A 111,038-nucleotide genomic window follows, 5' to 3' on the forward strand; every position below is an offset into this window, starting at 1 on the left:
TTCAAACCGGAGAAAGGCCTCGGCTACGAGACCGGCCTCAAGCTCGACCTGCTCGACAGCCGCCTCGGCGCCACCATGGCGCTGTTTCATATCGACAAGGAAAACGTGCTGACCGCCGATCCGAACAATCCCGGCGACAGCATCGCCGCCGGCAAGGCTCGCAGCCAGGGCCTGGATCTGCAGGTCAGCGGCCAGCTCAGCGACGCGCTGCGGCTGATCGGCGCCTACGCCTATATCGATGCCGAGGTGACCAAGGACAACAGCATCCCCGAGGGCAGCGACCTGCTCGGCATCGCCCGCAACAGCGCCAGCCTGATGGGCGTCTACCAGTTCCAGGGCGGCTCGCTGCAGGGCTCGGAATTTGGCGCCGCAGTCAACTATGTCGGTGACCGCTCCGGGCAGACCGGCAGCGAGTTCGAGCTGCCGGCCTACACCACCGTCGACCTGCTCGCCCGCTGGCAGGCCACGGAGGATCTGAGCCTGGGCCTGAATCTCAACAACCTGTTCGACCGCAAGTACTACGAACGCTCCTACAACAGCGTCTGGGTACTGCCCGGCGAGCCCCGCAACCTCAGCCTCAACCTGACCCTCAACCTCTGAAACGGAGATTCATATGCGCATTCCCGCCTACCTGCTGCTCGCCGGCCTGTTCGCCAGCGGCGAGGTCCTCGCCCACGGCCTGTGGACCGAGCAGCGTCGCGGCAACATCGAAACCGTCTACGGCCACGGCGCCGAGGACAACGCCTTCAAGGCCGAGAAGATCAGCGGCGCCTGGGCCTATGACGCCGCCGGCAAGATGATTCCAGTGACAGTCGAGCGCCTGGCCGACCACGCCCGCCTGCAACCGCTGAAGACACCGGCCGTACTGGGCGTGGCGCTGGACAATGGCGCCTGGTCGAAGACCCCGGACGGCCAGTGGATCAACCAGGGCCGCAGCCAGGTGCCGAACTCGACCCAATCCCTGCACACCTTCAAGTACAGCCTGGCGATCTATGCCGCAGGCGCCAAGCTGCCGGCGCTGGATCAGCTGAAAATGGTCATAGTGCCGGAGGCCGACCCGCTCGAAGTCGGCGTAGGCAAGTTGCTGCCGGTGCGGATACTGGTGGACGGCAAGCCGATGGCGGGCGTCGAACTGATCGGCGACTACCGCGGCGCGCCGCACCAGGTTAGCGCGGTGACCGACGCCGAGGGCCGCGCCGAGGTAGCGGTGCGCAACGAGGCGCTGAACATCATCAGCGCCGAAGTGAGCCTGCCGGTGGAGAACGACGCGGATATCGAGACCCGCGGCCTGTTCACCTCGCTGACCTTCCTCGGTCAGGCGCACCAGGAATAGCGCCCAGCAAAAAGCCGGCGCCGCTTGCGCGACGCCGGCTCCCCAGGATAGCCCGCAGGCAGTCCGCCTAAAGACTCTGCAAAGCGTCCAGCAAGGCCTGGTTCTGCTCCGGCGCGCCGATGGTGATGCGCAGGAACTGGGCGATGCGCTGCTGCTTGAAGTGCCGCACTATCACGCCCTGCTCGCGCAGGCCGGCCGCCAGGGTGGCGGCGTCCTTGCCCGGGTGACGGGCGAAGACGAAGTTGGCGGCCGACGGCAGTACCTCGAAACCCAGCCCCTGCAGCCCGGCGACCACCACCTGACGGCTGTCGATCACCTGTCGGCAGGTCTTTTCGAAGTACGCGCGGTCCTCGAACGCCGCCGCCGCGCCGGCGATGGCCATGCGGTCGAGCGGGTAGGAGTTGAAGCTGTTCTTGATCCGCTCCAGCGCCTCGATCAGCTCCGGGTGGCCGACCGCGATGCCCACGCGGAGCCCGGCCAGCGAGCGCGACTTGGACAGGGTCTGGGTCACCAGCAGGTTGGGGTACTGATCCACCAGGGCGATGGCCGTCTGGCCACCGAAGTCGATATAGGCCTCGTCCACCAGCACCACGGAATCCGGGTTGGCCTTGAGCAGCCGCTCGATGGCCTCGAGCGGCAGCAGGCAGCCGGTCGGCGCGTTGGGGTTGGGGAAGATGATGCCGCCGTTGGGTCGGGCGTAATCCTCGACGCGGATCTGGAACGCAGCGTCCAGCGCCAGCGCCTCGAACTCGATACCGTACAGGCCGCAGTAGACCGGGTAGAAGCTGTAGGTGACGTCGGGAAACAGCAGCGGCTTGCCGTGCTGGAACAGGCCGTGGAAGGCGTGCGCCAGTACCTCGTCGGAGCCGTTGCCGACGAATACCTGGGCGGTGCTCACGCCATAATAGTCGGCCACTGCCTGCTTCAGGCGCTCGCCGTTGGGGTCCGGATACAGGCGCAGGTTGTCGTTCAGCTCGGCCTGCATCGCGGCCATCGCCTTGGGCGACGGGCCATAGGGGTTCTCGTTGGTATTGAGCTTGACCAGCTTGCTCAGCTTGGGCTGCTCACCCGGCACGTAGGGCACCAGGTCCTTGACGAAGGGGCTCCAGAACTTGCTCATCTGCCCTTCTCTCCTCGAATGAGTGGCATGGGGTGATGGGTATCGCTGCGCGATACCCATCCTACGAAGCTGCTTGAGGCTTATCGCTTGCAGCTTGCCGCTAGCTTTTGATCCGGTATTCGGCGCTGCGCGCATGGGCGGTCAGCGACTCGCCGCGGGCCAGCACCGAAGCGCTCTTGCCCAGCTCAGACGCGCCGTCCGGCGAGCAGAAGATGATCGACGAGCGCTTCTGGAAGTCGTACACCCCCAGCGGCGAGGAGAAGCGCGCGGTACCGGAAGTGGGCAGCACGTGGTTGGGCCCGGCGACGTAATCGCCCAGCGCCTCGGCGGTGTAGCGGCCCATGAAGATCGCGCCGGCATGGCGGATCTGCGGCAGCCAGGCCTCCGGATCGGCCACCGACAACTCCAGGTGCTCGGGGGCGATGCGGTTGGCCACCTCGATGGCTTGGGCCATGTCGGTGACCTGGATCAGCGCGCCGCGCTCGTGCAGCGAGGTACGGATGATCTCGGCACGCTCCATGGTCGGCAGCAGGCGGGCGATGCTCTCGGCGACCTTGTCGAGGAAAGCGGCATCCGGGCTGACCAGGATCGACTGGGCGTCCTCGTCGTGCTCGGCCTGGGAGAACAGGTCCATGGCGATCCAGTCCGGATCGGTCTGACCATCGCAGACCACGAGAATCTCCGACGGGCCGGCGATCATGTCGATGCCCACCTTGCCGAACACGTGGCGCTTGGCGGTGGCCACGTAGATATTGCCGGGCCCCACGATCTTATCGACCGGCGGCACGCTCTCGGTGCCATAGGCCAGGGCGGCCACGGCCTGGGCGCCGCCGATGGTGAACACGCGGTCGACGCCGGCCAACGCGGCGGCGGCCAGCACCAATTCGTTGATCTCGCCACGCGGGGTCGGCACCACCATGACCACCTCGGGCACGCCGGCGACCTTGGCCGGAATGGCGTTCATCAGCACCGAGGACGGGTAGGAGGCCTTGCCGCCCGGCACGTAGAGACCGGCGCGATCCAGCGGGGTGACCTGCTGCCCGAGCACGGTGCCGTCGGCCTCGCTGTAGCGCCAGGAGTCCTGCTTCTGCCGCTCGTGGTAGCTGCGCACGCGCTCGGCGGCGACTTCGAGCGCCTGGCGCTGCGCGGGGGAAATCCGTTCGAGCGCCAGCTCCAGGCGCTCGCGCGGCAGGATCAGGTCGGCCATGCCGACGACCTCCAGGCCATCGAAACGCTGGGTGTATTCGACCAGCGCGGCATCGCCACGCTCGCGCACGGCCTGGATGATCTCCAGCACGCGCTGGTTGACGCCATCGTCGGAGACGCTTTCCCAGGACAGCAGATGGTCCAGATGACGCGCGAAGTCCGTATCGGCGGCGTTGAGTCGGCGGATGGCAACGGGTGCGGTCATAGCGAAAGCCTCATCTTAATGGCGTTTTCTCGGGCGCCCGTAATGTAGCAAGCCCACCGTGCGGGCACCCGAGAAAAATGGCTATGACACGGATAGGCTGCCGCGACCAGACGTCGCGGAAAGGAGTCAGCCTTGGTGTCGCGCCTCGACGGCGCCACGCAGGGTCTCGATCAGCGCCTGGATACGGGCGTGCTGCATCTTCATCGAGGCCTTGTTGACGATCAGGCGAGAGCTGATGGTGGCGATCAGCTCCTGCGGTTCCAGGCCGTTGGCACGCAGGGTGTTGCCGGTGTCGACCACGTCGATGATCTTGTCGGCCAGGCCCACCAGCGGCGCCAGCTCCATCGAGCCGTACAGCTTGATGATGTCGACCTGACGGCCCTGCTCGGCGTAGTAGCGCTTGGCGACGTTGACGAACTTGGTGGCCACGCGCAAACGCCCCTTGGGCTCCGGCGCGCCGACCTTGCCTGCGGTCATCAGCTTGCACTGGGCGATCTGCAGGTCCAGCGGCTCGTACAGACCCTGGCCGCCGTATTCCATCAGCACGTCCTTGCCGGCCACGCCGAGGTCGGCGGCGCCGTGCTCGACATAGGTCGGCACGTCGGTGGCGCGCACGATCAGCAGGCGTACGTCATCCTGGGTGGTAGGGATGATCAGCTTGCGGCTCTTGTCCGGATTCTCGGTCGGCTCGATACCCGCGGCCGCCAATAGCGGCAGGGTGTCGTCGAGGATGCGGCCTTTGGACAGGGCGATGGTCAGCATAAAGCGATTTCCTTGGCAGAACCGGCCCCGAGGGGCCGGCCGTTCGGCTAAGCGGCAGTTGGCGATCGCGCGAGGCGCGGCGAATCCTGGCCGATCAGCCCGGCACGCGGCGAATCTTGGCACCGAGCAGCTGCAACTTCTCTTCGATGCACTCGTAGCCACGGTCGATGTGGTAGATGCGGTCGATCATGGTGTCGCCCTCGGCCATCAGCGCCGCCAGTACCAGGCTCGCCGAGGCGCGCAGGTCGGTGGCCATGACCGGTGCGCCCTTGAGCTGCTCCACCCCGGTGACGATGGCGGTGTTGCCTTCGACCAGGATGTTGGCGCCCATGCGCAGCATCTCGTAGACGTGCATGAAGCGGTTCTCGAACACGGTCTCGATCACCGTGCCGGTACCCTCGGCCACCGCGTTGAGGGCTACGAACTGCGCCTGCATGTCGGTGGGGAACGCCGGATAGGGCGCGGTGCGCAGGTTGACCGCCTTGGGCCGCTTGCCCTTCATGTCCAGCTCGATCCAGTCCGGACCGGTGCTGATCTCGGCGCCGGCTTCCTGCAGCTTGGCCAGGACCGCTTCCAGGGTCGACGGATCGGCGTCCTTGACCTTGACCCGGCCACCGGTGATGGCCGCGGCCACCAGGTAGGTGCCGGTCTCGATGCGGTCGGGCATCACGCTGAAGCGCGCGCCGTGCAGGCGCTCGACGCCGTCGATGACGATGGTGTCGGTGCCGGCGCCCTGGATCTTGGCGCCCATGGCGATCAGGCAGTTGGCCAGGTCGACCACCTCCGGCTCGCGCGCGGCGTTTTCCAGCACGCTGCGACCCTTGGCCAGGGTCGCGGCCATCATGATGTTCTCGGTGCCGGTGACGCTGACCACGTCGAAGAAGAAGTGCGCGCCGCGCAGGCCGCCTTCCGGCGCCTTGGCCTTGATGTAGCCGCCTTCCACGTCGATCTGCGCGCCCATGGCCTCGAGGCCGCGGATGTGCAGGTCGACCGGACGCGAACCGATGGCGCAACCGCCGGGCAGGGCCACCTCGGCCTCGCCGAAGCGGGCGACCATCGGCCCGAGCACCAGGATCGAGGCACGCATGGTCTTGACCAGCTCGTAGGGCGCGACCAGGGTCTTGATCGAACGCGCATCGACTTCCACCGACAGCTTCTCGTCGATCACCGGCTCGATGCCCATGCGGCCGAACAGCTCGATCATGGTGGTGATGTCGTGCAGGTGCGGCAGGTTGCAGATGGTCACCGGGGCGTCGCCCAGCAGGGTCGCCGCGAGAATCGGCAGGGCGGAGTTCTTCGCCCCGGAAATACGGATTTCGCCATCGAGGCGAGCGCCGCCGGTAATGATCAGTTTGTCCATAGGAGTCTCGTCGCCCGCAGGCTCAGGAACGCGCAGCCCAATCGGCCTGGCTGAAGAATTTCATGGTCACGGCGTGGATGCTGCCATCGGCGATCCAGGCATTGAGGTGGGCATAGATCTGCTGCTGGCGCTTGACCGGGCTGAGGGCGGCCAATTCGTCGCTGATCAGGTTGAGCTGGAAGTTGCAGCCCTCGCCTTCGACTTCCACCTGGGTATTCGGGAGTTTTTCCTCTAGGAGGCTTTTCACTTCTGCAGCCTGCATGCTCGACCTCGATTGACGCATATCGGGCTACCTGCGCCCGCGGGTCGGCCATCATACAAAAAAGCCCTCCGCCTGCGAACCCCGCTTGCGGCGGCGCTGACGGAGGGTGTGCGCGATTCGGCACCCGCTGCGGCGTCAGCCGGCGGCGCCAGCGTCCTGCAGCGGCAACAGCTCGAGCAGGCCGCAGACCTGGGCGATCTCGCGCATGTCGGCGGGCAGGCCGACCACGACGAGCGTCTTGCCCGCCGCATGGGCATCGCGGATGAAGGCCAGCAGCAGGGCCAGGCCGACGCTGCTGGATTTCTCCACCGCGGCGCAGTCGATCAGCAGTTGCGCCGCGCTGCTGGCGGCGATCAGCCGCGCGCCCTGTTCGCGCAGGGCCGGCCCGGTGGAATAATCGAGCACGCCGGCCAACTGCAGCTGACCTGGCGCGCGCTCGGTGACGCTCGCCCGACTCACGACTCACCCTTGGCTTCACGCGCCTTGGCCACGGTATCGGCCCAGGTGTCGATGACCCTGTCCAGGTCATTGCGGTTGTTCTGCATGGACTGGGCGAACTGGTCGCGGAACAGCTTGCCGACATTGATGCCGTTGATGATCACGTTGCGCAGCTTCCAGGTACCGTCCATCGCCACCATGGTGTAGGAAAGCGGATAGACCACCCCCTTGCCGTCGCGGATCTCCATGTTGACCGCGGCACGCTGCGGATCCTTCTGGCTGCCGACCGGCAACACGCGGATGTCCTGGTTGTCGTACTCGAGCAGGGCGTTACCGTAGAACTGCATCAGGCTGCGCTTGAAGCTCTCCTGGAAGCGGTTCATCTGCTCGGCCGAGGCCTGACGCGAGTAGCGCACGGTCATCACCCCGCGGGAGATGCCGTCGACATCCACCACCGGACCGAGAATGTCGTTGAGCGACTGATAGAAAGCCGCGGGGTTACTGCGATAGGTGTCCTTGTTCGCCTTGAGGTCGGCCAGCAGGGTATCCGTGGTCTGCTGCACCACCTCGCGGGGACCGGGCGCCGCCACGGCCAGCAACGGCAGGGCGGCGAGCAGCGCGAGCAAGGTACTACGTAAGGTCTTGAACATGACTCGAATCCTCATCAATTGGCTTCGTCTTTATTGACCGAATTGAGCAGAAATTTGCCAATCAGATCTTCCAGCACCAGCGCGGACTGGGTGTCGTGGATGGTGCCGCCGTCTTTCAGCACCTCCTCCTCGCCGCCGACGCTGAGGCCGATGTATTTCTCGCCGAGCAGGCCGGCGGTGAGGATCGACGCCGTCGAGTCGTCCGGCAGGTTATTGACCTCGCCGTCGAGCTCCATGGTCACCCGGCCCATATAGCTGTCGCGATCCAGGTCGATGGCGGTGACCTTGCCGATGGTCACCCCGGCCATGGTCACCTTGGCCCGTACGGTGAGCCCGGCGATGTTGTCGAAATAGGCGTAGACCTTGTAGGTATCGCCCGCCGCGCCGACGCTCAGGCCACTGACGCGCAGGGCCAGCAGCATCAGGGCCAGCAGCCCGGCCATGAGGAACAGGCCGACACCAATCTCCAGCGTGCGGTTTTGCATCAGAAATCTCCAAACATCAAAGCGGTCAGAATGAAATCCAGGCCGAGCACGGCCAGCGAGGCATAAACCACGGTACGCGTGGTGGCGCGACTGATGCCTTCCGAGGTGGGTTCGCAGTCATACCCCTGGAACACGGCGATCCAGGTCACCACGAAGGCGAAAACGATGCTCTTGATCACGCCGTTGAGCACGTCGTCGTAGAAGGAAACGCTGTTCTGCATGTTGGACCAGAACGAGCCTTCGTAGACTCCCAGCCAGTCCACCGCGACCATCGCCCCGCCCCAGATGCCGACCACGCTGAAGATCATTGCCAGCAGCGGCATGGAGATGAAGCCGGCCCACAGCCGCGGGGCGACGATGTACTTGAGCGGGTCGACGCCGATCATCTCCAGGCTCGACAGCTGCTCGGTGGACTTCATGTTGCCGATCTCGGCGGTCAGCGCCGAGCCGGCACGACCGGCGAACAGCAGCGCGGTAACCACCGGGCCGAGCTCGCGCAGCAGGGTGAGGGCGACCATCTGCCCCACCGCCTGCTCCGAACCGTAGTCGACCAGAATGTTGTAGCCCTGCAGGGCCAGCACCATGCCGATGAAGATGCCGGACACGACGATGATCGCCAGGGACATCACGCCCACGGCGAACAACTGCTTGATCAGCAGTTGCAACGGCTTGCCGGCGCCGTTGCGGCCGAACACGGCATGCGCCAGAAACACCCCGGAGCGCCCCAGCGTCGCCACCACATCGATACCCGCACGGCCGAACAGGCGCAGCCGTTCGAGCGGAGCAATTCTACGCATCAGCTTTTCCCCAACAGGTCGTCGCGATAATCCGGCGCCGGGAAGTGGAACGGCACAGGACCGTCCGGAATGCCCTTCATGAATTGACGGATGCGCGGATTGTCGGAATTCATCAGCTCGGCCGGGCTGCCCTGGCCGAGTACCTGGGCATCGCCCACCACATAGAGGTAGTCGGCGATGCTGGCGGTTTCCGCTAGATCGTGCGACACCACCACGCTGGTGATGCCCAGGGCGTCGTTGAGCAGCCGGATCAGGCGCACCAGCACCCCCATGGCGATGGGGTCCTGGCCGACGAACGGCTCGTCATACAGCAGAATCTGCGGGTCCAGGGCAATCGCCCGGGCCAGAGCGACGCGGCGCTTCATGCCACCGGACAGCTCGTCGGGCATCAGCTCGATGGCGCCGCGCAGACCGACCGCCTGCAGCTTCATCAGCACGATGTCGCGGATCATCTCCTCCGGCAGCTTGGTATGTACGCGCAGTGGGAAGGCCACGTTCTCGAACACGTCGAGGTCGGTGAACAGCGCACCGCTCTGGAACAGCACGCCCATCTGCTTGCGCATGTCGAACAGCTCGTCGCGCGACAGTTGCGGCAGGTTGACGCCGTTGACCAACACATCGCCGACCGACGGCCGCAGCTCGGCGGCGATCAGGCGCAGCAGGGTGGTCTTACCGCAGCCGGACGGCCCCATGATGCCGGTGACCTTGCCGCGCGGAATGCGGATGTCCACATTGTCGAAAATGGCCCGCGAACCGCGCTGAAAGCTGACGCCCTGCAACTCGATCGCGTAATCCTGCTCGGCGCTCATCTGAACTCCTTGAAAATCAGGCCTCCCTGGCAGACGCCGCCTGTAGAAGCGGGGACACGCAGCGGCCAGGCGGGCCGAAATGGCCGCGGACTATAGCATTTGCCGCCGTTGCGGCCCAAGCACGGCGAAATCCGGCGTTCAGGCTTGCGACAGCTTCCACGCCCGGCGGCGCATCAATCAGGTGAGCACGAGCGCCTTTGTCGTTATAATCCCCGTCTTTTTCGTCCCGATACCTGCCGAGCATGAACCAGACCCGCGACCTGATTGAATCCGCGCAGCGCACCATCCGTCTCGAACTCGAGGCCATCAAGGAACTGCTGCCCCGCATCGACGCCGACTTCGTCAAGGCCTGCGAGCTGATCCTGGCCTGCAAGGGCCGGGTGGTGGTAGTGGGCATGGGCAAGTCCGGGCACGTCGGCAACAAGATCGCCGCGACCCTGGCCAGCACCGGCACCACCGCCTTCTTCGTCCATCCGGCCGAGGCCAGCCACGGCGACATGGGCATGATCACCCGGGACGACGTGGTGCTGGCGCTGTCCAACTCCGGCTCCACCGCGGAGATCGTCACCCTGCTGCCGCTGATCAAGCGCCTCGGCATCTGTCTTATCAGCATGACCGGCAACCCGGACTCGCCACTGGCCAAGGCCGCCGAGGTCAACCTCGACGCCCGCGTTTCCCAGGAAGCCTGCCCGCTGAACCTGGCGCCGACCTCCTCGACCACCGCCAGCCTGGTGCTCGGCGACGCCCTGGCCATCGCCCTGCTGGAAGCGCGCGGCTTCACCGCCGAAGACTTCGCCTTCTCACACCCCGGCGGAGCCCTCGGTCGCCGCCTGCTGCTCAAGGTGGAGAACGTGATGCATGGAGGCGCCGCCTTGCCCTGCGTCAAGCGCGGCACCAGCCTGCGCGACGCGCTGCTGGAGATGACCCAGAAGGGCCTGGGCATGACCGTGGTACTGGAAGACGATGGCCGCCTGGCCGGCATCTTCACCGACGGCGACCTGCGCCGCACCCTGGACAAGGGCGTCGACGTGCGCCACGCGCTGATCGACGAGGTGATGACCCCGCATGGCAAGACCGGCCGCGCCGAGATGCTCGCCGCCGAGGCGCTGAAGATCATGGAGGACCACAAGATCAGCGCCCTGGTGGTGGTCGACGAGCAGGACAAACCGGTCGGCGCGCTGAACATGCACGACCTGCTGCGCGCGGGGGTGATGTGATGAACGATCTGCTGCAGCGTGCGCGCGCGGTCAAACTGGCGATCTTCGACGTCGACGGCGTGCTCACCGACGGCCGCCTGTACTTCCTCGAAGACGGCAGCGAATTCAAGACCTTCAACACCCTCGACGGTCACGGCATCAAGATGCTGATCGCCTCCGGGGTGCGCACCGCCATCATCAGCGGGCGCAAGACCCCGGTGGTCGAGCGCCGCGCGAACAACCTCGGCATCCAGCACCTGTTCCAGGGCCGCGAGGACAAACTCGTAGTGCTCGACGGCCTGCTCGCCGAACTCGACCTCAGCTACGAACAGGTCGCCTACCTGGGCGACGATCTGCCGGACCTGCCGGTGATCCGCCGGGTCGGACTGGGCATGGCCGTGGCCAGCGCCGATCCCTTCGTGCGCCAGCATGCCCATGGCACCACCCAGGCGCGCGGCGGCGATGGCGCCGCGCGGGAATTCTGCGAACTGATCATGCGCGCCCAAGGCACGCTGGATGCGGCCCAGACCGCCTACCTGTAGAGCATCCCATGCCGCGTAAAGCCCTCAACTACCTGATCTTCGCCCTGATCGCCGTCCTTGTCGCGGCGCTCGGCTACTGGAACATCGCCCCCAACGGCGACCGCCAGGCGCAATCGACGGACAGCGACAACGCCATCGACTTCTATGTCATCGGCGCGCGCACCGTGCAGTTCCAGGACGACGGCAAGCTGCACTACCGCATGAGCGCGGACAAGCTCGAGCACGTCAAGGCCAGCGACGTCACCCTGGTCAGCCAGCCGAAGCTGGACCTGTACCGCGGCAGCGACCTGCCGTGGAAGGTCACCAGCCAGCGTGCCGAGGTCTCCCCCGGCGGCGTCGAGGTGGAACTGATCGACGACGTGCGCATCGCCCGCACCGACGCCAAGGGCCGCCCGACCATCATCACCAGCAGCCGCATGACCGTGATTCCCGACAAGGAATATGCGCAGACCCAGCAAGCCGTTAGAATCGTCGCGGCCAACGGGGTGACCACGGCACAAGGAATGAAAGCGTATTTGAACGACGGCAGGATGCTCCTGCAGTCCAACGTAAGAGGCCAGCATGAGGTTCGTTAACACCCTCCCCCTGATTCTCAGCCTAGGCGCCGCATTGGGAAGCGCGGCTGCCTGGGCACTGCCATCGGATCGCGAGCAGCCGATCCGCATCCAGGCCGATAGCGCCGAACTGGACGACAAGCAGGGCGTGGCGGTCTACCGCGGTGACGTGATCATCACCCAGGGCACCCTGAAGATCACTGGAGACACAGTGACCATCACCCAGACCGCCAGCGGCGACATCGACGTGTTCACCTCGGTGGGCAAACCGGCCTATTACGAGCAGAAGCCGGCGGTGGACAAGGAAATCGTCAAGGCCTACGGCCTGACCATCCAGTACTTCTCCAGCAACGAGCGCATCGTGCTGATCGATCAGGCCAAGGTGATCCAGGAAGGCAACACCTTCGAAGGCGAGAAGATCGTCTACGACACCCAGCGCCAGATCGTCAACGCCGGCCGCGCCACCGGCACCAACGTCAGCGTGCCGCGCCCGCGCATCGACATGGTCATCCAGCCGAAGAACAAACCCGCGGATCAGCAGGCAGAGCAGTAATGGCCATTCTCAAAGCCCAACACCTGGCGAAGAGCTACAAGGGGCGCCAGGTCGTGCGCGACGTCAGCCTGAGCATCGAGAGCGGGCAGATCGTCGGCCTGCTCGGCCCCAACGGCGCCGGCAAGACCACCTGCTTCTACATGATCGTCGGCCTGGTACGCGCCGACCAGGGCCGCGTGCGCATCGACGATCTCGACGTCAGCCACCAGCCCATGCACGGCCGCGCCCGCGCCGGCATCGGCTACCTACCGCAGGAGGCCTCGATCTTCCGCAAACTGTCGGTGGCCGACAACATCATGGCCATCCTTGAGACACGCAAGAACCTGGATCGCGCCGGCCGCCAGGCGGAGCTGGAGAACCTGCTGCAGGAGTTCCATATCCACCATATCGCCGACAGCCTCGGCATGAGCCTGTCCGGCGGCGAACGCCGCCGCGTGGAAATCGCCCGCGCGCTGGCCACCAACCCCAAGTTCATCCTGCTCGACGAACCCTTCGCCGGCGTCGACCCGATCTCGGTGGGCGATATCAAGCAGATCATTCACCACCTCAAGACCAAGGGCATCGGCATCCTGATCACCGATCACAACGTGCGCGAAACCCTGGATATCTGCGAAACCGCCTATATCGTCAACGACGGGCAGCTGATCGCCGAGGGCGATGCCGAGACCATTCTCGCCAACCAGACGGTCAAAGAGGTTTACCTGGGCCACGAATTCCGCCTGTAGGTCGCCCGCTATTTCACTACAGAAATATGGCAACCCCTAGGCAAAGCCGAGAAATTCAGGCATATAATTTGCTTCCTGGTGGCGCCGCGGCGCCCTGTAGTGGAAGGCGTAAACCGCCGGTGAATTAAGGTCTGCAATGAAACCATCGCTAGTCCTCAAGATGGGCCAGCAGCTGACGATGACGCCGCAGCTGCAACAGGCTATCCGCCTCCTCCAACTGTCGACCCTGGACCTGCAACAGGAAATCCAGGAGGCACTGGAGTCCAACCCCATGCTCGAGCGCCAGGAAGACGGCGACGACTTCGACAACAGCGATCCCATGGCCGACGGCGCGGAGAGCGCCGCGCCGACGCCGAGCAAGGAAGACAGCTACCAGGAAAGCGCTCCGACGGTCGACAACCTGGAAGACGGCGAGTGGAACGAGCGCATCCCCAACGAGCTGCCGGTCGACACCGCCTGGGAAGACGTCTACCAGACCAGCGCCAGCAGTCTGCCGAGCAATGACGACGACGAGTGGGACTTCACCACCCGCACCTCCAGCGGTGAGAGCCTGCAGAGCCACCTGCTCTGGCAACTCAACCTGGCGCCGATGTCGGACAAGGACCGGCTGATCGCCGCCACCCTGATCGACTGCATCAATAACGACGGCTATCTGGAAGAAACCCTCGAGGAAGTCACCGACTCCTTCGACCCCGAACTGGACATCGAACTGGACGAAGTGGAAGTGGTGCTGCACCGCATCCAGCAGTTCGAGCCGGCCGGCATCGGCGCCCGCGATCTGCGCGAGTGCCTGCTGCTGCAACTGCGCCAGCTGCCGGCGAGCACGCCCTGGCTGAGCGAGGCCCAGCGCCTGGTCGGCGATTACCTGGAGCTGCTCGGCAGCCGCGACTACGCCCAGCTGATGCGGCGCATGAAGCTCAAGGAAGACGAGCTCAAGCAGGTCATCGAACTGATCCAGCGCCTCAATCCCCGTCCCGGCTCGCAGATCGAATCCAGCGAGCCGGAATACGTAGTGCCCGACGTCATCGTACGCAAGCACAACGACCGCTGGCTGGTGGAGCTGAACCAGGAGGCCATGCCGCGCCTGCGGGTCAACCCGCAGTATGCCGGCTTCGTCAAACGCGCCGACTCCAGTGCCGACAACACCTTCATGCGCAACCAGTTGCAGGAGGCGCGCTGGTTCATCAAGAGCCTGCAGAGCCGCAACGAGACGCTGATGAAGGTCGCCACGCAGATCGTCGAGCACCAGCGCGGTTTCCTCGACTATGGCGACGAGGCGATGAAGCCGCTGGTCCTGCATGACATCGCCGAGGCGGTGGGCATGCACGAGTCGACCATCTCGCGGGTCACCACGCAGAAATTCATGCACACCCCGCGCGGCATTTACGAGCTGAAATACTTCTTCTCCAGCCACGTCAGCACCGCCGAAGGCGGCGAATGCTCGTCCACCGCGATCCGCGCCATCATCAAGAAACTGGTCGCCGCAGAAAACGCGAAAAAGCCGTTGAGCGACAGCAAGATCGCTGGTTTACTGGAGGCACAAGGCATCCAAGTCGCCCGTCGGACGGTCGCCAAATACCGCGAATCCCTCGGCATAGCGCCCTCCAGCGAACGCAAGCGACTGATGTGACCCAGATCAGCTGGAAGCGGGGGCTTCCAGGCCAAAGTGTTCCGGTGGCGGGTCGCCCAAGACCCGTCTCTTACACAAGGCAACAAGGAGAAAGCGGTATGCAAGTCAACATCAGTGGACATCAGCTGGATGTGACCGACGCCCTGCGTGACTATGTCGGCGAGAAACTGGGCCGACTGGAACGCCACTTCGACAAGATCACCAACGTTCAGGTGACCATGGAGGTCGAAAAGCTCAAGCAAAAGATCGAAGCCACTCTGCACGTCGCCGGCGGTGAGGTCGTCGCCAACGCCGAACACCAGGACATGTACGCCGCCATCGATCTGTTGGCCGACAAACTCGACCGTCAACTCATCAAGCACAAGGAAAAGCAGCTCGAACGCCTGCAAGGCGCCACGGCCCGCTGACATTCCCCATCCATGATCCGACTTGAAAACATCCTGACCCCCGGCCGTTCCCTGGTGAACGTGCCGGGTGGCAGCAAGAAGCGCGTGCTCGAGCAGATCGCCAATCTGGTGGCGCGCGATCTGCCCGACCTCGACGCGCAGGACATCTTCGAAAGCCTCATCGCCCGCGAGAAACTCGGCTCCACCGGTTTCGGCAACGGCATCGCCATTCCCCACTGCCGCCTGGCCGGCTGCACCGCGCCGATCAGCGCGGTGCTGCGCCTGGACAGCGCGGTGGACTTCGACGCCATCGACGGCGCCCCGGTCGACCTGCTGTTCGTCCTGCTGGTGCCGGAAGCGGCCACCGACGCCCACCTCGAACTGCTGCGCCAGATCGCCAGCATGCTCGATCGCCAGGACGTGCGCGAACGCCTGCGCCAGGCCCCGGTCGGTGAAGATCTCTATCAGGTGGTCGTGGACATCCAGAACGGTCGATAAACATGCGCCTGATCATCGTCAGCGGCCGCTCCGGCTCGGGCAAGAGCACCGCCCTCGATGTGCTTGAGGACAACGGTTTCTACTGCATCGACAACCTGCCCGCCGGTCTGTTGCCAGACTTGGCGGAACGCGCCCTGCTCAACACCGAGATGCTGCTGCCGCAAGTGGCGGTATCCATCGACGCGCGCAACCTGCAGAGCCATCTGCGGCGCTTCCCCGAGCTGCTGGAGCAGGTGCGCCAACGCAACATCCACTGCGATGTGCTCTACCTCGACGCCGACGACGAAACGCTGCTCAAGCGCTTTTCGGAAACCCGCCGGCGCCACCCGCTGACCGACGAGCACCGCTCGCTGGCCGAGGCCATCGCCGACGAAACCCAGGTGCTGGCGCCCATCGTCGATCTCGCCGACCTGAAGATCGACACCACCCACCTCAACCTTTATCAGCTGCGCGATAGCCTCAAGCTACGCCTGCTCAATCAGCCTGAACCGGGCACGGCCTTCCTCTTCGAGTCGTTCGGCTTCAAGCGCGGCATGCCGGTGGATGCCGATCTGGTATTCGACGCCCGCTGCCTGCCCAACCCGTACTGGAAGCCGGAGCTGCGCGATTTCTCCGGCCTCGAGCAGCCAGTGGTCGATTACCTGGCGGCGCAACCGGAGGTCGAGGAGATGTATCAGGATATCCTCGCCTATCTGGATAAATGGTTGCCGCGCTTCGCCGCCAGCAACCGCGCCTATGTCACCATCGCCATCGGCTGTACCGGCGGCCACCATCGCTCGGTATACCTGGCCAATCGCCTCAGCGAGGCGCTGAAAAAGCCGCTGAAGAACGTCCAGGTGCGCCACCGCGACCTCAGCTAAGGAACTCTGCCGCGATGCCAGCCCGTGAAATCACCATCATCAACAAGCTGGGCCTGCACGCCCGAGCCGCCGCCAAGTTCGTTGGCGTGGCCAGCGCCTACCCTTGCCAGGTGCGCATCGGCCGCTCCAGAGAAAGCCTGGTCGACGGCAAGAGCATCATGGCGGTGATGATGCTGGCGGCCGGCAAGGGCACCCCGGTGCATCTGCACACCGAGGGCGAGCAGGATCACGAGGCGCTCGACGCGCTGGTCGGACTGATCGAGAACTACTTCGAAGAAGGCGAATGACACCGCCCGCACGAATGCAAAAGGCCACCGCAAGGTGGCCTTTCTGCTTGGCGCCTCAGCTGCCGGCGACGGTCATCCTCTCGATCAGCACCGAACCCGTATGGATATTGCCGCGCCGTTCCAGGTCGCTGCCCACCGCGACTATCTGGCGGAACATGTCGCGCAGATTGCCGGCGATGGTCACCTCCTGCACCGGGAACTGGATCTCGCCGTTCTCCACCCAGAAGCCGGCGGCGCCGCGCGAATAGTCGCCGGTGACCAGGTTCAGCCCCTGGCCCATCAGTTCAGTGACCAGCAGACCGCGGCCCATGCGCCGCAGCAGTGCCGCCTGGTCCTCGTCGCCGTGACTGACGTAGAGGTTGTGCACGCCGCCGGCGTTGGCCGTGCTGGGTAGGCCCAGCTTGCGCCCGGAGTAGGTGCCGAGCACGTAGGAGACCAGTTCGCCGTTCTCGACGAAGGGCTTGGCGTAGGTGGCCAGGCCGTCGCCGTCGAAGGTGGCGCTGCCCAGCTCGCGCGGCAGATGAGGACGTTCGTCGAGGCTCAGCCATTCGGGCAGCAGGCGCTGGCCGAGCGCCCCCTCGAGGAAGGAGGCATGGCGGTACAGGTTGCCGCCGGAGATCGCCGCCAGCAGATGACTGAACAGACCACCGGCCAGCTCTGCGGCGAACAGCACCGGCACCTCGCAGGTGGGCACCGGGCGCGCACCAAGCCGGCTTACTGCCCTGAGGGCGGCGCGCTGGCCGATATCCGCGGCATCGGCAAGCAGCTCGCCCTGGCGATTGACGTCGTACCAGTAGTCGCGCTGCATCTGCCCCTGGCCTTCGGCGATCATCACGCAACTCAGACTATGCCGGGTGCTGGCGTAACCGCCGATGAAACCATGGCTGTTGCCGTAGACACGGCAGCCCTGGTGAGTATTGAGGCTGGTGCCGTCGGCATTCTTGATCCGCGCGTCGCTGGCGAAGGCCGCCGCCTCGCAGGCCAGGGCTCGCTCCACGGCCTGCTCGGGGCTGAGCGGCCAGGGGTGGTAGAGATCCAGCTCGGGCAGCTCGCGGGCCATCAGCGCGGCATCGGCGAGGCCCGCGCACTCATCCTCGGAGGCGTGCTTGGCGATCGCCAGGGCAGCCGCCACGGTCTCGCGGATCGCCGCGCTGCCGGTCGCAGAGGTGCTCGCCGAACCCTTGCGCTGTCCCACGTAGAGGGTGATGCCGAAACCCTGGTCGCGGTTGAATTCGACGGTTTCCACTTCGCCCTGACGCACCGTGGTGGACAGGCCCTGACCGACGGATACCGCCACCTCGCAGGCGCTGGCGCCCTGGCGCTCGGCCTCGGCGAGAATCTCCTCGACCTGCGCCTGCAATTCGGGCAGGGCCTGCGGGCCGATCACGTCTGTTGCACTCATAACCACTCCGATTCTCATAAAGCCCCACGCAGCCCACTCGCTGCCGCGTGCGTTCGGTTGTCCCTGCAGCTCGAAGCTTGCGGCTCGAAACTGCCCCTACTGCTATCATGGCGGCGTTTCCCATTGGACCCGCCCCATGTCTGATTCCTTCGATGACTTCTCCCTCGAGAAGAGCAAAACCCAGATCAAACGCGAACTGCACGCCCTGCAGGACCTCGGCGAGCGCCTGACCACGCTCAAGCCGGACCTGCTGAACAAGCTGCCGCTGACCGACGCCCTGCGTCGCGCCCTGGCCGAAGCCCCCAAGCACGTGGCCCATGCCGCGCGCAAACGCCATATCCAGTTCATCGGCAAGCTGATGCGCGACCAGGATATCGAGGCGATCCTTGCCCTGATCGACCAGGTGGACAGCTCCACCCGGGAATACAACGAGCGCTTCCATGCCCTGGAACGTTGGCGCGACCGCCTGATCGCCGGTGGCGACGCAGCCCTGGAAGACTTCATCGGCCAGTATCCGGACGCCGACCGCCAGCACCTGCGCGGGCTGATCCGCCATGCCCAGCACGAGGCGGCGCACAACAAACCGCCAGCCGCGGCGCGCAAGGTGTTCAAGTACATCCGCGAGCTGGACGAAGTGGAACGCGGCCTGCGTTGACTCCCAGCGCATGTCTGGCGCCTGCCAGGCACTCCCCTCTCCGCTCACCCAGGAGCGCACGGCGCACCCTAGGATCTACGCGCCGGTTCCACCGACCGTGATCGCATCGATCTTCAGGGTCGGCTGGCCAACGCCCACCGGCACCGACTGGCCATCCTTGCCGCAGGTGCCGACGCCGCTGTCCAGGGCCAGGTCGTTGCCGACCATGGAAACCCGTCCCATGGCCTCCGGACCGTTGCCGATCAGGGTCGCGCCCTTGACCGGCGCGGTGATCTTGCCGTCCTCGATCAGATAGGCCTCGCTGGTGGAGAAGACGAACTTGCCGCTGGTGATGTCCACCTGGCCGCCGCCGAGGTTGGCGCAATAGATGCCCTTCTTCACCGACCGGATGATCTCCTCCGGATCGCTCTGCCCGGCCAGCATGTAGGTATTGGTCATGCGCGGCATCGGCAGGTGCGCGTACGACTCGCGCCGACCGTTGCCGGTGACCGCCACGCCCATCAGGCGGGCGTTCAGCTTGTCCTGCATATAGCCCTTGAGCACGCCGTTCTCGATCAGCGTGGTGCACTGGGTCGGCGTGCCTTCGTCGTCGACGCTGAGCGAGCCGCGCCGCCCCGGCAGGGTGCCGTCGTCGACTATGGTGCACAGACTGGAGGCCACTTTCTCGCCGATCCGGCCACTATAGGCCGAACTGCCCTTGCGATTGAAGTCGCCCTCCAGACCGTGGCCGACCGCCTCGTGCAGCAGCACGCCGGACCAGCCGGCGCCCATCACCACCGGCAGGGTCCCGGCCGGCGCGGAGGTCGCCTCGAGATTCACCAGCGCCTGGCGCAGCGCCTCGCGGGCATAGCCCATGGCGCGCTCCTCGCCGCCCGCGGTTCTCTCCAGGAAATAGCGGTAGTCGGTGCGCCCACCGCCACCATGGCCGCCCCGCTCGCGACGGCCATTGTGCTCGACGATCACGCTGACGTTGAAACGCACCAGCGGGCGCACGTCGGCGCTCAGGCTGCCGTCGTGGGCGGCGACCAGCACCCGCTCCCAGACGCCGGCCAGGCTCACGCTGACCTGCTTGATACGCGCGTCGAGGGCGCGGGTGGCGCGATCGATACGCTGCAGCAACTCGACCTTCTCGGCACGGCCGAGCACCTCCAGCGGGTTGTCCGGCGCATACAGGGCGCTGGCCTGCGGGCTGACGAACGCCTGCACGCGGCCCTGCTGGCCGGCCCGGGAGATCGAACGGGCGGCGCGCGCCGCCTGACTCAGAGCGTCACGGGTGATGGCATTGCTGTAGGCGAAGCCGGTCTTCTCACCGGACTGGGCGCGCACGCCGACTCCTTCGTCGAGGTTGAAACTGCCTTCCTTGACGATGCCGTCCTCCAGCACCCAGCTCTCCGAGACCTGGCTCTGGAAATACAGATCGGCGGCACCGATGCCCGGACCTGCGACCTCGCCCAATACCGCGGAGAGGCTGTCGAGGGTGAGGTTGCCGGGCGCGAGCAGGTGCTCGCTGACGGACTTCAGCATCTGGTTCATGGTCACTCCACTGCGATCGGACGCGGCACGTCCGATGAAAAAATTCGGCGGTGCGTCTGCACCGGCATGCGTTGACGAATGGCCTGCTGCTCGGCGACGTCGCGGCTCGCCAGCAACACCGCCTCACCCTGCGCGCACTCGGCCAGCACGCGGCCCCAGGGGTCGACGATGGCCGAGTGGCCGAAAGTCTGTCGCGGCCCGGGATGCTCGCCACCCTGCCCCGCCGCCAACAGGTAGCACTGGGTCTCGATGGCGCGGGCGCGGGTCAGTACCTGCCAGTGGGCGCCGCCGGTCACCGCGGTAAAGGCCGCCGGCACGCTGATCAGCTCGGCCCCGGCCTGGCGCAGCGCGCCGTACAGCTCGGGGAAGCGCAGGTCATAACAGACCGTCATGCCCATACGACCAATTGGAGTATCGGCAACCACCAAGCGTTCGCCGGGGGCGAAATCGTCCGACTCGCGGTAGCTGCCGCGGTTGTCGGCCACCTCGACATCGAACAGGTGCAGCTTGTCGTAGCGCGCGACCCGCTGGCCGTGCTCGTCGAACAGCAACGAACAGGCGCGCGGCTTGGCCTCGGGCGCATCGTCCGGCGGCAGCGGCAGAGTGCCGGCCACTATCCACAGGCGCAAGTCGAGGGCGGTGCGTTGCAGCCAAGGCAGGATCGGCCCCTGGCCCAGCGCCTCGGCGCGGCCGAGCGCGATCAGGTCGCGGCGGCCCATGGCGGCGAAATTCTCCGGCAACACCACCAGACGCGCACCATCGTTCGCCGCCCGCTCCAGCAGTCGACGAGCCCGGCTCAGGTTGGCCAGCACGTCGTCCTGGCTGACCATCTGGATAACGGCAAAGGTCATCGCACCCCCTTTATCGGCCGAGGAAACACGGCGCCCGGAACCGAGCCGCGGCTCACCTGGGTTTCTCGAAGGGCTTGTCGAAGGTGATCTGCGGATTCTGCATCGGTCCCTTGACGTCGTACTGCACGCTGGCAAAACGCGCCACCCGGTCGCCGAGCAGCTTGTCGACCACGAACAGCGCGCCACCGACGGCCGGCGCGCCGACGATCAGCGCCGCCAACGGCAGGTTGTTGGTTACCGGCAACGTTACCAGCAGCTTGGCATCGATCCGCTCATTGCGCATGTCGAGATTACCGTCGAGCTCCAGATTGCTCGAAGGACCGCTCAGGGCGATCGGCTCGCGCGTGGCGAACACGCCGTCATCGGCCTGCAGCACACCCTTGACCCGATCGTAACTCAGTCCCTTGCCGAGCAGGTCGGAGAAATCCAGGCGCAGGCGGCGGCCGATGGAGTTGAAGTTGAGCAGACCGAACACCCGCAGCGCCTGCGCCGACCCCTGCACCTCGACGAACTGGCCCTTGCGCAGCGAGGGCTCGAGGCGGCCAGAGAAGCGCTTGAGCGAAAGCCAGGCCGGCGAGCCGGGCCAATTACCATCGACATCGACGCGAAAACGCTCGCTGGTGACGCTGGGGGCGAAGCCCCAGGCCAACAGAACCTTGCCCAGGTCCTCGCCCTGCATGCTGCCCTTGTACCAGCTGCGGGTGGCCCCCGGTGCGCCACGCCAGCCGGCGCTGCCGCCGATCCTGAGGCCCTGCAGGTCCAGATCCAGTTCGTCGAAGCGCACCCCGTCCGGCTCCGGCCGCGCCTTCAGCGACCAGCTGCCGAGCGTCCTGTCGCCGCGTTGCAGGCGGTCGATACGTAGGTCCAGCGCCGGAATCTGCCGCGGATCGAAGGAGGCCAGCGGGTCGGGCGCATCGGCCGGCCTATCCGGATCGGCAGGCGGCAGGCGCAGGTAGTCGAGATCGACGCGAATCGGCGTGTCGGCCGCATCGGCCAGCAGCACGCGGCCGGCCGCCGGCTCGCTGTCCAGGCGCAGGGCCCAGGCCTGTCCCTCCCGCGTCAACCCCAGCTGCAGATCCTGCACCTCGCTGCCGAAACCACGCAGGCGCTCGACATGCAGCTGGACGTCCTTGAGCAGACGCCGGTCGTCGGCGCCGACCTCCACGGCATGGCGCTGACGCACCTGTTGCCAGGCCTCCCAGTCCAACTCGCTGAGCCGGCCGCGCAGGCGTAGGCCCTGGCTGGTGGGCAGGCGCGCCGGCTCGCCGCCGAGCATCAGTTCGCCGCGCCCCTGGTTCGGTTCCCCGGGCGGCGCGGCGAAAGCCAGGCTGAGCAGCCCCTGATAGTCCAGCCAGTAACGTCGTTCGTCGCCGGCCAGGGTCATGCGCCAGTCGGCATAGCGCTCCTGGGCGGCGGTCTTGGCGAACGGCGGCGGCAGGTCGATGGCCACGCCTTTGAGGTTGGAGTCGACGCGCAACTGGCTGTCGTCGCCATCGAGGGTAAGGCGCAGGCGATAGGGCAGCAGACCACTCAGCGGCAGGGTCTGGGATACGCCGAGCCAGCGCCGCAGGGTCTCGACCTCAGCCTGGCCGCGCACATCGAACAGCGTCCGCGCGCCTTCGGCGCTGATCTTGCCGCGCAGCGGATGGCCGAACAGCCGAGCGCGCACGTCCGGCGCGCTGAGGCCGCTGGCGCTGTTGAAACGGAACGCGCCCTGGATCTGGCTCAGCTGCAAGGCGGGCGTGGCCAGTTCGAGGCTGGCGCCCTCGGTGGCGAAGTCCACCACCACGCCGGGGGGCTGGCCCTTGCTCAGCGGAATATCCAGTTGCAGGCGCCCGGCCAGTGGGCCTTGGCCCTGCCAGCCGGCAAATACCTCGGCGGTGCCCAGCGGCGCTTCCTGCAACAGTTTGAGAGCGTCGCCCAGGCTGCTGCTCACCTCGCCCTCCAGCTTCAGCCGCGGTGGCCGGCCATCGTGCAGCAGGGCAATGTCGGCCGTGACATCCTTGACCTGACTGTTCAGCAGGCGCCCGCTCTGCAGGCGCACGCGCACCGCATCGTCCTCGATCAGCACCTCGGCGTTGCCTTCGCGCAACGACGGCCAGCCCGGCTGGAAGGCCAGTTCGGCATCCTCGACCTGGAAGAACAGGCTGAGGCTGCGCGCCTCCCTGGCCGCGCCCTTGTTCAACGAGCCCTGGTACTGGAAGTAGCCCTCCTCGATCCTGCCACCGCGAATCGCGGTCTGCAGCCAGTGGCTCAACTCGTCACTCATGCCCGGCGAGCGGGTCGGCAGGTATTTTTCGGTGTACAGCGCATCGCCGTCGCGCAGGCCGACCCGCAGGTCCATGTAGTCCTCGGCCGCGGCATCGCGGCGCAGTCGGATCAGCATGTCGCCGGCGATCTGCCCCTCCTCGCCGTCCAGGCGCATATAGGGGCTGGCCAGCGTCAGGCCGTCCTCGTTCCATAGCCAGCGCAGCCGCGCCTGGGCATGGCGGTAGCGCCAGGGCTGGGGAAACAGCTGATCCAGATGCAGGGCGAAGTCCTCGCTGTCCAGGCGCAGCTCGCCCCGCTGCAGGTCGCCGCTGACGCTGCCACTGGCGTTCTCGGCGGCCGGCGCGCCGCGATAGGCGGACATGCCGACGTTGCGCAACTCGGCGGCGAATCGCAGGCGCTCGGCCCCCGCCAGCGCCGGCCGATAGTCGAGCCGAACGTTGTGCAGGCTACCGAACGGAGCCAGGCCGGCCAGCGCCTGCTGCGCGGCCTCGGGCATCGGCGCCAGCGCGCCGGCCAGTGGCGCCCAGTCGGCCAGGTCGACGCGATCGACGCTCAGTTGCCAGCGCTGCTCGCCGCTCTCGGCGAGCTGCTGACGCAAGGCCAGCCGCGACTCGCCGATGCGCCGCTGGCCATGGCTGAGGGCCAGGGAATCGAGCACCACCTGCACGCCCTCGGCGCCGCGCTGGAAATAGGCGTTGAAGGCCAGATCGTCCAGGGTCACGGCTTCACGTTCGGCGTAGCTGGCAACCGCTTGCGGCGCATGCAGGCGCAGCGCGCCGCGCTGCAGCCGGTCGCCGCGCGTGCTCAGCCATAGCTCGCCGCCAGCCTGCAGGCGCAGCAGGTGCCAGCCGGCGGTCAATCGCGGCGGCAGCCAGGCGGCCCAGTCGCTCTGCGGCAGGCTCAGATAGAGCTCGGCCTGGGTCTGCCGCCATTGCTGCGGCTGCATGCGGGTGCGCAGCTGCAGGCTCAGCGGTTTGCCGTCGGGCAGCAGCACGCGGGCATCGAGGCGCTGGCTGGTGGCGCCGTAGCGCAGGCTGAGGTTGAGGTAGCTGAGCTTCAGCGGCTCCTGGCCGGCGGCCTGCAGCACTACCTGGCTGTCCACCAGGCTCAGCCGCTGCACCACACGCAGACGCTGCAACAGCTCGGCGACGTCGGCACGCCCGCCCTGCGGCCCGTCAGGCAGGCCCTGCAGACGCCAGCTGCCGTCGTCCTGCTGCTGCACGTGCAGTTGCAAGCCGGTCAGCTGCAGATGGCCGATGCGGGCCCGGCGCGCCAGCAGGCTGGCCAGCATGTCCGGCTGCACCCGCACGCGATCCAGCAACAGGCGCTGCTCGCCGTCGCCGACTTGCACGTCGCGCGCCAGGAGCATGGGGGCGAAGCCCTGCCATTGCCCTTCCAGCGCGCCGATGCGCACCGGCACGCCGAGTGTGGCGCTGGCACGATCTTCCAGCTCGAGACGGTACTCGGCGACCCAGGGCACCAGCTCGCGGCCCAGGCTGACATACAGTGCCGCCAGCACCAGCAGCGCCGCGCAGACGCCCAGCGTCCAGCGCAGCAGGGCCATCAGCAGACGCGCCAGACGGTTCACCTCAGCGGTGCCCACAGTCAGAGCAGCACCACATCGTACTGTTCCTGGGAATAGATGGTCTCCACCTGGAACTTGATGGTCCGGCCGATGAAGGCCTCCAGATCGGCGACGTTGCCCGACTCCTCGTCGAGCAGGCGGTCGACCACCTTCTGGTTGGCCAGTACCCGATAGCCCTCGGCCTGATAGGCACGCGCCTCACGCAGGATCTCGCGGAAGATCTCGTAGCAGATGGTCTCCGGGGTTTTCAGCTTGCCGCGGCCCTGGCAGGCGCTGCATGGTTCGCAGAGGATCTGCTCGAGACTCTCGCGGGTGCGCTTGCGGGTCATCTGCACCAGTCCCAGCTCGGTGATGCCGATGATATTGGTCTTGGCGTGGTCGCGCTCGAGCTGCTTCTCCAGGGTACGCAGCACCTGACGCTGGTGCTCCTCGTCCTCCATGTCGATGAAGTCGATGATGATGATCCCGCCCAGGTTGCGCAGGCGCAGCTGGCGGGCGATGGCCGTGGCCGCCTCGAGGTTGGTCTTGAAGATGGTCTCTTCCAGCGTGCGATGGCCGACGAAGGCGCCGGTATTGACGTCGATGGTGCTCATCGCCTCCGCCGGGTCGACGATCAGGTAGCCGCCGGACTTGAGCGGCACCTTGCGCTCCAGGGCGCGCTGGATCTCGTCCTCGACGCCGTACAGGTCGAAGATCGGCCGCTCGCCGGGGTAGTGCTCGAGACGGTCGGCGATCTCCGGCATCAGCTCGGCGACGAACTGGGTGATCTTCTGGAAGGTCTCGCGCGAATCGACGCGGATCTTCTCGGTGCGCGGGCTGACCAGGTCGCGCAGGGTGCGCAGGGCCAGCGACAGGTCCTCGTAGATCACCATCGGCGCCTTGGCGCTCTGAATCTGCGCGGCGATCTGGTCCCACAGGCGGCGCAGATAGCGGATGTCGATGAGGATCTCGTCGGCGCCGGCGCCCTCGGCCGCGGTGCGCAGGATGAAACCGCCGGCCTCCTCGATGCCCTCGGCCGCCACACAGTCGGCCACCACCTGTTTGAGGCGGTCGCGCTCGGCCTCTTCCTCGATCTTCAGCGAGATGCCGACATGGCTGGTGCGCGGCATGTACACCAGGTAGCGGGAGGGGATCGACAGCTGGGTGGTCAGGCGCGCGCCCTTACTGGCGATCGGGTCCTTGGTGACCTGCACCACGAGGCTCTGGCCCTCATGCACCAGGGCGCTGATCGGTTCGACCGCCGAGCCCTCGCGGGTGGAGATTTCCGAGGCGTGGATGAAGGCCGCGCGCTCCAGGCCGATGTCGACGAACGCCGCCTGCATGCCCGGCAGCACGCGCACCACCTTGCCCTTGTAGATATTGCCGACAATGCCGCGCTTCTGCGTGCGCTCGACGTGCACTTCCTGCAGCACGCCGTTTTCCACCACCGCCACGCGCGATTCCATCGGCGTGATATTGATCAGAATCTCTTCGCTCATGCATCCATCCCGATGGTCATGCCGGCCGGACTACGGCCGCGCTGTCAAGCTGATTCAAGCCTGCGCCGGCACCTGCCAGCAGGCGATGCCGAACTCGCCGAGCAACTCGGCCGTTTCGCACAGCGGCAACCCCACCACCGCCGAGTAGCTGCCCTCGAGGCGGCTGACGAATACCGCGGCCAGGCCCTGGATACCATAGCCGCCGGCTTTGTCGCACGGCTCGCCGCTGGCCCAGTAGGCTTCGATCTCGTCCTGGCTCAGCATGCGGAAGCTGACCTCGCTGGCCACTACCCGCGCAGCCTCGCGCTCGCCATTGGCCAGCGCCACCGCGGTCATTACCTGATGGCTGCGCCCCGACAGCGCCAGCAGCATCGCGCGGCATTCGGCGAAATCCGCCGGTTTGCCGAGAATGCGTCCGTCCAGCACCACCGCGGTATCGGCGCCGAGCACCACGGCATCGCCCGGTGCCTGCAATGCGGCCAGGCCGGCACGCGCCTTCTCCCGCGCCAGACGTTCTACATAGGCCGCCGCGGGCTCGCCTGGCAACGGATTTTCGTCTATCGATGCGATTTGCGTGACACAGGGCACGGCGATCTGCGCCAGCAGCTCGCGACGGCGGGGCGAGGCGGAGGCCAGGTAGAGCGAGGGCATGGACTTCTCCCTGTCGAGCGGGGCGCGACCGGCCAGGGCTGGCACGCTCAGTTGACGTTAAGGCGCAGATGCAGGCCGCGCAGGATGGTGCAGACCCAGGGCCAGAGCAGCGCGCTGACCAACGCCGGCAGGACGAAGGCCAGGGTCGGCGGGCGGCTGCCGGTCAGGGCATTGAGCCACAGTTGCACCAGCTGGGCCAGGCCGAACACCACCAGCAGCACGGTACTCTGCTGCCACATGGGGAACATGCGCAGACGCTGATGCAGGCTCAGCACCAGGAAGGTGATCAGGGTCAGGATCAGCGCGTTCTGCCCGAGCAGCGCACCGAACAGCACGTCCTGAGCCAGACCGAGCACCCAGGCGGTGGTCATGCCGACTCGATGCGGCAGCGCCAGCACCCAATAGGTCAGCACCAGCGCCACCCACAGCGGCCGGCCGATCTGCATGAACTCCGGCAACGGCGAGACACTGAGCAGCAGGCCGAAGGCCAGGCTGAGCCAGATCACCCAGCCGTTGCGCGGTTGCACGCCGACCATCAGTTCACCTCCTGTGCAGCCGCTGGCGCCGCAGCGGCCGGTTCGCTCGCCGCACCAGGCTGCGCCTCGGCGGCCGGTGCAGCATCTTCCGCGCGCGTCTGCTCGGCCTGGCGGTCGGCGGCTTCCTGGGCCTCGGCCGAATCGTTGGCACGCTGCTCGGGGGTGCGCCGGTCGGAGAACACCAGCAACAGGTAGCGGCTGCGATTGAGCGCGGCGGTGGGCACGGCGCGGACGATGGCAAAGGGTTGGCCGGAGTCGTGGATCACTTCCTTGACCGTGGCCACCGGGTAGCCGGCGGGGAAGCGCTGGCCCATGCCGGAGCTGACCAGCAGGTCGCCCTCCTTGATGTCCGCGGTGTCGGCCACGTGACGCAGCTCCAGGCGCTCCGGGTTGCCGGTGCCGACGGCGATGGCGCGCAGGCCGTTGCGGTTGACCTGCACCGGAATGCTGTGGGTGGTATCGGTGAGCAGCAGCACGCGGGCAGTGTAGGGCATGATCTCGACCACCTGGCCCATCAGCCCGCGGGCGTCGAGCACCGGCTGACCGAGGAACACGCCGTCCTTCTCGCCCTTGTCGATCAGGATGCGGTGGGTGTAGGGGTTGGGGTCGACGCCGATCAGCTCGCCGACCAGCACCTCCTCGTCCACCAGCGCCGCCGAGTTGAGCAGTTCGCGCAGACGTACGTTCTGCTCGGTCAGCGCGGCCAGCTTCTGCAGGCGACGCTGCAGCAGCAGGGCCTCGGCCTTGAGCTTCTCGTTCTCGGCCATCAGTTCGCTGCGGGTGGAAATCTGCTGGGTGGCGCCGTCCCAGACGCGCACCGGCAGGTCGGCCAGCCAGTAGAACGGCGTCAGTACCAGGCCCAGCTGGCTGCGCACCGGCTTGAGCGCCTCGAAGCGGGCGTCGACCACCATCAGCACGGCCGACAGCACGGCCAGCACCAGCAGGCGGATGCCCAGCGAAGGGCCCTTGGCGAAGAGCGGCTTAATGGCCGGCTCCTTGGGCGCCGCGAGGGCGCAAGACGCGCGAGTTCATGCGAAAGGCAAACCGATCCGGCAAATGGGGCGAGTGTACTGCAGTGCTTGAACATGCGCGTGCCGCCCGGAGGCGGCACGGCGAACCGGGCTGGGGCGTCGGATTACTCCGAGGACAGCAGGTCCATGGTGTGGCGGTCCATCATCTCCAGCGCCTTGCCGCCGCCACGGGCGACGCAGGTCAGCGGGTCTTCGGCGACTATCACCGGCAGGCCGGTTTCCTGCGCCAGCAGCTTGTCCAGGTCGCGCAGCAGCGCGCCGCCGCCGGTCAGCACCAGGCCGCGCTCGGCGATATCCGAGGCCAGTTCGGGCGGCGATTGCTCCAGGGCGCTCTTGACCGCCTGGACGATGGTCGCCAGGGACTCCTGCAGCGCCTCGAGCACTTCGTTGGAATTGAGGGTGAAGCTGCGCGGCACGCCCTCGGCCAGGTTGCGGCCACGCACGTCGACTTCGCGGATCTCGCCGCCCGGGTAGGCGGTGCCGATTTCCTGCTTGATGCGCTCGGCGGTGGATTCGCCGATCAGCGAGCCGTAGTTGCGGCGCACATAGGTGATGATGGCTTCGTCGAAGCGGTCGCCGCCGACCCGCACGGACTCGGCGTAGACCACGCCGTTCAGCGAGATCAGGGCGATCTCGGTGGTGCCGCCACCGATATCGACGACCATCGAGCCACGGGCTTCTTCCACCGGCAGGCCGGCGCCGATGGCCGCGGCCATGGGTTCTTCGATCAGGAACACTTCACGGGCACCGGCGCCCAGGGCCGATTCACGGATGGCGCGGCGCTCGACCTGGGTCGACTTGCACGGCACGCAGATCAGCACGCGCGGCGAGGGCTGCAGGAAGCTGTTCTCGTGCACCTTGTTGATGAAGTACTGCAGCATCTTCTCGCAGACGCTGAAATCGGCGATGACGCCATCCTTCATCGGGCGGATGGCGGCGATGTTGCCCGGGGTACGGCCGAGCATGCGCTTGGCCTCGGAGCCGACGGCGACGACACTTTTCTGGTTACCGTGGGTACGAATGGCGACCACGGAAGGCTCGTTCAGCACGATGCCGCGTTCGCGCACATAAATAAGGGTATTGGCAGTGCCCAGGTCGATCGAAAGATCGCTGGAAAACATGCCACGCAGTTTCTTGAACATGGGGAAAGGGACCCTGGGGCAACGCGTGGGTAAAAAAGTGCGGCAAACTCTAACAACGGCGGGGATTTTGAGCAAGGCGCCGATATGGTAGATTGCCTGTTTTTCCGGGCCTTGCGCCCGCTTCAGCGCGGCCTTTGACCAGCGGCTTGCGACATCCGTTCCCTGCCTATGACCCCGTTCACACTTCCACTGGAGACCCCCCATGGCGCTTGAACGCTCCGAGGTGGAAAAAATCGCCCATCTGGCCCGACTCGGCCTCGATGAGAGCGATATTCCGCAAACCACCGCGACCCTGAACAACATTCTCGGCCTGATCGACCAGATGCAGGCGGTCGACACCCAGGGCATCGAGCCCCTGGCCCATCCGCTGGAAGCCACCCAGCGCCTGCGCCCCGATGTGGTCGGCGAGAGCAACCAGCGCGACGCCTACCAGGCCATCGCTCCGGCTGTGGAAAACGGCCTGTACCTCGTGCCGAAAGTCATCGAATAAAGGAAAGGGCCCGACATGCATCAATTGACCCTGGCCGAGATCGCCCGCGCACTCGCCGCCAAAGAGTTCTCTGCCGAAGAGCTGAGTCGCAGCCTGCTGGCGCGCATCGCGCAGCTCGACCCGCAGCTCAACAGCTTTATCACCGTCACCGAAGACCTCGCCATCGACCAGGCCAAGGCCGCCGACGCGCGCCGCGCCGCCGGCGAGAACGGCGCCCTGCTCGGCGCGCCGATCGGCCACAAGGACCTGTTCTGCACCAGGAACGTGCTGACCAGCTGCGGCTCGAAGATCCTCACCGGTTTCAAGGCGCCCTACGACGCCACCGTGGTGGAAAAACTCGCCGCCGCCGGCGCCGTGACCCTCGGCAAGCTGAACATGGACGAGTTCGCCATGGGCTCGGCCAACGAATCCAGCCACTACGGTGCGGTGAAGAACCCCTGGGACCCGACCCGCGTACCGGGTGGATCGAGCGGCGGCTCCGCCGCCGCCGTGGCCGCGCGCCTGCTGCCGGCCGCCACCGGCACCGATACCGGCGGCTCGATCCGCCAGCCGGCCGCGCTGACCAACCTCACCGGGATCAAGCCGACCTACGGCCGCGTCTCGCGCTGGGGCATGATCGCCTACGCCTCCAGCCTCGATCAGGGCGGCCCGCTGGCCCGCACCGCCGAGGATTGCGCGCTGCTGCTCGGCGCCATGGCCGGCTTCGATGCCAAGGACAGCACCTGCGTCGAGCAGCCGGTCGACGACTACCTGGCGGCGCTGAGTCAGCCGCTTTCCGGCCTGCGCATCGGCCTGCCCAAGGAATACTTCGGCGCCGGCCTCGACGCGCGCATCGGCGAGAAGGTGCTGGCCGTGGTCGAGGAGCTGAAGAAGCTAGGCGCCACGGTCAAGGACATCTCGCTGCCGAACATGCAGCACGCGATTCCCGCCTACTACGTGATCGCGCCGGCCGAGGCCAGCTCCAACCTGTCGCGTTTCGACGGCGTACGCTTCGGCTACCGCTGCGAGAACCCGGTCAACCTCGAAGACCTGTACAAGCGCTCGCGTGGCGAAGGCTTCGGCGCCGAGGTCAAACGCCGCATCATGGTCGGCACCTACGCGCTGTCGGCCGGTTACTACGACGCCTACTACATCAAGGCGCAGCAAATCCGCCGCCTGATCAAGAACGACTTCGTCGCGGCCTTCAAGGACGTCGACCTGATCCTCGGTCCGACCACGCCGAATCTGGCCTGGAAGCTCGGCGAGAAGAACGCCGACCCGGTGTCCGCCTACCTGGAAGACATCTACACCATCACCGCCAACCTCGCCGGCGTCCCCGGCCTGTCGATGCCGGCCGGCTTCGTCGAAGGCCTGCCGGTGGGCGTGCAGCTGCTCGGCAACTATTTCCAGGAAGGCCGATTGCTGAATGTCGCGCACCAGTACCAGCAGGTCAGCGACTGGCACAAACAAGCGCCCAATGGCTTCTGAGGCAAAGGCCCGCCCCTGTAGGAGCCCGCTTGCGGGCGATGAATGGATCGCCCGCAGGCGGGCTCCTACGGATCAAGAGGCGGCAGCCGTTTGCAACGCATTCGAGGAACACTAAAGATGCAATGGGAAACAGTCATCGGGCTCGAGATCCACGCTCAGCTCAGCACCCAATCGAAGATCTTCTCGGCCAGCGCCACCAGCTTCGGCGCCGAGCCCAACACCCAGGCCAGCCTGATCGACCTCGGCATGCCCGGCACCTTGCCTGTGCTCAACGCCGAGGCGGTGCGCATGGCGGTGAAGTTCGGCCTGGCGATCGACGCGCATATTGCGCCGCAGAACGTCTTCGCCCGTAAGAACTACTTCTACCCGGACCTGCCCAAGGGCTACCAGACCAGCCAGATGGAGCATCCCATCGTTGGCAAGGGCCATCTCGACATCACCTTGGAAGACGGCAGCGTCAAGCGTATCGGCATCACCCGCGCGCACCTGGAAGAGGACGCCGGCAAGAGCCTGCACGAAGACTTCCACGGCATGAGCGGCATCGACCTCAACCGCGCCGGCACGCCGCTGCTGGAGATCGTTTCCGAGCCGGATATCCGCAGCGCCAAGGAAGCCGTGGCCTACGTCAAGGCGATCCACGCGCTCGTTCGCTACCTCGGCATCTGCGACGGCAATATGGCCGAAGGCTCGCTGCGCTGCGACTGCAACGTTTCGGTGCGGCCCAAGGGCCAGGCCGAGTTCGGCACCCGCGCCGAGATCAAGAACGTCAACTCGTTCCGCTTCATCGAAAAGGCCATCAACCATGAGGTGCAGCGGCAGATCGAACTGATCGAGGATGGCGGCCAGGTGGTGCAGGAAACCCGCCTGTACGACCCGAACAAAGACCAGACGCGCTCCATGCGCAGCAAGGAAGAGGCCAACGACTACCGCTACTTCCCCTGCCCGGATCTGCTGCCGGTGGTGATCGAGCAGAGCTTCCTCGACGAGGTGCGCGCCAGCCTGCCGGAGTTGCCGGTGCAGAAGCGCGAGCGTTTCGAGAGCCAGTTCGGCCTGTCCACCTACGACGCCACGGTGCTCGCCGCCAGCCGCGAGATGGCCGACTACTTCGAGGCGGTCAATGCCGTGTGCGGCGACGCCAAGCTGGCCGCCAACTGGGTGATGGGCGAGCTGTCCAGCCTGCTCAACAAGGAAGGCCTGGAGATCGAGCAGTCGCCAGTCTCCGCCGAACAGCTGGGCGGCATGATCCTGCGCATCAAGGACAACACCATCAGCGGCAAGATCGCCAAGATGGTGTTCGAGGCCCTGGCCGCAGGCGAAGGTGCAACAGCCGATGAAATCATCGAGAGCAAGGGCCTCAAGCAGGTCACCGACTCGGGCGCCATCGAGAAGATGCTCGACGAGGTGCTGGCCGCCAATGCCGAGCAGGTCGAGCAGTACCGCGCCAGCGACGAAGCCAAGCGCGGCAAGATGTTCGGCTTCTTCGTCGGCCAGGCCATGAAGGCCTCGAAAGGCAAGGCCAACCCGGGGCAAGTGAACGAACTGCTGAAGAAGAAGCTCGAAGGCTGAGCCGGACCGGCTCGCCTACCGCCGCTGCAACGACGCCGGGCTTGCCCGGCGTTCGTTTGCCTGGAGAACCAAGGAATGTACGACCCTAGCCCGGATGCAATCCGGAAGTATTCCTGGCCCCGGATTGCATCCGGGCTTCGTACCGGCCTGCTGCTCGGTCTGCTCGCGGTCCTGACCGGCTGCTCGACCCTCGGCGGCGGCGATGGCGGTGGCCCCAGCGAAACCGGCAAGGCCTCCTACTACGGCGACCGCCATCACGGGCGCAAGACCGCCAGCGGCGAGCGCTTCGACCAGCATGCGCTGACCGCCGCGCACCGCAGCCTGCCGTTCGGCAGCCGGGTCAAGGTGACCAATCTGAACAACGGCCGCAGCGTAGTGGTGCGCATCAACGACCGCGGCCCCTTCGTGCGCGGACGCGTGATCGACCTGTCGCGCCGCGCGGCGCAGCAGCTCGACATGCTGCGCGCCGGGGTGGTGCCGGTACGACTCGAGCCGCTGGACTGAAACAGGACTGGTAACAAATCGCCTCCCTGCCCCACTGGCGCGGCGAATCGCCATCGCTACACTAGCCGCACTTTTTTTCGGAGCCTTCCTGCAATGACAATGATGACCTACGTCTACCTGATCGCCGGCCTGGTGCTGCTGGTCGCCGGCGCCGAGGTGCTGGTACGCGGCGCCGCCAAGCTGGCCGCCCAGTTTGGCATTCCGCCCCTGGTGATCGGCCTGACCGTGGTGGCCTTCGGCACCAGCGCGCCGGAAACCGCGGTGAGCGTGCAATCGGCGTGGAACGGCAGCGGCGACCTGGCCATCGGCAACGTGGTCGGCAGCAACATCGCCAACGTCCTGCTGATTCTCGGCCTGACCGCGCTGGTCGCGCCGCTGATCGTCTCGCGCCAGCTGATCCGCCTCGACGTGCCGCTGATGATCGGCGCCAGCCTGGTGACCTTCGCCCTGGCCTGGGACGGCGAACTGAGCCGACTGGACGGGGCGCTGCTGTTCAGCGCGGTGGTGGCCTACACCACCTTCCTGGTCATCAGCAGCCGCCGGGACAAGGGCGGCGAAGACGACGAGTTCGCCAAGGAATTCGGCCTGCACGAGCCGGCCAAGCCCTATGCCTGGGCCATCAACCTCGGCCTGGTGATCGTCGGCCTGGCGCTGCTGGTGGGTGGCTCCAACCTGCTGGTCGAAGGCGCCGTGACCCTGGCCCGTGCCCTCGGCTTGTCCGAACTGGTGATCGGCCTGACGGTGATCGCCGTTGGCACCTCGCTGCCGGAGCTGGCCACCTCGATCATCGCCGCCTTCAGGGGTGAACGCGATATCGCCGTGGGCAACATAGTCGGCAGCAACATCTTCAATCTGCTCTGCGTGCTGGGCCTGGCCTCGCTGGTGGCGCCGACGGCGATTGCGGTGTCGCCCAATGCCCTGGCATTCGACTTCCCGGTGATGATCGCGGTGGCCGTGGCCTGCCTGCCGATCTTCTTCGTCGGCTATCGCATCAACCGCTGGGAAGGCGCGCTGTTCCTCGCCTACTACGCGGCCTACACCGGCTACCTGGTGCTGTTCGCCACCGGCCGGCCGTTCGCCCAGACCTTCGGCGAGGCGATGATCGGCTACGTGCTGCCGCTGACCGCCGTGACCCTGGCGATCATTGCCGCGCGCGCCTGGCACAAACAACGTGGGCAGGAGATCTGAGCATGAGCGACAAGCACGAACAGGGCCTCAAGGTGCGCCGCGAAGTGATGGGCGACGCCTTCGTCGACCGCGCCCTGGGCAATGCCACCGAGTTCACCCAGCCGCTGCAGGACTTCGTCAACCAGCACGCCTGGGGCGGTGTCTGGACCCGCGACGGCCTGCCGCGCGCCACCCGCAGCCTGATCACCCTGGCCGCGCTGACCGCGCTGAAATGCCCGCAGGAGCTCAAGGGCCACGTGCGCGGCGCGCTGAACAACGGCTGCACGGTGGAGGAAATCCGCGAAACCCTGCTGCATTGCGCGGTCTACGCCGGCGTGCCGGCGAGCCTCGACGCCTTCCGCGCGGCGCAGGAAGTGATCGACGAGTACCAGCGCAACGCCTCGTAGGAGCGGCTTGCCGGCGATCCGCTAATCGCCGGCAAGCCGGCTCCTACAGAAGGCGCTAGATCCAGCCGCCCCATTGCAATACCAGCAAACCGACGTTGGTCGTGATCACCGCCGCCAAGGTGGTGATCACGATGATCGCCGCGGCCAGTTCGTGGTTGCCGCCCACGGCGCGGGCCATGACGAAGCTGGCCGCCGCCGTGGGGCTGGCGAAATAGAGGAAGAGGATCGCCAGGTCCGCCTCGCGAAAGCCGTACAGCCAGGCGCCTGCGGTTGCCAGCAGCGGCAGCCAGACCATCTTCATCAGGCTGGCACTCAGCGCCGTGCCGCTGCTCTGGCGCAGCGAGGCCAGGCTGAGGGTGCCGCCGATGCAGATCAGCGCCAGCGGCAACGTCATCTGCGCGAAGTACCCGGCCGAGGTCAGCAGCCAGTCCGGCAAGGCGATCCGCCAGTAGGCGAAGGGAATCGCCAGCAGCACGCCGATGATCAGCGGGTTGATCAGGATGCTCCTGGCGATGGCCAGCGGCCCGGCCCTGGCGCCGGGGCTGTAGATGGCCAGGACGATGGCCGAGAGCACGTTGTAGCAGAGGATCACCACCCCGCCGAGCACCGCGCCCAGCGACAGGCCGTAGTCGCCGTAGAGGCTGGTGGCCAGGGCCAGGCCGATAATGCCGTTGTTGCCGCGAAAGGCGCCCTGGGTGTAGATGCCGCGATCGGCATGGGGAATGCGCCAGATTGCCCAGCCCCAGGCCATGGCGAAGCAGACCAGGGTGGCGACGACGAAGAACAGCAGCAGCGCCGGCTGCAGCGCCGCATTCAAGTCGGCCCGGACTATGCCGAGAAACAGCAGGGTCGGCATGGTGCCGCGAAACACCAGGCTCGAGGCGGTATCGACGAAGGCGCGGTCGATCCAGTGCAGGCGCTTGAGCGCCACACCGAGAAACAGCATGGCGAACACCGGCGCGGTGATGGCGAGGGTTTGCTGGACGACGGCGAGCATGAAAGCACCGGAGGGGTTGTCTGACGACCTATGTTAGCTGGCTAACAATTTTTCGGCCATGGCCAAGGCAAGGCCTCCCACAGGCGTAAAGCCGTTCACTTGAGCATCAGGTCGTCTCGCCCTCCGGACTGCGATGCCCTCAGTCGCAGGGCGGACTTAGCCTTGTAGGGTGGGCCGGACGGCGATCCGCTTTAGCCCACGCCGACCACAGTTGGTGGGCTAAAGCCCACCCTAAGGGCCTTTGCAGCAGCCCCCCAATACTTGCTGCAGATATCAAAGCGGGCGTCTAGGCGGCCCTGCGCCCTCACGCGAGGGCGCGGATCAGCGGCGTACGGGGCGCTTCTGCAACTTGCGCTGCAGGGTGCGGCGGTGCATGCCGAGGGCGCGGGCGGTGGCGGAGATATTGCCCTCGTGCTCGGCCAGCACGCGCTGGATATGCTCCCACTGCAGGCGATCCACCGACATCGGGTTTTCCGGCACCAGGCTGTCCAGATCGGCATGTTCGGAGAGCAGCGCGGTGAGCACGTCGTCGGCATCGGCCGGCTTGCACAGGTAGTTGGCGGCGCCGCGCTTGATCGCCTCCACCGCGGTGGCGATGCTGGAGTAGCCGGTGAGGATCACCACACGCATCTCCGGATCGAGCTCGAGCAGCTTGGGCAGCAGCACCAGGCCGGAGTCGCCCTCCATCTTCAGATCGACCACGGCGTAGTCCGGCAGGTCGTCCTTGGCCAGCGCCAGGCCCTCCTCGGCACTGGAGGCGGTGGACACGCGCAGGCCGCGGCGGCTCATGGCGCGCGCCATGACCCGGGTAAAGGTGGGATCGTCGTCCACCAGCAGCAGGTGCGGTTGTTCTTCCCCTTCGAACAGGGATTCTTCGCTCATCTCGACTCCTCGTCAGGCCACGCCATAGGCCCGCGGCAACTTCAGTTCGGTGAGGGTGCCGCCTTCCTCGTGGTTATACAACTTAACCGTGCCGCCGGCACGAGTCACGCTGGCCTGGCTGAGGAACAGACCAAGGCCGAAGCCCTTGCCCTTGGTGGTGAAGAACGGCCGACCGAGCTGCTCGGCGATGGCCAGCGGCACGCCGGCGCCGTGGTCGCGAATGCTCAGGCGCAGCCACTGGTGATCCCAGTCGAGGCGGATGTCGAGCTTGTCCGGGCAGGCGTCGGCGGCGTTGTTGAGCAGATTGAGCAGCGCCTGGGTCAGATCGGCAGGCGGCATGATGCGCGGCGGCGTGCCCCGGCCGAGACACTGGTAGCGGTAGCTGGCCTCGGGACGCATCAGGTGCCAGCGATTGAGGGTGGTCTCCAGCCATTCGACGCAGGACTGCTCCACCACCGCCTGACGGCGGTCGTTCTCGGCGGCGCGCACCAGTTGCTGCAGGGTGTCCTTGCACAGCTTGACCTGCTCCTGCAGCAGCGCCAGGTCGTCCTGCAGCGCCGGCTGGTCGCGGTGCTCCTGGCGCAGCTCCTTGAGCAGCACGCTCATGGTCGCCAGCGGCGTGCCCAGTTCGTGGGCGGCGCCAGCGGCCTGGGTGGCCACGGCCAGCAGCTGCTGGTCGCGCAGGCTTTCTTCGCGGCGCTCGGCGCGCAGCTCGTCCTGGCGACGCAGCTCCTCGGCCATCTTGGCGACGAAGAAGGTGATCAGCGCAGCGGCCAGCGCGAAGCTCAGCCACATGCCGTACACCAGCAGGCTCTCGCGCGCCGCCGGCAGTTCAAGCGGGTGCGTCCATACCAGCAGCAGGGTGTAGCCGGCCAGCGCCAGGCCGGCCAGGACGATGGTGAACAGCCACGGCAGGGTGGCCGCGGCGATGGTCAGCGGCACCAGGTAATAGGAGACGAAGGGGTTGGTCGAGCCGCCCGAGTAGTACAGCAGCACGCTGTGGATAATCAGATCGCAGCCCAGCTGCACGGCGTACTCGAGTTCGGTCACCGGCCATGGGCCGCGCAGGCGCAGGGCCGTGCCCAGGCACAGCAGCAGCGACACGCCGAGGGTCGCCGACAGCTCCAGCCAGGGCAGCGGCAGCATCCCCGACTTGTAGGCGAGCCCCACCGAGCCGGCCTGGGCGGCCAGCACGAGGATACGGATCAGGGTCAGGCGCCAGAGGTTCTGGCGGCTGGCGGACAACAACTGCACAGGTTCGAGCATGGCGACTCCATTAGCTGCGGCGAGTATAACCAAGCCTGACGCGGCCTTCCGCCGCTGCGGCAACCGGCCGCACGGCGCCCGCAAAAAAATGAACCGGCGTTAACCCGAAAAGTCACAAGGCTTCGTCTACCCTCGGGAAACGGCCGCCCGGCCATCGACAAGGAACCGTACATGCACGCACTGACCCGTATCGCCACCGCCCTCGCCCTGACCGCCGCCAGCCTGGCCAGCGCCAGCCTGCTGGCCGAGGAGGCGCGCTACAACCAGATCGCCCTGCGCGCCGAGGTCAACCAGGAGGTGGCCCACGACCTGATGCACGTCACCCTCTATACCGAGGCGCAGCACGCCGACCCGGCCAAGCTGGCCGCCGAGATCACCACCACCCTCAACCAGACCCTGGAGCAGGCGCGCCAGGTTCGCGGCGTGTCGGTCAAGCTGGGCAGCCGCCACAGCTACCCGGTGTATGACGAGAAAGGCCAGAAGATCAGCGCCTGGCGCGAACGCGCCGAGGTGCGCCTGGAGAGCGCCGACTTCGCCCGCCTGTCGAAGCTGACCGGCGAACTGCTGCAATCGATGAAGATGGCCGGCATGGACTTCAGCATCGCCTCCGGCACCCGCAAGGCCCACGAGGACGCCATGCTCAAGGACGCCGTGAATGCCTTCCGCGCCCGCGCGCAACTGGCCACCGAGGCGCTCGGCGGCAGGAGCTACAAGCTGGTCAACCTCAACCTCAGTAGCGGCGGCTTCCAGCCGCCGATGCCGATGCGCGCCTACGAGGCCAAGGGCATGGCGATGATGGACGCGGCGCCCACGCCACAGATCGAAGCCGGCACCAGCCAGGTGACGGTCAGCGCCGACGGCGTCATCGAGGTGCAGATGCCCTGAACCGGCACTCGACCAACGCAACGCCGCTACCGCAAGATAGCGGCGTTTTGCCATTTTTCACCGACGTTCTTTTATAAATGCGACAGCGAGTTACATCGCTGTAGCGCTATCCATGACAAACGCGACATAGCACTTGCCTGGGGCACGAGGCCTGCATAGCTTCGGCGGTGGCCCTCACAAGGGGTCCCTCAAGGATCACAACCACAACAACGATGAGGTCATGATGCGCAAGAACGCCGTTATCCAGGCTTTGCTTACCGCCGGGCTGATCGCCAGCGCCCCCCTCGCCAGCGCCGCCAACCTGGTGTTCTGTTCCGAAGGCAGCCCCGCCGGTTTCGATCCGGGCCTGTACACCACCGGCACCGATTTCGACGCCGCAGCAGAAACCATCTTCAACCGCCTGACCCAGTTCGAGCGCGGCGGCACCAAGGTCGAACCCGGCCTGGCGCAAAGCTGGGAAGTGTCCGATGACGGGCTGGTATATACCTTCAAGCTGCGCCCGGGGGTGAAGTTCCACAGCACCGAGTACTTCAAGCCCAGCCGCGAATTCAACGCCGACGACGTGCTGTTCACCTTCAGCCGCATGCTCGACAAGGATCATCCGTTCCGCAAGGCGTATCCCACCGAGTTTCCCTACTTCACCGACATGGGCATGGACGCCAATATCGCCAAGCTGGAGAAACTCGATGACCTGACCGTGCGCTTCACCCTCAACGAAGTGGACGCCGCCTTCGTGCAGAACCTGGCGATGAGCTTCGCCTCGATCCAGTCCGCCGAGTACGCCGACCAGCTGCTCCAGGCCGGCAAGGCCGCCGACATCAACCACAAGCCGATCGGCACCGGCCCCTTCGTCTTCAGCCGCTACCAGAAGGACGCGGTGATCCGCTACAAGGGCAACAAGGACTACTGGAAGCCCGATGACGTGAAGATCGACAACCTGATCTTCGCCATCAACACCGACGCCTCGGTGCGCATGCAGAAGCTCAGGGCCGGCGAATGCCACGTCACCCTGTTCCCGCGCCCGGCGGATATCCAGCCGCTGCAGCAGGATGCCAACCTGCAGATGCCCGAGCAGGCCGGCTTCAACGTCGGCTACATCGCCTACAACGTCACCCACCCGCCGTTCGACAAGCTCCAGGTGCGCCAGGCGCTGGACATGGCGGTGAACAAGCAGGCGATCCTCGATGCGGTGTACCAGAGCGCCGGGCAACTGGCGGTCAATGGCATGCCGCCGACCCAGTGGTCGTATAACGAGACCATCGAGGACCCGGCCTTCGACCCGGACAAAGCCAAGCAGCTGCTCCAGGCCGCCGGAGTCAAGGAAGGCACCGAGATCACCCTGTGGGCCATGCCGGTGCAGCGCCCGTACAACCCCAATGCCAAGCAGATTGCCGAGATGCTGCAGGCCGACTGGGCCAGGATCGGTATCAACGCACGCATCGTCAGCTACGAATGGGGCGAATATCTCAAGCGCGCCAAGGCCGGCGAGCACGACGCCATGCTGATCGGCTGGAGCGGCGACAACGGCGACCCGGACAACTGGCTCGGCACCCTCTACGGTTGCGATGCGGTCGACGGCAACAACTTCTCCAAGTGGTGCTTCGAGGACTACGACAGGCTGGTCAAGGCCGCCAAGCGCACCACCGACGTCGCCGAGCGCACCGAGTTGTACCGGCAGGCGCAGGTGATCCTCAAGCGCGAGGTGCCGATCACCCCGCTGGCCCACTCCACCGTGTACCAGCCGATGCGCAAGGAAGTGCAGGACTTCCGCATCAGCCCCTTCGCGCTCAACTCCTTCTATGGTGTAGGTATAGCCAAGTGATGGCAGGCGGCGCGCCTGCGGGTGCGCCGCTTCTACCCCGGTCAGGAGTTCCCATGTCACCCATGTCCTTGCTACGTGGCGGCCTGCTGCTGACGGCCCTGTTCGTGGCTCACGCCCAGGCGGCCGACAGCCTGGTGGTGTGTACCGAGGCCAGCCCGGAAGGCTTCGATATCGTCCAGTACACCGCGGCGACTACCGCCGACGCGAGCGCGGAAACCCTGTTCGAACGCCTGGTGGCCTTCGCCCCCGGCAGCACCGAGCTGGTGCCGGCGCTGGCAGAAAGCTGGGAAATCTCCTCCGACGGCCTGAGCTACAGCTTCACCCTGCGCCAGGGGGTGAAATTTCACGCCAACAACGACTTCACGCCCACGCGCGCGTTCAATGCCGACGACGTGCTGTGGAGCTTCCAGCGCCAGCTCGATCCGACACATCCCTGGCACAAGCTGTCGCTGCGCGGCTTCCCCTATGCCGAGGCCATGGGCCTGGCAAAGCTGATCGAACGTGTGGAGAAACTCGACGAACATCGGGTGCGCTTCGTCCTCAGGCATCCGGAGGCGCCCTTCCTGGCCAACCTGGCCATGGGCTTCGCCTCGATCTATTCGGCCGAATACGCCGAGCATCTGCTCGCCAGCGGCAAGCCCGAACGGCTGAACAACGCACCCATCGGCACCGGCCCCTTCGTCTTCGAGCGCTATGCCAAGGACGCCCAGGTGCGCTTTCGCGGCAACCCGGACTACTGGGACGGCGCGCCGGCGATCCAGCGCCTGGTGCTGGCCATCACCCCCGAGCCCAACGTGCGCCAGCAAAGGCTCAAGGCCGGCGATTGCCAGATCGCCCTCTACCCGCGCCCGGTGGACATCCCGGCACTGAAGGCCGACCCGCGGCTGCAGGTACTGGAATTGGATTCGCTGCTGACCGCCTATATCGGCATCAACACCCGCCACCGGCCGCTGGATGACGTGCGCGTGCGCCAGGCGCTCAACCTGGCGTTCGACAAGGCCGCCTATATCCGCGCGCAGTACGGCGAGGGCAACGCCACACCGGCGGTGGCGCCCTACCCGGCGACGCTCTGGGGCCATGACCCCGAGCTCGAGGACTGGCCGCGCGATGTCGAACGCGCGCGTCGATTGCTGGCCGAGGCCGGCCATGGCGATGGCTTTGCGTTGTCGATCTGGACCCGCCCCGGCGGCGGCCCGACCAACCCCAACCCGGGTATCGGCGCGCAGATGCTGCAGGCCGATCTCGCCGCCATCGGCATCCGCAGCGACATCCGCGTACTCGAATGGGGCGAGCTGATCAAGCGCGCCAAGAACGGCGAGCACGACCTGGTGTTCATGGGCTGGGCCGGCGACAACGGCGACCCGGACAACTTCCTCAGCCCCAACCTGTCCTGCGCCGCGGCCGAAAGCGGCGAGAACCAGGCCGGCTGGTGCGACCAGGCCTTCGACGCGCTGATCGCCCAGGCGCGCCGCGAGCCCGAGCAGGAAAAACGCGCCGCGCTCTATCGTCAGGCCCTGGCGATCTTCCATAAACAAGCACCGTGGATCGCCCTGGCCCATCCCAAGCAGTTCGTCGCGCTGCACAAAGGCGTCGAAGGTTTCGTCCTCAGCCCCATGGGCTCGAACAATTTCGCCAGGGTGAAGCTGCCATGAGTCCTCGCCGTCCGGCTCTTGTGGGAGGCGCTTTAGCCGCGAACCTGTCGCCGCTGAAACGCCACCCACAAGGCATATGCCAACCAGATATCTACCCCGGATTGCATCCGGGCTACGACACGACCACAACAACGCCGGACCATGCAGTCCGCCGCCCGCATCCCGCCACGGAGTAGAACCGCCTGATGCTGTCCTTTATCGCCAGACGCCTGGGGCTTTTGATCCCCACCTTCTTCGGCGTCACCCTGCTGACCTTCGCGCTGATCCGCCTGATCCCCGGCGACCCGGTGGAAGTGATGATGGGCGAACGCCGCGTCGACCCCGAGATGCACGCCCAGGCCATGGAGCGCCTGGGGCTGAACAAGCCGCTGTACGCCCAGTACTTCGACTACATCGGCCAACTCGCCAGCGGCGACCTGGGCGAGTCGCTGCGCTCGCGCGAAAGCGTGTGGAGCGAGTTCCTCACCTTGTTCCCCGCCACCGTCGAACTGGCCCTGGCGGCGCTGCTGCTGGCCGGCACCCTGGGCGTGATCGCCGGGGTGATCGCGGCGCTCAAGCGCGGCTCGCTGTTCGACCACGGGGTGATGGGCATCTCGCTGACCGGCTACTCCATGCCGATCTTCTGGTGGGGCCTGCTGCTGATCATGTTCTTCTCGGTCGGCCTGGGCTGGACGCCGGTGTCCGGACGCATCGACCTGCTCTACGACATCCCGCCGGTCACCGGCTTCATGCTGATCGACACGCTGCTGAGCGATGAAGAAGGTGCCTTCCTCGATGCCCTGCACCACCTGATCCTGCCGGCCATCGTGCTCGGCACCATCCCGCTGGCGGTGATCGCGCGGATGACCCGCTCGGCCATGCTCGAAGTGCTGCGCGAGGACTATATCCGCACCGCGCGGGCCAAGGGCCTGTCGCCGGCGCGGGTGGTGTTCGTGCATGGCCTGCGCAACGCACTGATCCCGGTGCTGACCGTATTCGGCCTGCAGATCGGCAGCCTGCTGGCCGGTGCGGTGCTGACCGAGACCATCTTCTCCTGGCCGGGCATCGGCAAATGGCTGATCGAAGCCATCGGCGCCCGCGACTACCCGGTGGTGCAGAACGGCATCCTGCTGATTGCAGCCCTGGTGATCCTGGTCAACTTCACCGTGGACATCCTCTATGGCCTGGCCAATCCACGTATTCGCCATCAGAAATAAGGACGGCGCGATGAATCGTCTCATGGGGTGCGCCGTGCGCACCATGATTACGGATCAACATTCGGTGCGCACAGCGCACCCTACGAAGTTCATCCTCATGGAGGGGGCACACCCATGACCACCTCCACCACCCTCGACCAGAGCCTGCTCTACCCCTCGCCGCTGAAGGAGTTCTGGCAGGCCTTCAGCCACAACAAGGGCGCACTCGCCGGCCTGGCGTTCATGCTGCTGATGGTGTTCTGCGCGCTCTTTGCCCCATGGATAGCGCCGCATAACCCCAGCGAGCAGTACCGCGACTTCCTGCTCACCCCGCCGGTCTGGCTGGAGGGTGGCCAGTGGCAGTTCCTGCTCGGCACCGACGAGCTGGGCCGCGACCTGCTCTCACGGCTGATCCATGGCGCGCGCCTGTCGCTGCTGATCGGCCTGGCCTCGGTGGTGCTGTCGCTGATCCCCGGCATCCTCCTCGGTCTGGCCGCCGGCTTTTTCCCGCGCCTGCTCGGCCCCGCCATCATGCGCCTGATGGACATCATGCTGGCGCTGCCGTCGCTGCTGCTGGCGGTGGCCATCGTCGCCATCCTCGGCCCGGGGCTGATCAACACCATCTTCGCCATCGCCATCGTCTCCTTGCCCAGCTACGTGCGCCTGACCCGCGCCGCCGTAATGGGCGAGCTGGGTCGCGACTACGTCACCGCCGCGCAGTTGTCGGGCGCCGGCCGGCTGCGCCTGATGTTCGTCACCGTGCTGCCCAACTGCATGGCGCCGTTGATCGTGCAGGCCACCCTGAGTTTTTCCTCGGCGATTCTCGACGCCGCCGCGCTGGGCTTTCTCGGCCTCGGCGTGCAGCCGCCGACGCCCGAGTGGGGCACCATGCTGGCCTCGGCGCGCGACTATATCGAGCGCGCCTGGTGGGTGGTGACCCTGCCCGGCCTGGCAATTCTGCTCAGCGTGCTGGCGATCAACCTGATGGGCGACGGCCTGCGTGACGCCCTCGACCCGAAACTGAAGAACGCCATCTGAGGACGCCCATATGCACAAGATGATCCCGGAGCGCATGGCGCACCCTACTCAGGTCCACACGGGGGCCGATTTATGAGCCTGCTGGATATCCGCAACCTGTCCGTGCGCTTCGGCGCCACCGAGGCCGTGCCGGTGGTCGATGGCCTCGACCTGTGCGTGGACAAGGGCGAAGTGCTGGCCATCGTCGGCGAGTCGGGCTCCGGCAAGTCGGTAACCATGATGGCGCTGATGGGCCTGATCGACGCGCCCGGCATCGTTCGCGCCGATTGCCTGCAGTTCGACGGCACCGACATGCTGCGCCTGAAGGGCCGCCAGCGCCGGCATATAGTCGGCAAGGACCTGGCGATGGTGTTCCAGGACCCGATGACCGCGCTCAACCCCAGCTACAGCGTGGGCTTCCAGATCGAGGAAGTGCTGCGCCAGCATATGGGCCTGAAAGGCAAGGCGGCGCGCGCCCGAGCCCTCGAGCTGCTGGAACGGGTGGAGATCCCCGCCGCCGCCAGCCGCCTGGATGCCTACCCGCACCAGCTTTCCGGCGGCATGAGCCAGCGCGTGGCGATCGCCATGGCGATTGCCGCCGAACCCAAGCTGCTGATCGCCGACGAGCCGACCACGGCGCTGGACGTGACCATCCAGGCGCAGATCATGGAACTGCTGCTGAACCTGCAGCGCGACCAGGGCATGGCCCTGGTGCTGATCACCCACGACCTGGCGGTGGTCGCCGAGACCGCCCAGCGCGTCTGCGTGATGTACGCCGGCCAGGCGGTGGAGCTGGGCAGCGTTCCGACCCTGTTCGACGCGCCCAGCCATCCCTACACCGAAGCGCTGCTCAAGGCGCTGCCTGAGAGGAGCTTGGCCGAGCACAGCGCCGGCGCCCGCCGCCTGGCCACGCTGCCCGGCATAGTGCCCGGCCGCTACGACCGCCCGCAGGGCTGCCTGCTGTCGCCGCGCTGCCCCTACGTGCAGGAGCGCTGCCGCCAGCAACGCCCGACGCTGGACCAACACGCCCGTGGCGCCGCGCGCTGCTTCTTCCCGCTGGAGGTGGCCTGATGGAAACGGTACTCAGCGCCCATGAACTGACCCGGCACTACAGCGTCTCGCGTGGCCTGTTCAAGCCGGCGGCATCGGTGCAGGCGCTCAACGGCGTGTCCTTTGACCTGCGGGCCGGCAAGACCCTGGCGGTGGTCGGCGAGTCCGGCTGCGGCAAGTCCACCCTGGCCCGCGCCCTGACCCTGATCGAGGAACCCAGCGCAGGCTCCCTGCGGATCGTCGGGCGCGAGGTGGCCGGCGCCAGCCGGGCCGAGCGCAAGCAACTGCGCCGCGACGTGCAGATGGTGTTCCAGAACCCCTACGCCTCGCTCAACCCGCGGCAGAAGATCGGCGATCAGTTGGCCGAGCCGCTGCTGATCAACACCGACCTGAGCCGCGCCGAACGCCGCGAGCGGGTGCAGGCGATGATGCAGCAGGTGGGCCTGCGTCCCGAGCATTACCAGCGCTACCCGCACATGTTCTCCGGCGGCCAGCGCCAGCGCATCGCCCTGGCCCGCGCGATGATGCTGCAGCCGCGGGTGCTGGTGGCGGACGAGCCGACCTCGGCGCTGGACGTGTCGATCCAGGCGCAGGTGCTCAACCTGTTCATGGACCTGCAGGAGCAGTACGAGACCGGCTACGTGTTCATCTCGCACAACCTCGCGGTGGTGCGCCATGTGGCCGACGAGGTGCTGGTGATGTACCTCGGCCGCCCGGTGGAAATGGGCCCGGCCGAAGCACTCTACGACCGCCCGCTGCACCCCTACACCCAGGCGCTGCTGTCCGCCACGCCGACCATCCATGCCGATCCGCACAAGCCCAGGATCAAGATAGTCGGCGAGCTGCCCAATCCGCTCGACCCGCCGTCAGGCTGCGCCTTCCACAAGCGCTGCCCGCACGCCGACGAGCGCTGCCGCGGCGAACGCCCCGAACTGCGCCTGATCGATGCACGGCAGGTGGCCTGCCACCATGTCGAGCGTATCGCCCTCTGAAGGAGCAGGACGATCGCCACGGACACGGCACCCTCGGGGCGAAGCGCTTGGCCCGGCGCCGTGCCGTTGCGCGCACGAGCGTTCGCACCGGTTTGAAAGCGCATTGCGGATTGGCAGCCTCCGGCAGCAGGCGGACAATTACCGGCAAGTCCACCCGAGGAGGCACCGATGCTCGACCAGGATCGCTGCTGGCAAGCCGTCTGCGCGCGCGATGCGCAGGAGGACGAGCGCTTCGTCTTCGCCGTGCGCAGCACCGGCATCTACTGCCGGCCGAGCTGCCCGGCACGGCGGCCACGGCGCGACAACGTCAGCTTCCACCGCAACGCGGCCAGCGCCGAGGCCGCCGGCTTCCGCCCGTGCAAGCGTTGCTCGCCGCAGGGCCAGAGCCCGGCGCAGCAGCTCGATGCACTGGTCGCCGCGGCCTGCGAGCTGCTGCGCGGCGAACGCCGCCTGACCCTGACGCAACTGGCGGCGCGTATCGGCCTGTCGCCCTCGCACCTGGCGCGCGCCTTCAAGGCCCGCACCGGCCTGACGCCCAACGCCTGGGCCGCCGCCCAGCGGCGCCAGAGCCTGGATGCGCAACTGGGCGAAGCGGGCAGCGTGCTCGACGCAGCACTGGCCGCCGGCTATTCCGGCACCCGCGCGCTCTATGAAAAACCGCAGGCGATGAGCCCGGGCCGGCGCCGCCAGCGCGGCGCCGGCGAACATCTGCGCTACGCCGTCGCCCCCTGCCCGTTGGGTCGGGTGCTGCTGGCAGCCAGCGACAGGGGCGTCTGCGCCCTGCTGTTCGGCGACGACGAATCGGCGCTGCGTGAGGACCTGCAACAGCGCTTCGCCGCCGCTCACCTCGAAGAGGACGCAACGCGGCTGAAGGAATGGCTGCAGCGGGTGCTCGAGCAACTGGACGAGCCGCAGCGCGCGGCGCGGCTGCCGCTGGACGTGCGCGGCACGGCGTTCCAGCAACGGGTCTGGCAGGCGCTGCAGACGATCCCCAGCGGCCAGACGCGCAGCTACGCCGAGCTGGCCGGGCAGCTGCACAGCCACCCGCGCGCGGTGGCCCGCGCCTGCGCCAGCAACGCCATCGGCCTGCTGTTGCCCTGCCACCGCGTGGTGGCCAGCGATGGCAGTCCGGGCGGCTACCGCTGGGGGCTGGCGCGCAAGCGGCAGCTGCTGGAACAGGAAAGCCAGGACACGTAGCCCGGATGCAATCCGGGGAACATCATGGCCGACATTCCCCGGATTGCATCCGGGCTACAGGATTAGCGCCGCGCCCCCAGGCCCTTAGACCAGCATCGCCTTGGCCACCTCGTCGCGCTTGCCGCGGCCGACCAGCTGCTCCACCAGGGTCAGGGCGAAGGCCAGCGCGGTGCCCGGGCCCTGGCTGGTGATGCAGTTGCCGTCGACCACCACCGGCTCGTCGACGAAGGTGCAGCCGCTGAGACGATCGCTGAAGCTCGGGTAGCAGGTCATGCGCCGCTGCCGGAGCACGCCGTATTGCTGCAACGCCAGCGCCGGCGCGGCGCAGATCGCAGCGAACAGCTCGCCGGCCCTGGCCTGCTGGCGCACCCGCTCGGCCAGCGGTTCGAACTCGGCCAGATGCTGGGCGCCGGGCATGCCGCCGGGCAGCACGATCAGGTCGAAATCCTGGGCCAGCACGTCCAGCAGCATGGCGTCGGCGGTCAGCCGGGTCCCGCGCGCGCAGGTGATCATGCGCCGTTCCTCGACGCTGGCGACCACCACCTCGACTTCGGCGCGGCGCAGCACGTCGATCAGGGTCACGCATTCGATGTCTTCGTTACCGTCTGCGACGGCGATCAGGGCTCGCTTGCTCATGTTCGACTCCTTGCGGCAGAAACAGAAACTGTCCATTCGGTCATAAAAATGGCCTCGATATTGCAGTGCAACGGCCGGCAGACGGGCCGCTCGCGGCCCTCGGCCCACAAATTCACCGGCGAAAACCTTGCTGGTATCATGCGCGGCTTTTGCACAAACCGGCAATTTCCGGCCGGATTATGCTTTGCTTGCTTCTGAGCATTTTTGGCGCACTCGCGCCTCGGGGAGACTCCATGCTGGAAAGATTGTTCCAACTCAAGGCCCACAATACCAATGTGCGCACCGAGGTGATCGCGGGTCTGACCACCTTCCTGACCATGGCCTACATCCTCTTCGTCAATCCGGAGATGCTGGCCAAGACCGGCATGGATCAGGGCGCGGTGTTCGTCGCCACCTGTCTGGCCGCGGCCATCGGCTCGCTGATCATGGGCCTGCTGGCCAACTACCCGATCGCCCTGGCGCCGGGCATGGGCCTCAATGCCTTCTTCACCTACACCGTGGTGATGACCATGGGCTACAGCTGGCAGACCGCCCTGGGCGCGGTGTTTCTCTCCGGCGCGATCTTCTTCCTGCTGTCGATCTTCAAGATTCGCGAGTGGATCATCAACAGCATCCCGCTGGCCCTGCGCGCCGGCATAGCCGCCGGTATCGGCCTGTTCCTGGCGATCATCGCACTGAAGAACGCCGGCATCGTGGTCGACCACCCGGCCACCCTGGTGACCCTCGGCGACATGAGCCAGGGCGGCGCGCTGCTGGCCTGCCTGGGCTTCTTCCTGATCGCCGCGCTGGCCTACCGGCGCGTCACCGGCGCGGTGATGATCGGCATCCTCGTGGTCACCGGGCTGTCCATCGCGCTGGGCCTGTCCAGGCTCGACGCCGTGGTCTCGATGCCGCCGTCGCTGCTGCCGACCCTGCTGCAGCTGGATATCGCCGGCGCCCTGGACATCGGCCTGCTCAGCGTGATCTTCGCCTTCCTCTTCGTCGACCTGTTCGACACCTCCGGCACCCTGGTCGGCGTGGCGCAGAAGGCCGACCTGCTGGACAAGGACGGCAAGATGCCGCGCCTGGGCCGCGCCCTGCTGGCCGACAGCAGCGCGACCATGGCCGGCGCCGCGCTGGGTACCAGCACCACCACCAGCTACATCGAGTCGGCCGCCGGCATCAGCGCCGGCGGACGCACCGGCCTGACCGCCTGCGTGGTCGCCGCGCTGTTCCTGCTCAGCCTGTTCTTCGCCCCGCTGGCCGGCGCGGTGCCGGCCTACGCCACCGCGCCGGCGCTACTGTTCGTCGCCGTGCTGATGATGAGCGCGCTGGCCAAGATCGACTGGGACGATTTGACCGTCGCCGCCCCGGTGGTGGTCGCCGCGCTGGCCATGCCGCTGACCTTCTCCATCGCCAACGGCATCGCCTTCGGCTTCATCGCCTGGACCGCGGTCAAGCTGCTGGCCGGCCGCTGGCGCGAACTGAACGCGGCGATGTGGATTCTCTCCGCGCTGTTCGTCGTCAAGCTGGGCCTGTTCGCCTGATTCACGTCGACGGGACCGTAGGGTGGGCTTCAGCCCACCTTTTGAGGCCCCCCCAGGCGCCGACGAGCGACCCAAGGCAGGTCGGCACCGGCTCCGCTACAATGGCGCCCCGTTTTCCTGCCCCAAGAGTGATCGATGAGCCGCCCCGCATTCGACCCCGCCGCCTACGACGCCCAACTCGCCGAGAAGAAGGCCCGCCTGGTCGAGCTGTTGGCCCCGTTCGCCGCCCCCGAGCCCGCGGTGTTCGACTCGCCGCGCGAGTACTACCGCCTGCGTGCCGAGTTCCGCCTGTGGCGCGAAGACGGCCAGCGCCATTACGCCATGTTCGCCCCCGGCGACAAGCACACGCCGATCCTGCTCGACGACTTCCCCATCGCCAGCCTGCGCATCAACCAGCTGATGCCGCGCCTGCGCGCCGCCTGGCAGGGCAGCGAGGCGCTGTCGTTCAAGCTGTTCCAGGTGGAATTCCTCACCACTCTGGCCGGCGATGCGCTGATCACCCTGGCCTACCACCGCCCGCTGGACGCCGCCTGGCAGGCCGCGGCCGAGCAATTGGCGAGCGAGCTGAACGTCAGCCTGGTCGGCCGCTCGCGTGGCCAGCGCCTGGTGATCGGCCGCGACTATGTGGAGGAGGAACTGAGCGTGGCCGGACGCCGCTTCCGTTACCGCCAGCCGGAAGGCGCCTTCACCCAGCCCAACGGCGCGGTGTGCGAGAAGATGTTGAACTGGGCCCATGGCGCCCTCGGTCAGCGCGACGACGACCTGCTGGAGCTGTACTGCGGCAACGGCAACTTCACCCTGCCGCTGGCCACCCGCGTGCGCAAGGTACTCGCCACCGAGATCAGCAAGACCTCGGTGAACGCCGCGCTGGCCAACCTGGAAGCTAACGGCGTGGACAACGTCGAGCTGGTGCGCCTGTCCGCCGAGGAGCTGACCCAGGCGCTCAACGAGGTGCGCCCGTTCCGCCGCCTGGCCGGTATCGACCTGAAAAGCTACGAGTTCGGCAGCGTGTTCGTCGACCCGCCGCGCGCCGGCATGGACCCGGATACCTGCGAGCTGACCCGGCGCTTCGAGCGCATCCTCTATATCTCCTGCAACCCCGAGACCCTGGCCGCCAATATCGCCCAGCTGAGCGACACCCACCGGGTGACGCGCTGCGCGCTGTTCGACCAGTTTCCCTATACCCACCATATGGAGGCCGGAGTGTTGCTAGAGCGGCGCTAAGCCATGCTCTTAGCCGCCTCGGACTAGGGTGGAAAACCGCGCAGCGTTTTCCACCACAAGCGACAGGTGGACAAGCTTCGCGTTGTCCACCCTACCTAACCAGGCGTGCCGCGTAGCCCGCGCAGCGCCCACCACGCCAGCCCGGCCGACACCACCTCCAGCAGCAGCGCGTAGAGGTTGAAGGTCTGCTGCGCGCCGCCGTCCAGCCACAGGCCGGCGATGCGCGCCAAAGCCAGCGCGGCGTAGAGCAGCACCAGCAGCATCAGCGCCGGGCGCAGCAGCTCGCCGCGCAGCAGCGCCAGCAGCAGGTAGGCGGCCAGGCCCAGCTGCAGGCCACCGTAGTAGGCACGCACCTCGGTCACCGCGGCATTGCTCATCAGCAGCGCGCCGCTGTAGCTGGCCATGGTCTCTGGCTGGATGAAGTAGGCCAGGCCCAACCCGCCGAGGGCGGCGATCTGCAACAGCAGGACGATGCGGGCAAGCGGCATGGGGCGCTCCTCGTTCGACGAGTGGCGAGCATAGTCCGGGCCCGCCCCGGCCGAAAGCCTGGAGTCGCGCAGCAGGCCTGCGCACCTTGCGCTGGCGCACAGTTGCGGACAAATGTTCATGGCGCTTTCGCCGGGATGATCTACAACTACCCGTGCAACAGCCACACCCCACCGTACTCGACAAGGAGGTCGACATGCCCGCCTGCCCCTCGCGCCGCCCTCGCCCTTCCGCTCGCCGGCCGCAGCGCCGCGCGCCCGTCTGAGTACCTTTCCCGTCATCCTCCCCAGGAGCCCAACCCGCTGCACCCTGAGCCGGCAGCGCCCAGCGGCGCGCCGCAGCCAATATAGAGACATAACGGACACCCTGCCCCATCGCGCGAGTCGCCCTCGCCTGGCAGGCGTGCACCACGTCAAGGAGATGATCCATGCGCAAGCCCCAAGGAACCCTGATCAGCACATTGGCGATTGCCACCCCCTTGTTCGCCGCCCTGGCCCAGGCCGGCACCTACCCCGACTTCGGCTACCAGCCGCCCGCCAGCGAATACAGCGGCCCGCTGTTCCAGCTCAGCCAGTCCTACCCCGCCGAGACGCCGCCGGCGTCCGCCCTGCCGGCGTTCTTCAAGCTGCTGCCGAGTTCGCCGAGCAACGATTTCGAGACCTGGCGCGAGTACATGGCGGCGGTCAAGGACTACTGCCTGGAAGGCAACGTGGAAAACGACTGGAACGTGCAGAAGAACAGCCTGCGCCAGTGGTTCCACATGCCCTGGCAGCATTATGGCCCGCTGGGCCGCGAAGGCATTCATGGCCTGACCAAGGAAGCGCAGATCCAGGCCAAGCAGCTCGCCCCGACCCAGACCACCACCGGTCAGACCTACGCGGTCGGCATCTACAACGACATCGGCGCCTACACCATCGGCCAAGTCTGGAAGGACCCGCACAACCCCAACCCTGAATTCACCTCCACGCCCAACAGCTTCGCCGACGGTACCGTGGTGTGTAAGGCCCTGTTCGCCGACGTCGACCGCAGCCAGGTGCCGTTCCTGCAGAACCCGGTGCTCTGGCAGGGCTATATCACCAAGAGCTTCGATTCGGCCGATCGCGAGGTGAAGGAAGTCGCCCTGATCCAGATGGACATCGCCGTGCGCGACACCCGCATCAACGAGACCGGCTGGATCTTCGGCACCTTCCAGTACAACGGCGCCGTCACCGGCAAGGCTGGCTGGGACAACCTGGTGCCGGTCGGCATCATGTGGGGCAACGACCCGCAGGACAGCGGCAATGACTACAGCAACCCGCAGCCGAGCCAGACCCGGATCAACCCCAACCTCAAGCAGACCGCGATCAACGCCAACAGCGCAGAGCTGCCGCCGACCCACCTGGGCTGGAACGGCCGCCTCAACGGCCCGGTGGACAATCCGGTGAGCTCCTGCATGAGCTGCCACATGACCGGCGAGTACCCGCAACTGGCGATCATGAACCCGACCTTCCAGGCCAACCCCCCGGCCGTGGGTTCGCCCGAGTGGATGCGCTGGTTCCAGAACATCCCCGCCGGCCAGCCCTTCAGCCCCGGCACCAAGAGCACCGACTACAGCCTGCAGCTGGCCGGCGGCCTGGCCAACTTCTATGACTGGAAGTGCAACCAGGGCGGCGTCTTCGTCGATGGCCACAATGCCTGCCAGAAGGCCGGCCAGCTCAAGCTGATGCTCAAGAGCGGCGTGAAGCCGGAGCAGATCCAGCCGGTGCAGCGCGACCCCGGCCTGAAGCAACTGGAGTGACCTGCCGCGGCTCCGGAGTTCGCCTCCGGAGCCGTCCAGCGGCCCTTGGGCATCCCCCCGCCATGGCGCTATGCTGGACGCCCGCTTTTCAGGAGTTCTGCCATGCGTCGCTCGCTACTCGCCCTCTGCCTCTTCACCGGCCTGGCCCAGGCCGGCGACGCGTTGACCATCGACGTGCACCGCGACGCCAACTGCGGTTGCTGCAAGGCCTGGATCAGCCACCTGCAGGACAACGGCTTCACCGTCAACGACCACGTCGAAACCGACATGGCCGCGGTCAAGCAGCGCCTCGGCGTGCCGCCGCGCCTGGCTTCGTGCCACACCGGGGTGATCGACGGCAAGTTCGTCGAAGGCCACGTGCCCGCCGCCGACATCCTCAAGCTGCGCCAGCGCGCCGACCTGCTCGGCGCCGCCGTGCCCGGCATGCCCATGGGTTCGCCCGGTATGGAGTACGGCGACCGCGTCGACGCCTACCAGGTGATCGGCCTGGATCGCGAGCGGCGCGACCAGGTGCTGGCCGACTATCCCGGCAACTGACAGGAGTTGGACGATGCGCTGGCGCAAGGCAAGACGCAGTGACAACCTGGTGGACGCGCGCGGCCGCCCGGGCGGCATGAGGGTCGGCGGCAAGGGCCTGAGCCTGGGCGGGGTGGCGGTGATCGTCATAGTCGGCCTGCTGCTGGGCCAGGATCCGCTGCAGATCCTCGGCCAGATCGCCGGCCAGGCCACCCAGACCAGCCAGGTCGGCCTGCCGCAGGGCGAGGCGCCGGCCGCAGGCGACGAACAGAGCGAGTTCGTCCGCGCCATCCTCGGCGACACCGAGGACACCTGGCGCGCGCTGTTCCAGAACGCCGGCCAGCAGTACCGCGACCCCAAGCTGGTGCTGTTCTCCGGCGGCGTCAATTCCGCCTGCGGCTTCGCCAGCTCAGCAGTCGGCCCCTTCTACTGCCCGGGCGACCAGCGGGTCTACCTCGACATGGCGTTCTTCCGCGAGCTGGAACAGCGCTTCGCCGCCGCCGGCGACTTCGCCCAGGCCTACGTGATCGCCCACGAAATCGGCCACCACGTGCAGACCCTGCTCGGCGTCTCGGCCAAGGTCAACGCGGCGCGCCAGCGCGGCGAACGGGTCGAAGGCGACGGTGGCCTGCTGGTGCGCCAGGAACTGCAGGCCGACTGCCTGGCCGGGGTCTGGGCGCACCATGCGCAGCGCCGCCACGACTGGCTGGAGGAAGGCGACCTGGAAGAAGCGCTGAACGCCGCCAGCGCCATCGGCGACGACCGCCTGCAGCAGCAGGCGCGCGGCCAGGTGGTACCGGACGCCTTCACCCACGGCAGCTCGGCGCAGCGCGTGCGCTGGTTCCGCATCGGCTTCGACAGAGGCCAGCCGGGACGCTGCGATACCTTCAAGGTGGCGCGATTGTAGCCCTGGGATTCTGTCGGCGGTGCGCGCGGCGCACCCTACGAGGTGCCGCAAGTCCGTAGGGTGTCGCGGGGCCGCCCAGGCCGTGCGCACCCAATCCCCCGGATACCCAAGGGTGCCCCCATGAAAACTCAGCCCAACTGCACCAGCAACTCCGCACAATCGCGCGCATGCAGTTCGGTCAGCTCAGGCCAGGGATTGTCCGGCAGGTTGACCAGCACGCCGCGCGCGCCGGCGGCCTGGGCGCATTCCAGGTCGAAGCGGTAGTCGCCGACCATCACCAGCTCTCGCGGCGTGACGCTCCAGCGCTCGGCCAGGTGCAGCAGGCCGCCCGGATGCGGCTTGGGCGGCGCCTCGTCGCGGCCGAGGATATCCGCCGTGGCGAAGCAGTCGTCCAAGCCGATGGCCTGCAGGGTCAGCAATGCCAGCTCGTGGGCGTTGCGGGTAAGGATGCCGAGCCGGCAGCCGCGCTCGCACAGCGCGCGTACCAGATCGATGGCGCCCGGTGCCGGGCGCGAGGCCACCGCCAGTTCGCGCTCGTGCTCCAGCAGCCAGGCATGCTTCTGCGCGGCTTCCTCCGCCGGCAGCGCCGCCAGGTGATGGAGGATGTCGTCGTCCTGGGGGATGCCCAGCGCCCGCTTGATCGCCGGGAAGTCGTGCACCGCCAGGGTCAGGGTGCCGTCCATGTCGAACACCCAGTGGCGCGCCGTCGCCAGCTGCCTCATTTCCAATCTTCCCGCACGCGGGTCAGGCCTTCCTGCGCGGCCGAGGCCACCAACTCGCCCTGGCGGTTGTAGATGCTGGCGCGGGAGAAGCCGCGGGCGTTGCCGGCCCAGGGGCTGTCCATGGCGTAGAGCAGCCAGTCGTCCATGCGCAGGTTGCGGTGGAACCACAGCGAATGGTCGAGGCTGGCCACCTGCATGAACTTCTGGAACACCGACACGCCGTGCGGCTGCATCGAGGTGGTGAGCAGATTGAAGTCGCTGGCGTAGGCCAGCAGGTACTTGTGCAGCTGCGGGTCGTCCGGCAGCTCGCCGGCGGCGCGAAACCACACGTACTTGACCGGCTCGCAAGGCTCGGGGGCGAAAGGGTTGATCAGCGTCACCGGGCGGATCTCGATCGGCTTGTCGCTGATCGCCCGCTCGCGCATGCGCTCGGGGATCATCGCCTGCACCATCCGCGCCAGCTCGGTCTCCGATTTCAAGTCTTCCGGGCCGGGAATATCGGGCATCTCGCTCTGGTGGTGGAAACCCTCCTCCTCGTACTGGAACGAGGCGCTGCAGAAGAAGATCGGCTTGCCCTTCTGCACCGCCACCACCCGGCGGGTGCTGAAGCTGCCGCCGTCGCGGGTGCGCTCGACCTGGTAGACCACCGGCAGGCTGGCGTCGCCGGGGCGCAGGAAATAGCCGTGCATGGAGTGCACGTGGCGGTCGGCGTCGACCGTCTGGCTGGCCGCCGAGATGCACTGGCCGAGCACCTGGCCACCGAACAGCTGGCGGAAGCCCAGGTCCTGGCTGCGCCCGCGGAACAGGTTTTCCTCAATCTGCTCCAGGCTGAGCAGCGCGACCAGATCGTCGAGCACCTGGGTCATGGGGTCTCTCCTTGCACAGGGGGAATACGGGGTTGCGGGTAGGCCGGCAGAGACGTCAGGCGTTGGTCCCAGACGGCGCGGCCGAGGGTGAAATGGTAAAGACTTTGCCAGCTGCTGTCGGCATCGCCGAGCAATTCATGCAGCGCATCGTCGAAATAGCAGCCGATGCCGGTGGCCGACAGCCCCGCCGCCTCGGCCTCCAGATAGAGCAGCTGGCCGATCTGCCCGCACTCCCAGTACAGTCGCGGATAGCGCCAGGCGCCCTCGGCCACCGCCTGCTCGACGCGCGCCAGCATGGCCAGGGCCAGGCAGCCGTCGGCGGCGATGTCCTGACCGCAACTGAGAAAGCCCGCCAGGCCGCGTGCATCGCCTTCGAGCAGGCGATACAGCGGCAACTCGTCGTCCACCCGCTGCCACTGGTAATCCACGCGCAGCGGCTGCACGCCGCGGCCGGTGCGATCCAGCCAGTACAACCCCGGCGCCAGGCCCTGCACGCGATGGACGAACAGCAGCAGGTCGATCTCGCTCGGCTCGCCGGTAATCGCGAAGGGCACCGGCGACTGCGCCGGCAGCAGGCGGCGCAGCCAGGCCAGCAGCAGCTCGGCGCGAATGCCGCCGCGCCCGTCCATGGCCTGGGCGCTGCGCCGCCGGTGCAGGATCGGCCGCAACGGCAGGCCGGGGTTGTCGGCGCGCACGGCGGCCGGCTCGGCTTTCCACCAGATCGGCGGCAGCGCCGGCGCCCGGCACAGCGCGTGCACCCGCTGCAGCTCCGGCCAATGCCGATACTGGCGCGACAGGCGATTGGGCGCGCCTTGCAGTTCCAGCTGCATCAGGCCGCCGAGCAGCGCCTCGGGCAGGCGCGGTTCGGCCTCCTGCGCCGGGCCGATCCAGAGCAGACAGTCGGCGTGTTCGGCCTCGTGAAAGCCCGCGCGATCCAGCCCCAGCAGCGCATCCAGACGCTCCTCGGCGACGCCGCGCAACAGCCGCACCTGCCAGCCCTGCACGCCGGCGGCGATGGCGACGGCCGCCAGGGCATGGCCGAGGTCGTGCTGGCAGTAGCGGTAGGCGCGCTCGCCGTATTTCCAGGCCTCGCGCCAGGGGATGCTGGCCAGGCCGACGAGAAAACCGCCGTGCGGCAGGCAGTCGGCAAGCTGCTGCCCCAGTGCCGCCGGCAGTTCGCCGCGCAGCTCCAGGGCATGGGCGTCCGGGGCGTAGTGGGCCAGCACACCGGTGCCACCGACGACTCCGGGCGGCAGCAGCAGATAGGCCTCGGTCGGATGCAGGTTGCCGGACGAAGGATTGACCCGCAGCGCCCAGCGATTGCCGCCGGCCTCCTTCCAGGCGGAAATGGCCAGGCTGTCGTACAGCAGCTGCGCGATGCTGGCGCGGTCCAGTGGCGCCGGAGAAGTTTGCGCCGCGGCGAAGGCGCCGTCGTAGGCCGGCCCCTCCTCCAGTGGGCGGTGGTACAGCTCGATCAGCGGCGCGCCCTGGTAGCGACGAAACGGCGCCGGCTGGGTCGCCCAATCCAGCTGCCCCGGCCCCGGCGCGAAGCGCTCGGGCGCATGCTTGCTGAGCTGGTGATAGGCGAGCACGTCCTTCATCGCCGCGCCTCCCACTGCTCGCGGCGGATGCGATAGAGCACATGCGGCTGCAGCGGATGACCGGCCGGCAGCTGCGGATGGAGGAAATCGCCAGACTCGTCGCGCCGCATGCCGATGGCGCGCATCACCGCCTGCGACGGCCGGTTGGCCGGCACGGTAAAGCTCACCACCTGGTCCAGGCCGAGCCGCTCGAAGGCCACCGCCAGCGCCGCGCGCGCCGCCTCGCGGGCATAGCCCTGGCGCCAGTGGGCGCGGGCCAGGCGCCAGCCGATCTCCACCGCGGGCACGAAGGGGGCGGCGAAGCCGACCTGCGCCAGACCGGTGACGCCGATCAGCTCGCCGCTATCGCGCCGTTCCAGCGCCCAGAAGCCAAAGCCATGCGCGTCGAAATGGCCGCGGATGCGCGCCAGCAGCTGCGCGCTCTGTTCGCTATCCAGCGGCGCCGGGAAATGCCGCATCACCTCGGCATCGGCGTTCAGCGCGGCGAAAGCCGGCAGGTCGGCGTCGCGCCAGGTGCGCAGCAGCAGGCGCGGGCTGTGGGTCTCGATCGGCGGCATAAGGGCTCGCTTGAGTGCAGATGAAGAGCGCGGCCATACTCGGCCGCTCGAGTCGCTGATGCCTATTCTATGCCGCTACCTTTGGTCTACCACGAGGATTACAGCCCGCCCTTCCCCGCCGGGCACCGTTTTCCCATGGAGAAGTTCCGCCTGCTGCGTGATCACGTCGTCGCCAGCGGCCTGAGCACGGACGCCCAGCTGCGACGCCCCGAACTCTGCCCGGCCGAGGTGCTGGCCCTGGTGCATTGCCCGGACTATATCGCCCGCTATATGGCCGGCGAGCTGGCCCACGAGGAGCAGCGCCGCCTCGGCCTGCCCTGGAGCGAGGCGCTGGCGCGGCGCACCGTGCGCGCGGTGGGCGGCTCGCTGCTGACCGCCGAACTGGCGCTGCGCCACGGCCTGGCCTGCCATCTGGCCGGCGGCACCCACCATGCGCACTATGACTTCCCTTCCGGTTTCTGCATCTTCAACGACCTGGCGGTGATCGCCCGCTACCTGCTGGAAGCCGGGCGGGTGCAGCGGGTGCTGATCTTCGACTGCGACGTGCACCAGGGCGACGGTACCGCGCGGCTGCTGGCAGGCGTAGCGGATGCCGTCACCGTCTCCCTGCACTGCGAGCAGAACTTCCCGGCGCGCAAGGCCGAGAGCGACTGGGACATTCCCCTGCCACGCGGCATGGCCGACGCCGACTACCTCAAGGTAGTGGACGACACGCTGAACTACCTGCTGCCGCTGTACCAGCCGGACCTGGTGCTCTACGACGCCGGCGTCGACGTGCACCGGGACGATGCCCTGGGCTACCTGCAGCTGAGCGACGCCGGTATCGCGGCGCGCGACGAGGCGGTGATCCGCCACTGCCTGGGCCGCGATATCCCCGTGGCCGGAGTGATCGGCGGCGGCTACGACAGGGACCGCGCCGTGCTGGCCCGCCGCCACGGCATCCTGCATCACAGCGCGGCACGGGTCTGGGCGGAAGTGGGGCTGGGTTGAGCGCGGCGTCCATCGGCCCACTAGTTGTGCCGAAAATAGACCGCAACCTAGAGCAACCTTAGGTTTAGCGCACAAAAGAAAAGCTTCTTCGCATAGATTGAGGAAAGTACGGATTGACATCGGACTGGCAAATAAGTGTGTGCTGCCGATGACTTGGCACTATCCATTAGCGCGCTGTCTGGCCTGATGGGTTTCGCCCCTTACGGGCGAGTCACTTTCTCTTGCTTGCCCAAGAGAAAGTAACCAAAGAGAAGGGCACCCCGTTCATCCGGCCCCAGCTGCGCCGGGGTTCCCTCGCTCCATCACCGCTCCAGGGGCCCGCCGCGAAGGGCCATCCCTGGCCCATCGCGGCTCTCGCGGCATCCATGCCGCTCAACCCCTTCCACGGTGATTCCACTCGGCCTCCTGAAGGGGACTTGGGCGTCGTCTGCACCATCGCAGTTGAAGAGCAAAAGCCAAACGCCGCTGACTTTGATCTTCCGGAGATTTCACAAGCTCGCGACCTGGTCCCGTCAGGAGGCCGAGTGGAGGTGTCGCGTAGGGGGACGAGCCGCAGGGATGCGGCGAGAGGCTTAATGGGCCAGGGATGGCCCATGTAAGCCGGCCCCCGGAGCGGCGCCGGAGCGAGGGAAGTTTCGCGCAGCGAAACCCGGATGCCGGGTGCCCTTCTTTGGCACACCTTTCTTGGGCAAGCAAGAAAGGTGTGGCGCCCGTAAGGGGCGCAACCCAAACGTTCGGCAGACGCGGTAACGGATAGTGCCAAGTCAGTAAGCGACGCGCATACAAACTTGCCAGTCCGGTGTCAAGCGCATCCTCCCAGCGAAAATGCGAAGAACCAAAGAAAAGGGGCGGTTACCCGCTTAAAGCATTGCAAGGCTCCCGAACAAGAAAATCCTGTGGATAACTTGTGGGTGGACTAAGGCGTTTTCGGGCTAGCTCCTGCCATCTTTGGCTCAGACCGTTTGTCTCGTTGAATGAATAAGGCTAGCCATGTGAAGGCATAAGCTCAGGGAGACGCTGAGGTTGGGTTGAACGCTGGAAATACTGTGTGCATATACAGAAAACTCTTGCCTCCACTCCCGCCGCTGGCCATGCTGTAGGCCATTCCAATCCGCGACGATGGCCGCCATGCGCCTGTTTCTCTGTGAAAAACCCTCCCAGGCCAAGGACATCGCCAAGGTCCTCGGCGCCACCCGGCGCGGCGACGGCTGCTGGCTGGGTGCCGGGATCGGCGTGACCTGGTGCATCGGCCACCTGCTGGAAACCGCGCCGCCGGACGCCTACGACGCGCGCTACAAGCGCTGGGCGCTGGCCGACCTGCCGATCGTCCCGGCGCAGTGGAAGATGCAGATCAAGGGCAAGACCGCCGGCCAGTACAAGGCGGTCAAGCGCCTGCTCGGCGAGGCCGCCGAACTGGTGATCGCCACCGACGCCGACCGCGAGGGCGAGCTGATCGCCCGCGAGCTGGTCGAGCATTGCCGCTACCGCGGGCCGATCCAGCGCCTGTGGCTGTCGGCGCTGGACGATGCCTCGATCCGCAAGGCGCTGGCGGCGCTCAAGCCGGGCGCGGCGACCTTCAGCCTGTACCAGGCCGCCCTCGGCCGGGCGCGCGCCGACTGGTTGATCGGCATGAACATGAGCCGGCTGTTCACCCTGCTCGGCCGCCAGTCCGGCTATCAGGGCGTGCTGCCGGTCGGCCGGGTGCAGACGCCGACGCTGCGCCTGGTGGTGGATCGCGATCGCGCCATCGCCGCCTTCGTGCCGGCGCCCTACTGGGCCATCGAGGTGCAGCTGCTGGCCGGCGCCACGCCCTTCCGCGCCCAGTGGCGCGCCCCGCAGGATGCCTGCGACGAGCAGGGCCGCTGCCTCAACCAGGCGCTCGCCCAGCAGGCGGCGAGCGCCATGCGCACGGCGGCCAGCGCGCGGTTGGTCAAGCTCGACACCGAACGTCTGCGCGAGGCGCCGCCGCTGCCGTTCGACCTCGGCACCCTGCAGGAGGTCTGCTCGAAGCGACTCGGCCTCGGCGCCCAGGAGACCCTGGATATCGCCCAGGCGCTGTACGAAACGCACAAGGCCATCACCTACCCGCGCAGCGATTGCGGCTACCTGCCGCTGAGCCAGCATGGCGAGGCGCCGGCCATACTCGCCGCCCTCGGCCGCGCCGACCCGAGCCTGGGCGCGCTGCAGACGCACCTCGATCCCCGGCGCCGTTCGCGGGCCTGGAACGACGCCAAGGTCGGCGCCCACCACGGCATCATTCCCACCGCCGCGGCGCCCGATCCCGGTCGCCTGGGCGGCAAGCCGCGGGCGGTCTTCGAGCTGATCCGCGCGCGCTACCTGGCGCAGTTTCTGCCCAACCACGAATACGACCGCACCCAGGCCGACTTCGACTGCGCCGGCCAAGCCCTGCGCGCGGTGGGCAAGCAGATCGTCGAGCCGGGCTGGAAGCGCGCCCTGCCGCAGGCAGTGGCCAGCGCCAAAGGCGAGGCAGCGCCGGCGCAGGAGCTGCCGCTCCTAGCCGAGGCCCAGGAATATCCGGTCCGCGAAGTAAACCTCAAGGACCTCTGGACCCAGCCGCCCAAGCCCTTCACCGAGGGCGACCTGATCAAGGCGATGAAGAACGTCGCCCGCCTGGTGGAGGATCCGCGCCTGAAGCAGAAGCTCAAGGACACCACCGGCATCGGCACCGAGGCGACCCGTGCCAGCATCATCCAGGGCCTGCTCGAACGCGGCTACCTGCGCAAGCAGGGCAAGGCGCTGGCGGCCACCCCGGCGGCCTTCAGCCTGATCGACGCGGTGCCGCGGGCCATCGCCGACCCCGGCACCACGGCGATCTGGGAGCAGGCGCTGGACATGGTGCAGAGCGGCGAGATGAGCCTGGACGAGTTCGTCGCCAAGCAGTCGGCGTGGATGCGCAAGCAGGTCGAGCGCTGCGCCGCGCTGCGCCTGAGCATCAGCGGCCCGGCCGCTCCCACGACGATGCCGTGGAAGGGCAAGCGCAAGCCCGGCACGCGCAAGGCGGCCGGCAAGCGCGCGAGCAAGTCGCTCAGCCCTCGCTAGCGGCCACGCCCAGGCGTCGCGCCAGCACGCCGAAGCGGCGCCGGTACTGCGCCGGAGTCAGACCGACCTTACGGCGGAACAGCCGGCCGAAGAAGCCGGCGTCCTGATAGCCCACCTCCAGGGCGATGGCCTCCACCGGCAGCTCGCCGGCCTCGAGCATCTGCTTGGCGTCCTCCAGGCGCAGGGTGTGCACGTAGTCCAGCGGCGACATGCCGGTGGCCTGGGAGAAGCGGCGCAGGAAGGTGCGCTCGCTCAGCCCGCTCATCTGCACCATGGCCGCCACCGGCGCCTCGGTCTCGTAGTGCAGCGCCGCCCATTCCTGGCAGCGGGCGATCACCGGGTCGGCCTGCTGCCCGGTGCGCAGCATCGCCGCGTACGCCAGCTGGCTGGTGGAATCCCAGTCGAGCAGGTTGAGCCGCGCCATCTGCATCGCCTCCTCGGCGCCGACGAAACGGGCGATCAGGTACAGCGCCAGGGCATGCCAGCTGGTACCGCTGCCGGCCATCACCAGGCGCTGACCCTCGCCGGAGCTGACCAGGGCCTTGTCCGGCTGCCAGCGCACGCGCGGATGCTGGGCCTGCAGGCTCTCGCAGTAGCCCCAGTGCGAGGTGCCTTCGTAGCCGTCGAGCAGCCCGGTGCGCGCCAGCAGCAGCGCGCCGGAGCAGGCCGAGGCCAGGGTCGCGCCGGCGGCATGGCGTTCGCGCAGCCACTGCACCTCGGCATCGTAGCGCGCGTCCAGCGGCTGCCAGGGGCTGATCGCCAGGTCGCTGACGATCACCACATCCAGCGCCGGCGCAGCGGCCAGGCTGGCGTGCGGCTGGATCGGCACCTGGTTGGCGACCTGCAGCGGCAGGCCGTCGCGGCTGAGGATCAGCGGGCGAAAGGGCGAGGCCACCTCGCTCTGGTGCATCAGCATCTGCCAGTCGCGGCAGGTGCCCTGCAGCAGATCGAACAGGCCGAACAGGGTCGAGGCGGTGGTATCGGGCAGGGCGAGCAAGCCGACGCTCAGCGGCAGGTCGTGGCGGCTGGAGGTGGCGCGGGTCGTGGCGGAAATGCCCATTTTCTGACCTGGATGACCTTGGTGCGGTTCGCTCCACGCCCCCAAGATGAAGACGTTGGCGCAGGCCAGCGAACCCGACTTCTGGAGCATAGAACAATGAAAGATGCACACGGACACCATCTGACCGGCTGCAACGTCGAGGCCCTGACCCTGTATGAACGCGGCCTGACCCAGCTGCGCTGCCTGCGCAACGACCCGCTGGCCAGCGCCGACGCGGCGCTGGAGGCCAGCCCGGAACTGGTCATGGGCCACCTGCTGCGCGCCTGGCTGTACCTGATGAGCAGCGAGGGCAGCGCCGTGGCCGAGGCCCGTGCGGCGCTGGAGCGCGCCCGCCGGCTGCCGCACAACGAGCGCGAGGCGCGCCACCTGCAGGCTGCAACACTGTGGGCGGACGGCCACTGGCTGCAGGCCGCGCGCAGCCTGGAAGCGCTCTGCGTCGACTACCCGCACGACCTGCTGGCGCTGCAGGTCGGCCACCAGCTGGACTTCTTCACCGGCGACGCGCGCCGGCTGCGCGACCGCATCGCCCAGGTGCTGCCGGCCTGGTCGCCGCAGGTGCCGGGCTACCACGCGCTGCTCGGCATGTACGCCTTCGGCCTCGAGGAATGCGGCGACTACCGCCTGGCCGAGCGCCTCGGCCGCCAGGCCATCTCCCTCGAGCCCGCCGACGCCTGGGCCCAGCACGCGGTGGCGCATGTGCTGGAGATGCAGGGCCGGCGTGAGGAAGGCATCGCCTGGATGCGCGGCAACAGCGCCTGGCAGCCGGACAATATGCTCGCCGTGCACAACTGGTGGCACCTGGCGCTGTACCACCTGGAGCTGGGCGACAGCGCCGCCGTGCTCGAACTGCTGGACGGCGCCATCGACGCCAGCGGCTCGCAGATCGCCCTCGAGCTGGTGGACGCCAGCGCGCTGCTCTGGCGCCTGCAGCTGCGCGGCGTCGAGGTGGCGCCGCGCTGGCAGGACCTGGCCGAGCGCTGGGCGCCGCTGGCCGACGACGGCCGCTACGCCTTCAACGACCTGCACGCCTGCCTGGCCTTCGCCGGCGCCGGCCGCGGCGACCTGCTAGAACGGGTGCGCGCAGCCCAGACAGAGGCCCTGCGGCGCGACGACGACAATGCCTGGATGACCCGCGAGATCGGCGCCCCGGCCATCGAGGCGCTGCTGGCCTTCCACGAGGGCCGCTACGCCCGCTGCGTCGAACTGCTGCGCGCGATCCGCAACCAGGCGCAGCGCTTCGGCGGCAGCCATGCGCAGCGCGACCTGCTCGACCAGACGCTGATCGCCGCCGCCCAGCGCGGCGGCCAGAGCGGCCTGGCCACCGCCCTGGAGAACGAACGGCGGCTGCTGGCCGGGCAGCGCGCGGTGCATTGAGGCGTGGCCGCCTGAGTCCGAGCCGCGCCCAGCGGCTCGGGCAGCGTTTCTTAGCCGGCCAGCACCTTGTCCAGCGCCTGCTCCAGGGTCGCCACGCTGCGCTCGATATGGCCCAGCTTGTCCAGCCCGAACAGGCCGAGGCGGAAGGTCTGGAAGTCCGCCGGCTCGTCGCATTGCAGCGGCACGCCGGCGGCGATCTGCAGGCCGGCGGCGGCGAACTTGGCGCCGCTCTTGATCTGCGCGTCATCGGTGTAGCAGACCACCACCCCCGGTGCCTCGAAGCCCTTGGCCGCGACGCTCTTGAAGCCGCGGGCGGCCAGCAGCGCGCGTACCCGCTCACCCAGTTCCTGCTGTTGCCGGCGCAGGAGGTCGAAACCTATGGCCTCGGCCTCCTTCATCGCATCGCGGAAACGCGCCAGGGCGTCGCTGGGCATGGTGGCGTGGTAGGCGTGGCCGCCCTGCTCGTAGGCCTGCATGATCTGCAGCCACTTCTTCAGGTCGCAGGCGAAGCTAGTGCTCTGGGTCGCCTCGACGCGCGCCCGGGCCGCTTCGCTGAGCATCACCAGGGCGCAGCACGGCGAGGCGCTCCAGCCCTTCTGCGGCGCGCTGATCAGCACGTCGACGGCGCAGGCCTGCATGTCCACCCAGAGCGCGCCGGAGGCGATGCAGTCGAGCACGAACAGGCCGCCGACCGCGTGCACGGCCTCACCCACCGCGCGCAGGTAGTCGTCCGGCAGGATCATGCCGGAGGAGGTCTCCACATGCGGGGCGAACACCAGCTGCGGCTTCTCGGCGGCGATGGTCTCCAGCACCTCGTCCAGCGGCGCCGGGGCGAAGGCGGCCTGGCTACCGCCCGTTACCGGACGGGCCTTGAGCACCAGAGCTTCGGCGGGAATCCGGCCCATCTCGAAGATCTGCGTCCAGCGGTAGCTGAACCAGCCGTTGCGGATCACCAGGCACTTCTGGTCGGTCGCCAACTGCCGCGCCACCGCCTCCATGCCGTAGGTGCCGCTACCCGGCACCACCGCCACGGCATGGGCGTTGTAGACCTGCTTAAGCGTCGCTGAAATATCGCGCATCACGCCCTGGAACGACTGCGACATATGGTTCAGCGAGCGGTCGGTGTAGACCACCGAATATTCGATCAGGCCTTCGGGATCGATGTCGGGGCAGATCTGGGACATAACGGGCTCCAGCCGAAGAGGTTCGCCCCAGAACCTGCCCCAAGCCCGGGCAAATGACAAGGCCGCGGAACACTCGGGTAGAATGCGCAGCCTCCGCGGCCCGCCATTGCCTCCCCATGACCACTTCCCCCCAGCCCTCCACTTATCACGTCGCCATCATCGGTGGCGGCCCCGCCGGGCTGATGGCCGCCGAGGTGCTGGCCGGCGCCGGCGTGCGTGTGGAGCTGTTCGACGCCATGCCCTCGGTGGGGCGCAAGTTCCTGCTGGCCGGCGTCGGCGGCATGAATATCACCCATTCCGAACCCAAGGAAGCCTTCGTCGGCCGCTACGGCGAGCGCCAGGCCGAGGTCGCGGCACTGCTGCGGGATTTCGATGCAGACGCCCTGCGCGCCTGGATTCAGGGCCTCGGCATCGATACCTTCGTCGGCACCTCCGGCCGCGTGTTCCCCAGCGACATGAAGGCCGCGCCGCTGCTGCGTGCCTGGCTGCGCCGCCTGCGCGAGCTGGGCGTGACGATCCACACCCGCAGCCGCTGGCTCGGCTGGAACGACGACGGCAGCCTGCGTATCGCCACGCCGGACGGCGAACGCGCACTGACCGCCGATGCCTGCCTGCTCGCCCTCGGCGGCGGCAGCTGGGCGCGACTGGGCTCCGACGGCGCCTGGACGACGCTGCTGCAGGCGCGCGGTGTCGAGGTCGCGGCGCTGCAGCCAAGCAACTGCGGCTTCGAGGTGACGCTGTGGAGCGAGCATCTGCGCAGGAAGTTCGCCGGCGCGCCACTGAAGAACGTCGCCCTCAGCCTGCCCGACCAGGCCGCGCGCATCGGCGAGTTCGTCCTCACCGAGCGCGGCGTCGAGGGCAGCCTGGTGTACGCCTTCTCCGCCGCGATTCGCCGCACCATCGCGGCCGCCGGCCAGGCCGTGATCAGCCTCGATCTACTGCCGCAGACGCCACTGGCCAGGCTGCAGCAGGCGCTGAGCAAGCCGCGCGGCAAGCAGTCGATGGCCAAGCACCTGCAGCGCCAGGCCGGGTTGGACGGGGTCAAGGCCGCCCTGCTGCGCGAGCTGGCGCCGCCCGCCGCCTTCGCCGATCCGGCCGCCCTGGCGCCCTGGATCAAGGCGCTGCCAATCGCCCTGCTGCGCCCACGGCCGCTGGACGAGGCGATCAGCAGCGCCGGCGGCGTGCCCTTCGAGGCATTGGATGACGGCCTGATGCTCAAGGCCCTGCCCGGCGTGTTCTGCGCCGGCGAAATGCTCGACTGGGAGGCGCCCACCGGCGGCTATCTGCTCACCGCCTGCTTCGCCAGCGGCCGGGTGGCGGCGCGGGGCGTGCTCGACTGGCTGAAGATCCCGCTGTAGGAGCCCGCTTGCGGGCGATGGGTTCTCGCGCCGAGCGGATCGCCCGCAAGCGGGCTCCTCCGGAACGATCGTGACCGTTTGTCGCCCGGATGCAAGCCGGGAGCAGACTGGAGACAGCGCTCCCGGATTACATCCGGGCTACAGCTGAGTGCGGTGCCCTACTTCTTGCCGCCCTTGGGCTTGCCGCCGAAGCTCGGCACCTTGCGCACCGCCTTGGCCTTGGGCTTGGCATCCTCTTCCTCGAACCAGCGGCCGAGGTGGATGGCGCCCTTGCCGGCCGGCTTGGCGGCGCCGGGGATCAATTTCTGCTTGGGCTTCTTCGGTTTCTTCAGCACCTGGCCGCCAACCGCCGTCAGCGGTACGCGGTGGTCGGGAATGAAATCAGGCTCGTCGACGCGCTTGATCAACTGCCGGGTCAGGTTCTCGATGGCCGCCAGCTGCTCCACCTCGTCGGCGCACACCAGCGAGATCGCCTCGCCCGTGGCGCCGGCGCGGCCGGTGCGGCCGATGCGGTGCACGTAGTCCTCGGCGTTGATCGGCAGATCGAGGTTGACCACCAGCGGCAGGTCATCGATATCCAGCCCGCGCGCGGCCACGTCGGTGGCCACCAGCACCTGCACCTCGCCGGCCTTGAACCGCTCCAGGGCGCGCAGGCGCGCCGGCTGCGGCTTGTCGCCGTGGATCGAGTCGGCGGCCACACCGATGGCCAGCAGCTCCTGTTCCAGCTGATCGACGCCCTTGCGCGTCTTGGCGAACACCAGCACCTGGCCCCAGCGCTTGGCCTGCAGCAGATGCAGGAACAGCTCGCCCTTGCGCTTCTTGTCCACCGGGATCAGCCACTGCTTGACGCTCTTGGCGGCGGCGTTGCGCGGACTGACTTCCACCGACAGCGGGTCGCGCAGCAGCTCGCCGGCCATCTGCCGGATGACGTCGGAAAAGGTCGCGGAGAACAGCAGGGTCTGGCGCTTCTTCGGCAGCGCGCTGAACAGCTCGTCCAGCTCGCGGGCGAAACCCAGGTCGAGCATGCGGTCGGCCTCGTCGAGCACCAGGCACTGCAGCTGGGCGAACTTCACCGCGTTCTGCCGGTACAGGTCGAGCAACCGGCCCGGGGTGGCCACCAGCACGTCGACGCCCTTGCGCAGCTTCATCATCTGCGGATTGATGCTGACCCCGCCATATACCGCGTAGCACGACAGCGGCAGGTGCTGGCCGTAGACCAGAAAGCTCTGCAGCACCTGCTCGGCCAGCTCGCGGGTCGGCGCCAGCACCAGCGCGCGCACCGAGTTGCTCGCCACCTGCGGGCCTTCCAGGGTCAGGCGCTGCAGCAGCGGCAGGGCGAAGCCGGCGGTCTTGCCGGTGCCGGTCTGCGCCGCGGCCATCAGGTCGCGCCCCTTGAGCACGGCGGGAATCGCCTGGCTCTGCACCGGGGTCGGGGTCTGGTAGGCGAGGCCGTCGAGGCTGCGCAGCAGCGGCTCGATCAGGCCGAGGGAGGCGAAGGTCATGGGGGCAACCGGTCGAAAAGAAACAGGCGCGCAGTTTACCCGCGCCGGCACTCTTGTAGGAGCCCGCTTGCGGGCGATGCCTTCGCGTCATCGACAATCGCAGCAAGACCAGCCGCCCTCGCTGCTCCCTGTAGCCAGATGCAATCCGGGGAGCCTGACGGCAAGGCGTGCCGGATGGCATCCGGGCTACGAAGCGCTAGCCGGCCGCCAGCAGCGCGCGCACCTTGGCTGCCGGCAGCTTCTGCAGCTGGCAGAGGAAGGCGTGGTCGGCCTGATGCCGGCCATGGCGATGATGCAGCAGATCGAACAGATGCAGGGTCAGGTTCGCCGCCATCTCGGCGTCGGCCAGGGCGCGGTGGGCGCGGCCGGTATCCGGCAGCCCGGCCCAGGCGTTGAGGTTGCCCAGCTTGTGGCTCGGCGCGTCCGGCAGCAGCCGCCGCGAGAGCAGCAGCGAACAGGCGAAGGGCTGCGAGCGCCGGCGGCGGATGCGCGCCAGCTCGGCGTCCCAGAACTTCTGGTCGAAGGCGGCGTTGTGCGCCAGCAACGGCCGCTCGCCGATGAAGTCGGCCACCTCGTTCATCACCTGCTCCGACGGCGGCGCCTCGCGCAGCATGGCGTTGCTGATGCCGGTGAGCTGCTCGATAAAGGGCGGCACCCAGGCGCCGCCGTTCATCAGGCTCTGGTAGCGGTCGACGATCTGCCCGCCCTCGATGATCGCCACGCCGATCTCGGTGGCGCGCGCCCGGTCCGGCGCCATGCCGGTGGTTTCGAAGTCGATGATGGCGATGGATTCCACGATGGTCCTTACGAATTCTTCAGAAGCAGGTCGCCCTCGACGGGCACGTAACGGCTGGCGGCGCGGATCAGCGACTGCGCGGTCAACCCCGGCACGCCATAGGCGATCGCCTCGACGCCGCGACTGCGCACCCGCTCCAGGAGCAGATCGAAGTCGCCGTCGCCGGAGCCCAACACGATGCAGTCGACCCGCTCGGCGGCGTCGAGCACGTCGATGCAGATGCCGACGTCCCAGTCGCCCTTGGCCGAGCCGTCGCTGCGCTGGATATAGGGTTTGAGCTTCACGCAGAAGCCGAGCTTGCGCAGGATCTGCTGGAACTGCTGCTGGCGGGCGTCGCCACGGTCGATGGCATAGGCGTAGGCCTCGACGATCTGGCCCTGGCGGCTGAGCTCGGCCCAGAACGCGGCGTAGTCGAAATGGCAGCCATGCACCTGGCGCACCGTGTAGTAGAGGTTCTGTACGTCGGCGAATACGGCGATCTTCTTCACCGGGCATCCTCGGGCGGCGGGCGGAAAGCGCCGCCAGTATGCCAGAGCGGCGCCGTCGGCGCGGCGGTCGATGCGCCTCTGCTACAGTGCGCTTTTTTCGTTCGCCGAGCCCTGCCGATGAGTCCACTGTCCGTCCTGCGCGATGCCTGGTTCTTCTTCAGCCACAACCTGGCCGCCATCGCCCGCCTGTGCCTGCCGCTGCTGCTGCTCGAGGCCACCTGCCAGGCGCTGCTGGCGGCTCAGCTCGGCGAAGAGGCCAATCCGGCCTACGCCATCCTCCTCGGCGTGCTGTTCTATCCGCTCTACGCGGCGCCGTTGATCCTCTTCGTCGACGCCCGCAGCAACGGTCGCGACCTGCCCGGCAGCGCGCTGCTGGGCGCCGCCCTGCGCCTGTGGCCGGCGTTCGCCCTGCTCGCCGGGCTGAGCACCCTGGCGACCCTGCTAGGCCTCTCGCTACTGGTGCTGCCGGGCATCTGGATCATGGTCAGGCTGGCGTTCGCCGAGCTGCTGCTGGTGCTGCGCGGGCAACCGCCGCTGACCGCGCTGCAGGGCAGCTTCGCGCTGACCAACGGTCGCTTCTGGCCGGTTTTCGCCTGCCTGGCCGGCGTGCTGCTGCCGCTCTGGCTGCTCGACTGGTGGACCCTGCCGAGCCGCGATGACAGCCTGCTGTGGGTGCTGCAGCAGGCGGCCAGCGGCTTCCTCCAGCTGTTCGCCCTGGTGGTGCTGTACCGCCTGCTGATGCTGATCGACACGCAGCCGGCAGGGCAGGACAACCGCGACTAGCTGGCGGCCGGGCGAGGCAGGAGCCGAAGCCCGGGTAGTTTTTCCGCGGCCTGCTAGGCTTGTCGGTCCCGCCAGCAAGGAGCATCACCATGAGCGACGCCAACCCCAGCATCCTGTCCCACATTTCCATTGGCACCAACCAGTTCGAGGCGGCCTGCGAGTTCTACGCCAAGGTACTGGCGACCCTCGGTTGCAAGGAGATCATGCGCCACCCTGGCGCGGTGGCGTTTGGCCGCGAGTACCCGGAGTTCTGGGTGCAGACGCCGATCGACGGCCAGCCGGCCACCCTCGGCAACGGCAGCCACTTCGGTTTCAATGCGCCGGACAAGGAGTCGGTACGGGCCTTCTACCAGGCCGCGCTGGCAGCCGGCGCCCGCGGCGAGGGCGAGCCGGGACCGCGCGCGGAATACGGCGAGCCCTACTACGGCTGCTTCGTGCGCGACCTCGACGGCCACAAGATCGAGGCTACCTACTGGGACATGGCGCTGGTCCATGAGCTCTACGTCGACCCGCACACCCACTAGCAGGAGCCCCTATAGAGCTGGCGGGAACTGACGAATATGTGGGAGCCCCGCCCCCGGGGCGAAGCTTTTCAGTCGTCTGCGCCAGCCATTCGCCGTGGGCGCGACTCCCACCGGAGCGGCGGCCTCATGCCTTGGCGCTCAGGCGCGCCCGGAACCCTGCGGCTTGAGCCCGGACAGGCGCGGTAGCAGCACCTTCTCGAACAGCCGCGGGAAGAAGCGCGCCAGCACCCGCGCGCGCCAGTCGACGTTGGACAGCACCAGCAGCCGCCGACGCCTGAGTGCGCCGTGGTAGATGGCCTCGGCGACGTCCTGCGGCGACGCCACCTTGCCCATCGCCAGCGGCGGCTGCGCGGCCACCGAACCGTCGCCGACCAGGGCGTTCTTGCGCAGGTCGGTGGCGGTGAAGCCGGGGCACACCAGCATCACGTTCACTCCCGAGCCCTTGAGTTCGTAGCGCAGGGTCTCGAACAGCCCGTGCAGCGCGTGCTTGCTGGCGTTATAGGCGCTGCGGTAGAGCAAGGGGGCGATGCCCGACAGCGAGCTGAGCACGATGATCTGCCCACCGCGGGCGATCAGGCTGGGCAGCGCCGCCCGGGTGCAGTGCAGCGCGCCGAAGTAGTTGACCGCCATGACCCGCTGGAATACCTCCAGGCTGGTGTCGGCGAAGGTGCTGCGGTGGGTGATGCCGGCGTTGTTGACCAGCACGTCGATGCCGCCGAAGCGCTCGATGGCCAGTGCCACGGCGCGCTGCACCGCCTCGGCGTCGGCGACGTCGCACAGCAGGCCGAGGGCCTCGGCGTTGTGGTGGTCGTGCAGGTGCTGCACCAGACTGTCGAGCGCCGCCTGCTGCAGGTCGAGAATCACCAGCCGCGCGCCGGCCTGGGCCATGCGCACCGCCAGCGCGCGGCCGATCCCGGCGCAACCGCCGGTGATCAGCACCACCTTGCGGTCGAATACCTTGTTGGCGAATACCTTGCGATACATGCGCTGCCCCCACCTTCCAAGCCGTGCCGACACTACAACCTGTTATGGCTGCCATCGCAACAGGGCGGCGTGGCCGTGTGCTTGCAGCCGCAGAAAAATATCCGCTCGGCGCACTCGGCATGGTACTTCAGCGGGGTCAGCCCGCTGCCCTTGTGGCTGCCGTCGCAGAACGGCTGGCTGGCGCTGCGTCCGCAACGGCACCAGAAGTAGTCCCGCCCGGCTTCCACCTCGACCGCATAGGGCCCGCGCTGGGCGATCAGCGGCTCGTTCATCGTCCCCTCCCGGCGGGATGCCAGCACGCCTGGGCCGACGGGCCGCAGTCGGGTATCCTCGCCTTCTCCCAGCATAGTCGCCCGCGTCGCCATGTCCCTGTCCCGCCCGCTTCGCCTGCTCCTGCTCGCCCTGCTCGCGCTGCCCGGCATTCTCCTGCTGTTCCATGCCCTGAGCTGGCGCCCGGCGCCGCGCGAGGCGGCGCCGCTGGCCTGCAGCGGCCAGGTGCCGCAGCTGCAGCCGGGACAGGCGCTCAAGGTGATGACCTGGAACGTCCAGTACCTGGCCGGCAAGGGCTACGTGTTCTGGTACGACCTGCCCGGCGGCGACGGCCCCGACGACCGGCCCAGCGCCGCGGACCTGGCCATCACCTTGGGCGAAGTGGTGCGCGTGCTGCGCGACGAACAGCCGGACCTCGTCCTGCTGCAGGAACTGCACGACGGCGCCCGTGCCAGCGACCACCAGGACCAGCTGGCGCTGCTGCAGGCGCGCCTGGTCGGCCTCTACCCCTGCGCCAGCCAGGCCTTCTACTGGAAAGCCCGCTTCGTGCCGCACCCGCGCATCCTCGGCAGCGTCGGCATGAAGCTCGCCACCCTGAGCCGCTTCCAGATCGCCCGGGCCGAGCGCCTGCAGCTGCCACAGCTGCCCAGCGACCCGTGGCAGCGCCCGTTCCAGCTCAAGCGCGCGCTGTTGGTCAGCCATCTGCCGATTCGCGGCGGCAGCGAGCTGGTGGCGATCAACACCCATTTCGATGCCTTCGCCCAGGGCCATGACACCATGCAGCGCCAGGTGCAGATGACCGACGGCCTGCTCCGGCAGCTGCAGGCCTCGGGCGCGCCCTGGTTGCTCGGCGGCGACCTCAACCTGCTGCCGCCCGGCCAGTATCGCCAGTTGCCGGCGGAGCAGCGCGGCTGGTACGCCGCCGACAGCGAACTGCAGGCGCTGGCCGCGCGCTACCCGATGATCCCCAGCCTGGATCAGGTCAACGGCGGTCAGCAGCGGCGCTGGTACACCCACTACCCCAACGACCCGACCGCCAGCGGCCCGGACCGCACCCTCGACTACCTGTTCCACAGCCCGCGCCTGACCCGCCTGAGCAGCGCGGTGCGCCAGCACGATACGCAGGGCATCTCCGACCATCTGCCGGTGATCGGCCGCTTCTTTCTGCCCAATCTCGACTGACGGGTCGTCGCCCGAGGGCTGGACAAGCAGCGCATCGGTTGGCCATGCTGGCCGCCAACAAGACGGTACCGAGCCGCGTTTTTCCCGATGCCAAGACCCTGCCGCCTCCTGCTCGCCGCCCTGCTATGGCTGCCGAGCCTTGCCGCCACGGCCGCGACCGACGCGCTGCGCCAGGTCAACGTCGGCTATTACGAGTTCCCGCCCTATTCCTACACCGACGCGCAAGGCCTACCCAGCGGCGCGATCCTCGAACTCAGCGCGCGGCTGCTGGAGCATGCCGGCTACCAGGCGAGCTTCCGCTCCTACCCTGGCGCACGCCTGTATGGCGGCCTGCAGGACGGCAGCGTGCAGCTGTGGCCGGGCGCGCCGGGTAAGACGGAGCTCATCGGCCATACCCTGGAGACCCGCCAGGAGCTGGGGCAGATCGCCCTCAACCTGTACTTTCGCCCGGATACCCTGTTGCCGCGCCTGCCCGAGGATCTCGCCGGCCAGGGGGTGATCCTGATCAGTGGCTACAGCTACTGGCAGCCGGTCAGCCAGTGGCTGAACGACCCGGCGCTGGGCATAGTGACGCACCGCACCGCCAGCCACACCGCGGCCCTGCAAATGCTCCAGCGCCGCCGCGGCGACTACCTGTTGGACTACCAGATGCCGGTGGAGCAGGCGCGCCGCCGCCTGGGCATGGCCGAGTTGCCCTTTGTCCAGTTGCAGCGCCTGCCGCTGAAGCTGATCGTCTCGCGCCATGCTCCCGGCGCCGAGGCGCTGCGCGACGCCCTCGACCGCGCCTACGAGGAACTGCACGCCGCCGGCGCGGATCTGCGTCTGCCCTGAATCGGATATCCGGTGCGCTCGGCGCCCCTACGAGAGCGCTGCGCGCCCGCTACTTGCGCGGCTTGGCCCGCGCAGTGGGCTCGGCGATCAGCGGATCGTCCGGCCAGTAGTGCTTGGGGTACCTGCCCTTCAAATCCTTCTTCACCTCGGCGTAGGTCCCCGCCCAGAAGCTGGCCAGGTCCTGGGTCACCTGTACCGGCCGGCGCGCCGGCGAAAGCAGGTGCAACTTGAGGCCGACGCGGCCACCGGCGATGCGCGGCGTGGCGGCCAGGCCGAACAGCTCCTGCAGGCGCACGGCGAGCACCGGCGGGTTCTCCGCGTAGTCGATGGCGATGCGCGAGCCGGACGGCACCGCCAGCGCCCGCGGCGCCAGCTCGTCGAGACGTTGCGGTAGCGGCCAGGGCAGCAGCGTCTGCAGGATCGCCGGCAGGTCGAGATTGGCGAAATGGCTGAGGCGATTGACCTTGCTCAGGTAGGGCGTCAGCCACTGCTCGAGGCCGGCCAACAGCGCGGCATCGGACAGATCCGGCCAGTCGCTCTGCCCCTGCTGCTGCAGGTCCAGCTCGCGCAGCAGCGCCACCCGCGCCTGCCACTGGCGCAGCTCCGGCGTCCAGGGCAGCAGCGCCAGGCCCTTGCGCCGCACCAGACCGATCAGCGCTCGGCAGCGCGCGTCTTCATCGAGCGAATCCAGCGCCTGCCGCTCCAGCACCAGTTCGCCGACCCGGCGCTGACGCTCGGCGCGCAGCACGCCCTCGCGCTCGTCCCAGTCGAGCAATTCCTGCACGCGCACCTGCTCGGCCAGTTCGCTCTCGAATAACGCCGGGTCGAGGTCGGCGGCGAGATAAATGCGCTCCTCACGCTGGCCCTGACGGCTGCCCAGATCGGCCACCACCAGCCATTCGTGCTTCATCAGCGCATCGGCCTCGGCGAACTGCGCGGCGCGACCGTTGGCCAGGCGGTAGTCGGCGCCGCCAGCGCGGCGCTGCTGGGCGATGCGATCGGGATAGGCGAAGGCCAGCAGGCAACCAAGCCAGCGTGGATGCTCGGGGTCGCTCACCGCCTGGACCACCGGCCTGCCCTTGAGCAGGCCCTGGAATTGCCGGGCCAGCTGCCGGGCACGCTGCACGCCGCCTTGAGCGGAGCGCCCGGCGCGGCTTTCGCCGCTGAGCAGGGCCAGGCGGCTGTGCAGATCGGCGCCAGCGCCACGCAAGATATCGCGCTCGGACAGCAACGCCGCCAGCTCGCAGGCCAATGCGCCCAGGCCCAGCGCCTGGCCGCGCAGCAGCAGATGGGCGATACGCGGATGCGCCGGCAACTCGGCCATCGCCTGGCCGTGGGCATTGAGCGCACCACGCTCATCCAGCGCGCCGAGGCGGTCGAGCAGGTCCAGCGCCTGGGCGTAGGCGGCCGGCGGCGGCAGGTCCAGCCAGGCCAGCTCCTGCGGCGTCACGCCCCAGCGCAGCAGTTGCAGGGCCAGCCCGGACAGGTCGGCCGCAAGGATCTCGGCGCTCGAATAGGCGCTGAGCTGCTCGTGCTGCGCCTGCGACCACAGTCGGTAGCAGGCGCCTGGCTGCAGGCGGCCGGCGCGGCCGGCGCGCTGGGTGGCGGAGGCGCGGGAGATGCGTTGGGTATCGAGACGGGTCATGCCGCTGGCCGGGTCGAAACGCGGCACCCGCGCCAGGCCGGCGTCGATGACCACGCGCACGCCGTCGATGGTCAGACTGGTCTCGGCGATATTGGTGGCCAGCACCACCTTGCGCATGCCGGGCGATGCCGGCTCGATGGCGGCGCGCTGGCCGACGAGGTCGAGTTCGCCGTGCAGCGGGCAGAGCAGGACGTCGTCGCGGCCGGCCAGCGCCTCGCCCAGTTGCTCGGCCACGCGGCGGATCTCGGCCTGGCCCGGGAGGAATACCAACAGGCTGCCGGGCTCGTCGGTCAACGCCTGCTGCACGGTCTGCAGCACCCGCGGCTCGATCCACTCGCCCGCCTGGAACGGCGCGCCCCAGCGGATATCCACCGGGAACAGGCGCCCTTCGCTGCGCAGCACCGGGGCATCGCCGAGCAGCGCGGCGAGGCGCTCGCCCTCCAGGGTGGCGGACATCAGCAGCACCTTGAGCGGCGTCTCGCCGCTGCCTGCGCCGCGCAGCATGGCGCGGCCGTTGAGGGTAAGGGCCAGGGTCAGGTCGGCATCCAGGCTGCGCTCGTGGAACTCGTCGAAGATCACCAGGCCGACGCCTTCCAGCGCCGGGTCGTCCTGCAGACGGCGGGCGAGGATGCCCTCGGTGACCACCTCGATGCGCGTGCTCGGCCCGACCTTGCTGTCCAGGCGGATGCGGTAGCCGACGGTCTCACCGACCCGCTCGCCCAGCTCGCTGGCCAGGCGCTCGGCGGCCGCGCGGGCGGCCAGACGACGCGGCTCGAGCATAAGGATCGACTGGCCCGCCAGCCAGGCCTGGTCCAGCAGCGCCAGCGGTACGCGGGTGGTCTTGCCGGCGCCGGGCGGCGCCTCCAGTACGGCTTCGTCACGGGCGGCCAGGGCCTCGCGCAGGGCCGGCAGCAGGGCATCGATGGGCAGGGCGTTCATGGGCTCTCCACGGCAGGCCGGCGATTATAACGTCGAACTGCCAACCGGCTCGCGGGTCAGAGAAATCGGGCAGCAGTTTTGCAATCACCGCCTTGCTATAGTTGCGCCACTTTTCCCTGGAGGTGCCCGATGCGCACGCAATCCCGTGTTATCGCCGGCGTTCTCGCCGTCGCCCTGTTCACCCAGCTGACCGCCTGCGGCACGCTGTTCTACCCGGATCGCCGCGGCCAGATCGAAGGCAAGATCGATCCGGCGGTCGCCGCCATGGATGCCATCGGCATCCTGTTCTTCGTCATTCCCGGACTGATCGCCTTCGCCATCGACTTCGCCACCGGCGCCATCTATCTCCCCGGCGGGCAGAGCGCCCAACTCGATCCGCAGCAGCTGCAGCGGGTGATCGGCGCCGACGGCAAGGTCGATCAGCTGGCGCTCAAGGCGCTGATCGAGCGCAGCACCGGCCACCAGCTGCCGCTGGACGATCCGCGCCTGATCCAGCACGGCGGTAACGTCGAGCAGTTGGCCGCCTTCGGCCTGCGTCCGGCGGCCTGAGCCGCCCATGTCCAAGCAGCGCCAGCATGCCCGGCTGATGCGCCTGGCCACCGCCGCGGCCCTGGCGGTGGCGCTGAGCCTGGTACTGGCCAAGGCCATCGCCTGGTGGCTGAGCGGCTCGGTCAGCCTGCTGGCCGGCCTGACCGACTCGCTGCTCGATAGCGCCGCGTCGCTGGTCAACCTGGTGGCGGTGCACTTCGCCCTGCAACCAGCGGACGACGATCATCGCTACGGCCATGGCAAGGCCGAGGCGCTGGCCGGCCTCGGTCAGGCGCTGTTCGTCGGTTTCAGCGCCGTGCTGGTGGGTGTGCAGGGCGTGCAGCGCCTGCTCGCGCCGCAGCCGCTGGCCGCCGAGGGCCTGGGCATCGCGGTGATGCTGCTGGCGCTGGCGCTGACCGTCGCCTTGCTGGCGTTCCAGCGCCACGTGGTGCGCGAGACCGGTTCCACCGCCATCCATGCCGACTCGCTGCATTACCGCTCCGACATCCTGCTCAACGGCAGCATCCTCCTGGCCCTGCTACTGACCCGCTTCGGCTGGCAGCAGATGGACGCGCTGTTCGCCATCGCCATCGCCTTCTACATCTTGTGGAGCGCCATCAGCATCGTCCGCGGCGCGGTGGCGGTGCTGATGGACCAGGAACTGCCGCCGGAGATCAGCGCACGCATGCACGAGCTGACCTGCGCGGTCCCCGGCGTGCTCGGCGCCCACGATCTGCGCACGCGGATTTCCGGCACCCGCTGGTTCGTCCAGCTGCATCTGGAGCTGCCCGGCGAGATCAGCCTGTCCCAGGCTCATGCGCGCTGCGAGGCGGTGGAGGCGGCGATCCGCGCCGAATTCCCGCGCGCCGAGGTACTGGTGCACCCCGACCCGCCGGAAGTGGTCAGGCACTGAGGCTGGCGCCCGCCATCAGAGCCCATGAGCGGCCGGTGCGCGCGGCGCACCCTACGGCCGACGAGACCAATAAAAAAGGGGCCTTGCGGCCCCCTCGGGAAATCTGTCCGGTGCTGGCGGTGTTGTCGCCGCTTTCGTCGCCCGCCTGGTTGGGCGGTGCGGACCCGGGTGCCGCTACGATCCGGTGGGATCGGCGGCGCCGGCTCGCCTGGTTGGGCGAAGCCGGTGGGACTTGTCGTCCGGGCCGTGAAACTGAGGGAAAGCTTACGCGGATGACGGCGAAGAAAGATTGCGAAGATTGCTAAGCTATCCGCTACTTGCGCAATTTTTATCTACAAGCGCATGATTTGAAGCAATTCAAATAGAAAGCGAGCCTGCAATGAACAAACTCGACCGCTACGACCTTAATATCCTCGCCGAATTGCAGCGCGACGCCGGGCTGTCCAACCAGGAGCTGGCCGAACGCATCGGCCTGTCGCCCTCGCCCTGCTCGCGGCGGGTCAAGCAACTGGAAGACGACGGCTATATCCTCGGCCAGGTCGCCCTGCTCGATCGCAAGAAGCTCGGTCTGAGCCTGACCGCCTACGTGCTGATCGGCATGGACCGGCATACGCCGGAGCGCTTCGAGCACTTCCAGGAACAGATCCGCAAGTGTCCCGAGGTGCTGGAATGCTGTCTGGTCACCGGGATGGACGCCGACTACCAGCTCAAGGTGGTGGTGCCGGACATGGATCATTACCAGAAGCTGCTGCTGGGCACTCTGACCCGCATCGATGGCGTCTCCAGCGTGCGTTCGAGCTTTGTCCTGCAGCAGATCCTGTCCAGCACGCAGCTGCCGTTACAGCACCTGCGCGACTGAAAGTCGCAGGGAGAAACGGATCATGCCGCGGTCCAAGACAGGGCGCGTATAATCCCCGCCCTGTTTTTTCCGTCCGAATCCCGAGGCTCCATGGAAACCGAACAATTCGAAGCCCTGATGATGTACGTGCTGGTCGGCGGGCTGATGCTGTTCATGTTCTTCATCATCTGGGACCTGGCGAGGACGTCCAAGGCCGGCCGCCTCGGCACCGCCATCCTGTTCCTCGGCCTGGGCCTATGCCTGTTCGCCTTCCTCGCCAAGCCGATCATCAGCTACATCATCGAGACCGCGCGCGGCATTCACGGCTGAGTGTGGGTGAAATCGTAGCGAGCCGAGGCTGGTCGCGTTTCGCCTGCGCGAAGCAAGCGGAGCGTATCGAAGCGAGCACAGCCAAAATCGAGATGCCGAGCGCAGTCGAGGTGTCGCCGCCCCGGCACGAGGCGTCTGAACGCCTCAGGGCCGCCCTCTAGAACGCGGTCTGCAGCCAATCAAGGAGTTTTCATGAGCGCCGCCAATGTGGTGATGCAGAGCTATGGACGCTGCTGCGCCAGCCCGGATTTCTTCGACGGCTTCTACCGTCATTTCCTCGCCAGTTCGCCGCTGATCCGCGAGAAGTTCGCCAATACCGACATGAGCGGGCAAAAGCTGCTGCTACGCCAGGGCATCCTCAACCTGGTGATGCACGCCCGCGGCATGCCCGACACCAAGCTGCGCGCCCTCGGCGAATCGCACTCGCGCCAGCGCCTGGATATCCGCCCCGAACTCTATGACCTGTGGCTCGACGCGCTGCTGCTGACCATCAGCGAGCACGACAAGGAGTGCGATGCGGATATTCGCCAGGCCTGGCGTGAAGTGCTGAACAAAGGTATCGCCGTGATCAAGGCCGGCTATTGATTCAGGTCATGTTCGCCAGGGCCCCGGCCCTGCGACAAAATGCCCGCTGCGCTGTACGCCTCAACGATCGCTGCGGCGCGCACCGCGGCCGCAGCGGTTCTCCCCATCCCCATCCAGCGGTGACTACTCGACCGAGCACAGGAGCAGGCGCTGGCCTGACGGATCGGCGTAACCCTGGTGCGCGCGGCGCACCCTACAGGGACACCGCCAGCCGTAGGGTGCGCCGTGCGCACCAACTCCCCCGATCGCCATCAACGACGCCCCTCTACGGCAGTAACGCCGGCACCTCGCGCCACTGACCGGGCTGCAGACCATCCAACGTCCAAGGGCCGATAGCCACCCGTACCAGGCGCAGGGTGGGCAGGCCGACCGCGGCGGTCATGCGTCGCACCTGGCGGTTGCGCCCCTCGCGGATCACCAGCTCCAGCCAACTCGTCGGCACGCTCTTGCGAAAGCGCACCGGCGGGTTGCGCTGCCACAACTGCGGTTCGTCCAGCAGGCGCGCCTCGGCCGGCAGGGTCGGGCCGTCGTTGAGTGTCACGCCGTCGCGCAACAGCTGCAATTGCGCCTCGCTCGGCTCGCCCTCCACCTGCACCCAGTAGGTCTTCGCCAGCTTATGCCTGGGGTCGGCGATGCGTGCCTGCAGGCGCCCGTCGTTGGTCAGCAGCAACAGGCCTTCGCTATCGCGGTCCAGGCGCCCGGCCGGATAGACGCCTGGCACCTCGACGAAATCCTTGAGCGTGGCGCGGCCCTGCTCGTCGTTGAACTGGGTCAGCACGTCGAACGGCTTGTTCAGCAGGATCAGCCGCGGCTCGGCCGGCGGCGCCTTGGCCACGCGGCGCGGGGCGGCGGGACGACGAGTTTGCGGGGGGCGGCTGGGACGAGGCATGCGGCGACGTTCGGCTGGACTGGGCCGGGCAGTGTAACCCAGGCCAATGGCGGCGATCAGGCCGGCTGATAGTGCTTCCCAGCGTGCGCAGGCCGGCTAAGCTGCGGGTTCGCCCCCATCGATCAGGAGTCAGTCATGAGCAGCAGCGCCGAATTCGCCACCTTCAGCGGCTGGGCCGCCACCGCCCCGGGCGCCCCGCTCGAACGCCTGAGCTACGACCCCGGCCCGCTCGGCGCCGAGGAGGTGGAAGTGGCGGTGGAGTACTGCGGCATCTGCCACTCCGACCAGTCGATGATCGACAACGAATGGGGCAATGCGCGCTACCCCTTCATCCCCGGCCATGAGGTGGTCGGCACCATCGTCCGCCTCGGCGAACAGGTGCGCGGCCTCGCCCTGGGCCAGCGCGTCGGCATCGGCTGGTACAAGGGCAGCTGCATGCACTGCGGCTCGTGCATGGAAGGCTCGCACCAGCTGTGCCGCTCGGTGAAGCCGACCATAGTCGGCAGCCACGGCGGCTTCGCCGACCGCCTGCGCTCGCACTGGGCCTGGGCCGTGCCGCTGCCCGACGGCCTCGATCCGGCGCTGGTCGGCCCGCTGTTCTGCGCCGGCTCCACGGTGTTCAGCCCGCTGCTGGAGTTCGACGTCAAGCCCACCGACCGTGTCGGCGTGGTCGGCATCGGCGGCCTTGGCCACCTGGCGCTGCGCTTTCTCAACGCCTGGGGCTGCGAGGTGACCGCCTTCACCTCCTCGCTGAGCAAGCAGGACGAAGCCAAGCGCCTGGGCGCGCACAGGGTGGTGGCCTCCACCGACAGCGCGGCGATGAAGGCGATTGCCGGCAGCCTGGATTTCCTCCTGGTCACCGCCAGCGCCGACCTCGACTGGAGCGCCCTGCTCGGCACCCTGCGCGGCAAGGGCCGCCTGCACTTCGTCGGCATAGTGCCCAGCGCCATCCCAGTGCACGTGTTCAACCTGATCCCGCAGCAGAAGAGCCTGTCCGGCTCGCCGGTGGGCTCGCCAGCGAGCATGGCGACCATGCTCGAATTCTGCGCTCGCCACCAGATCCTGCCGCAGGTCGAGCACTTCCCCATGAGCCAGGTAAACGCGGCCATCGACCACCTGCGCAGCGGCAAGGCACGCTACCGCGTGGTGCTGGACGCCAGCCGCTGAGGCTCAGGCGAGCGGCCAGGCCGTCACGATACCCTCCAGGGCGCGCTTGAGCTCGGCGCGGCTGGCCGCCGCCGCGAGGCTGACGCGCACCGCGTGTCCCGGGTTGGCCTCGACCGCGAACACCTCGGCCGGCACCACCTCCACGCCATGCAGCCGACAGGACTCGGCCAGTCCCGCCGGCGGCGCAGCGTCCAGCCACAGGTGCGGCGCCACCGCCCTGCCCTGCGGCATGCGCGGCCCGAGCACGCGCGCGGCCAGGCGCCAGCGCTGCAGCAGCTCCTCGACCTGCCAGGCCAGGCGCCGTTCGGCGACGCCGCTTTCGACCCACTCGCAGGCCAGCGCCAGGCTCAGCGGCGCCACCGCCCAGCGCGTGGCCTGGGCCTCGCGATCGATGCGTTCGAGCAGCTCCGGCGCGCCGCCGATAAAGCCCAGGCGCAAGCCCGGGGCGACGCTCTTGGACAGGCTGCTGATCAGCAGGCAGCGCTCGGGCGCCTGTACCGTCAGCGGCGCCTCGCTGCCGAGCACGCCGTAGACGTCGTCCTCCACCAGCCACAAGCCACGCCGCCGCGCCACCTCGGCAATGGCGGTACGACGCTCGGCGTCCAGGCTGGCGCCGGTGGGGTTCTGCAGGCAGGGGGTGAGCACCGCCACGCGGGCGCCGGTGGCGCGTGCCTGGCGGTCGAGGTCGTCAGGCAGGATGCCGCGTTCGTCCATCGCCACACCATGCAGCGGCAGGCGCAACTGGCGTGCAGCGGCCTTGATCCCCGGCGCGGTGAAGCGCTCCACCAACACCGGCTCGCCGGCCTCGCACAGCGCCAGCAGCGCCGCCGACACGCCCTGCTGGGCGCCGGCGCAGAGCAGCAGGCCGCCCGGCGCCAGCTCCAGGCCACGGCGGCGCAGCCAGGTGACGCCGGCCAGGTGCGCGCGCTCGACCAGCGTCGCCGAGGGATAGGCCTGCAGGGCATCCAGCTCGCCGCGCGCAGCCAGCGCGGCGAGGCTGGCGGACAGGTCGCGGTTGTCCGGGTCATGCACCGGCACGTTGGTCGACAGGTCGATCAGCTCGCCCTGCGCGGCCGGTTGCTTGAGGCGGAACAGGCTCGCCTCGCGACTGCCGGCCAGCACGTAGGTGCCGCGCCCGACCTCGCCGGACACCAGATGCCGACGCGCCGCCTCGCGGTAGGCGAGCATCACCGTGCTCGGGTTGATGCCCAGCGTCCAGGCCAGGCGCCGCTGCGGCGGCAGGCGTTCACCGGGCTTGAGTTCGCCGCGGCCGATGGCCGTGGCGATGGCCTCGACCAGGGCCAGGTAGGTGGGCAGGGCGCGGTCTTGCAGGTCAGGAAGCCACATTGCTTGCCATGCAATATAAGAATTTACCCATACAATGCGCCGCACTAGCATCGGAGGTCAACGCCACCTGGAGCACGCCTCATGTTCGACCTCGCCCAACTGCGCCAGAGCGCTGAACTGGTTCACCGCCATATGGCGCCCACACCACAGCTGAGCTGGCCGCTGCTGTGCGAACGCACGGGGTGCGAGCTGTGGGTCAAGCACGAGAACCATGCCCCCACTGCCGCCTTCAAGGTGCGCGGCGGGCTGGTCTATATCGACGCCCTGCTGCGCCGCGAGCCGCAGGTACGCGGGCTGGTCACCGCCACCCGCGGCAACCATGGCCAGAGCCTGGCGCTGGCCGCACGCCAGGCCGGCCTGGCGATCCGCATCCTGGTGCCGCACGGCAATGCCCGCGAGAAGAATGCGGCGATGCGCGCCCTCGGCGCCGAGGTGATCGAGCATGGCCGCGACTTTGACGAAGCGCGTGCCGAGGCCGCGCGCCTGGCCGAGCGTGACGGCCTGCACTGGGTGCCGTCACTGCACGAGGATCTGGTGCGCGGCGTGGCCACCTACGCCCTGGAGCTGCTGGAAGCGCTGCCGAAGCTGCGCCGGGTCTACGTGCCCATCGGCCTCGGCTCGGGCATCTGCGGCATGATTCGCACCCGCGACCTGCTCGGCCTCGACACCGAGATCGTCGGCGTGGTCGCCAGCGGCGCCGACGCCTATGCGCAGAGTTTCGAGCAGGGCCGCCTGGTGCAGACCGAGCGCGCCGACACCCTGGCCGACGGCATGGCCTGCCGCCAGCCGCAGCCGTTGGCGCTGGACATCATCCGCGCCGGCGCCGCGCGTATCGTGCGAGTGAATGATGAAGAGATTCGCGCCGCCATCCGCGCCTATCACGAGGACACCCACAACCTCGCCGAAGGTGCCGGTGCCGCCGCGTTGGCGGCGCTGATGCAGGAGTGCGAATGCAACGCCGGCCAGCGCGTGGCGGTGGTGCTCAGCGGTGCCAATATCGACCGCCGGGCGCTGGCCGAACTGCTGCGCGACGAGGCCGCAGCCGCCTGATCAGCGGAACGGTGGCTCGTCGAAGCTGCGCAGCTTGCGCGAATGCAGCGAGTCGAGTTGGCTGCGCATCAGCTCCAGCGCAGCGATGCCGATGCGCAGGTGCTGGTTCACCGCGCGTTCGTAGAAGGCGCCGGCCGCGCCGGGCAGCTTGATCTCGCTGTGCAGCGGCTTGTCCGACACGCACAGCAGCGTGCCGTAGGGCACCCGCAGGCGATAGCCCTGGGCGGCGATGGTGCCGCTTTCCATGTCCACCGCCACCGCGCGCGCGAGGTTGATCAGCGGCCGTTCCTGGGCCCAGCGCAGCTCCCAGTTGCGGTCGTCGTAGGTCAGTACGGTGCCGGTGCGCAGACGCTTCTTCAACTCGTCGCCCCGCTCGCCGGTGACCAGCTTGGCCGCCTCCTGCAATGCCTGCTGCACCTCGGCCAGCGCCGGCAGCGGGATGTTCGGCGGCAGTACGCGATCGAGAATGCCGTCGCGGCGCATATAGGCGTGGGCCAGCACGTAGTCGCCGATGGTCTGCGACTGACGCAGGCCGCCGCAGTGGCCGATCATCAACCAGCAGTGCGGACGCAGCACGGCCAGGTGGTCGGTGATGTTCTTGGCGTTGGACGGGCCGACGCCGATATTGACCAGGGTGATGCCGTGGCCGTCCTCGGCCTGCAGGTGGTAGGCCGGCATCTGGTAGCGATGCCAGATGACGTTCTCGATGATCGCCTGCATCTCGCCTTCGGCCATGCCGCGTTCGATCACCACGTTGCCCGGCAGCACCATGCGGGTGAAACGCGAAGCGCCCACCAGCATGTCCAGGCCGTGGCGGATGAACTGGTCGACGTAGCGATGGTAGTTGGTCAGCAGGATCCACGGCTGCACGTGGCGCCAGTCGCTGCCGGTGTAGTGCACCAGGCGGCGCAGGGAGAAGTCGGTGCGCGCGGCGTCGAACAGCGCCAGCGGCAGCGGGTCGATGTTCTCCCAGTCGTACAGGCCGTCGGCGGTGCCGTCGGTGGCGGCGGACAGGTCGGTGCTGGGGAACACCCGCGCCAGCTCGGCGGCGGTGACCCCGCTGCCGGCCAGCTCGTCGCCCTGCTCGACCACGTAGGGATAGGGGATGTTCTGCTGGCTGACGCCGACTTCCACGCGCAGGGTGAAGTCGTTCATCAAGGGGCGCAGCTGCTCAAGCAGGTATTTGCGAAAGGCCTCCGGCTGGGTGACGGTGATGGCGTAGGTACCCGGCACCTGCACCTTGGCGTAGGCACGTACGGTGGTCGGCACCTCGCCCTGACAGAGGTAGGTCAGGCGCAGTTCGGGGTAGCGGAACAGACTGTGCTCTTCGGCATCCGGCCTGATGCGCTCCTTGAGGTAGCGCTTGAGCGCCCGGCTCAGGGCGCCGGTGGCCTGCAGGTGCAGGGTGGCAAGGCGGTCGACCGCGTCTTCCGGGGTAAAGGCAACGACGAATTCATCGACAGAGGGGTTCACGGCGCACCTTCCTGGTTGTTCGGACGCCTCTATCTTGCCTGCTTCGGCCGCAGAACACCTAGCACTGAGAATGGCCACGGGCCGAGCGGCCAACGACTAGGCTTGTCACCATCCGCCCGAGAATCGCGCCATGCCCCACCTGCTCGCCCTGCTGCTTCTGCTGATCTGCCCCGCCCTGCTCGCCGGCGAGCTGGACGGTCACTACCACGCCACGCTCGACGGCCAGCCGGCCGAATTGCTCCTGCACAGCCAGGGTCAGCGAGTGGAAGGACGGTACGTGGAGAATCGGCGCCTGCAGTTGAACCTGCGCGGGCATTACGACGGCCAGCTGCTGCGCGCCGAGATCAGCGATCCGCAGTCGGGTCTGGTGCTCGCCAACATGAATGCCACCTACGCCAACGCCATGCTCAACATCAGCATCGCCGCGCGCGATCCGCGTGACGGCCAGGTGCTGGAGCGCCAGGCGCTGTTCCGGCGTGACGCCGCGCCCGCGCCCGTTGCGAACGAGCATCTGGACCCGGCGCTGGTGGGCACCTGGCAGCACGAACAGCGGATCGATAGCGGCGCCGCGTCCGCCACGCTGATGACGCTGCGCCTCGACGCAGACGGCAGCGTGACCCAGTGGAGCCGAGCACCCGACGGCGGCGACAGCCCGGGAGAAGTGCAGTACAGCGGCCGCTGGCGCAGCGACAACGGCCTGCTGCTGGTACGCCTGGCGGGCGCCGCCGAGTATCGCCCCGCCGCCTACTACAGCTTCAGCGAGCCGTATCTGGTCACCGAGAGCAATACCGGCAAGATGATCTGGCAGCGCAGCCGCTAGCGGCGCGAGGTCAGGCGGCGCCCTGGTGCAGCCGCTGGTTGAACAGCGGGCCCTGGCTGAAACGCGCCAGCGCCTTGGCCGCGGCCAGCACGCCCAGGTCGATCAGCGGCTCGACCAGGATCACGCTCATATAGGCCAGGCCGAAGCCGGCCACCGAGGCCAGGTTGTCGGCGCCGAAGCCCTGACCGTAGAAGGCCCAGAACGCCACCCAGGCGACGATGCCGCCCTGGTAGGCGGTCGACAGTGCCAGCGCCTGCTTGTAGGACAGATCCACATAGGCGGTGCCCGGCGCGATGAGGCGCTTGGCCAGCAACTGGATGCCCCACAGCGGCAGCAGCAAGGTGGTGACGTTCATGCCGTACTGCGGCAGATCGAACTGGGCGAACAGCAGGCCCTGCAACAGCAGGCCCGCCGCCAGGCCGATGGCCGCGGCGCCGGCGCCGAACAGCAGCAGCAGGGTCGAGCCGAGGATCAGGTGGACCTCGGAGACCCCTACCGGGTGATGCGGCAAGACCTCGAAGAAGCAGAACACCAGCGCCGTGGTCAGCAGGCTGCGCAGCGCCAGGGCCGCCACCCCGCCGTTGTCACGGATGGCATCGTGCGCCAGTTTGGCCGTCAGGCCGCAGGCACCGAGCGCCGTTGCGTAGCTGAGGAAGATCTTGGCGCCGTCGACGACGCCGGGTTCGATATGCATGCAGATTCCTTAGGTCGCGCCCACCGCGCGACGATCCGGATGGAGGGAATGGGCGAAAGCGCCCGATGGCGATGGCAGGTCTCCTGGCTCGCGGCTCGCCACTTCGCCCGCCTTCCCGGCCTTGCGGCCAGTGGCATAGGGGCGTCGTTCGCCGCTTACAGTTGCGGGGGCAGCCAGGGCATTGGCGACGCGCGCCGCACCCTGTTCCCTTTTCATCCGCACGCCATGGGCGCGCGGAACCATCGGCGGCCACCTTACCCCGCCGCACGGGCAAAAGACAGTCTTGCCGCGCGCCATCGACGCAGCCTGCACGCGGCTTTTGCGCGGCATCCACCGCCCCCCCTGCGGGCCGCGACGACATGAACCGCGACACGTATGGAACCCGCCGGCCCGGGGCCTGTCCTTGACCTGCATGTCGCGGCGGCGAAAGCCAGAACACCGCCGCGGCATGCCAATGCCTGCCCCTGTCCGACAACCGGCCGCCGACTGCTGCACGACGAGGGCGGGAGCGCCGGAAATACGGGACGGCTCAGGCCCGGAAATCTAACCGTTTATTACGAGACTTAACCTGCCATCCCCAGTGTTCGCATCGCATGGCGCGCGGACCGGTAGATCCATCATCGAGTGACGAGAGCGCATATGAAGAAAACCCTGATCGCCACGTTAACCGCTTTGTTCGCAACCGGCGCCATGGCCGCCGAGCCGCAACCGCACTGGACCTACGCAGGCAAGGCTGGCCCCGAACACTGGGCCCGGTTGGACCCGGGCTACGAAACCTGCGCGCTCGGCCACAGCCAATCGCCGATCGACATCCGCAACGCCACCCGCGCGGCGCTGCCGCGCATCGCGTTCAACTACGAGGCCAGCCCGGCCGAAGTGCTGAACAACGGCCACACCGTTCAGGTGAACCTCGCCAACGCAGGTGGCATCGAGATCGACGGCAAGGCCTACCGCCTGGTGCAGTTCCACTTCCATACGCCCAGCGAGGAACACATCGCCGGCCGGGCCTTCCCGATGGTGGCGCACTTCGTCCACCAGGCCGCCGACGGCCGCCTGGCGGTGGTCGCCGTGCTGCTCAAGGAAGGCGAGGAAAACCAGGCACTGGGCGAAGTGTTCGATGCCATGCCGGCCAAGGCGGGCGAGAAGATCGTGCTCGCCGGCAGCTTCGCCCCGCAGGCCGTGCTGCCACCGCAGCAGGGCTACTACGCCTTCGCTGGCTCGCTGACCACCCCGCCGTGCAGCGAGAACGTGCAGTGGCGCGTGCTGAAACAACCGGTCGAGCTGTCCCATGCGCAGCTGGCGCAGTTCCAGCGCCTGTACCCGATGAATGCGCGGCCAGTGCAGCCGCTCAATGGCCGGCAGTTGCTGGAGAGCGCCAACTACTAGCGAGGCCCGGCCCCTAGTGCCCAGGCGCGGCGGCTGGCGCGCAACCCGCCGCCCCCGCTATTGGCAGCGCAGCCCGAACAATCGGCGTCTTGCCCCGCAGCTAGCGAAGCTCGATCCCCCGCCGCCACGGAAAACACAGCAAGAGCGGCGGCGATGCCGCGTCGCTGAACGTGATCGGCCAGGGGTTCAAGAGCGGTTTCATCCCCGCTGGCGCGGGGAACGCGCTTAGCCTGACCAATTGTTCCTGAGCGGAAAAATCAGCCGCTAAAAATCCACCAATCATTCCTTGTTAAAGATCGCCCTCGCGTCAAAGCAGATGCGGCGTACTCCGCGCCAACACCGCCTCGACGTCGACGCCGCGCGGCAGGGTGCCGTAGACGCGGCCGCGGCCTTGCAGGCGGCTGGCGATAAAGGCGTCGGACACCGTGGCGTTGCCGGCCTCCAGCAGCAGCTTGGCCTGCAGAGCCACGGCCATGTCCTCGGTGAGCTGGCGGGCGCGGTACTGGATGTCGACGGTATCGCTGAAGTCGGCCTTCAGTCGCTGGATATGTGCTTTGAGGCGCGTGTCGCCATGGCCGTCGCCCAGCTCGGCGAACAGCGCATCGAGCACGCCGGGTTCCTTGGACAGTGCGCGCAGCACGTCCAGGCATTGCACATTGCCCGAGCCTTCCCAGATCGAGTTGACCGGCGCCTCGCGGTACAGGCGCGGGAGGATGGTCTCCTCGACGTAGCCGGCACCGCCCATGCACTCGCTGGCCTCGTAGATCATTTCCGGCGCGCGCTTGCAGATCCAGTACTTGCCCACGGCGGTGACCAGGCGGGCGAACTTGTCTTCCTGCTCATCGTGCCGGTGATCCAGCGCGCGGCCCATGCGCATGGACAGGGCCAGCGCCGCCTCGCTCTCCAGCGCCAGGTCGGCCAGCACGTTCTGCATCAGCGGCTGCTCGGCCAGCGGCTTGCCGCCGACCCGGCGGTGCGCGCAGTGGTGCGCGGCCTGGGTCAGCGCCTGGCGCATCAGGCTGCTGGAGCCGACCATGCAATCGAAGCGGGTCATGGCCACCATCTCGATGATGGTCGGCACGCCGCGGCCCTCCTCGCCGAGCATCCAGGCGAAGGCGCCGCGGTATTCCACCTCGCTGGAGGCGTTGGCCCAGTTGCCCAGCTTGTTCTTCAGGCGCTGGATGTAGAACTGGTTGCGCGTGCCGTCCGGGCGGTGGCGCGGCAGCAGGAAGCAGGACAGGCCGTGCTCGGTCTGCGCCAGGGTGAGAAAGGCGTCGCACATCGGCGCCGAGCAGAACCACTTGTGGCCGACCAGTTCGTAGGCCTGGCCCGGGCCGCCGAGGCCGACCGGATAGGCGCGGGTGGTGTTGGCGCGCACGTCGGTGCCGCCCTGCTTCTCGGTCATGGCCATGCCGATGGTGACGCCGGCCTTCTGCTCCATCGGCAGGTTGCTCGGGTCGTACTGGCTGGCGAGGATCTTCGGCAGCCACTGCTCGGCCACGTTCGGCTGCAGGCGGATGGCCGGCACGGCGGCGAAGGTCATGGTCAGCGGGCAGCCGCTGGCGGCCTCGGCCTGGCTGTGCAGGTAGGTGAGACCGGCACGGGCAACATGGGCGCCGGCGCGCGGATCGGTCCAGGGCAGCGACGGCAAACCATGTTCGACGGCGGTGCGCATCAGCTCGTGGTAGGCCGGGTGGAATTCGACCAGGTCGATACGGTTGCCATAGCGGTCGTGGCTCTTGAACACCGGCTTGTTCTCGTTGGCGAGAAAGCCCGCCTGCATCAGCGCGCCGCCGGCCAGCGCGCCGTAGGCATCCAGGCGCTGCTCGGCCCAGGCGCCCTGGTAGCGGCGCAGCCACTCCTGCAGCGGCAGGTCGAGACGATAGAGGTTGGCGCCATCCAGGCTAGGCACCTGGTTGAATACCTCGTGGGTTTCGGCATGCAGGCTGGGTTTCATCGGCAAGGCTCCTCGGCGCCGACGGCGCGCAGGCAGAAGGTGACCAGGCTGGCGCTGACTTGCTCCAGCTCCAGGGCGGGATGGCCGGCCGCGCGGGCGGCGCGGGCCGGCGGAGAGAGCGGCCCGACCAGGGCTTCGGCGATGGCGCCGACCAGGCAGGCGGCGGCCAGGCCGAGCTGCTCGACACGGAACTCGCCGCGCCGCACGCCCTCCTCGAGCAGGTCGATGAACAGCTCGGCATAGGCCTCGCGATAGAGCAGGCGCTGTTCATCCACTTCTGGCTCGACCGGCTCGGCGATCAGAGCGAAGGCCAGCCGGCGGCTGTGCCAGGCGCGCGCGGCGAACTGCTCGAGTCCCTGGCGCAGGCGCTGCGCCGCGCTACCGGAGCCGCGCAGCACCGCGGCCAGGGCATCGACCTCGCCCTGGCTGGCGCTGGCGAACACCTCGGCGGCCAGTTCGCCCTTGTTGTGGAAATGCCGGTACAGGCTGCCGGTGGCGATGCCGACGTCCTCGGCCAGCGCCTGCATGGTCAGCGCGGCGAAACCGCCGCCCGCCACCCGCTGCAGCGCGCAGTCGAGGATGCGCTGGCGCAGCGTCTGGTCGCGGTCGAGTCGTGCTTCGGTGATGCGATAGGCCATGGTCTGAATCCTGATTCATTCACGACCCAGTGAATCAGGATTCAGACCATGGCTAAAGAGGCGATCCGGCCAAATCGCCGGCTGGACAGGTAGCAGAAGCGTCCTGGCCGGAGTGCCTGGAATACCCACATTCGCCCCGGGTCGGGGCTGCTACGACCAGGGCGGATTCGACGCGCTCGATCCCGCAGGAGCGACGCCCCGGCGCGAACCAGGCGCACCGCCTAGCACCTGCGGGGAGAACATTCGCGCGTAGCGGGCGCCCGTCAGCCGGCGGATGAACGACACAGCACCCAGTCGTGCAGCAGCACGCGCAGCTCGTCGAATTTCACCGGTTTGGCCAGGTAGTCGCTCATGCCCGCGGCCAGGCAGCGCTCGCGGTCGCCGCTGTGGCTGTGCGCGGTGATCGCCAGCACCGGCAGCTCCGCGCAGCCCGGCAGGGCACGCAGCGCGCGGCAGGTGGCGAAGCCGTCCATCACCGGCATCTGGCAGTCGAGCAGCACCGCGTCCAGCGTCTCGCTGCGCAGAATATCCAGGGCGGCGGCGCCATTGTCGGCGGTGCGCACCCGGTAGCCGAGCTTGAGCAGCATGCCGCGGGTGACCAGCTGATTGATCGCGTTGTCCTCGACGATCAGCACCGTGCACTGCTGCGCCTGGCGCTGCTGCACGCCGCCGCGCGGTCGCGCGGGGCGAACGCTGCCGGCGCCCTGCTGCAGCGGCAGGGTCAGCGGCACGTCGAGGCGAAAGCGGCTGCCCACCCCCGGCTGCGACTCGTGGCCGAGGCTGCCGCCGAGCAGATCGACCAGTTGCCGGCAGATCGCCAGGCCGATACCGAGGCCGCCGTACTTGCGGGTCATGGAGCCGTCGAGCTGGCGGAAGCGCTGGTAGAGGTCGACTTCGCCGGACTCGAAGCCGATGCCGGTATCGCTGACCACCACGCTCAACGGCAGCGTGGCGCCGACGCTGCCGGCGCGGCCGAGTTGCAGGGTCACGCGGCCGCGGGCGGTGAACTTGATGGCGTTGTCCAGCAGGTAGCCCAGCGCCTGGGCCAGCTTGGCGGCGTCGCCTTCGAGCACATCGGGCAGGCTTTCCTCCAGCTCCACGACGAACTCCAGTCCCTTGTCCTCGGCCCGTGGTGCGTACTGCACGCGCAGGCTATCGAGCAATCCGCGCAGGCTGAACGGCTCGCGCCGCGGGTAGAGCTTGCCGGCTTGCAGCTCGGTCAGCGCGAGGATATCGCCGACCATGCGCATCATCTCGCGCGCCGAGGCGGCGGCAGTCTTCTGGTACTGCTCCAGCTCGGCGTCCATGCTCACCGTCTGCATCAGCTCCAGCGAGCCGATCACCCCGTTCATCGGCGTGCGCAGCTCGTGGGTGACGGTGGCGAGGAACTCGTCCTTGAAGCGGTTGCTGTCGGCCAGTTCGCGGTTGAGCAGCTCGAGCTTGTTGCCGGCCTCCTGGAGGATGCGCGTGCGCTCCTCCTTCATGGCGTTGATGCGGTCGGCCAGGGCCAGCGACAGCAGGCCGACCTCCAGCGCCGAGCCGATCTGGCTGGCGTACATGGTGAGAAAGACGTTGGGCAGGTAGCCGAGCACCATCAGGGTGTTGATCGCCCCGCCGAGCAGGAAGGCGCTCCAGGCGATGATGAAGTAGCGCGCCACGCGCATGCCGCGCAGCCAGGCCAGCACCCCGGCGCTGAAGATCGCCACGGTGAACAGCAGCGCCAGGTAGGTGGCCAGGCGCAGCGCGGTGGCATAGCTGACGGTCAGGGCCAGGATCATCACCACGGCACCGCATGCCATCAGCACCAGCAGCAGGCGGTCGACCCAGGGGCTGTGCTCGCCGGTATGCAGGAAGCTGCGCGCGAACTGGCAGCCGAACAGCGCCGCCGAACCGATCAGGAAGGGCGTGGCGGCATTCGCCCACCAGGGGTTGTCGGGCCAGAAGTACTGGATGCCGGCGCCGTTGACGGAGACCTGGTAGAGGCCGAACGAGGCGATGTAGAGGATGTAGTAGAGGTAGCTGGTATCGCGCACGCTGAGGAAGATGAACAGGTTGTACACCAGCATCACCAGCAGCACGCCGTAGATGATGCCGAGCACGTAGATGCGCGTCGGCTGGTCCTCCAGGTAGGCGTTGGGCGCCCACAGGGTCAGCGGTGCCTGGATCGAGCCCTGGCTCTCCAGGCGCAGGTAGAGGCGCTGCGGTTGGCCCGGCTCGAGGTTGAGCTCGAACAGGTAGTTGTTCTGCCTGATCTGCCGGCTGTCGAATGGCAAGGCATCGCCGGTGCGCTGCGCCAGGCTGAAGCCGCCCTCGCCGTCGGGCAGGTACAGCTCCAGATGGTCCAGCGGCGGGTAGGCCAGCTCCAGCAGCCAGCTGCGCGCGCCACCGGCCTGCTGCGGGCGGTACTCCAGGTCCAGACGCAGCCAGAACACCGAGCGCGAATAGCCGGCATTGAGTACCGGCTTGTCGTGCGGCTGGAAGCTGCGCTGCAACGCCGGCGAGGCGACGTCGTCGATGCTGGCGTCGCCGCGCACGTCCTCGAACACGTGCATCGCCTGGCCCAGGGGCAGGCTGCGACTGTGCTCGTCGAACACCAGGGCACTGGCCAGGCCAGGCATCAGGAGGAAGATACAGAGAAGAAGGTAGCGCATGCGGCCCGGCCAGAACCCGTTACGGCGCGCCGGGAGCCGCCCGCTCACCGCCTCGCACGCCACCGCCGGGCAGAGTTGTCGATAGCGCGGCACTCTAGCACAGGCACCACTGGTCGGAATGTGCCGAAGCCTGATCCAACCGACAGTTTTTCACTCGCGCGGCGCCCTGGCGCAGGCGACCGGTCGGTCTCGCCCGGTCGATTTGGTGGTAAGCTCGCCGGCCATGAACATGACCCATTCCCGCCCCGTAGTGCTCTGCATGTCCGGTCACGACCCCAGCGGTGGTGCCGGCCTGCAGGCCGATATCGAAGCCCTGCTGGCCCAAGGCTGCCACGCCGCCCCGACGGTGACCGCCCTGACCGTGCAGGATACCGTCAACGTCGTCGACTTCCGTGTGCTCGACCGCGACTGGGTGCTGGCCCAGGCCCGCGCCGTGACCGCCGACCTGCCCATAGCCGCCGTCAAGCTGGGCATGCTCGGCTCGACGGAGATGGTCGACACCGTGCTCGAGGTGATGAGCGCGCTGCCCGGCGTGCCGCTGGTCTGCGATCCGGTGCTGCGCGCCGGCGGCGGCGGCTCGCTGGGCAAGGACGACGTCGGCTACGCCATGCGCGAACGGCTGTTCACGGTTTCCACCATCGCCACGCCGAACCTGCCGGAGGCGCGCATCCTCGCCGAATTGCCGGACGGCAGTGCCGACCAGTGCGCCGAGAAGCTGCTGCCTTATATCGAGCACCTGCTGATCACCGGCGGCCACGGCGACGAGGCCGAGGTGCACAACCGCCTGTACAGCCGCGACGGCAGCCAGCACACCTTCACCTGCGCGCGCCTGCCCGGCAGCTACCACGGCTCCGGCTGCACCCTGGCCAGCACCCTGGCCGGTCGCCTGGCCCTGGGCGAGGAACTGGTCAGTGCCGTGAAGAGCGCCCTGGACTACACCTGGCGTACCCTGCGCGATGCCGAACGCCCCGGTCATGGCCAGTACGTGCCGCGCCGCCTGCCGCTGGATTTTTCACAATGAAGAGCAGCTCATGAACCTGCGCGGTCTCTACGCCATCACCGACACCCCGCTGCTGGCCGGTGGCAAGCTGCTGCCCTACGCCGAAGCGGCGCTAATCGGCGGCGCGCGCCTGCTGCAGTACCGCGACAAGTCGGGCGATGCCACGCGTCGCCTCGATGAAGCCCAGGCCCTGGCCGAACTGTGCCAGCGCCATGGCGCCACGCTGATCATCAACGACGACCTGGAGCTGGCCGCGCGCCTGAACGTCGGCCTGCACCTGGGCCAGAGCGACGGCTCGCTGGCCGCCGCGCGCCAGCAGTTGGGCGCCGACGCCATCATCGGCGGCACCTGTCACGCTCAGCTGGAGCTGGCCGAGCGCGCCGTCGCCGAAGGCGCCAGCTATATCGCCTTCGGCCGCTTCTTCGACTCCAATACCAAGCCCGGCGCTCCGGCCGCCACCGTGGAGCTGCTGGATCAGGCGCGCGCGCGCTTTGCCCAGCCCATAGTCGCCATCGGCGGCGTGACCCTGGCTACCGCCCCCGGCCTGATCGCCCGCGGCGCCAGCATGGTCGCCGTGATCCACGCCCTGTTCGCCGCGGACTGCGCCACCGAGGTGGAAGACCGCGCCCGCGCCTTCGCCGCGCTGTTCGATTGATTCCTTTTCAGAGAGAACCTGCCATGTCCCGCTCCGAAATCTTGTTCACCAACGCGCAGAAGCACATCCCCGGCGGCGTCAATTCGCCGGTGCGCGCCTTCAAGAGCGTCGGCGGCACGCCGTTGTTCTTCAAGCACGCCGAAGGCGCCTACGTGGTGGATGAAGACGACAAGCGCTACGTCGACTACGTCGGCTCCTGGGGCCCGATGATCCTCGGCCACAGCCACCCCGAGGTGCTCGACTCGGTGCGCCGCCAGCTGCAGCACGGCCTGTCTTACGGCGCGCCGACCGCGCTGGAAACCGAGATGGCCGAGCTGGTCTGCTCGCTGGTGCCGTCGATGGACATGGTGCGCATGGTCAGCTCCGGCACCGAGGCGACCATGAGCGCCATCCGCCTGGCGCGCGGCTACACCGGCCGTGACAGCATCATCAAGTTCGAGGGCTGCTACCACGGCCACTCCGACAGCCTGCTGGTCAAGGCCGGCTCCGGCGCCCTGACCCAGGGCGTGCCGAACTCCGCGGGCGTGCCGGCGGCCTTCGCCAAGCACACGCTGACCCTGCCGTTCAACGACATCGACGCCGTGGCCGAGTGCCTGGCGCAGGTCGGCGGCGAAGTCGCGTGCATCATCGTCGAGCCGGTGGCCGGCAATATGAACTGCGTGCCGCCGGCGCCGGGCTTCCTCGAAGGCCTGCGCGCGCTATGCGACAAGCACGGCGTGGTGCTGATCTTCGACGAGGTGATGACCGGCTTCCGCGTCGCCCTCGGCGGCGCCCAGGCGCACTACGGCGTGACCCCGGACCTGACCACCTTCGGCAAGATCATCGGCGGCGGCATGCCGGTGGGCTGCTTCGGTGGCAAGCGCGCGATCATGGAACGCATCGCCCCGCTCGGCCCGGTCTACCAGGCCGGCACCCTGTCGGGCAATCCGCTGGCCATGGCCGCCGGCCTGACCACGCTGAAGCTGATCAGCCGACCGGGCTTCCATGCCGAGCTGTCGGACTACACCAGCCGCATGCTGCAGGGCCTGCAGGACCGCGCCGATGCCGCCGGCATCCCCTTCGTCACCACCCAGGCCGGCGCCATGTTCGGCCTGTACTTCAGCGGCGCCGACGATATCCTCACCTTCGCCGACGTGATGGCCAGCGACGTCGAGCGCTTCAAGCGCTTCTTCCACCTGATGTTGGACGCCGGCGTGTACCTGGCTCCGAGCGCCTATGAGGCCGGCTTCACCTCGATCGCCCATGGCGAGGCCGAACTGCAGCTGACCCTGGACGCCGCCGAGCGCGCCTTCGCCGAGCTGAAAAAAGCCTGATGCAGTACGGCACGGCCCTCGGCGACGCCCTGCTGGCCGTCGCTTGCGTTGCCTGCGCCTGGTTCGTCGGCCGCGCACGCGGCCGCCACGGCGAGGGCGATCAGCCGGCATTGTTCTGCGCCCAGCTCGGCTTCCTGCTGCCTGCGGCGGCAGCCGGCATCGGCGCGGTGCGCTACGGTTTCGATCCGAGCTGGCAGGGCGCGCATCTGTGGCTCTCCCAGGCCAGCAGCTTCCTCGGCCTGCCCCTGCTCGGCGCTGCCGCCCTGGCGCTGGGCCGCGGCTGGACCTGGAGCCGGCCGAACTGGGGACGCGTCGTCCTCGGCCTGTGCGCCTTCTTCGAGCTGTTTCGCCAGATGGGCTACCTGGAGGACTATCGCCTGGCGCTGCATCTCGCCAGCCTTGCGCTGATTCTTTATACCGGCGCCGTGCAGTGGCCACGCCGCACGCCGCCATTGGTCGCCGCGGCGGTAGTGGCGCTGTTTCTGCTGGCCGGCCTGGCGGGCAGCGAAGGCGTGGCCGGCCCACTGCGGCGCATCGACCTGTTCCATGGCCTGCTCATTGCCGCCTACCCGCTGCTGGCCTGGCTGCTGCTGAACCTGCCGGGGAGTGCGTATCGGCCGGCAAAGGCTTTGTAAGAAGCGCGCGGTTTATTCCATAATGCGCCGGCTGGGCACGCCACTTGCCCCGAACCGCTGAGGCCCCGTTATCCAGATGAACCGCACCGGCCGCGGCCTGACCCTGGGCTGCCTGTTGCTATTGCTCCCGCTGCCCGTGCTCGCCGGCGGTAACTCCCTGCTGATCCCCGCTACCGGCAGCTGCGCCCTCAACATTCCCCCCGAAGACCTGCCCGAGGCCCTGGCCAGCTGCCAGGAGATGGCTCGCAGCGGCAACGTCCAGGCCAGCTACGAACTGGGCGAGTACCATTACGACGGCAAACGCGCCCCGCGCGACCTCAAGCAGGCGCTGACCTGGTTCGAGCGCGCCTCGCTGCAGGGCCACGCCCAGGCGCAACTGCGCCTGGGCACCATGTTCTTTCGCGGCGAAGGGGTGCCGGCGAACAACGTGCAGGCCTATATCGTGTTGAAGATGGCTGCGGTCAACGGCTCGGACGAGGCCATGGACACCGCCGATCTGGTGGCGCAGCAGATGCGCCGCGACGAACTGGAGATCGCCAGCCAGGTGCTGGGACAGATCTTCCGCAACTATCTGCTGGAGCTGCAGGCCGCCGAAGGCCGCTCGCCGTTCGCGCCGCTGCCCTGACCCTGTAGGGTCGCAGGGTGGGCCGGGCGGCGATCCGCTTCAGCCCACCAGGTGGCATCGCGATACCGCTGGTGGGCTGAAGCCCACCCTACCTGGCGTAGGAGCCCCGCCTCGGGGCGAAAGCTTCTGCAAACTCCAACTATTCGCCGCGGGGCGCGACTCCTACGGATTATTTGTCCGGCATCGGCATGGGAAAGGGCATCACGTTGCCGCTACCCTTGGCCTCGCTGATCTTCGGCGTGCCCAGGCGCTCCACCTCGTCGATACGGATGATCGCGTGCATCGGCACGAAACTGCGCACCACACCGTCGAACTGGGCCTTGAGCTTCTCCTCGCTGGGATCGACCACCAGCTGGCTGCGCTCGCCGAAGACGAATTCCTCCACTTCCAGGAAGCCCCACAGATCGCTTTGATAGATCTGCTTGGCGTACATCTCGTACACCTGGCCCTGGTTGAGGAAGATCACCTTGTAGATGGGTTCGCGCTTGCTCATGGGTAACGACGGAAACTGCAAAAAAGAGGGCGCGAATCATAGCACAGGCAGGCGACCGCCACGCCTCGTCCCGCACCGCGCGCAGTCGCCAATCGGCCAGGCGGTGGTGCAAAGCGCCTCATCCGCCTCCCTGCCTGTGGCACCCGCACCGGCGCGGGCATATAATGCGCGGTCATTTTTTAACCAGCCCAGACAGTGCCATGACCAAGAAGCTCTATATCGAAACCCACGGCTGCCAGATGAACGAGTACGACAGCTCGCGCATGGTCGACCTGCTGGGCGAGCATCAGGCCCTGGAAGTCACGGAAAAGCCGGAAGAAGCCGACGTGATCCTGCTCAATACCTGCTCGATCCGCGAGAAGGCGCAGGACAAGGTGTTCTCCCAGCTCGGCCGCTGGCGCGAGCTCAAGCAGGCCAACCCGGATCTGGTGATCGGCGTCGGCGGCTGCGTGGCGAGCCAGGAAGGCGCGGCGATCCGCGACCGCGCGCCCTATGTCGACGTGGTGTTCGGCCCGCAGACCCTGCACCGCCTGCCGGAAATGATCGACGCCGCACGGGTGACCAAGACCGCCCAGGTCGACATCAGCTTCCCCGAGATCGAGAAGTTCGACCGCCTGCCCGAGCCGCGCGTCGACGGCCCCAGCGCCTTCGTCTCGGTAATGGAAGGCTGCAGCAAGTACTGCACCTTCTGCGTGGTGCCCTACACCCGCGGCGAGGAAGTCAGCCGCCCCCTGGCCGACGTGCTGCTGGAGATCACCCAGCTCACCGACAAGGGCGTCAAGGAAGTCACCCTGCTCGGGCAGAACGTCAACGGCTACCGCGGCCCGGCGCCGGACGGCCGCACCGTCGATTTCGCCGAGCTGCTGCACGCGGTGGCAGCCCTGGATGGCATCGAGCGCATCCGCTACACCACCAGCCACCCGCTGGAATTCTCCGACGCGATCATCAACGCCCACGCCGAGATCCCGCAGCTGGTGAAGTACCTGCACCTGCCGGTGCAGTCCGGCTCCGACCGCATCCTCGCGGCGATGAAGCGCAACCACACCGCGCTGGAGTACAAGTCGCGCATCCGCAAGCTGCGCGCCGCGGTGCCGGACATCCTGATCAGCTCGGACTTTATCGTCGGCTTCCCAGGGGAAACGGAAAAAGACTTCGAGCAGACCCTGAAGCTGATCGACGACGTCGGCTTCGACTTCTCCTTCTCCTTCATCTATAGCGCGCGCCCCGGTACGCCGGCGGCCGACCTGGCCGATGAAACCCCGGACGAGGTGAAGAAACAGCGCTTGGCCATCCTCCAGCACCGCATCAACCAATACGGCTTCGAGAACAGCCGGCGCATGGTCGGCAGCGTGCAGCGCATCCTGGTCAGCGACTACTCGAAGAAGGACCCGGGCATGCTCCAGGGCCGCACCGAGCAGAACCGCATCGTCAACTTCCGTTGCGATAATCCGCGGCTGATCGGCCAGTTCGTCGACGTGCATATCGACGACGCCCTGCCCCACTCCCTGCGCGGCACCCTGGTCGGTCCCGACGCACTGCACTGAAGCCTGCGCCGCCCGCGCTTTGCGTCGCGGGCGGCCGGCGTTATGCTCCGCTCATCTCCCCAGCCAAGTGACGGCCACTACAACATCTTGAACGCTCCCCTAGAACCTCATCGTTTCGTCCTCGAGCCCTTCGAGGCACGCCGTTTCGCCAATCTCTGCGGCCAGTTCGACGAGCACCTGCGCCTGATCGAAGAACGCCTCGGCCTGGAAATCCGCAACCGCGGCAACCAGTTCGAGCTGATCGGCGCCGCCGACAAGGCTGCCGCCGCCGAATCGCTGCTGCGCAAGCTGTACCGCGAGACCAAGGCCACCGAGCTGTCGCCGGATCTGGTGCATCTCTACCTGCAGGAGTCCGGCGTCGAAGAACTGGTCAACCCGAGCAGCGCGCCACAGGTCAGCCTGCGCACGCGCAAGGGCGCGATCAAACCGCGCGGCGCCAACCAGCAGCGCTACGTCAAGGCGATCCTCGACAACGACATCAACTTCGGCATCGGCCCGGCCGGCACCGGCAAGACCTACCTGGCGGTGGCCTGTGCGGTGGACGCGCTGGAACGCGAACAGGTGCGGCGCATCCTGCTGGTGCGCCCGGCGGTGGAAGCCGGCGAGAAACTCGGCTTCCTGCCCGGCGACCTGGCGCAGAAGATCGACCCCTACCTGCGCCCGCTGTACGACGCGCTGTACGAGATGCTCGGCTTCGACCACGTGGCCAAGCTGATCGAGAAACAGGTGATCGAGGTCGCGCCACTGGCCTACATGCGCGGCAGAACGCTGAACAACAGCTTCATCATCCTCGACGAGAGCCAGAACACCACGGTCGAGCAGATGAAGATGTTCCTCACCCGTATCGGCTTCGGCTCGACGGCCGTCATTACCGGCGACATCACCCAGGTCGACCTGCCGCGCGGCACCAAGAGCGGCCTGACCCACGTGATCGACGTACTGCGCGACGTGCCCGGTATCAGCTTCACCCACTTCAAGCCCAAGGACGTGGTGCGCCATCCGCTGGTGCAGCGCATCGTCGAAGCCTACGAGCGCCACGACAACCGCCTGCATGGCAAGGTCGAGGACGGCAATGCTTGAACTGGACCTGCAACTGGCCAGTGACGGCCAGCACCCCGACGAAGCGCAGCTGCGCCAGTGGTGCGAACTGGCCCTGCGCCAGCGCACGGCCGATTCCGAGCTGACCATTCGCCTGGTCGACGAGGCCGAGGGCCGCGAGCTGAACCGCACCTGGCGGCACAAGGACTACGCCACCAACGTACTGTCCTTCCCTGCCGAAATTCCCGATGGAATTCTCGATATCCCGCTGCTGGGCGATCTGGTGATCTGCGTGCCGGTGCTCGAGCGCGAAGCGCGCGAGCAGGGCAAGACCCTCGAGGCGCACTGGGCCCACCTGGTGATCCACGGCTGCCTGCACCTGCTCGGCTACGACCATATCGAGGAAGATGAAGCCCTCGAGATGGAAGAGCTGGAACGACAATTGCTCGCCGAACTGGGTCATCCCGACCCTTATGCCGGCGACGAATGATTCTCCTGACAAGGACCCCCGAGTAAAACGCCATGAGCGAAGACCGATCGAGCAACGAGCAGAAGTCCTGGTTGAACAAGCTGACCCAGGCTTTTGCTCATGAGCCGAGAAACCGCCAGGAACTGCTGGAAGTCCTGCGCGATGCCCACCAGAACAAGCTGCTCGACAGCGAGGCGCTGGCCATCGTCGAGGGTGCCATCCAGGTCGCCGACCTGCAGGTGCGCGACATCATGGTGCCGCGCTCGCAGATGATCAGCATCCGCGCCAGCCAGAGCCCCCGGGAGTTCCTGCCCGCCATCATCGACGCCGCCCACTCGCGCTACCCGGTGATCGGCGAGAGCCTCGACGACGTGATCGGCATTCTCCTGGCCAAGGACCTGCTGCCGCTGATCCTCTCGGGCGAGCAGCCCAGCTTCAATATCAAGGACCTGCTGCGCCCGGCCACCTTCGTGCCCGAGTCCAAGCGCCTCAACGTATTGCTGCGCGAGTTCCGCGCCAACCACAACCACATGGCCGTGGTCATCGACGAGTACGGCGGCGTCGCTGGCCTGGTGACCATCGAGGACGTGCTCGAGCAGATCGTCGGCGACATCGAGGACGAACACGATGTCGAGGAAGACGGCTACATCAAGCCGCTGCCGTCCGGCGACTTCCTGATCAAGGCGCTGACCCCCATCGACAGCTTCAACGAGACCTTCGACAGCGAGTTCTCCGATGACGAGTACGACACCGTCGGCGGCCTGGTGATGAACGCCTTCGGCCACCTGCCCAAGCGCAACGAAGTCACCGAGATCGGCGAATTCCGCTTCCGCGTGCTCAACGCCGACAGCCGCCGCATCCACCTGCTGCGCCTGACCCCGGTCAGTCGCTAGATCCACCAGCACCCCGAAGGAGCCAGCTTGCTGGCGATTCTGGCGAATTGATCGCCAGCAAGCTGGCTCCTACCTATACCCTCGCATTCCCTCTATCCTGGCCACCTGAATCCAAGGACCTGCACGCGATGCACTGGATAACCCGAGCCGGCTGGACTGGCCATCTGATTGCTCTGACCGCCGGGGCACTGACACCGCTGGCCCTCGCGCCCTTCGATCTCTGGCCGCTGGCGGTGCTGTCCATCGCCCTGTTCTACCTCGGCCTGCGTGAGCTGCGCCCGGGCCAGGCGGCGCTGCGCGGCTGGTGTTACGGTTTCGGCCTGTTCGCCGCCGGCACCAGCTGGGTCTACGTCAGCATTCATGACTATGGCGCGGCCTCGCCGGCACTCGCCGGCTTCCTCACCCTGGGTTTCGTCGCCGGCCTCGGCCTGTTCTTCGCCCTGATGGCGGTGCTCTGGACGCGCTGGCTGCGCCGCAGCGAAGCGCCGCTGGCCGACGCCCTGGCCTTCGCCGCGCTGTGGCTGGCCCAGGAAGTGTTCCGCGGCTGGTTCCTCACCGGCTTCCCCTGGCTGTATGCCGGCTACAGCCAACTGGACGGGCCGCTGGCCGGCCTGGCGCCGCTCGGCGGGGTCTGGTTGATTTCCTTCAGCCTGGCGTTGTCCGCCGTGCTGTTGGTCAACCTGGCGCGACTGCGGGCGCGTAAGGTCTTTCTCGCCGCCGGCCTGGTCTTGCTGCTGGCGCCCTGGGTCGCCGGCCTGAGCTATCAGGACCATCCCTGGACTCGTCCTGCCGGCAACAGCCTGACGGTGGCTCTGGTGCAGGGTAACGTCGAGCAGAACCTGAAGTGGGATCCGGCCCAGCTCAACGCCCAGCTCGCGCTGTACCGCGACCTCAGCTTCAGCGCCGAGCGGGTCGACCTGCTGGTCTGGCCCGAAACGGCGATCCCGGTACTCAAGGACCTGGCGCAGGGCTATATCGGCGTGATGGACCGTTTCGCCCGCGACCGTCAGACTGCGCTGATCACCGGCGTGCCGGTGCGCCAGTCCAACGAACGCGGCGAGCTGCGTTACTACAACGCCATCACCAGTTTCGGCGAGGGTCAGGGCACCTACCTCAAGCAGAAGCTGGTGCCCTTCGGCGAGTACGTGCCGCTGCAGGAAGTGTTGCGCGGGCTGATCGCCTTCTTCGACCTGCCCATGTCCGACTTCGCCCGCGGCCCGGCCGAACAACCGCCGCTACAGGCCAAGGGCTACCGCGTGGCGCCGTTCATCTGCTACGAGGTGGTCTATCCGGAGTTCGCCGCGGCGCTGGCGGCCGATAGCGACATCCTGCTGACGGTGAGCAACGACGCCTGGTTCGGCACCTCCATCGGCCCGCTGCAGCACCTGCAGATGGCGCAGATGCGCGCGCTGGAGGCCGGACGCTGGATGATCCGCGCCACCAACAACGGCATGACCGTGGTGATCGACGCGCAGGGTCGCATCGTTTTCGAACTGCCGCAGTTCGAGCAGGGCGTGCTTTACGGCGAAGTGCTGCCGATGGCCGGGTTGACCCCCTACCTGCAATGGCGCATCTGGCCGCTGGCCATCCTCTGCGCCCTGCTACTGGGCTGGGCGCTGCTGGCCAGCCGCATGGCCAAAACGCTGTAGAGCGCCCCAGGCGAACTCGCGAAGCAGTACGCCGCCAGGGAGCAGGGCGGGAGCTCAGAGCACGGGGCACCGATCGCTGCGCTGCCGAGTAGGCCCTAGGCCCACCTGCAGCGCTTACGAATCAGGTGCATAGGCCAGGGGATAGAGCAGCAACCCCAGCGCCTCATTGAACAGCTGGCTGTTCTGCCAGATGGCCCTGGCCTCTGGCAGCCAGCCACCCAGCGGGCGGTCGTAGCCCTGGCTGAGAAAACCCATGGGCGCCGTGATCACCTCGAAGCCGGCCTGCTCGAAACACCAACGCGCCCTCGGCATATGCCAGGCCTGGGTCACCAGCACCACTCGACGAACACCCTGCGCCTGCAACATCCGGGCACTCAACCGGGCGTTCTCCCAGGTGGTGCGGCTCTCCTCCTCCAGCCAGCGGATTGCCAGGCCATAGTCGCGCTTCATCGCATCCGCCATCAGCGCCGCCTCGCTGGGCGGCTGGCCGTAGTGCAGGCCACCGGTCGCGGCCAGCGGCAGCCCGGAGGCGCGCGCCAACCGTGCGGCATAGCGCAGCCGTTCCAGCGCCATCAGGCCGGGCTGATCGACCCCGCCCCAACCGGGGTCGCCTTGTTCGCGCCCCGCCCCCAGAATGACGATGGCATCGGCTCGCCAAGCCAGGCCCGCCCACTGCGCCTCGGCCAGCGCAGGCTCGCGCTCCAGCTGCCGGGCGCTCCACTCCACCAGCACCGGCAGGCTCATCAGCCATAGGCCGCCCAAGCCCAGCGCGAAGCCGGCCAGGGCCAACCGGGGAAAACGGCGACGAGCCCACCAGGCCAGCAGGAGCAACAGCAGCAGCAGGCCTGGCGGCATCAACAGTTGTTTGAGGATGTAGCGAATCGGCATGGGCACCTCCAGGGCGCCCAAGCCTAGCGAGGATTGCCGCTGCGGAACAGCTTCGAGCCGCAGGCCTGGCAAGCCTGGGCGTCCTGGCCACGCTGCCAGCTGACCGGCGCGCCGCACAGCGCGCAGCACAACGCCTGACGGCGCTTGAGCAGCGGTTTGGTCTTGCTCAAGGGGCGATGGTGGCTGCTCTTGCCGACGCGCTGCGGCTGGCGCTGGATCAACGCCAGTTCCTCGGCGGCGGCATGCCAGCCGCGCAGCCAGTGCAGGTCGCGATTGAGGTAGGCGCGGATCAACTCCAGCTCGGCAGGGCTCAGGCCGTTCAACTCCAGCTCGCGCAGCGGCTCGGCATGCAGCCGACTCGCGGTCTCGGCCTCGTCCAGCGCCAGGGCGAGACGCTGCAACAGCCTCTCGTAAAGATCACCGCCTCGCTCCACTTGCCGCACTTCACCCATCCAGCACCTCGCCAGGCCCGCAACCCACGGCCCATAAACAAAGCTTAGCGAAGGGTCCGCGGGCAGCCGGACGCCGCGACAAACGGCGCTGGCCGTGCAATCTGGGTTTCCCTCGATAGACGGCGCTCATGTATGCTACGGCGTTTTCCGCAAGCCCCATTCCTTCAGCGCCAGAGCCATGCACGAACAGTATTCGCCCCGTGAAATCGAAGCCGCCGCGCAGTCCCATTGGGATGCGCAGAAATCCTTTGTCGTGAGCGAACAGCCGGGCAAGGACACCTTCTACTGCCTGTCGATGTTCCCCTATCCCAGCGGCAAGCTGCACATGGGCCACGTGCGCAACTACACCATCGGCGACGTGATCGCCCGCTACCAGCGCATGCAGGGCAAGAACGTGCTGCAGCCGATGGGCTGGGACGCCTTCGGCATGCCGGCGGAGAACGCCGCGATGAAGAACCAGGTGGCGCCGGCGAAGTGGACCTACGAGAACATCGCCTACATGAAGTCCCAGCTCAAGTCGCTGGGCCTGGCCATAGACTGGACGCGCGAAGTCACCACCTGCAAGCCGGACTACTACCGCTGGGAGCAGTGGCTGTTCACCCGCCTGTTCGAGAAGGGCGTGATCTACCGCAAGAACGGCACCGTCAACTGGGACCCGGTGGACCAGACCGTGCTGGCCAACGAGCAGGTGATCGACGGCCGCGGCTGGCGTTCGGGCGCGCTGATCGAGAAGCGCGAAATCCCGATGTACTACTTCAAGATCACCGCCTACGCCGAAGAGCTGCTGAGCAGCCTGGATGAGCTGGATGGCTGGCCCGAGCAGGTCAAGACCATGCAGCGCAACTGGATCGGCAAGAGCTTCGGTGCCGACATCGTCTTCGACTACGACGTCGCCAGCATCGGCATCGACGGCCAATTGAAGGTCTACTCGACCCGCCCCGACACCCTGATGGGCGCCACCTACGTCGCCGTGGCCGCCGAGCATCCGCTGGCCCAGCGCGCCGCCGAGGGCAACCCGGCCATCGCTGCCTTTATCGCCGAGTGCAAGGCAGGATCGGTTGCGGAAGCCGATATGGCCACCATGGAGAAGAAAGGCCTGGCCACCGGCCAGTTCGTCATTCATCCACTGACCGGCGACAAGCTGCCGGTATTCGTCGCCAACTACGTGCTGTGGGGCTATGGCGAGGGCGCGGTGATGGCCGTGCCGGCGCATGACGAGCGCGACTTCGAATTCGCGGGCAAGTACGACCTGCCGATCAAGCAGGTGTATGCCGGCGAGGGCAAGGAATTCAATACCCGCGAGTGGCAGGACTGGTACGGCGACAAGGCTGGCCTGACCACCATCAATTCCGGCAAGTATGACGGCCTGGACTTCGGTGCCGCCTTCGACGCCATAGTCGCCGACCTGGAAGCCAGCGAGCACGGCGCGCGCAAGACCCAGTTCCGCCTGCGCGACTGGGGCATCAGCCGCCAGCGCTACTGGGGCTGCCCGATCCCGATCATCCACTGCGACGCCTGCGGCGACGTGCCGGTGCCGGAAGACCAGCTGCCGGTGGTGCTGCCCGAGGACGTGGTGCCGGACGGCGCAGGCTCGCCGTTGGCCAAAATGCCCGAGTTCTACCAGTGCAAGTGCCCGAAGTGCGGTGCCGATGCCAAGCGCGAAACCGACACTATGGACACCTTCGTGGAAAGTTCCTGGTACTACGCGCGTTACGCCTCGCCGAGCTATACCGGCGGCATGGTCGACCCGCAGGCCGCCAACCACTGGCTGCCGGTGGACCAGTACATCGGCGGCATCGAACACGCCATCCTGCACCTGCTGTACGCGCGCTTCTTCCACAAGCTGATGCGCGATGAAGGCCTGGTCAGCTCCAACGAGCCGTTCAAGAACCTGCTGACCCAGGGCATGGTGGTCGCCGAGACCTACTACCGCACCCTGGAAAACGGCGGCAAGGACTGGTTCAACCCGGCCGACGTGATCGTGGAGCGTGACGCCAAGGCCAAGGTCATCGGCGCCAAGCTTGCGAGCGACGGCCTGCCGGTGGAAATCGGCGGCACCGAGAAGATGTCCAAGTCGAAGAACAACGGCGTCGACCCGCAGGCGATGATCGATGCCTACGGCGCCGATACCTGCCGCCTGTTCATGATGTTCGCCTCGCCGCCCGACATGAGCTGCGAATGGTCCGACTCCGGTATCGAGGGCGCCAACCGCTTCCTGCGTCGCGTCTGGCGCCTGGCCCATACCCACGTCAGCGCCGGGCTGCCGGGCAAGCTGGATATCGCCGCCCTGAGCGACGAGCAGAAGGCGGTACGCCGCGCCATCCACCTGGCGATCAAGCAGGCCAGCAACGATATCGGCCAGCACCACAAGTTCAACACCGCCGTCGCCCAGGTGATGACCCTGATGAACGTGCTGGAAAAAGCCGCCACGGCGAACGAACAGGATCGCGCGCTGCTGCACGAAGGCCTGCAGACCGTCGTCCTGCTGCTGGCACCGATCACCCCGCACATCAGCCATGAGCTGTGGCAGCGCCTGGGCCATGCCGATGCGGTGATCGACGCGCAGTGGCCGCAGGTCGATGAGTCCGCCCTGGTGCAGGACAGCCTGACCCTGGTGGTGCAGGTCAACGGCAAGCTGCGCGGGCAGATCGAAGTGCCGGCATCGGCCTCCCGCGAAGAGGTGGAAGCCGCCGCCCGTGGCAACGACAACGTGCTGCGCTTCACCGAAGGCCTGGCAATCCGCAAGGTCATCGTGGTGCCGGGCAAGCTGGTCAACATAGTCGCCAACTGATTAAGCTCGGCGCCATTGCCGCACGGCGCCGGGATCCGCCAAGGGGATTTGATAATGATGAAACGGAATCTGCTGATCGTCGGCCTGGCCGCACTGCTCAGCGCCTGTGGCTTCCAGCTGCGTGGCACCGGCGACGTGCAGTTCGCCCTCAAGGAGCTCAACGTCAGCGCACGCAATGCCTATGGCGAGACCGTGAAGGAGCTGCGCGACGTGCTGGAGGACAACGAGGTTCGGGTCCATGCCGGCGCACCCTACCAGCTGGTGCTGAGCAACGAGACCGAGAACCGTCGCAGCGCCAGCTACTCCAGCGGCGCCCGCACCGCCGAGTACGAGCTGACCATGGGCCTGGAGTACGAGATCCGCGGTGCGCAGAATCTGCTGCTGACCAGCAACAAGCTGGAAGTGCAGAACTACTACCAGCAGGACGACAACAACCTGGCCGGCTCCGACCAGCAAGCCGCCCAGCTGCGCGACGAGCTGCGCCGCGAACTGATCCAGCAGCTGGCGCAGAGCCTGCAGCAGATCACCCCGGCCCAGCTCGACCAGCTGCAACAGACCGCCGAGGCCCGCGCCCGCGCCGAGGCCGAAGCGCTGGAGGCCGCGCGCCACGCTCGCGAGAGCCAGGTCGCGCCGCAGCAGTCGCCGATCGAACTGCCGATCCAGTAAGGCTCACGGGCCGCAGCAGCGGCCCGACGCCGCCGCCTCCGATGACATCACCTCGATGAAGCTTGCCCCCGCCCAACTCGGCAAACACCTGCAGGGCTCGCTCGCGCCTGTATATGCGATCAGCGGCGACGAGCCGCTGCTGTGCCAGGAGGCCGCCGACGCCATCCGCAGCACCTGTCGCCAACAGGGTTTCGGCGAACGCCAGGTGTTCAACGCCGAGGCCAACTTCGACTGGGGCAACCTGCTGCTGGCCGGCGCCAGCCTCTCGCTGTTCGCCGAGAAGCGCCTGCTGGAACTGCGCCTGCCCTCCGGCAAGCCGGGCGACAAGGGCGCCAGCGCCCTGCTCGAATACCTCGCCCGGCCGCCGGAGGACACCGTGCTGCTGCTGAGCCTGCCCAAGCTCGACGGCAGCACGCAGAAATCCAAATGGGCCAAGGCCCTGATCGACGGCCAGGCTTGCCAGTTCATCCAGATCTGGCCGGTCGATGCCCACCAGCTGCCGCAGTGGATTCGCCAGCGCCTGGCCCAGGCCGGCCTGAGCGCC

The 111,038-nt window shown here is 67.7% G+C and carries 108 protein-coding genes and 1 riboswitch (2 of these 109 only partly in view); of the genes, 62 read left to right on the forward strand and 46 right to left on the reverse strand.

What is annotated here, in order from left to right:
• Both ACUTAF_RS16340 and ACUTAF_RS16345 read left to right on the forward strand, forming a co-directional pair.
• A protein-coding gene (locus ACUTAF_RS16340) for a TonB-dependent siderophore receptor (RefSeq protein WP_445580945.1) crosses the window boundary here: on the forward strand, positions 1-600 show its 3' end. 1,479 nt of this gene lie to the left of the window's left edge; only the last 600 of its 2,079 coding nucleotides appear in the window; the start codon falls outside the window, past its left edge; the stop codon is at positions 598-600.
• A gap of 13 nt (positions 601-613) precedes the next feature.
• Positions 614-1,333, forward strand: coding sequence for a DUF4198 domain-containing protein (locus ACUTAF_RS16345; protein WP_445580946.1), 720 nt, complete (start codon positions 614-616; stop codon positions 1,331-1,333).
• Between the two features lie 67 nt (positions 1,334-1,400).
• Here ACUTAF_RS16345 and hisC read toward each other — a convergent pair whose 3' ends face one another.
• The 10 genes from hisC to ACUTAF_RS16395 form a co-directional block, all read right to left on the reverse strand.
• A complete protein-coding gene (gene hisC, locus ACUTAF_RS16350) occupies positions 1,401-2,453 on the reverse strand; it encodes a histidinol-phosphate transaminase (RefSeq protein ID WP_445580947.1) in 1,053 nt (350 codons plus the stop codon).
• A 100-nt stretch (positions 2,454-2,553) separates the two neighbouring features.
• Positions 2,554-3,864, reverse strand: coding sequence for a histidinol dehydrogenase (hisD, locus tag ACUTAF_RS16355; RefSeq protein ID WP_445580948.1), 1,311 nt, complete (start codon positions 3,862-3,864; stop codon positions 2,554-2,556).
• 126 nt (positions 3,865-3,990) lie between these two features.
• Entirely contained in the window at positions 3,991-4,626 is a 636-nt protein-coding gene (gene hisG, locus ACUTAF_RS16360) for an ATP phosphoribosyltransferase (protein WP_445580949.1), read from the reverse strand.
• A 94-nt stretch (positions 4,627-4,720) separates the two neighbouring features.
• Positions 4,721-5,986, reverse strand: a complete 1,266-nt coding sequence (gene murA, locus ACUTAF_RS16365) for a UDP-N-acetylglucosamine 1-carboxyvinyltransferase (RefSeq protein ID WP_445580950.1) — start codon at positions 5,984-5,986, stop codon at positions 4,721-4,723.
• A 22-nt stretch (positions 5,987-6,008) separates the two neighbouring features.
• Positions 6,009-6,248, reverse strand: a complete 240-nt coding sequence (locus ACUTAF_RS16370; protein WP_003459267.1) for a BolA family protein — start codon at positions 6,246-6,248, stop codon at positions 6,009-6,011.
• A 135-nt stretch (positions 6,249-6,383) separates the two neighbouring features.
• Positions 6,384-6,707: an STAS domain-containing protein gene (locus ACUTAF_RS16375; protein ID WP_445580951.1), complete on the reverse strand. Its 324-nt coding sequence runs from the start codon at positions 6,705-6,707 to the stop codon at positions 6,384-6,386.
• A complete protein-coding gene (locus tag ACUTAF_RS16380; RefSeq protein ID WP_445580952.1) occupies positions 6,704-7,336 on the reverse strand; it encodes an MlaC/ttg2D family ABC transporter substrate-binding protein in 633 nt (210 codons plus the stop codon). Before ACUTAF_RS16380 ends, ACUTAF_RS16375 begins: the two co-directional genes overlap by 4 nt.
• A gap of 14 nt (positions 7,337-7,350) precedes the next feature.
• Complete coding sequence (mlaD, locus tag ACUTAF_RS16385) at positions 7,351-7,821, reverse strand: outer membrane lipid asymmetry maintenance protein MlaD (RefSeq protein WP_445580953.1); 471 nt, start codon at positions 7,819-7,821, stop codon at positions 7,351-7,353.
• The gene (gene mlaE, locus ACUTAF_RS16390; RefSeq protein ID WP_445580954.1) at positions 7,821-8,618 is read right to left on the reverse strand and encodes a lipid asymmetry maintenance ABC transporter permease subunit MlaE; all 798 of its coding nucleotides are present in this window, start codon (positions 8,616-8,618) and stop codon (positions 7,821-7,823) included. Before mlaE ends, mlaD begins: the two co-directional genes overlap by 1 nt.
• Positions 8,618-9,427 (reverse strand): ATP-binding cassette domain-containing protein, encoded by an 810-nt coding sequence (locus tag ACUTAF_RS16395; protein ID WP_445580955.1) that lies wholly within the window; start codon positions 9,425-9,427, stop codon positions 8,618-8,620. The genes mlaE and ACUTAF_RS16395 overlap by 1 nt, the downstream gene beginning before the upstream one ends.
• Positions 9,428-9,669: 242 nt before the next feature.
• Here ACUTAF_RS16395 and ACUTAF_RS16400 point away from each other — a divergent pair, with 242 nt between their 5' ends.
• The 10 genes from ACUTAF_RS16400 to ACUTAF_RS16445 all read left to right on the forward strand — a co-directional run bounded on the left by ACUTAF_RS16400 (position 9,670) and on the right by ACUTAF_RS16445 (position 16,658).
• Positions 9,670-10,644, forward strand: a complete 975-nt coding sequence (locus tag ACUTAF_RS16400; protein WP_445580956.1) for a KpsF/GutQ family sugar-phosphate isomerase — start codon at positions 9,670-9,672, stop codon at positions 10,642-10,644.
• A complete protein-coding gene (locus tag ACUTAF_RS16405; RefSeq protein WP_445580957.1) occupies positions 10,644-11,165 on the forward strand; it encodes a KdsC family phosphatase in 522 nt (173 codons plus the stop codon). Before ACUTAF_RS16400 ends, ACUTAF_RS16405 begins: the two co-directional genes overlap by 1 nt.
• Positions 11,166-11,173: 8 nt before the next feature.
• Positions 11,174-11,740, forward strand: a complete 567-nt coding sequence (gene lptC, locus ACUTAF_RS16410; RefSeq protein ID WP_445580958.1) for an LPS export ABC transporter periplasmic protein LptC — start codon at positions 11,174-11,176, stop codon at positions 11,738-11,740.
• On the forward strand, positions 11,727-12,272 hold the full coding sequence (gene lptA / locus ACUTAF_RS16415; RefSeq protein WP_445580959.1) for a lipopolysaccharide transport periplasmic protein LptA: 546 nt from the start codon (positions 11,727-11,729) through the stop codon (positions 12,270-12,272). The genes lptC and lptA overlap by 14 nt, the downstream gene beginning before the upstream one ends.
• Entirely contained in the window at positions 12,272-12,997 is a 726-nt protein-coding gene (lptB, locus tag ACUTAF_RS16420) for an LPS export ABC transporter ATP-binding protein (RefSeq protein ID WP_445580960.1), read from the forward strand. Before lptA ends, lptB begins: the two co-directional genes overlap by 1 nt.
• Positions 12,998-13,133: 136 nt before the next feature.
• Positions 13,134-14,627 carry an RNA polymerase factor sigma-54 gene (locus ACUTAF_RS16425; RefSeq protein ID WP_445580961.1) on the forward strand — a complete coding sequence of 498 codons (1,494 nt, stop codon included), beginning with the start codon at positions 13,134-13,136 and terminating at the stop codon, positions 14,625-14,627.
• A 98-nt stretch (positions 14,628-14,725) separates the two neighbouring features.
• The gene (gene hpf, locus ACUTAF_RS16430) at positions 14,726-15,034 is read left to right on the forward strand and encodes a ribosome hibernation-promoting factor, HPF/YfiA family (protein WP_445580962.1); all 309 of its coding nucleotides are present in this window, start codon (positions 14,726-14,728) and stop codon (positions 15,032-15,034) included.
• A 12-nt stretch (positions 15,035-15,046) separates the two neighbouring features.
• Positions 15,047-15,511 carry a PTS IIA-like nitrogen regulatory protein PtsN gene (gene ptsN, locus ACUTAF_RS16435; RefSeq protein ID WP_445580963.1) on the forward strand — a complete coding sequence of 155 codons (465 nt, stop codon included), beginning with the start codon at positions 15,047-15,049 and terminating at the stop codon, positions 15,509-15,511.
• Between the two features lie 2 nt (positions 15,512-15,513).
• Positions 15,514-16,371 (forward strand): RNase adapter RapZ, encoded by an 858-nt coding sequence (rapZ, locus tag ACUTAF_RS16440; RefSeq protein WP_445580964.1) that lies wholly within the window; start codon positions 15,514-15,516, stop codon positions 16,369-16,371.
• 14 nt (positions 16,372-16,385) lie between these two features.
• A complete protein-coding gene (locus tag ACUTAF_RS16445; protein WP_445580965.1) occupies positions 16,386-16,658 on the forward strand; it encodes an HPr family phosphocarrier protein in 273 nt (90 codons plus the stop codon).
• A gap of 55 nt (positions 16,659-16,713) precedes the next feature.
• Here ACUTAF_RS16445 and pmbA read toward each other — a convergent pair whose 3' ends face one another.
• Positions 16,714-18,060 (reverse strand): metalloprotease PmbA, encoded by a 1,347-nt coding sequence (gene pmbA / locus ACUTAF_RS16450; protein ID WP_445580966.1) that lies wholly within the window; start codon positions 18,058-18,060, stop codon positions 16,714-16,716.
• A 136-nt stretch (positions 18,061-18,196) separates the two neighbouring features.
• Here pmbA and yjgA point away from each other — a divergent pair, with 136 nt between their 5' ends.
• Positions 18,197-18,715: a ribosome biogenesis factor YjgA gene (yjgA, locus tag ACUTAF_RS16455; RefSeq protein ID WP_445580967.1), complete on the forward strand. Its 519-nt coding sequence runs from the start codon at positions 18,197-18,199 to the stop codon at positions 18,713-18,715.
• Positions 18,716-18,790: 75 nt separating this feature from the next.
• Here the strand turns inward: yjgA and tldD are convergent, their stop codons facing one another.
• From tldD to mreB, 8 genes are all read right to left on the reverse strand, one after another.
• The gene (tldD, locus tag ACUTAF_RS16460) at positions 18,791-20,248 is read right to left on the reverse strand and encodes a metalloprotease TldD (RefSeq protein ID WP_445580968.1); all 1,458 of its coding nucleotides are present in this window, start codon (positions 20,246-20,248) and stop codon (positions 18,791-18,793) included.
• A gap of 2 nt (positions 20,249-20,250) precedes the next feature.
• Positions 20,251-21,099, reverse strand: a complete 849-nt coding sequence (locus tag ACUTAF_RS16465) for a carbon-nitrogen hydrolase family protein (protein ID WP_445580969.1) — start codon at positions 21,097-21,099, stop codon at positions 20,251-20,253.
• Between the two features lie 52 nt (positions 21,100-21,151).
• Complete coding sequence (locus ACUTAF_RS16470) at positions 21,152-24,958, reverse strand: YhdP family protein (RefSeq protein WP_445580970.1); 3,807 nt, start codon at positions 24,956-24,958, stop codon at positions 21,152-21,154.
• Between the two features lie 17 nt (positions 24,959-24,975).
• Entirely contained in the window at positions 24,976-26,433 is a 1,458-nt protein-coding gene (gene rng, locus ACUTAF_RS16475) for a ribonuclease G (RefSeq protein ID WP_445580971.1), read from the reverse strand.
• A 54-nt stretch (positions 26,434-26,487) separates the two neighbouring features.
• Positions 26,488-27,084, reverse strand: coding sequence for a Maf family protein (locus tag ACUTAF_RS16480; RefSeq protein WP_445580972.1), 597 nt, complete (start codon positions 27,082-27,084; stop codon positions 26,488-26,490).
• A 47-nt stretch (positions 27,085-27,131) separates the two neighbouring features.
• Positions 27,132-27,620, reverse strand: coding sequence for a rod shape-determining protein MreD (gene mreD, locus ACUTAF_RS16485; RefSeq protein WP_445580973.1), 489 nt, complete (start codon positions 27,618-27,620; stop codon positions 27,132-27,134).
• On the reverse strand, positions 27,620-28,558 hold the full coding sequence (mreC, locus tag ACUTAF_RS16490) for a rod shape-determining protein MreC (protein WP_445580974.1): 939 nt from the start codon (positions 28,556-28,558) through the stop codon (positions 27,620-27,622). Before mreC ends, mreD begins: the two co-directional genes overlap by 1 nt.
• 197 nt (positions 28,559-28,755) lie before the next feature.
• On the reverse strand, positions 28,756-29,793 hold the full coding sequence (gene mreB, locus ACUTAF_RS16495) for a rod shape-determining protein MreB (protein WP_397486415.1): 1,038 nt from the start codon (positions 29,791-29,793) through the stop codon (positions 28,756-28,758).
• Between the two features lie 202 nt (positions 29,794-29,995).
• On the opposite strand from mreB, the gene gatC reads away from it, so the two are divergent.
• The 6 genes from gatC (at position 29,996) to ACUTAF_RS16525 (ending at position 35,394) form a co-directional block, all read left to right on the forward strand.
• A complete protein-coding gene (gene gatC / locus ACUTAF_RS16500) occupies positions 29,996-30,283 on the forward strand; it encodes an Asp-tRNA(Asn)/Glu-tRNA(Gln) amidotransferase subunit GatC (RefSeq protein WP_445580975.1) in 288 nt (95 codons plus the stop codon).
• Between the two features lie 15 nt (positions 30,284-30,298).
• Positions 30,299-31,750 carry an Asp-tRNA(Asn)/Glu-tRNA(Gln) amidotransferase subunit GatA gene (gatA, locus tag ACUTAF_RS16505; protein WP_445580976.1) on the forward strand — a complete coding sequence of 484 codons (1,452 nt, stop codon included), beginning with the start codon at positions 30,299-30,301 and terminating at the stop codon, positions 31,748-31,750.
• A gap of 117 nt (positions 31,751-31,867) precedes the next feature.
• Positions 31,868-33,316 carry an Asp-tRNA(Asn)/Glu-tRNA(Gln) amidotransferase subunit GatB gene (gene gatB, locus ACUTAF_RS16510; protein WP_445580977.1) on the forward strand — a complete coding sequence of 483 codons (1,449 nt, stop codon included), beginning with the start codon at positions 31,868-31,870 and terminating at the stop codon, positions 33,314-33,316.
• A 75-nt stretch (positions 33,317-33,391) separates the two neighbouring features.
• Positions 33,392-33,820 (forward strand): septal ring lytic transglycosylase RlpA family protein, encoded by a 429-nt coding sequence (locus ACUTAF_RS16515; RefSeq protein ID WP_445580978.1) that lies wholly within the window; start codon positions 33,392-33,394, stop codon positions 33,818-33,820.
• A gap of 93 nt (positions 33,821-33,913) precedes the next feature.
• Positions 33,914-35,008 carry a calcium/sodium antiporter gene (locus ACUTAF_RS16520; protein ID WP_445580979.1) on the forward strand — a complete coding sequence of 365 codons (1,095 nt, stop codon included), beginning with the start codon at positions 33,914-33,916 and terminating at the stop codon, positions 35,006-35,008.
• 2 nt (positions 35,009-35,010) lie between these two features.
• Positions 35,011-35,394, forward strand: coding sequence for a carboxymuconolactone decarboxylase family protein (locus ACUTAF_RS16525; RefSeq protein WP_445580980.1), 384 nt, complete (start codon positions 35,011-35,013; stop codon positions 35,392-35,394).
• A gap of 55 nt (positions 35,395-35,449) precedes the next feature.
• Here ACUTAF_RS16525 and ACUTAF_RS16530 read toward each other — a convergent pair whose 3' ends face one another.
• The 3 genes from ACUTAF_RS16530 to ACUTAF_RS16540 all read right to left on the reverse strand — a co-directional run bounded on the left by ACUTAF_RS16530 (position 35,450) and on the right by ACUTAF_RS16540 (position 38,539).
• Positions 35,450-36,391 (reverse strand): AEC family transporter, encoded by a 942-nt coding sequence (locus ACUTAF_RS16530; protein ID WP_445580981.1) that lies wholly within the window; start codon positions 36,389-36,391, stop codon positions 35,450-35,452.
• A 321-nt stretch (positions 36,392-36,712) separates the two neighbouring features.
• The gene (locus ACUTAF_RS16535) at positions 36,713-37,273 is read right to left on the reverse strand and encodes a response regulator transcription factor (RefSeq protein WP_445580982.1); all 561 of its coding nucleotides are present in this window, start codon (positions 37,271-37,273) and stop codon (positions 36,713-36,715) included.
• 12 nt (positions 37,274-37,285) lie between these two features.
• Positions 37,286-38,539 carry an ATP-binding protein gene (locus tag ACUTAF_RS16540; RefSeq protein WP_445580983.1) on the reverse strand — a complete coding sequence of 418 codons (1,254 nt, stop codon included), beginning with the start codon at positions 38,537-38,539 and terminating at the stop codon, positions 37,286-37,288.
• A gap of 171 nt (positions 38,540-38,710) precedes the next feature.
• On the opposite strand from ACUTAF_RS16540, the gene ACUTAF_RS16545 reads away from it, so the two are divergent.
• The 8 genes from ACUTAF_RS16545 (at position 38,711) to ada (ending at position 48,329) form a co-directional block, all read left to right on the forward strand.
• Entirely contained in the window at positions 38,711-39,424 is a 714-nt protein-coding gene (locus ACUTAF_RS16545) for an SIMPL domain-containing protein (RefSeq protein WP_445580984.1), read from the forward strand.
• 223 nt (positions 39,425-39,647) lie between these two features.
• Positions 39,648-41,246, forward strand: a complete 1,599-nt coding sequence (locus ACUTAF_RS16550; protein ID WP_445582462.1) for an ABC transporter substrate-binding protein — start codon at positions 39,648-39,650, stop codon at positions 41,244-41,246.
• A gap of 53 nt (positions 41,247-41,299) precedes the next feature.
• A complete protein-coding gene (locus ACUTAF_RS16555) occupies positions 41,300-42,898 on the forward strand; it encodes an ABC transporter substrate-binding protein (protein ID WP_445580985.1) in 1,599 nt (532 codons plus the stop codon).
• A gap of 185 nt (positions 42,899-43,083) precedes the next feature.
• Complete coding sequence (locus tag ACUTAF_RS16560; protein ID WP_445580986.1) at positions 43,084-44,094, forward strand: ABC transporter permease subunit; 1,011 nt, start codon at positions 43,084-43,086, stop codon at positions 44,092-44,094.
• Positions 44,095-44,208: 114 nt separating this feature from the next.
• Positions 44,209-45,111 (forward strand): ABC transporter permease subunit, encoded by a 903-nt coding sequence (locus ACUTAF_RS16565; protein ID WP_445580987.1) that lies wholly within the window; start codon positions 44,209-44,211, stop codon positions 45,109-45,111.
• A 72-nt stretch (positions 45,112-45,183) separates the two neighbouring features.
• On the forward strand, positions 45,184-46,161 hold the full coding sequence (locus tag ACUTAF_RS16570) for an ABC transporter ATP-binding protein (RefSeq protein ID WP_445580988.1): 978 nt from the start codon (positions 45,184-45,186) through the stop codon (positions 46,159-46,161).
• Positions 46,161-47,132, forward strand: a complete 972-nt coding sequence (locus tag ACUTAF_RS16575; protein ID WP_445580989.1) for a peptide ABC transporter ATP-binding protein — start codon at positions 46,161-46,163, stop codon at positions 47,130-47,132. Before ACUTAF_RS16570 ends, ACUTAF_RS16575 begins: the two co-directional genes overlap by 1 nt.
• Before the next feature lie 168 nt (positions 47,133-47,300).
• Entirely contained in the window at positions 47,301-48,329 is a 1,029-nt protein-coding gene (gene ada, locus ACUTAF_RS16580; protein WP_445580990.1) for a bifunctional DNA-binding transcriptional regulator/O6-methylguanine-DNA methyltransferase Ada, read from the forward strand.
• An 84-nt stretch (positions 48,330-48,413) separates the two neighbouring features.
• Here the strand turns inward: ada and ACUTAF_RS16585 are convergent, their stop codons facing one another.
• The gene (locus tag ACUTAF_RS16585; RefSeq protein WP_445580991.1) at positions 48,414-48,965 is read right to left on the reverse strand and encodes a DJ-1 family glyoxalase III; all 552 of its coding nucleotides are present in this window, start codon (positions 48,963-48,965) and stop codon (positions 48,414-48,416) included.
• 233 nt (positions 48,966-49,198) lie between these two features.
• Here ACUTAF_RS16585 and ACUTAF_RS16590 point away from each other — a divergent pair, with 233 nt between their 5' ends.
• Both ACUTAF_RS16590 and trmA read left to right on the forward strand, forming a co-directional pair.
• Positions 49,199-50,491 (forward strand): NCS2 family permease, encoded by a 1,293-nt coding sequence (locus ACUTAF_RS16590; RefSeq protein WP_445580992.1) that lies wholly within the window; start codon positions 49,199-49,201, stop codon positions 50,489-50,491.
• 135 nt (positions 50,492-50,626) lie between these two features.
• The gene (gene trmA / locus ACUTAF_RS16595) at positions 50,627-51,715 is read left to right on the forward strand and encodes a tRNA (uridine(54)-C5)-methyltransferase TrmA (protein ID WP_445580993.1); all 1,089 of its coding nucleotides are present in this window, start codon (positions 50,627-50,629) and stop codon (positions 51,713-51,715) included.
• 95 nt (positions 51,716-51,810) lie between these two features.
• Here trmA and ACUTAF_RS16600 read toward each other — a convergent pair whose 3' ends face one another.
• On the reverse strand, positions 51,811-52,203 hold the full coding sequence (locus tag ACUTAF_RS16600) for a DUF4345 family protein (RefSeq protein ID WP_445580994.1): 393 nt from the start codon (positions 52,201-52,203) through the stop codon (positions 51,811-51,813).
• Positions 52,204-52,628: 425 nt separating this feature from the next.
• Here ACUTAF_RS16600 and ACUTAF_RS16605 point away from each other — a divergent pair, with 425 nt between their 5' ends.
• The 3 genes from ACUTAF_RS16605 to ypfJ all read left to right on the forward strand — a co-directional run bounded on the left by ACUTAF_RS16605 (position 52,629) and on the right by ypfJ (position 55,401).
• On the forward strand, positions 52,629-53,978 hold the full coding sequence (locus tag ACUTAF_RS16605) for a hypothetical protein (RefSeq protein WP_445580995.1): 1,350 nt from the start codon (positions 52,629-52,631) through the stop codon (positions 53,976-53,978).
• A gap of 102 nt (positions 53,979-54,080) precedes the next feature.
• Complete coding sequence (locus tag ACUTAF_RS16610; protein WP_445580996.1) at positions 54,081-54,515, forward strand: DUF411 domain-containing protein; 435 nt, start codon at positions 54,081-54,083, stop codon at positions 54,513-54,515.
• Between the two features lie 13 nt (positions 54,516-54,528).
• Entirely contained in the window at positions 54,529-55,401 is an 873-nt protein-coding gene (gene ypfJ / locus ACUTAF_RS16615; RefSeq protein ID WP_445580997.1) for a KPN_02809 family neutral zinc metallopeptidase, read from the forward strand.
• Between the two features lie 128 nt (positions 55,402-55,529).
• Here ypfJ and ACUTAF_RS16620 read toward each other — a convergent pair whose 3' ends face one another.
• From ACUTAF_RS16620 to ACUTAF_RS16635, 4 genes are read right to left on the reverse strand one after another with little or no spacing between them, the layout of a single operon-like run.
• Positions 55,530-56,123: an HAD family hydrolase gene (locus ACUTAF_RS16620; RefSeq protein WP_445580998.1), complete on the reverse strand. Its 594-nt coding sequence runs from the start codon at positions 56,121-56,123 to the stop codon at positions 55,530-55,532.
• Complete coding sequence (tesB, locus tag ACUTAF_RS16625; RefSeq protein WP_445580999.1) at positions 56,120-56,989, reverse strand: acyl-CoA thioesterase II; 870 nt, start codon at positions 56,987-56,989, stop codon at positions 56,120-56,122. The genes ACUTAF_RS16620 and tesB overlap by 4 nt, the downstream gene beginning before the upstream one ends.
• On the reverse strand, positions 56,986-58,590 hold the full coding sequence (locus tag ACUTAF_RS16630; protein WP_445581000.1) for a SagB/ThcOx family dehydrogenase: 1,605 nt from the start codon (positions 58,588-58,590) through the stop codon (positions 56,986-56,988). The genes tesB and ACUTAF_RS16630 overlap by 4 nt, the downstream gene beginning before the upstream one ends.
• On the reverse strand, positions 58,587-59,147 hold the full coding sequence (locus ACUTAF_RS16635; RefSeq protein WP_445581001.1) for a GNAT family N-acetyltransferase: 561 nt from the start codon (positions 59,145-59,147) through the stop codon (positions 58,587-58,589). The genes ACUTAF_RS16630 and ACUTAF_RS16635 overlap by 4 nt, the downstream gene beginning before the upstream one ends.
• A 69-nt stretch (positions 59,148-59,216) precedes the next feature.
• Here ACUTAF_RS16635 and ACUTAF_RS16640 point away from each other — a divergent pair, with 69 nt between their 5' ends.
• Together ACUTAF_RS16640 and ACUTAF_RS16645 are read left to right on the forward strand one after the other, a co-directional pair.
• Positions 59,217-60,137, forward strand: a complete 921-nt coding sequence (locus tag ACUTAF_RS16640) for a histone deacetylase family protein (RefSeq protein ID WP_445581002.1) — start codon at positions 59,217-59,219, stop codon at positions 60,135-60,137.
• Positions 60,138-61,265: 1,128 nt separating this feature from the next.
• Positions 61,266-63,197 carry a DNA topoisomerase III gene (locus ACUTAF_RS16645; protein ID WP_445581003.1) on the forward strand — a complete coding sequence of 644 codons (1,932 nt, stop codon included), beginning with the start codon at positions 61,266-61,268 and terminating at the stop codon, positions 63,195-63,197.
• Here ACUTAF_RS16645 and ACUTAF_RS16650 read toward each other — a convergent pair.
• Positions 63,184-64,257, reverse strand: coding sequence for a GlxA family transcriptional regulator (locus tag ACUTAF_RS16650; RefSeq protein ID WP_445581004.1), 1,074 nt, complete (start codon positions 64,255-64,257; stop codon positions 63,184-63,186). The genes ACUTAF_RS16645 and ACUTAF_RS16650 overlap by 14 nt on opposite strands.
• Positions 64,258-64,353: 96 nt before the next feature.
• Here ACUTAF_RS16650 and ACUTAF_RS16655 point away from each other — a divergent pair, with 96 nt between their 5' ends.
• A complete protein-coding gene (locus ACUTAF_RS16655) occupies positions 64,354-65,631 on the forward strand; it encodes a tetratricopeptide repeat protein (protein ID WP_445581005.1) in 1,278 nt (425 codons plus the stop codon).
• Positions 65,632-65,681: 50 nt separating this feature from the next.
• Here the strand turns inward: ACUTAF_RS16655 and ACUTAF_RS16660 are convergent, their stop codons facing one another.
• Entirely contained in the window at positions 65,682-66,815 is a 1,134-nt protein-coding gene (locus ACUTAF_RS16660; RefSeq protein WP_445581006.1) for an aminotransferase class V-fold PLP-dependent enzyme, read from the reverse strand.
• A 116-nt stretch (positions 66,816-66,931) separates the two neighbouring features.
• Between ACUTAF_RS16660 and ACUTAF_RS16665 the strand changes: the two genes are divergently transcribed.
• On the forward strand, positions 66,932-68,173 hold the full coding sequence (locus ACUTAF_RS16665; RefSeq protein ID WP_445581007.1) for a TIGR03862 family flavoprotein: 1,242 nt from the start codon (positions 66,932-66,934) through the stop codon (positions 68,171-68,173).
• 158 nt (positions 68,174-68,331) lie between these two features.
• Here the strand turns inward: ACUTAF_RS16665 and ACUTAF_RS16670 are convergent, their stop codons facing one another.
• The 3 genes from ACUTAF_RS16670 to ACUTAF_RS16680 form a co-directional block, all read right to left on the reverse strand.
• A complete protein-coding gene (locus ACUTAF_RS16670) occupies positions 68,332-69,675 on the reverse strand; it encodes a DEAD/DEAH box helicase (protein ID WP_445581008.1) in 1,344 nt (447 codons plus the stop codon).
• A 196-nt stretch (positions 69,676-69,871) separates the two neighbouring features.
• The gene (locus tag ACUTAF_RS16675) at positions 69,872-70,471 is read right to left on the reverse strand and encodes a 3'-5' exonuclease (RefSeq protein ID WP_445581009.1); all 600 of its coding nucleotides are present in this window, start codon (positions 70,469-70,471) and stop codon (positions 69,872-69,874) included.
• An 8-nt stretch (positions 70,472-70,479) separates the two neighbouring features.
• Positions 70,480-70,959 (reverse strand): LabA-like NYN domain-containing protein, encoded by a 480-nt coding sequence (locus ACUTAF_RS16680; protein WP_445581010.1) that lies wholly within the window; start codon positions 70,957-70,959, stop codon positions 70,480-70,482.
• Between the two features lie 117 nt (positions 70,960-71,076).
• Between ACUTAF_RS16680 and ACUTAF_RS16685 the strand changes: the two genes are divergently transcribed.
• Positions 71,077-71,742, forward strand: a complete 666-nt coding sequence (locus ACUTAF_RS16685; RefSeq protein ID WP_445581011.1) for a hypothetical protein — start codon at positions 71,077-71,079, stop codon at positions 71,740-71,742.
• A gap of 89 nt (positions 71,743-71,831) precedes the next feature.
• Positions 71,832-72,266, forward strand: coding sequence for a VOC family protein (locus ACUTAF_RS16690; protein ID WP_445581012.1), 435 nt, complete (start codon positions 71,832-71,834; stop codon positions 72,264-72,266).
• A 138-nt stretch (positions 72,267-72,404) separates the two neighbouring features.
• Here the strand turns inward: ACUTAF_RS16690 and ACUTAF_RS16695 are convergent, their stop codons facing one another.
• Together ACUTAF_RS16695 and ACUTAF_RS16700 are read right to left on the reverse strand one after the other, a co-directional pair.
• The gene (locus ACUTAF_RS16695) at positions 72,405-73,250 is read right to left on the reverse strand and encodes an SDR family oxidoreductase (protein WP_445581013.1); all 846 of its coding nucleotides are present in this window, start codon (positions 73,248-73,250) and stop codon (positions 72,405-72,407) included.
• A gap of 32 nt (positions 73,251-73,282) precedes the next feature.
• Positions 73,283-73,522: a CDGSH iron-sulfur domain-containing protein gene (locus ACUTAF_RS16700; RefSeq protein WP_445581014.1), complete on the reverse strand. Its 240-nt coding sequence runs from the start codon at positions 73,520-73,522 to the stop codon at positions 73,283-73,285.
• Positions 73,523-73,613: 91 nt separating this feature from the next.
• Between ACUTAF_RS16700 and ACUTAF_RS16705 the strand changes: the two genes are divergently transcribed.
• Positions 73,614-74,702 (forward strand): endonuclease/exonuclease/phosphatase family protein, encoded by a 1,089-nt coding sequence (locus ACUTAF_RS16705; RefSeq protein WP_445581015.1) that lies wholly within the window; start codon positions 73,614-73,616, stop codon positions 74,700-74,702.
• A gap of 87 nt (positions 74,703-74,789) precedes the next feature.
• Positions 74,790-75,533: a substrate-binding periplasmic protein gene (locus tag ACUTAF_RS16710; RefSeq protein WP_445581016.1), complete on the forward strand. Its 744-nt coding sequence runs from the start codon at positions 74,790-74,792 to the stop codon at positions 75,531-75,533.
• Positions 75,534-75,582: 49 nt separating this feature from the next.
• Here ACUTAF_RS16710 and hrpB read toward each other — a convergent pair whose 3' ends face one another.
• Positions 75,583-78,117, reverse strand: a complete 2,535-nt coding sequence (hrpB, locus tag ACUTAF_RS16715) for an ATP-dependent helicase HrpB (protein WP_445581017.1) — start codon at positions 78,115-78,117, stop codon at positions 75,583-75,585.
• Positions 78,118-78,246: 129 nt separating this feature from the next.
• Here hrpB and ACUTAF_RS16720 point away from each other — a divergent pair, with 129 nt between their 5' ends.
• From ACUTAF_RS16720 to ACUTAF_RS16740, 5 genes are all read left to right on the forward strand, one after another.
• Positions 78,247-78,666 (forward strand): polyribonucleotide nucleotidyltransferase, encoded by a 420-nt coding sequence (locus tag ACUTAF_RS16720; RefSeq protein ID WP_445581018.1) that lies wholly within the window; start codon positions 78,247-78,249, stop codon positions 78,664-78,666.
• Positions 78,667-78,673: 7 nt separating this feature from the next.
• Positions 78,674-79,558: a cation diffusion facilitator family transporter gene (locus ACUTAF_RS16725; RefSeq protein WP_445581019.1), complete on the forward strand. Its 885-nt coding sequence runs from the start codon at positions 78,674-78,676 to the stop codon at positions 79,556-79,558.
• A gap of 379 nt (positions 79,559-79,937) precedes the next feature.
• A complete protein-coding gene (locus ACUTAF_RS16730; protein ID WP_012019674.1) occupies positions 79,938-80,417 on the forward strand; it encodes an Lrp/AsnC family transcriptional regulator in 480 nt (159 codons plus the stop codon).
• A gap of 90 nt (positions 80,418-80,507) precedes the next feature.
• Complete coding sequence (locus ACUTAF_RS16735) at positions 80,508-80,726, forward strand: DUF2788 domain-containing protein (protein ID WP_445581020.1); 219 nt, start codon at positions 80,508-80,510, stop codon at positions 80,724-80,726.
• A gap of 192 nt (positions 80,727-80,918) precedes the next feature.
• Positions 80,919-81,311 carry a globin gene (locus tag ACUTAF_RS16740; protein ID WP_445581021.1) on the forward strand — a complete coding sequence of 131 codons (393 nt, stop codon included), beginning with the start codon at positions 80,919-80,921 and terminating at the stop codon, positions 81,309-81,311.
• Between the two features lie 265 nt (positions 81,312-81,576).
• On the opposite strand, the gene ACUTAF_RS16745 is transcribed toward ACUTAF_RS16740, so the two are convergent.
• Positions 81,577-82,146: a pseudouridine synthase gene (locus tag ACUTAF_RS16745; RefSeq protein ID WP_445582463.1), complete on the reverse strand. Its 570-nt coding sequence runs from the start codon at positions 82,144-82,146 to the stop codon at positions 81,577-81,579.
• 189 nt (positions 82,147-82,335) lie between these two features.
• Between ACUTAF_RS16745 and ahr the strand changes: the two genes are divergently transcribed.
• Positions 82,336-83,367, forward strand: coding sequence for an NADPH-dependent aldehyde reductase Ahr (gene ahr / locus ACUTAF_RS16750; protein WP_445581022.1), 1,032 nt, complete (start codon positions 82,336-82,338; stop codon positions 83,365-83,367).
• A gap of 3 nt (positions 83,368-83,370) precedes the next feature.
• Here ahr and ACUTAF_RS16755 read toward each other — a convergent pair whose 3' ends face one another.
• Positions 83,371-84,714: an aminotransferase-like domain-containing protein gene (locus tag ACUTAF_RS16755; RefSeq protein WP_445581023.1), complete on the reverse strand. Its 1,344-nt coding sequence runs from the start codon at positions 84,712-84,714 to the stop codon at positions 83,371-83,373.
• A gap of 81 nt (positions 84,715-84,795) precedes the next feature.
• Between ACUTAF_RS16755 and ACUTAF_RS16760 the strand changes: the two genes are divergently transcribed.
• Positions 84,796-85,764, forward strand: coding sequence for a threonine dehydratase (locus tag ACUTAF_RS16760; RefSeq protein WP_445581024.1), 969 nt, complete (start codon positions 84,796-84,798; stop codon positions 85,762-85,764).
• On the opposite strand, the gene amn is transcribed toward ACUTAF_RS16760, so the two are convergent.
• The gene (amn, locus tag ACUTAF_RS16765; protein ID WP_445581025.1) at positions 85,765-87,237 is read right to left on the reverse strand and encodes an AMP nucleosidase; all 1,473 of its coding nucleotides are present in this window, start codon (positions 87,235-87,237) and stop codon (positions 85,765-85,767) included.
• 130 nt (positions 87,238-87,367) lie between these two features.
• On the opposite strand from amn, the gene ACUTAF_RS16770 reads away from it, so the two are divergent.
• Complete coding sequence (locus tag ACUTAF_RS16770; protein ID WP_445581026.1) at positions 87,368-88,057, forward strand: hypothetical protein; 690 nt, start codon at positions 87,368-87,370, stop codon at positions 88,055-88,057.
• Between the two features lie 10 nt (positions 88,058-88,067).
• Here ACUTAF_RS16770 and ACUTAF_RS16775 read toward each other — a convergent pair whose 3' ends face one another.
• Positions 88,068-88,751 carry an energy-coupling factor ABC transporter permease gene (locus tag ACUTAF_RS16775; RefSeq protein WP_445581027.1) on the reverse strand — a complete coding sequence of 228 codons (684 nt, stop codon included), beginning with the start codon at positions 88,749-88,751 and terminating at the stop codon, positions 88,068-88,070.
• Positions 88,752-88,807: 56 nt separating this feature from the next.
• A riboswitch (cobalamin riboswitch) is annotated at positions 88,808-89,010 on the reverse strand.
• A 380-nt stretch (positions 89,011-89,390) separates the two neighbouring features.
• Between ACUTAF_RS16775 and ACUTAF_RS16780 the strand changes: the two genes are divergently transcribed.
• Positions 89,391-90,137, forward strand: coding sequence for a carbonic anhydrase (locus ACUTAF_RS16780; protein ID WP_445581028.1), 747 nt, complete (start codon positions 89,391-89,393; stop codon positions 90,135-90,137).
• Between the two features lie 307 nt (positions 90,138-90,444).
• Here ACUTAF_RS16780 and ACUTAF_RS16785 read toward each other — a convergent pair whose 3' ends face one another.
• The 3 genes from ACUTAF_RS16785 to ACUTAF_RS16795 form a co-directional block, all read right to left on the reverse strand.
• A complete protein-coding gene (locus tag ACUTAF_RS16785) occupies positions 90,445-92,094 on the reverse strand; it encodes an acyl-CoA dehydrogenase family protein (protein ID WP_445581029.1) in 1,650 nt (549 codons plus the stop codon).
• The gene (locus ACUTAF_RS16790) at positions 92,091-92,732 is read right to left on the reverse strand and encodes a TetR/AcrR family transcriptional regulator (RefSeq protein ID WP_445581030.1); all 642 of its coding nucleotides are present in this window, start codon (positions 92,730-92,732) and stop codon (positions 92,091-92,093) included. The genes ACUTAF_RS16785 and ACUTAF_RS16790 overlap by 4 nt, the downstream gene beginning before the upstream one ends.
• A 263-nt stretch (positions 92,733-92,995) precedes the next feature.
• A complete protein-coding gene (locus ACUTAF_RS16795) occupies positions 92,996-95,383 on the reverse strand; it encodes a hybrid sensor histidine kinase/response regulator (RefSeq protein WP_445581031.1) in 2,388 nt (795 codons plus the stop codon).
• Positions 95,384-95,606: 223 nt separating this feature from the next.
• Here ACUTAF_RS16795 and ACUTAF_RS16800 point away from each other — a divergent pair, with 223 nt between their 5' ends.
• The 5 genes from ACUTAF_RS16800 (at position 95,607) to ACUTAF_RS16820 (ending at position 99,611) form a co-directional block, all read left to right on the forward strand.
• Positions 95,607-96,404, forward strand: a complete 798-nt coding sequence (locus ACUTAF_RS16800) for a hydroxymethylpyrimidine/phosphomethylpyrimidine kinase (protein WP_445581032.1) — start codon at positions 95,607-95,609, stop codon at positions 96,402-96,404.
• Positions 96,405-96,414: 10 nt separating this feature from the next.
• Positions 96,415-97,038 carry a thiamine phosphate synthase gene (thiE, locus tag ACUTAF_RS16805; protein ID WP_445581033.1) on the forward strand — a complete coding sequence of 208 codons (624 nt, stop codon included), beginning with the start codon at positions 96,415-96,417 and terminating at the stop codon, positions 97,036-97,038.
• A 23-nt stretch (positions 97,039-97,061) separates the two neighbouring features.
• Positions 97,062-98,351, forward strand: a complete 1,290-nt coding sequence (hemL, locus tag ACUTAF_RS16810; RefSeq protein ID WP_445581034.1) for a glutamate-1-semialdehyde 2,1-aminomutase — start codon at positions 97,062-97,064, stop codon at positions 98,349-98,351.
• Entirely contained in the window at positions 98,351-98,986 is a 636-nt protein-coding gene (locus ACUTAF_RS16815; RefSeq protein WP_445581035.1) for a DUF6962 family protein, read from the forward strand. Before hemL ends, ACUTAF_RS16815 begins: the two co-directional genes overlap by 1 nt.
• Before the next feature lie 76 nt (positions 98,987-99,062).
• A complete protein-coding gene (locus ACUTAF_RS16820) occupies positions 99,063-99,611 on the forward strand; it encodes a tetratricopeptide repeat protein (protein WP_445581036.1) in 549 nt (182 codons plus the stop codon).
• Between the two features lie 169 nt (positions 99,612-99,780).
• Here ACUTAF_RS16820 and ACUTAF_RS16825 read toward each other — a convergent pair whose 3' ends face one another.
• Positions 99,781-100,104 carry a DUF1820 family protein gene (locus ACUTAF_RS16825; RefSeq protein WP_445581037.1) on the reverse strand — a complete coding sequence of 108 codons (324 nt, stop codon included), beginning with the start codon at positions 100,102-100,104 and terminating at the stop codon, positions 99,781-99,783.
• 200 nt (positions 100,105-100,304) lie between these two features.
• Here ACUTAF_RS16825 and miaB point away from each other — a divergent pair, with 200 nt between their 5' ends.
• The 5 genes from miaB to lnt all read left to right on the forward strand — a co-directional run bounded on the left by miaB (position 100,305) and on the right by lnt (position 105,697).
• Positions 100,305-101,648, forward strand: a complete 1,344-nt coding sequence (gene miaB / locus ACUTAF_RS16830; RefSeq protein WP_445581038.1) for a tRNA (N6-isopentenyl adenosine(37)-C2)-methylthiotransferase MiaB — start codon at positions 100,305-100,307, stop codon at positions 101,646-101,648.
• An 87-nt stretch (positions 101,649-101,735) separates the two neighbouring features.
• On the forward strand, positions 101,736-102,728 hold the full coding sequence (locus ACUTAF_RS16835) for a PhoH family protein (protein ID WP_445581039.1): 993 nt from the start codon (positions 101,736-101,738) through the stop codon (positions 102,726-102,728).
• On the forward strand, positions 102,721-103,176 hold the full coding sequence (gene ybeY / locus ACUTAF_RS16840) for an rRNA maturation RNase YbeY (RefSeq protein ID WP_445581040.1): 456 nt from the start codon (positions 102,721-102,723) through the stop codon (positions 103,174-103,176). Before ACUTAF_RS16835 ends, ybeY begins: the two co-directional genes overlap by 8 nt.
• A gap of 32 nt (positions 103,177-103,208) precedes the next feature.
• Entirely contained in the window at positions 103,209-104,048 is an 840-nt protein-coding gene (locus ACUTAF_RS16845) for an HlyC/CorC family transporter (RefSeq protein ID WP_445581041.1), read from the forward strand.
• 128 nt (positions 104,049-104,176) lie between these two features.
• Positions 104,177-105,697, forward strand: a complete 1,521-nt coding sequence (lnt, locus tag ACUTAF_RS16850; protein ID WP_445581042.1) for an apolipoprotein N-acyltransferase — start codon at positions 104,177-104,179, stop codon at positions 105,695-105,697.
• A gap of 114 nt (positions 105,698-105,811) precedes the next feature.
• On the opposite strand, the gene ACUTAF_RS16855 is transcribed toward lnt, so the two are convergent.
• Both ACUTAF_RS16855 and ACUTAF_RS16860 read right to left on the reverse strand, forming a co-directional pair.
• Positions 105,812-106,585 carry a YdcF family protein gene (locus ACUTAF_RS16855; RefSeq protein ID WP_445581043.1) on the reverse strand — a complete coding sequence of 258 codons (774 nt, stop codon included), beginning with the start codon at positions 106,583-106,585 and terminating at the stop codon, positions 105,812-105,814.
• Positions 106,586-106,608: 23 nt separating this feature from the next.
• Positions 106,609-107,037, reverse strand: coding sequence for a hypothetical protein (locus ACUTAF_RS16860; RefSeq protein ID WP_445581044.1), 429 nt, complete (start codon positions 107,035-107,037; stop codon positions 106,609-106,611).
• Positions 107,038-107,215: 178 nt separating this feature from the next.
• Between ACUTAF_RS16860 and leuS the strand changes: the two genes are divergently transcribed.
• The 3 genes in view from leuS to holA are tightly spaced (at most 55 nt apart) and all read left to right on the forward strand, a layout consistent with a single transcriptional unit that may run on beyond the window.
• Complete coding sequence (gene leuS / locus ACUTAF_RS16865; protein WP_445581045.1) at positions 107,216-109,828, forward strand: leucine--tRNA ligase; 2,613 nt, start codon at positions 107,216-107,218, stop codon at positions 109,826-109,828.
• A gap of 54 nt (positions 109,829-109,882) precedes the next feature.
• Positions 109,883-110,494: an LPS-assembly lipoprotein LptE gene (locus tag ACUTAF_RS16870; RefSeq protein WP_445581046.1), complete on the forward strand. Its 612-nt coding sequence runs from the start codon at positions 109,883-109,885 to the stop codon at positions 110,492-110,494.
• Positions 110,495-110,549: 55 nt separating this feature from the next.
• Positions 110,550-111,038, forward strand: the start of a protein-coding gene (gene holA, locus ACUTAF_RS16875) for a DNA polymerase III subunit delta (RefSeq protein ID WP_445581047.1). Its footprint extends 540 nt past the window's final position; the window shows 489 of its 1,029 coding nt (coding positions 1-489); it begins with the start codon at positions 110,550-110,552; its stop codon lies off the right edge, out of view.

Source organism: Pseudomonas sp. SP16.1, from assembly GCF_052682975.1.

Bases quoted from the DNA above. Each gene is read 5' to 3' on its own strand.
- ACUTAF_RS16425 (WP_445580961.1), top strand. From the start codon at position 13,134: ATGAAACCATCGCTAGTCCTCAAGATGGGCCAGCAGCTGACGATGACG.
- mlaE (WP_445580954.1), bottom strand. From the start codon at position 8,618: ATGCGTAGAATTGCTCCGCTCGAACGGCTGCGCCTGTTCGGCCGTGCG.
- ACUTAF_RS16695 (WP_445581013.1), bottom strand. From the start codon at position 73,250: ATGTATCGCAAGGTATTCGCCAACAAGGTATTCGACCGCAAGGTGGTG.
- ACUTAF_RS16710 (WP_445581016.1), top strand. From the start codon at position 74,790: ATGCCAAGACCCTGCCGCCTCCTGCTCGCCGCCCTGCTATGGCTGCCG.
- ACUTAF_RS16705 (WP_445581015.1), top strand. From the start codon at position 73,614: ATGTCCCTGTCCCGCCCGCTTCGCCTGCTCCTGCTCGCCCTGCTCGCG.
- tldD (WP_445580968.1), bottom strand. From the start codon at position 20,248: ATGAACCAGATGCTGAAGTCCGTCAGCGAGCACCTGCTCGCGCCCGGC.
- ACUTAF_RS16650 (WP_445581004.1), bottom strand. From the start codon at position 64,257: ATGGGCATTTCCGCCACGACCCGCGCCACCTCCAGCCGCCACGACCTG.
- ACUTAF_RS16570 (WP_445580988.1), top strand. From the start codon at position 45,184: ATGAGCCTGCTGGATATCCGCAACCTGTCCGTGCGCTTCGGCGCCACC.
- lptA (WP_445580959.1), top strand. From the start codon at position 11,727: ATGAGGTTCGTTAACACCCTCCCCCTGATTCTCAGCCTAGGCGCCGCA.
- leuS (WP_445581045.1), top strand. From the start codon at position 107,216: ATGCACGAACAGTATTCGCCCCGTGAAATCGAAGCCGCCGCGCAGTCC.
- ACUTAF_RS16600 (WP_445580994.1), bottom strand. From the start codon at position 52,203: ATGCCGCTTGCCCGCATCGTCCTGCTGTTGCAGATCGCCGCCCTCGGC.
- pmbA (WP_445580966.1), bottom strand. From the start codon at position 18,060: ATGAGTGCAACAGACGTGATCGGCCCGCAGGCCCTGCCCGAATTGCAG.
- trmA (WP_445580993.1), top strand. From the start codon at position 50,627: ATGAGCCGCCCCGCATTCGACCCCGCCGCCTACGACGCCCAACTCGCC.
- ACUTAF_RS16770 (WP_445581026.1), top strand. From the start codon at position 87,368: ATGCCCCACCTGCTCGCCCTGCTGCTTCTGCTGATCTGCCCCGCCCTG.
- ypfJ (WP_445580997.1), top strand. From the start codon at position 54,529: ATGCGCTGGCGCAAGGCAAGACGCAGTGACAACCTGGTGGACGCGCGC.
- ACUTAF_RS16550 (WP_445582462.1), top strand. From the start codon at position 39,648: ATGCGCAAGAACGCCGTTATCCAGGCTTTGCTTACCGCCGGGCTGATC.
- ACUTAF_RS16720 (WP_445581018.1), top strand. From the start codon at position 78,247: ATGCGCACGCAATCCCGTGTTATCGCCGGCGTTCTCGCCGTCGCCCTG.
- murA (WP_445580950.1), bottom strand. From the start codon at position 5,986: ATGGACAAACTGATCATTACCGGCGGCGCTCGCCTCGATGGCGAAATC.
- hisC (WP_445580947.1), bottom strand. From the start codon at position 2,453: ATGAGCAAGTTCTGGAGCCCCTTCGTCAAGGACCTGGTGCCCTACGTG.
- ACUTAF_RS16400 (WP_445580956.1), top strand. From the start codon at position 9,670: ATGAACCAGACCCGCGACCTGATTGAATCCGCGCAGCGCACCATCCGT.
- ACUTAF_RS16540 (WP_445580983.1), bottom strand. From the start codon at position 38,539: ATGCTCGAACCTGTGCAGTTGTTGTCCGCCAGCCGCCAGAACCTCTGG.
- ACUTAF_RS16620 (WP_445580998.1), bottom strand. From the start codon at position 56,123: ATGAGGCAGCTGGCGACGGCGCGCCACTGGGTGTTCGACATGGACGGC.
- gatC (WP_445580975.1), top strand. From the start codon at position 29,996: ATGGCGCTTGAACGCTCCGAGGTGGAAAAAATCGCCCATCTGGCCCGA.
- gatA (WP_445580976.1), top strand. From the start codon at position 30,299: ATGCATCAATTGACCCTGGCCGAGATCGCCCGCGCACTCGCCGCCAAA.
- ahr (WP_445581022.1), top strand. From the start codon at position 82,336: ATGAGCAGCAGCGCCGAATTCGCCACCTTCAGCGGCTGGGCCGCCACC.
- ACUTAF_RS16605 (WP_445580995.1), top strand. From the start codon at position 52,629: ATGCGCAAGCCCCAAGGAACCCTGATCAGCACATTGGCGATTGCCACC.
- ACUTAF_RS16630 (WP_445581000.1), bottom strand. From the start codon at position 58,590: ATGAAGGACGTGCTCGCCTATCACCAGCTCAGCAAGCATGCGCCCGAG.
- rapZ (WP_445580964.1), top strand. From the start codon at position 15,514: ATGCGCCTGATCATCGTCAGCGGCCGCTCCGGCTCGGGCAAGAGCACC.
- ACUTAF_RS16520 (WP_445580979.1), top strand. From the start codon at position 33,914: ATGACAATGATGACCTACGTCTACCTGATCGCCGGCCTGGTGCTGCTG.
- ACUTAF_RS16730 (WP_012019674.1), top strand. From the start codon at position 79,938: ATGAACAAACTCGACCGCTACGACCTTAATATCCTCGCCGAATTGCAG.
- ACUTAF_RS16370 (WP_003459267.1), bottom strand. From the start codon at position 6,248: ATGCAGGCTGCAGAAGTGAAAAGCCTCCTAGAGGAAAAACTCCCGAAT.
- ACUTAF_RS16640 (WP_445581002.1), top strand. From the start codon at position 59,217: ATGCCGCTACCTTTGGTCTACCACGAGGATTACAGCCCGCCCTTCCCC.
- hemL (WP_445581034.1), top strand. From the start codon at position 97,062: ATGTCCCGCTCCGAAATCTTGTTCACCAACGCGCAGAAGCACATCCCC.
- ACUTAF_RS16515 (WP_445580978.1), top strand. From the start codon at position 33,392: ATGTACGACCCTAGCCCGGATGCAATCCGGAAGTATTCCTGGCCCCGG.
- ACUTAF_RS16775 (WP_445581027.1), bottom strand. From the start codon at position 88,751: ATGCATATCGAACCCGGCGTCGTCGACGGCGCCAAGATCTTCCTCAGC.
- ACUTAF_RS16405 (WP_445580957.1), top strand. From the start codon at position 10,644: ATGAACGATCTGCTGCAGCGTGCGCGCGCGGTCAAACTGGCGATCTTC.
- hisG (WP_445580949.1), bottom strand. From the start codon at position 4,626: ATGCTGACCATCGCCCTGTCCAAAGGCCGCATCCTCGACGACACCCTG.
- lnt (WP_445581042.1), top strand. From the start codon at position 104,177: ATGCACTGGATAACCCGAGCCGGCTGGACTGGCCATCTGATTGCTCTG.
- ACUTAF_RS16820 (WP_445581036.1), top strand. From the start codon at position 99,063: ATGAACCGCACCGGCCGCGGCCTGACCCTGGGCTGCCTGTTGCTATTG.
- ACUTAF_RS16395 (WP_445580955.1), bottom strand. From the start codon at position 9,427: ATGAGCGCCGAGCAGGATTACGCGATCGAGTTGCAGGGCGTCAGCTTT.
- ACUTAF_RS16815 (WP_445581035.1), top strand. From the start codon at position 98,351: ATGCAGTACGGCACGGCCCTCGGCGACGCCCTGCTGGCCGTCGCTTGC.
- mreB (WP_397486415.1), bottom strand. From the start codon at position 29,793: ATGTTCAAGAAACTGCGTGGCATGTTTTCCAGCGATCTTTCGATCGAC.
- ACUTAF_RS16780 (WP_445581028.1), top strand. From the start codon at position 89,391: ATGAAGAAAACCCTGATCGCCACGTTAACCGCTTTGTTCGCAACCGGC.
- ACUTAF_RS16870 (WP_445581046.1), top strand. From the start codon at position 109,883: ATGATGAAACGGAATCTGCTGATCGTCGGCCTGGCCGCACTGCTCAGC.
- ACUTAF_RS16660 (WP_445581006.1), bottom strand. From the start codon at position 66,815: ATGTCCCAGATCTGCCCCGACATCGATCCCGAAGGCCTGATCGAATAT.
- ACUTAF_RS16645 (WP_445581003.1), top strand. From the start codon at position 61,266: ATGCGCCTGTTTCTCTGTGAAAAACCCTCCCAGGCCAAGGACATCGCC.
- ada (WP_445580990.1), top strand. From the start codon at position 47,301: ATGCTCGACCAGGATCGCTGCTGGCAAGCCGTCTGCGCGCGCGATGCG.
- ACUTAF_RS16575 (WP_445580989.1), top strand. From the start codon at position 46,161: ATGGAAACGGTACTCAGCGCCCATGAACTGACCCGGCACTACAGCGTC.
- gatB (WP_445580977.1), top strand. From the start codon at position 31,868: ATGCAATGGGAAACAGTCATCGGGCTCGAGATCCACGCTCAGCTCAGC.
- ACUTAF_RS16665 (WP_445581007.1), top strand. From the start codon at position 66,932: ATGACCACTTCCCCCCAGCCCTCCACTTATCACGTCGCCATCATCGGT.
- ACUTAF_RS16800 (WP_445581032.1), top strand. From the start codon at position 95,607: ATGAACATGACCCATTCCCGCCCCGTAGTGCTCTGCATGTCCGGTCAC.
- ACUTAF_RS16535 (WP_445580982.1), bottom strand. From the start codon at position 37,273: ATGAGCGAAGAATCCCTGTTCGAAGGGGAAGAACAACCGCACCTGCTG.
- ACUTAF_RS16565 (WP_445580987.1), top strand. From the start codon at position 44,209: ATGACCACCTCCACCACCCTCGACCAGAGCCTGCTCTACCCCTCGCCG.
- ACUTAF_RS16545 (WP_445580984.1), top strand. From the start codon at position 38,711: ATGCACGCACTGACCCGTATCGCCACCGCCCTCGCCCTGACCGCCGCC.
- ACUTAF_RS16760 (WP_445581024.1), top strand. From the start codon at position 84,796: ATGTTCGACCTCGCCCAACTGCGCCAGAGCGCTGAACTGGTTCACCGC.
- ptsN (WP_445580963.1), top strand. From the start codon at position 15,047: ATGATCCGACTTGAAAACATCCTGACCCCCGGCCGTTCCCTGGTGAAC.
- ACUTAF_RS16525 (WP_445580980.1), top strand. From the start codon at position 35,011: ATGAGCGACAAGCACGAACAGGGCCTCAAGGTGCGCCGCGAAGTGATG.
- ACUTAF_RS16795 (WP_445581031.1), bottom strand. From the start codon at position 95,383: ATGCGCTACCTTCTTCTCTGTATCTTCCTCCTGATGCCTGGCCTGGCC.
- thiE (WP_445581033.1), top strand. From the start codon at position 96,415: ATGAACCTGCGCGGTCTCTACGCCATCACCGACACCCCGCTGCTGGCC.
- hisD (WP_445580948.1), bottom strand. From the start codon at position 3,864: ATGACCGCACCCGTTGCCATCCGCCGACTCAACGCCGCCGATACGGAC.
- ACUTAF_RS16690 (WP_445581012.1), top strand. From the start codon at position 71,832: ATGAGCGACGCCAACCCCAGCATCCTGTCCCACATTTCCATTGGCACC.
- ACUTAF_RS16560 (WP_445580986.1), top strand. From the start codon at position 43,084: ATGCTGTCCTTTATCGCCAGACGCCTGGGGCTTTTGATCCCCACCTTC.
- ACUTAF_RS16345 (WP_445580946.1), top strand. From the start codon at position 614: ATGCGCATTCCCGCCTACCTGCTGCTCGCCGGCCTGTTCGCCAGCGGC.
- yjgA (WP_445580967.1), top strand. From the start codon at position 18,197: ATGTCTGATTCCTTCGATGACTTCTCCCTCGAGAAGAGCAAAACCCAG.
- mlaD (WP_445580953.1), bottom strand. From the start codon at position 7,821: ATGCAAAACCGCACGCTGGAGATTGGTGTCGGCCTGTTCCTCATGGCC.
- ACUTAF_RS16785 (WP_445581029.1), bottom strand. From the start codon at position 92,094: ATGAAACCCAGCCTGCATGCCGAAACCCACGAGGTATTCAACCAGGTG.
- ACUTAF_RS16735 (WP_445581020.1), top strand. From the start codon at position 80,508: ATGGAAACCGAACAATTCGAAGCCCTGATGATGTACGTGCTGGTCGGC.
- lptB (WP_445580960.1), top strand. From the start codon at position 12,272: ATGGCCATTCTCAAAGCCCAACACCTGGCGAAGAGCTACAAGGGGCGC.
- ACUTAF_RS16725 (WP_445581019.1), top strand. From the start codon at position 78,674: ATGTCCAAGCAGCGCCAGCATGCCCGGCTGATGCGCCTGGCCACCGCC.
- lptC (WP_445580958.1), top strand. From the start codon at position 11,174: ATGCCGCGTAAAGCCCTCAACTACCTGATCTTCGCCCTGATCGCCGTC.
- ACUTAF_RS16845 (WP_445581041.1), top strand. From the start codon at position 103,209: ATGAGCGAAGACCGATCGAGCAACGAGCAGAAGTCCTGGTTGAACAAG.
- ybeY (WP_445581040.1), top strand. From the start codon at position 102,721: ATGCTTGAACTGGACCTGCAACTGGCCAGTGACGGCCAGCACCCCGAC.
- ACUTAF_RS16555 (WP_445580985.1), top strand. From the start codon at position 41,300: ATGTCACCCATGTCCTTGCTACGTGGCGGCCTGCTGCTGACGGCCCTG.
- ACUTAF_RS16480 (WP_445580972.1), bottom strand. From the start codon at position 27,084: ATGCCCTCGCTCTACCTGGCCTCCGCCTCGCCCCGCCGTCGCGAGCTG.
- ACUTAF_RS16855 (WP_445581043.1), bottom strand. From the start codon at position 106,585: ATGCCGATTCGCTACATCCTCAAACAACTGTTGATGCCGCCAGGCCTG.
- ACUTAF_RS16740 (WP_445581021.1), top strand. From the start codon at position 80,919: ATGAGCGCCGCCAATGTGGTGATGCAGAGCTATGGACGCTGCTGCGCC.
- ACUTAF_RS16825 (WP_445581037.1), bottom strand. From the start codon at position 100,104: ATGAGCAAGCGCGAACCCATCTACAAGGTGATCTTCCTCAACCAGGGC.
- ACUTAF_RS16670 (WP_445581008.1), bottom strand. From the start codon at position 69,675: ATGACCTTCGCCTCCCTCGGCCTGATCGAGCCGCTGCTGCGCAGCCTC.
- ACUTAF_RS16465 (WP_445580969.1), bottom strand. From the start codon at position 21,099: ATGACCTTTGCCGTTATCCAGATGGTCAGCCAGGACGACGTGCTGGCC.
- ACUTAF_RS16790 (WP_445581030.1), bottom strand. From the start codon at position 92,732: ATGGCCTATCGCATCACCGAAGCACGACTCGACCGCGACCAGACGCTG.
- ACUTAF_RS16860 (WP_445581044.1), bottom strand. From the start codon at position 107,037: ATGGGTGAAGTGCGGCAAGTGGAGCGAGGCGGTGATCTTTACGAGAGG.
- ACUTAF_RS16655 (WP_445581005.1), top strand. From the start codon at position 64,354: ATGAAAGATGCACACGGACACCATCTGACCGGCTGCAACGTCGAGGCC.
- ACUTAF_RS16610 (WP_445580996.1), top strand. From the start codon at position 54,081: ATGCGTCGCTCGCTACTCGCCCTCTGCCTCTTCACCGGCCTGGCCCAG.
- ACUTAF_RS16590 (WP_445580992.1), top strand. From the start codon at position 49,199: ATGCTGGAAAGATTGTTCCAACTCAAGGCCCACAATACCAATGTGCGC.
- ACUTAF_RS16380 (WP_445580952.1), bottom strand. From the start codon at position 7,336: ATGTTCAAGACCTTACGTAGTACCTTGCTCGCGCTGCTCGCCGCCCTG.
- ACUTAF_RS16755 (WP_445581023.1), bottom strand. From the start codon at position 84,714: ATGTGGCTTCCTGACCTGCAAGACCGCGCCCTGCCCACCTACCTGGCC.
- ACUTAF_RS16700 (WP_445581014.1), bottom strand. From the start codon at position 73,522: ATGAACGAGCCGCTGATCGCCCAGCGCGGGCCCTATGCGGTCGAGGTG.
- tesB (WP_445580999.1), bottom strand. From the start codon at position 56,989: ATGACCCAGGTGCTCGACGATCTGGTCGCGCTGCTCAGCCTGGAGCAG.
- ACUTAF_RS16530 (WP_445580981.1), bottom strand. From the start codon at position 36,391: ATGCTCGCCGTCGTCCAGCAAACCCTCGCCATCACCGCGCCGGTGTTC.
- miaB (WP_445581038.1), top strand. From the start codon at position 100,305: ATGACCAAGAAGCTCTATATCGAAACCCACGGCTGCCAGATGAACGAG.
- hrpB (WP_445581017.1), bottom strand. From the start codon at position 78,117: ATGAACGCCCTGCCCATCGATGCCCTGCTGCCGGCCCTGCGCGAGGCC.
- ACUTAF_RS16585 (WP_445580991.1), bottom strand. From the start codon at position 48,965: ATGAGCAAGCGAGCCCTGATCGCCGTCGCAGACGGTAACGAAGACATC.
- mreD (WP_445580973.1), bottom strand. From the start codon at position 27,620: ATGGTCGGCGTGCAACCGCGCAACGGCTGGGTGATCTGGCTCAGCCTG.
- ACUTAF_RS16685 (WP_445581011.1), top strand. From the start codon at position 71,077: ATGAGTCCACTGTCCGTCCTGCGCGATGCCTGGTTCTTCTTCAGCCAC.
- ACUTAF_RS16635 (WP_445581001.1), bottom strand. From the start codon at position 59,147: ATGCCGCCGATCGAGACCCACAGCCCGCGCCTGCTGCTGCGCACCTGG.
- rng (WP_445580971.1), bottom strand. From the start codon at position 26,433: ATGAGCGAAGAGATTCTGATCAATATCACGCCGATGGAATCGCGCGTG.
- hpf (WP_445580962.1), top strand. From the start codon at position 14,726: ATGCAAGTCAACATCAGTGGACATCAGCTGGATGTGACCGACGCCCTG.
- ACUTAF_RS16445 (WP_445580965.1), top strand. From the start codon at position 16,386: ATGCCAGCCCGTGAAATCACCATCATCAACAAGCTGGGCCTGCACGCC.